The 115343-nt window shown below is 39.4% G+C and carries 105 protein-coding genes, 1 pseudogene and 1 riboswitch (1 of these 107 cut by a window edge); of the genes and pseudogenes, 45 read left to right on the top strand and 61 right to left on the bottom strand.

The features are described 5' to 3' along the window. The 7 genes from ACS5PU_RS10465 to ACS5PU_RS10435 all read right to left on the bottom strand — a co-directional run. A protein-coding gene (locus tag ACS5PU_RS10465) for a hypothetical protein (RefSeq protein WP_439459231.1) crosses the window boundary here: on the bottom strand, positions 1–1435 show its 5' portion. It extends 203 nt beyond the left edge of the window; only the first 1435 of its 1638 coding nucleotides appear in the window; the start codon lies at positions 1433–1435; the stop codon falls past the left edge of the window. Between the two features lie 11 nt (positions 1436–1446). After that, on the bottom strand, positions 1447–1584 hold the full coding sequence (locus tag ACS5PU_RS10460) for a TlpA family protein disulfide reductase (RefSeq protein ID WP_439459230.1): 138 nt from the start codon (positions 1582–1584) through the stop codon (positions 1447–1449). Continuing rightward, positions 1559–2578, bottom strand: coding sequence for a TlpA family protein disulfide reductase (locus ACS5PU_RS10455; protein ID WP_439459229.1), 1020 nt, complete (start codon positions 2576–2578; stop codon positions 1559–1561). Before ACS5PU_RS10455 ends, ACS5PU_RS10460 begins: the two co-directional genes overlap by 26 nt. Next, positions 2579–3244, bottom strand: coding sequence for a hypothetical protein (locus tag ACS5PU_RS10450; protein ID WP_439459228.1), 666 nt, complete (start codon positions 3242–3244; stop codon positions 2579–2581). A gap of 493 nt (positions 3245–3737) precedes the next feature. Continuing rightward, complete coding sequence (locus ACS5PU_RS10445; RefSeq protein ID WP_439459227.1) at positions 3738–5258, bottom strand: TlpA family protein disulfide reductase; 1521 nt, start codon at positions 5256–5258, stop codon at positions 3738–3740. 59 nt (positions 5259–5317) lie between these two features. Beyond that, complete coding sequence (locus ACS5PU_RS10440) at positions 5318–5557, bottom strand: hypothetical protein (RefSeq protein ID WP_439459226.1); 240 nt, start codon at positions 5555–5557, stop codon at positions 5318–5320. Positions 5558–5758: 201 nt separating this feature from the next. After that, on the bottom strand, positions 5759–7345 hold the full coding sequence (locus ACS5PU_RS10435) for a vitamin K epoxide reductase family protein (protein ID WP_439459225.1): 1587 nt from the start codon (positions 7343–7345) through the stop codon (positions 5759–5761). Between the two features lie 168 nt (positions 7346–7513). On the opposite strand from ACS5PU_RS10435, the gene ACS5PU_RS10430 reads away from it, so the two are divergent. Beyond that, positions 7514–8230, top strand: coding sequence for a LytR/AlgR family response regulator transcription factor (locus tag ACS5PU_RS10430; RefSeq protein ID WP_439459224.1), 717 nt, complete (start codon positions 7514–7516; stop codon positions 8228–8230). Positions 8231–8320: 90 nt separating this feature from the next. Here the strand turns inward: ACS5PU_RS10430 and ACS5PU_RS10425 are convergent, their stop codons facing one another. From ACS5PU_RS10425 to ACS5PU_RS10395, 7 genes are all read right to left on the bottom strand, one after another. After that, the gene (locus tag ACS5PU_RS10425) at positions 8321–10195 is read right to left on the bottom strand and encodes a RagB/SusD family nutrient uptake outer membrane protein (RefSeq protein WP_439459223.1); all 1875 of its coding nucleotides are present in this window, start codon (positions 10193–10195) and stop codon (positions 8321–8323) included. A 114-nt stretch (positions 10196–10309) separates the two neighbouring features. Beyond that, the gene (locus ACS5PU_RS10420; RefSeq protein ID WP_439459222.1) at positions 10310–13585 is read right to left on the bottom strand and encodes a SusC/RagA family TonB-linked outer membrane protein; all 3276 of its coding nucleotides are present in this window, start codon (positions 13583–13585) and stop codon (positions 10310–10312) included. A 492-nt stretch (positions 13586–14077) separates the two neighbouring features. Beyond that, positions 14078–16183, bottom strand: coding sequence for an ATP-dependent DNA helicase RecG (gene recG, locus ACS5PU_RS10415; protein WP_439459221.1), 2106 nt, complete (start codon positions 16181–16183; stop codon positions 14078–14080). A 4-nt stretch (positions 16184–16187) separates the two neighbouring features. Continuing rightward, positions 16188–17090, bottom strand: a complete 903-nt coding sequence (locus tag ACS5PU_RS10410) for an EamA family transporter (protein WP_439459220.1) — start codon at positions 17088–17090, stop codon at positions 16188–16190. Positions 17091–17092: 2 nt separating this feature from the next. Beyond that, the gene (locus ACS5PU_RS10405) at positions 17093–17473 is read right to left on the bottom strand and encodes a RidA family protein (protein WP_439459219.1); all 381 of its coding nucleotides are present in this window, start codon (positions 17471–17473) and stop codon (positions 17093–17095) included. Between the two features lie 15 nt (positions 17474–17488). Continuing rightward, a complete protein-coding gene (locus ACS5PU_RS10400; protein WP_379078254.1) occupies positions 17489–17626 on the bottom strand; it encodes a DUF6728 family protein in 138 nt (45 codons plus the stop codon). 97 nt (positions 17627–17723) lie between these two features. After that, positions 17724–19067 carry an OmpA family protein gene (locus ACS5PU_RS10395; protein ID WP_439459218.1) on the bottom strand — a complete coding sequence of 448 codons (1344 nt, stop codon included), beginning with the start codon at positions 19065–19067 and terminating at the stop codon, positions 17724–17726. A 171-nt stretch (positions 19068–19238) separates the two neighbouring features. Between ACS5PU_RS10395 and ACS5PU_RS10390 the strand changes: the two genes are divergently transcribed. After that, on the top strand, positions 19239–20528 hold the full coding sequence (locus ACS5PU_RS10390) for an aminopeptidase P family protein (protein ID WP_439459217.1): 1290 nt from the start codon (positions 19239–19241) through the stop codon (positions 20526–20528). Positions 20529–20612: 84 nt separating this feature from the next. On the opposite strand, the gene meaB is transcribed toward ACS5PU_RS10390, so the two are convergent. Further along, positions 20613–21512, bottom strand: a complete 900-nt coding sequence (gene meaB, locus ACS5PU_RS10385; RefSeq protein WP_439459216.1) for a methylmalonyl Co-A mutase-associated GTPase MeaB — start codon at positions 21510–21512, stop codon at positions 20613–20615. Positions 21513–21668: 156 nt separating this feature from the next. Here meaB and ACS5PU_RS10380 point away from each other — a divergent pair, with 156 nt between their 5' ends. The 3 genes from ACS5PU_RS10380 to ACS5PU_RS10370 all read left to right on the top strand — a co-directional run bounded on the left by ACS5PU_RS10380 (position 21669) and on the right by ACS5PU_RS10370 (position 25481). Continuing rightward, positions 21669–22547 carry a glycosyltransferase family 2 protein gene (locus tag ACS5PU_RS10380; protein WP_439459215.1) on the top strand — a complete coding sequence of 293 codons (879 nt, stop codon included), beginning with the start codon at positions 21669–21671 and terminating at the stop codon, positions 22545–22547. Continuing rightward, positions 22548–23534, top strand: a complete 987-nt coding sequence (locus tag ACS5PU_RS10375) for a glycosyltransferase family 2 protein (protein ID WP_439459214.1) — start codon at positions 22548–22550, stop codon at positions 23532–23534. Between the two features lie 129 nt (positions 23535–23663). After that, positions 23664–25481 carry an ABC transporter ATP-binding protein gene (locus tag ACS5PU_RS10370; protein ID WP_439459213.1) on the top strand — a complete coding sequence of 606 codons (1818 nt, stop codon included), beginning with the start codon at positions 23664–23666 and terminating at the stop codon, positions 25479–25481. Here the strand turns inward: ACS5PU_RS10370 and ACS5PU_RS10365 are convergent. Further along, positions 25478–26614 carry a glycosyltransferase family 4 protein gene (locus ACS5PU_RS10365; RefSeq protein ID WP_439459212.1) on the bottom strand — a complete coding sequence of 379 codons (1137 nt, stop codon included), beginning with the start codon at positions 26612–26614 and terminating at the stop codon, positions 25478–25480. The two genes, ACS5PU_RS10370 and ACS5PU_RS10365, sit on opposite strands and share 4 nt — an antisense overlap. A 103-nt stretch (positions 26615–26717) precedes the next feature. Between ACS5PU_RS10365 and ACS5PU_RS10360 the strand changes: the two genes are divergently transcribed. Genes ACS5PU_RS10360 through ACS5PU_RS10350 form a run of 3 tightly spaced genes read left to right on the top strand, consistent with a single transcriptional unit; the run spans position 26718 to position 30892 of the window. Further along, the gene (locus ACS5PU_RS10360) at positions 26718–27710 is read left to right on the top strand and encodes a glycosyltransferase family 2 protein (protein ID WP_439459211.1); all 993 of its coding nucleotides are present in this window, start codon (positions 26718–26720) and stop codon (positions 27708–27710) included. A 6-nt stretch (positions 27711–27716) separates the two neighbouring features. Further along, on the top strand, positions 27717–28607 hold the full coding sequence (locus ACS5PU_RS10355; protein ID WP_439459210.1) for a glycosyltransferase: 891 nt from the start codon (positions 27717–27719) through the stop codon (positions 28605–28607). 11 nt (positions 28608–28618) lie between these two features. Then, positions 28619–30892 carry a glycosyltransferase gene (locus ACS5PU_RS10350; RefSeq protein ID WP_439459209.1) on the top strand — a complete coding sequence of 758 codons (2274 nt, stop codon included), beginning with the start codon at positions 28619–28621 and terminating at the stop codon, positions 30890–30892. On the opposite strand, the gene ACS5PU_RS10345 is transcribed toward ACS5PU_RS10350, so the two are convergent. Next, the gene (locus ACS5PU_RS10345; RefSeq protein ID WP_439459208.1) at positions 30879–31757 is read right to left on the bottom strand and encodes a glycosyltransferase; all 879 of its coding nucleotides are present in this window, start codon (positions 31755–31757) and stop codon (positions 30879–30881) included. The genes ACS5PU_RS10350 and ACS5PU_RS10345 overlap by 14 nt on opposite strands. Positions 31758–31833: 76 nt before the next feature. Here ACS5PU_RS10345 and ACS5PU_RS10340 point away from each other — a divergent pair, with 76 nt between their 5' ends. Further along, positions 31834–32904, top strand: coding sequence for an acyltransferase family protein (locus tag ACS5PU_RS10340; protein WP_439459207.1), 1071 nt, complete (start codon positions 31834–31836; stop codon positions 32902–32904). A 296-nt stretch (positions 32905–33200) separates the two neighbouring features. On the opposite strand, the gene infB is transcribed toward ACS5PU_RS10340, so the two are convergent. The 4 genes from infB to ACS5PU_RS10320 form a co-directional block, all read right to left on the bottom strand. Further along, complete coding sequence (gene infB, locus ACS5PU_RS10335; protein ID WP_439459206.1) at positions 33201–36281, bottom strand: translation initiation factor IF-2; 3081 nt, start codon at positions 36279–36281, stop codon at positions 33201–33203. Between the two features lie 60 nt (positions 36282–36341). After that, the gene (gene nusA / locus ACS5PU_RS10330; RefSeq protein ID WP_439459205.1) at positions 36342–37586 is read right to left on the bottom strand and encodes a transcription termination factor NusA; all 1245 of its coding nucleotides are present in this window, start codon (positions 37584–37586) and stop codon (positions 36342–36344) included. 2 nt (positions 37587–37588) lie between these two features. Beyond that, positions 37589–38053: a ribosome assembly cofactor RimP gene (gene rimP, locus ACS5PU_RS10325; protein WP_439459204.1), complete on the bottom strand. Its 465-nt coding sequence runs from the start codon at positions 38051–38053 to the stop codon at positions 37589–37591. Between the two features lie 121 nt (positions 38054–38174). Then, positions 38175–38582, bottom strand: coding sequence for a hypothetical protein (locus tag ACS5PU_RS10320; protein ID WP_439459203.1), 408 nt, complete (start codon positions 38580–38582; stop codon positions 38175–38177). Between the two features lie 42 nt (positions 38583–38624). Here ACS5PU_RS10320 and ACS5PU_RS10315 point away from each other — a divergent pair, with 42 nt between their 5' ends. Beyond that, positions 38625–38969, top strand: a complete 345-nt coding sequence (locus tag ACS5PU_RS10315) for a phage holin family protein (RefSeq protein ID WP_439459202.1) — start codon at positions 38625–38627, stop codon at positions 38967–38969. Between the two features lie 56 nt (positions 38970–39025). Here the strand turns inward: ACS5PU_RS10315 and ACS5PU_RS10310 are convergent, their stop codons facing one another. From ACS5PU_RS10310 to panC, 4 genes are all read right to left on the bottom strand, one after another. After that, on the bottom strand, positions 39026–40165 hold the full coding sequence (locus tag ACS5PU_RS10310; RefSeq protein WP_439459201.1) for an acyl-CoA dehydrogenase: 1140 nt from the start codon (positions 40163–40165) through the stop codon (positions 39026–39028). A 318-nt stretch (positions 40166–40483) separates the two neighbouring features. Then, positions 40484–41464, bottom strand: coding sequence for a lysylphosphatidylglycerol synthase transmembrane domain-containing protein (locus ACS5PU_RS10305; RefSeq protein ID WP_439459200.1), 981 nt, complete (start codon positions 41462–41464; stop codon positions 40484–40486). 4 nt (positions 41465–41468) lie between these two features. Continuing rightward, positions 41469–41819, bottom strand: coding sequence for an aspartate 1-decarboxylase (gene panD / locus ACS5PU_RS10300; RefSeq protein WP_439459199.1), 351 nt, complete (start codon positions 41817–41819; stop codon positions 41469–41471). A gap of 119 nt (positions 41820–41938) precedes the next feature. Next, a complete protein-coding gene (gene panC / locus ACS5PU_RS10295) occupies positions 41939–42784 on the bottom strand; it encodes a pantoate--beta-alanine ligase (protein ID WP_439459198.1) in 846 nt (281 codons plus the stop codon). A 149-nt stretch (positions 42785–42933) separates the two neighbouring features. Between panC and ACS5PU_RS10290 the strand changes: the two genes are divergently transcribed. After that, the gene (locus ACS5PU_RS10290; protein WP_439459197.1) at positions 42934–43758 is read left to right on the top strand and encodes a glycogen/starch synthase; all 825 of its coding nucleotides are present in this window, start codon (positions 42934–42936) and stop codon (positions 43756–43758) included. Between the two features lie 21 nt (positions 43759–43779). Further along, positions 43780–45168 (top strand): DUF4270 domain-containing protein, encoded by a 1389-nt coding sequence (locus ACS5PU_RS10285; protein WP_439459196.1) that lies wholly within the window; start codon positions 43780–43782, stop codon positions 45166–45168. A 147-nt stretch (positions 45169–45315) separates the two neighbouring features. Here ACS5PU_RS10285 and ACS5PU_RS10280 read toward each other — a convergent pair whose 3' ends face one another. Together ACS5PU_RS10280 and mutY are read right to left on the bottom strand one after the other, a co-directional pair. Beyond that, positions 45316–45753: a single-stranded DNA-binding protein gene (locus tag ACS5PU_RS10280; protein ID WP_439459195.1), complete on the bottom strand. Its 438-nt coding sequence runs from the start codon at positions 45751–45753 to the stop codon at positions 45316–45318. 54 nt (positions 45754–45807) lie between these two features. Further along, positions 45808–46869 carry an A/G-specific adenine glycosylase gene (gene mutY, locus ACS5PU_RS10275; protein ID WP_439459194.1) on the bottom strand — a complete coding sequence of 354 codons (1062 nt, stop codon included), beginning with the start codon at positions 46867–46869 and terminating at the stop codon, positions 45808–45810. Between the two features lie 170 nt (positions 46870–47039). On the opposite strand from mutY, the gene ACS5PU_RS10270 reads away from it, so the two are divergent. The 5 genes from ACS5PU_RS10270 to ACS5PU_RS10250 all read left to right on the top strand — a co-directional run bounded on the left by ACS5PU_RS10270 (position 47040) and on the right by ACS5PU_RS10250 (position 52502). Continuing rightward, a complete protein-coding gene (locus tag ACS5PU_RS10270; RefSeq protein ID WP_055909222.1) occupies positions 47040–47342 on the top strand; it encodes an HU family DNA-binding protein in 303 nt (100 codons plus the stop codon). 13 nt (positions 47343–47355) lie between these two features. Further along, positions 47356–48228 carry a tetratricopeptide repeat protein gene (locus ACS5PU_RS10265; protein ID WP_439459193.1) on the top strand — a complete coding sequence of 291 codons (873 nt, stop codon included), beginning with the start codon at positions 47356–47358 and terminating at the stop codon, positions 48226–48228. 282 nt (positions 48229–48510) lie between these two features. Then, on the top strand, positions 48511–50061 hold the full coding sequence (locus ACS5PU_RS10260; RefSeq protein ID WP_439459192.1) for an Rne/Rng family ribonuclease: 1551 nt from the start codon (positions 48511–48513) through the stop codon (positions 50059–50061). Between the two features lie 261 nt (positions 50062–50322). Continuing rightward, positions 50323–51699: a DNA repair protein RadA gene (gene radA / locus ACS5PU_RS10255; protein ID WP_439459191.1), complete on the top strand. Its 1377-nt coding sequence runs from the start codon at positions 50323–50325 to the stop codon at positions 51697–51699. Between the two features lie 338 nt (positions 51700–52037). After that, entirely contained in the window at positions 52038–52502 is a 465-nt protein-coding gene (locus ACS5PU_RS10250; protein WP_439459190.1) for a DUF4920 domain-containing protein, read from the top strand. A gap of 110 nt (positions 52503–52612) precedes the next feature. Here ACS5PU_RS10250 and ACS5PU_RS10245 read toward each other — a convergent pair whose 3' ends face one another. Both ACS5PU_RS10245 and ACS5PU_RS10240 read right to left on the bottom strand, forming a co-directional pair. After that, positions 52613–53677 (bottom strand): branched-chain amino acid aminotransferase, encoded by a 1065-nt coding sequence (locus ACS5PU_RS10245; protein WP_439459189.1) that lies wholly within the window; start codon positions 53675–53677, stop codon positions 52613–52615. A 148-nt stretch (positions 53678–53825) separates the two neighbouring features. Further along, complete coding sequence (locus ACS5PU_RS10240) at positions 53826–54791, bottom strand: tryptophan 2,3-dioxygenase family protein (protein ID WP_439459188.1); 966 nt, start codon at positions 54789–54791, stop codon at positions 53826–53828. A gap of 64 nt (positions 54792–54855) precedes the next feature. Beyond that, a riboswitch (Fluoride riboswitch) is annotated at positions 54856–54918 on the top strand. An 18-nt stretch (positions 54919–54936) separates the two neighbouring features. Here ACS5PU_RS10240 and ACS5PU_RS10235 point away from each other — a divergent pair. Continuing rightward, positions 54937–56226, top strand: coding sequence for a voltage-gated chloride channel family protein (locus tag ACS5PU_RS10235; RefSeq protein ID WP_439459187.1), 1290 nt, complete (start codon positions 54937–54939; stop codon positions 56224–56226). A 335-nt stretch (positions 56227–56561) separates the two neighbouring features. Here ACS5PU_RS10235 and ACS5PU_RS10230 read toward each other — a convergent pair whose 3' ends face one another. Together ACS5PU_RS10230 and ACS5PU_RS10225 are read right to left on the bottom strand one after the other, a co-directional pair. Next, positions 56562–57863 carry an HAD-IB family phosphatase gene (locus ACS5PU_RS10230; RefSeq protein WP_439459186.1) on the bottom strand — a complete coding sequence of 434 codons (1302 nt, stop codon included), beginning with the start codon at positions 57861–57863 and terminating at the stop codon, positions 56562–56564. Beyond that, a complete protein-coding gene (locus ACS5PU_RS10225; protein ID WP_439459185.1) occupies positions 57863–58825 on the bottom strand; it encodes an NAD-dependent epimerase/dehydratase family protein in 963 nt (320 codons plus the stop codon). Before ACS5PU_RS10225 ends, ACS5PU_RS10230 begins: the two co-directional genes overlap by 1 nt. A gap of 71 nt (positions 58826–58896) precedes the next feature. On the opposite strand from ACS5PU_RS10225, the gene ACS5PU_RS10220 reads away from it, so the two are divergent. The 3 genes from ACS5PU_RS10220 to ACS5PU_RS10210 all read left to right on the top strand — a co-directional run bounded on the left by ACS5PU_RS10220 (position 58897) and on the right by ACS5PU_RS10210 (position 62611). Next, positions 58897–60078, top strand: coding sequence for a formimidoylglutamase (locus ACS5PU_RS10220; protein WP_439459184.1), 1182 nt, complete (start codon positions 58897–58899; stop codon positions 60076–60078). A 139-nt stretch (positions 60079–60217) separates the two neighbouring features. Further along, entirely contained in the window at positions 60218–61378 is a 1161-nt protein-coding gene (locus ACS5PU_RS10215; protein ID WP_439459183.1) for an ATP-binding protein, read from the top strand. Between the two features lie 78 nt (positions 61379–61456). Continuing rightward, positions 61457–62611 (top strand): redoxin domain-containing protein, encoded by a 1155-nt coding sequence (locus ACS5PU_RS10210; RefSeq protein WP_439459182.1) that lies wholly within the window; start codon positions 61457–61459, stop codon positions 62609–62611. 83 nt (positions 62612–62694) lie between these two features. Here the strand turns inward: ACS5PU_RS10210 and purD are convergent, their stop codons facing one another. The 5 genes from purD to dcd all read right to left on the bottom strand — a co-directional run bounded on the left by purD (position 62695) and on the right by dcd (position 69448). Further along, complete coding sequence (purD, locus tag ACS5PU_RS10205) at positions 62695–63966, bottom strand: phosphoribosylamine--glycine ligase (protein WP_439459181.1); 1272 nt, start codon at positions 63964–63966, stop codon at positions 62695–62697. A 113-nt stretch (positions 63967–64079) separates the two neighbouring features. Further along, the gene (locus ACS5PU_RS10200; protein WP_439459180.1) at positions 64080–64955 is read right to left on the bottom strand and encodes an SDR family oxidoreductase; all 876 of its coding nucleotides are present in this window, start codon (positions 64953–64955) and stop codon (positions 64080–64082) included. A 120-nt stretch (positions 64956–65075) separates the two neighbouring features. Beyond that, entirely contained in the window at positions 65076–65837 is a 762-nt protein-coding gene (locus ACS5PU_RS10195) for an enoyl-CoA hydratase/isomerase family protein (protein ID WP_439459179.1), read from the bottom strand. A gap of 208 nt (positions 65838–66045) precedes the next feature. Continuing rightward, the gene (locus tag ACS5PU_RS10190) at positions 66046–68736 is read right to left on the bottom strand and encodes a TonB-dependent receptor plug domain-containing protein (protein ID WP_439459178.1); all 2691 of its coding nucleotides are present in this window, start codon (positions 68734–68736) and stop codon (positions 66046–66048) included. 175 nt (positions 68737–68911) lie between these two features. Then, positions 68912–69448 (bottom strand): dCTP deaminase, encoded by a 537-nt coding sequence (dcd, locus tag ACS5PU_RS10185; protein ID WP_439459177.1) that lies wholly within the window; start codon positions 69446–69448, stop codon positions 68912–68914. Positions 69449–69519: 71 nt separating this feature from the next. Between dcd and ACS5PU_RS10180 the strand changes: the two genes are divergently transcribed. The 5 genes and pseudogenes from ACS5PU_RS10180 to ACS5PU_RS10160 all read left to right on the top strand — a co-directional run. Beyond that, entirely contained in the window at positions 69520–70167 is a 648-nt protein-coding gene (locus ACS5PU_RS10180) for a 4'-phosphopantetheinyl transferase family protein (RefSeq protein WP_439459176.1), read from the top strand. A gap of 10 nt (positions 70168–70177) precedes the next feature. Beyond that, positions 70178–70906, top strand: coding sequence for a lipoyl(octanoyl) transferase LipB (gene lipB / locus ACS5PU_RS10175; RefSeq protein ID WP_439459175.1), 729 nt, complete (start codon positions 70178–70180; stop codon positions 70904–70906). 210 nt (positions 70907–71116) lie between these two features. Further along, positions 71117–71776, top strand: a complete 660-nt coding sequence (locus ACS5PU_RS10170; RefSeq protein ID WP_439459174.1) for an SGNH/GDSL hydrolase family protein — start codon at positions 71117–71119, stop codon at positions 71774–71776. 89 nt (positions 71777–71865) lie between these two features. Beyond that, complete coding sequence (locus tag ACS5PU_RS10165; RefSeq protein ID WP_439459173.1) at positions 71866–72354, top strand: DUF5684 domain-containing protein; 489 nt, start codon at positions 71866–71868, stop codon at positions 72352–72354. 6 nt (positions 72355–72360) lie between these two features. Continuing rightward, positions 72361–72507, top strand: a pseudogene (locus ACS5PU_RS10160) (DUF2752 domain-containing protein); the annotation flags it as partial. Positions 72508–72693: 186 nt separating this feature from the next. On the opposite strand, the gene ACS5PU_RS10155 reads toward ACS5PU_RS10160, so the two are convergent. Next, positions 72694–73434, bottom strand: a complete 741-nt coding sequence (locus ACS5PU_RS10155; RefSeq protein WP_439459172.1) for an RDD family protein — start codon at positions 73432–73434, stop codon at positions 72694–72696. 144 nt (positions 73435–73578) lie between these two features. On the opposite strand from ACS5PU_RS10155, the gene ACS5PU_RS10150 reads away from it, so the two are divergent. From ACS5PU_RS10150 to ACS5PU_RS10125, 6 genes are read left to right on the top strand one after another with little or no spacing between them, the layout of a single operon-like run. Further along, positions 73579–74532, top strand: coding sequence for a stage II sporulation protein M (locus ACS5PU_RS10150; RefSeq protein WP_439459171.1), 954 nt, complete (start codon positions 73579–73581; stop codon positions 74530–74532). A 1-nt stretch (position 74533) separates the two neighbouring features. Next, entirely contained in the window at positions 74534–75418 is an 885-nt protein-coding gene (locus tag ACS5PU_RS10145) for a hypothetical protein (RefSeq protein WP_439459170.1), read from the top strand. 2 nt (positions 75419–75420) lie between these two features. Then, positions 75421–76152, top strand: coding sequence for a DUF4129 domain-containing protein (locus tag ACS5PU_RS10140; protein ID WP_439459169.1), 732 nt, complete (start codon positions 75421–75423; stop codon positions 76150–76152). Next, the gene (locus tag ACS5PU_RS10135) at positions 76149–77339 is read left to right on the top strand and encodes a DUF4350 domain-containing protein (RefSeq protein WP_439459168.1); all 1191 of its coding nucleotides are present in this window, start codon (positions 76149–76151) and stop codon (positions 77337–77339) included. Before ACS5PU_RS10140 ends, ACS5PU_RS10135 begins: the two co-directional genes overlap by 4 nt. Continuing rightward, a complete protein-coding gene (locus ACS5PU_RS10130) occupies positions 77320–78297 on the top strand; it encodes an AAA family ATPase (RefSeq protein ID WP_439459167.1) in 978 nt (325 codons plus the stop codon). The genes ACS5PU_RS10135 and ACS5PU_RS10130 overlap by 20 nt, the downstream gene beginning before the upstream one ends. A gap of 60 nt (positions 78298–78357) precedes the next feature. Next, positions 78358–79704 carry a DUF58 domain-containing protein gene (locus ACS5PU_RS10125; protein ID WP_439459166.1) on the top strand — a complete coding sequence of 449 codons (1347 nt, stop codon included), beginning with the start codon at positions 78358–78360 and terminating at the stop codon, positions 79702–79704. 78 nt (positions 79705–79782) lie between these two features. Here ACS5PU_RS10125 and ACS5PU_RS10120 read toward each other — a convergent pair whose 3' ends face one another. The 3 genes from ACS5PU_RS10120 to ACS5PU_RS10110 all read right to left on the bottom strand — a co-directional run bounded on the left by ACS5PU_RS10120 (position 79783) and on the right by ACS5PU_RS10110 (position 82563). Beyond that, positions 79783–80343 (bottom strand): transposase, encoded by a 561-nt coding sequence (locus ACS5PU_RS10120; protein ID WP_439459165.1) that lies wholly within the window; start codon positions 80341–80343, stop codon positions 79783–79785. A gap of 510 nt (positions 80344–80853) precedes the next feature. Next, entirely contained in the window at positions 80854–81912 is a 1059-nt protein-coding gene (locus ACS5PU_RS10115) for a nucleoid-associated protein (RefSeq protein WP_439459164.1), read from the bottom strand. A gap of 78 nt (positions 81913–81990) precedes the next feature. Beyond that, entirely contained in the window at positions 81991–82563 is a 573-nt protein-coding gene (locus ACS5PU_RS10110; protein WP_439459163.1) for a TlpA family protein disulfide reductase, read from the bottom strand. A gap of 212 nt (positions 82564–82775) precedes the next feature. Here ACS5PU_RS10110 and ACS5PU_RS10105 point away from each other — a divergent pair, with 212 nt between their 5' ends. After that, positions 82776–83063 carry a hypothetical protein gene (locus tag ACS5PU_RS10105; protein WP_439459162.1) on the top strand — a complete coding sequence of 96 codons (288 nt, stop codon included), beginning with the start codon at positions 82776–82778 and terminating at the stop codon, positions 83061–83063. Between the two features lie 120 nt (positions 83064–83183). Next, the gene (locus ACS5PU_RS10100; RefSeq protein WP_439459161.1) at positions 83184–85502 is read left to right on the top strand and encodes a TonB-dependent receptor; all 2319 of its coding nucleotides are present in this window, start codon (positions 83184–83186) and stop codon (positions 85500–85502) included. Positions 85503–85705: 203 nt separating this feature from the next. Here ACS5PU_RS10100 and namA read toward each other — a convergent pair whose 3' ends face one another. Next, positions 85706–86785, bottom strand: coding sequence for an NADPH dehydrogenase NamA (gene namA / locus ACS5PU_RS10095; RefSeq protein ID WP_439459160.1), 1080 nt, complete (start codon positions 86783–86785; stop codon positions 85706–85708). A 238-nt stretch (positions 86786–87023) separates the two neighbouring features. Between namA and ACS5PU_RS10090 the strand changes: the two genes are divergently transcribed. From ACS5PU_RS10090 to ACS5PU_RS10070, 5 genes are all read left to right on the top strand, one after another. Then, positions 87024–87908, top strand: coding sequence for an ABC transporter ATP-binding protein (locus ACS5PU_RS10090; protein ID WP_439459159.1), 885 nt, complete (start codon positions 87024–87026; stop codon positions 87906–87908). 3 nt (positions 87909–87911) lie between these two features. Continuing rightward, on the top strand, positions 87912–88724 hold the full coding sequence (locus tag ACS5PU_RS10085) for a hypothetical protein (protein WP_439459158.1): 813 nt from the start codon (positions 87912–87914) through the stop codon (positions 88722–88724). Positions 88725–88742: 18 nt separating this feature from the next. Next, positions 88743–89117: a GntR family transcriptional regulator gene (locus tag ACS5PU_RS10080; protein ID WP_439459157.1), complete on the top strand. Its 375-nt coding sequence runs from the start codon at positions 88743–88745 to the stop codon at positions 89115–89117. A gap of 4 nt (positions 89118–89121) precedes the next feature. After that, entirely contained in the window at positions 89122–89964 is an 843-nt protein-coding gene (locus ACS5PU_RS10075) for a GIN domain-containing protein (protein WP_439459156.1), read from the top strand. Between the two features lie 137 nt (positions 89965–90101). Next, positions 90102–91088 (top strand): alpha/beta fold hydrolase, encoded by a 987-nt coding sequence (locus tag ACS5PU_RS10070; RefSeq protein WP_439459155.1) that lies wholly within the window; start codon positions 90102–90104, stop codon positions 91086–91088. 198 nt (positions 91089–91286) lie between these two features. On the opposite strand, the gene ACS5PU_RS10065 is transcribed toward ACS5PU_RS10070, so the two are convergent. From ACS5PU_RS10065 to ACS5PU_RS10055, 3 genes are read right to left on the bottom strand one after another with little or no spacing between them, the layout of a single operon-like run. After that, on the bottom strand, positions 91287–92192 hold the full coding sequence (locus ACS5PU_RS10065; protein WP_439459154.1) for a DUF6263 family protein: 906 nt from the start codon (positions 92190–92192) through the stop codon (positions 91287–91289). A 2-nt stretch (positions 92193–92194) separates the two neighbouring features. Beyond that, positions 92195–92968 carry a zinc-dependent peptidase gene (locus ACS5PU_RS10060; protein WP_439459153.1) on the bottom strand — a complete coding sequence of 258 codons (774 nt, stop codon included), beginning with the start codon at positions 92966–92968 and terminating at the stop codon, positions 92195–92197. A gap of 60 nt (positions 92969–93028) precedes the next feature. Next, positions 93029–94054, bottom strand: coding sequence for a Gfo/Idh/MocA family oxidoreductase (locus ACS5PU_RS10055; protein WP_439459152.1), 1026 nt, complete (start codon positions 94052–94054; stop codon positions 93029–93031). 105 nt (positions 94055–94159) lie between these two features. Between ACS5PU_RS10055 and ACS5PU_RS10050 the strand changes: the two genes are divergently transcribed. After that, entirely contained in the window at positions 94160–94504 is a 345-nt protein-coding gene (locus ACS5PU_RS10050) for a hypothetical protein (RefSeq protein ID WP_439459151.1), read from the top strand. 183 nt (positions 94505–94687) lie between these two features. On the opposite strand, the gene ACS5PU_RS10045 is transcribed toward ACS5PU_RS10050, so the two are convergent. The 4 genes from ACS5PU_RS10045 to ACS5PU_RS10030 all read right to left on the bottom strand — a co-directional run bounded on the left by ACS5PU_RS10045 (position 94688) and on the right by ACS5PU_RS10030 (position 99053). Continuing rightward, positions 94688–95365, bottom strand: coding sequence for an OmpA family protein (locus ACS5PU_RS10045; protein WP_209434965.1), 678 nt, complete (start codon positions 95363–95365; stop codon positions 94688–94690). Between the two features lie 176 nt (positions 95366–95541). Further along, positions 95542–96234, bottom strand: coding sequence for an ABC transporter ATP-binding protein (locus ACS5PU_RS10040; protein WP_439459150.1), 693 nt, complete (start codon positions 96232–96234; stop codon positions 95542–95544). A 2-nt stretch (positions 96235–96236) separates the two neighbouring features. Next, positions 96237–97709 carry a DUF5687 family protein gene (locus ACS5PU_RS10035; protein WP_439459149.1) on the bottom strand — a complete coding sequence of 491 codons (1473 nt, stop codon included), beginning with the start codon at positions 97707–97709 and terminating at the stop codon, positions 96237–96239. Positions 97710–97772: 63 nt separating this feature from the next. Continuing rightward, positions 97773–99053 carry a replication-associated recombination protein A gene (locus ACS5PU_RS10030; RefSeq protein ID WP_439459148.1) on the bottom strand — a complete coding sequence of 427 codons (1281 nt, stop codon included), beginning with the start codon at positions 99051–99053 and terminating at the stop codon, positions 97773–97775. A gap of 119 nt (positions 99054–99172) precedes the next feature. On the opposite strand from ACS5PU_RS10030, the gene ACS5PU_RS10025 reads away from it, so the two are divergent. Beyond that, on the top strand, positions 99173–99553 hold the full coding sequence (locus ACS5PU_RS10025) for a VOC family protein (protein WP_439459147.1): 381 nt from the start codon (positions 99173–99175) through the stop codon (positions 99551–99553). A gap of 117 nt (positions 99554–99670) precedes the next feature. Here the strand turns inward: ACS5PU_RS10025 and ACS5PU_RS10020 are convergent, their stop codons facing one another. Beyond that, complete coding sequence (locus ACS5PU_RS10020) at positions 99671–100978, bottom strand: MFS transporter (protein WP_439459146.1); 1308 nt, start codon at positions 100976–100978, stop codon at positions 99671–99673. A 195-nt stretch (positions 100979–101173) separates the two neighbouring features. Between ACS5PU_RS10020 and ACS5PU_RS10015 the strand changes: the two genes are divergently transcribed. Beyond that, positions 101174–101911, top strand: coding sequence for a class I SAM-dependent methyltransferase (locus ACS5PU_RS10015; protein ID WP_439459145.1), 738 nt, complete (start codon positions 101174–101176; stop codon positions 101909–101911). A 175-nt stretch (positions 101912–102086) separates the two neighbouring features. Here ACS5PU_RS10015 and hisS read toward each other — a convergent pair whose 3' ends face one another. The 5 genes from hisS to ACS5PU_RS09990 form a co-directional block, all read right to left on the bottom strand. After that, positions 102087–103478: a histidine--tRNA ligase gene (hisS, locus tag ACS5PU_RS10010; protein WP_439459144.1), complete on the bottom strand. Its 1392-nt coding sequence runs from the start codon at positions 103476–103478 to the stop codon at positions 102087–102089. Positions 103479–103585: 107 nt separating this feature from the next. Continuing rightward, the gene (locus tag ACS5PU_RS10005) at positions 103586–104206 is read right to left on the bottom strand and encodes a LytR/AlgR family response regulator transcription factor (RefSeq protein ID WP_439459143.1); all 621 of its coding nucleotides are present in this window, start codon (positions 104204–104206) and stop codon (positions 103586–103588) included. Further along, on the bottom strand, positions 104196–104396 hold the full coding sequence (locus tag ACS5PU_RS10000) for a hypothetical protein (protein WP_439459142.1): 201 nt from the start codon (positions 104394–104396) through the stop codon (positions 104196–104198). The genes ACS5PU_RS10005 and ACS5PU_RS10000 overlap by 11 nt, the downstream gene beginning before the upstream one ends. A gap of 181 nt (positions 104397–104577) precedes the next feature. Continuing rightward, entirely contained in the window at positions 104578–104925 is a 348-nt protein-coding gene (locus ACS5PU_RS09995; RefSeq protein ID WP_439459141.1) for a translation initiation factor, read from the bottom strand. An 87-nt stretch (positions 104926–105012) separates the two neighbouring features. Next, positions 105013–105894 carry a diacylglycerol/lipid kinase family protein gene (locus ACS5PU_RS09990; protein WP_439459140.1) on the bottom strand — a complete coding sequence of 294 codons (882 nt, stop codon included), beginning with the start codon at positions 105892–105894 and terminating at the stop codon, positions 105013–105015. 225 nt (positions 105895–106119) lie between these two features. Between ACS5PU_RS09990 and metK the strand changes: the two genes are divergently transcribed. Next, positions 106120–107370 carry a methionine adenosyltransferase gene (gene metK, locus ACS5PU_RS09985; RefSeq protein WP_439459139.1) on the top strand — a complete coding sequence of 417 codons (1251 nt, stop codon included), beginning with the start codon at positions 106120–106122 and terminating at the stop codon, positions 107368–107370. A gap of 589 nt (positions 107371–107959) precedes the next feature. Here the strand turns inward: metK and ACS5PU_RS09980 are convergent. The 5 genes from ACS5PU_RS09980 to ACS5PU_RS09960 all read right to left on the bottom strand — a co-directional run bounded on the left by ACS5PU_RS09980 (position 107960) and on the right by ACS5PU_RS09960 (position 113003). Continuing rightward, a complete protein-coding gene (locus tag ACS5PU_RS09980; protein ID WP_439459138.1) occupies positions 107960–110071 on the bottom strand; it encodes a peptidase domain-containing ABC transporter in 2112 nt (703 codons plus the stop codon). 5 nt (positions 110072–110076) lie between these two features. Next, complete coding sequence (locus ACS5PU_RS09975) at positions 110077–111258, bottom strand: HlyD family secretion protein (RefSeq protein WP_439459137.1); 1182 nt, start codon at positions 111256–111258, stop codon at positions 110077–110079. Positions 111259–111299: 41 nt separating this feature from the next. Then, positions 111300–111506, bottom strand: a complete 207-nt coding sequence (locus tag ACS5PU_RS09970; RefSeq protein WP_439459136.1) for a hypothetical protein — start codon at positions 111504–111506, stop codon at positions 111300–111302. Positions 111507–111809: 303 nt separating this feature from the next. Continuing rightward, on the bottom strand, positions 111810–112340 hold the full coding sequence (locus tag ACS5PU_RS09965; protein WP_439459135.1) for an ExbD/TolR family protein: 531 nt from the start codon (positions 112338–112340) through the stop codon (positions 111810–111812). A 132-nt stretch (positions 112341–112472) separates the two neighbouring features. Then, on the bottom strand, positions 112473–113003 hold the full coding sequence (locus ACS5PU_RS09960) for a superoxide dismutase family protein (protein ID WP_439459134.1): 531 nt from the start codon (positions 113001–113003) through the stop codon (positions 112473–112475). 119 nt (positions 113004–113122) lie between these two features. On the opposite strand from ACS5PU_RS09960, the gene ACS5PU_RS09955 reads away from it, so the two are divergent. Further along, positions 113123–113467, top strand: coding sequence for a hypothetical protein (locus ACS5PU_RS09955; protein WP_439459133.1), 345 nt, complete (start codon positions 113123–113125; stop codon positions 113465–113467). 115 nt (positions 113468–113582) lie between these two features. Next, positions 113583–114434, top strand: a complete 852-nt coding sequence (locus ACS5PU_RS09950; RefSeq protein WP_439459132.1) for an EamA family transporter — start codon at positions 113583–113585, stop codon at positions 114432–114434. On the opposite strand, the gene ACS5PU_RS09945 is transcribed toward ACS5PU_RS09950, so the two are convergent. Both ACS5PU_RS09945 and ACS5PU_RS09940 read right to left on the bottom strand, forming a co-directional pair. After that, positions 114435–114719 carry a putative quinol monooxygenase gene (locus tag ACS5PU_RS09945; protein WP_439459131.1) on the bottom strand — a complete coding sequence of 95 codons (285 nt, stop codon included), beginning with the start codon at positions 114717–114719 and terminating at the stop codon, positions 114435–114437. After that, positions 114691–115320 (bottom strand): NAD(P)H-dependent oxidoreductase, encoded by a 630-nt coding sequence (locus ACS5PU_RS09940; protein WP_439459130.1) that lies wholly within the window; start codon positions 115318–115320, stop codon positions 114691–114693. Before ACS5PU_RS09940 ends, ACS5PU_RS09945 begins: the two co-directional genes overlap by 29 nt. Between the last annotated feature and the right edge of the window lie 23 nt (positions 115321–115343).

The following is a 115343-nucleotide window of genomic DNA, read 5'->3' as shown; positions in this document are numbered from 1 at the left end:
CACAAGCTCCATCTGTACTCTTTGGGGTATTAAATTGTTTATTTTTGTTAGCTATCAAAAATTGCTCATCCAGTATTCTAATAAATATTGTCTTTAAGAGCATATCAACGTTATATCGATAGCCATTATAAGGTAGTATAACGTCGCAGCTAGAATTCCTAAGCAACATCACTGATTCAACAACCTGATTAGTAGGCAAAATCGCATCAGCATCGTAAATAGAAATATAAGGTGTCTTGGCTTCGTTTATTAAAATATTATTATATTTTGTTCTATGTAGCACCATATTCTCATCCTTAACAAATACATATTTGATATCTCGATGAAGTATTTTCTTCTGTAGCTTAGCTGTCTTATCAGCTTCCAGAAGCAAGATTTTTGTTTTAAAATGAGTACATAAATATCTAGTCACCGCATAAATGTTTTCGAGCCTGTCTTGCGAGTCCACCTTTACAGACATCAAGAAAGTAACATCTTTCAAATCAATTCTTTGGCAATCAACACATCTATTATATTCCTTAATTATTCCTATCAAAGGATAACTACATTTTCTTTTATTTATTTGAGTAAAATCATCAAAAAATGGTTCGTAATAAAAATAATTACTTTTTCTAAATAAACTTTTATTCTCTAAAGCAACTCCTCCGGTATAATGTAAAATTCGCTTCGATTTCCATTCTTCAATATCACTATACGCCCAACTAAAATCTAATTCTTTATGGATCTGAAAATTTTTATTAAAGAAAATAGCGTTCCACCACATTACCCACATATCAGTCAACCATGCATCAATGATACTAGTCTTATTACCAACCCTATTGAAAAACTCTTTTTGTGTTCTATACGTAGACAGAAATTCAAATAATGTCTCGCAATCTATTTCATTCTTTTGCCAAAACTTTATGTCACAATTTTTCAGCAGGTATTGTGCACCACCAGCATTATTATCAGTTTCAAGTATTTTAATTGGATCTACTTTGATAATATCACACATATTATAGAACAAATCCTCATCTCCATTTGATTTAATATACTTAGAATCCAGATAAAAACGAGTATCTGACACATACCATATATCATCATTTATTAAATCGTTAAAAGCCGGTAAACTGGAAAAAATAATATCTGAATCATGATAGAAAACCACTTCATTTTGTAAAAATTCAAAAGCTTGAAAATGTTTTGAAATTATATGGGGACGCAATGAAGATAGGTAGAGGCTATTTTTTCTTGTATCTTCATAAAAGTGAATATTAACATCCGGATTTTTCTCTTTAAATGCCCTAAACTCTTGAGATATACCTTTCTTTATATCAAATCCTACCAGAATGTGTATTTGTTCAGGTTTTATACCATGCTTAATAAAATTAAACAACTGTAATTTAAGTTGCCAAAGGAAATAATATTGATCGGGTTGAGCTGATAAATAAATCATAAATTATTATTTTATTTCCCAAATAATTCTCTTAATTTTTCTTCTAACTGTTGCATGGTTAAATCTCTTGCTATTATTTCTCCCTTTGCACTTATCAAATAATTGGAAGGAACATAGCGCACATTATATTTTTTTTTTTGCCAGCTCATTAAAATCGCTTAATTGTGTCCATAAATTTGTGCCATCAACTTTTATTGCACCAACCCATTTATCATAGGAGTCTGGTCTATCAATAGTTACTGCAACAATATTAAACCCCAGTCCAGCATATTTAGTGTATAGCTTCTTTAATGATGGGCTTTGCTCCCTACAAGGAATGCACCAGCTTGCCCAAAAATCAACCAGTAGAAACCTTTTGTTTAAATCTAAAACATCCACTGCATTCCCATTTGTATCTGATAATGAAATATTATTAAATAACATGCCTATACTCATTCTTTTTGCAATTTCTATCTTATTCAATAATTTTTTACCTAATGGTAATTCTTTAATGCTTTTACTTAACCTACTGAATAACAATTCGATTTCTTGAGGGGAAGATTTTATTCTCTGATTATTATAAGGTCTTTCTGCAAATTCACACAATGCATATAATCCAGATACATTATCCAAATTCCTTGTATAATGCTCTTTATACACCTGAATATCAATAATTCTATCTATTGAATCTCGAACAATCTCGACCCTTTCCTCAGCAGAAGAAATACTTTGATTTTGGTAGCTTACATTTTTAATAATACTATCTCTAATTTTATTGCCCCTATTGATCTTGCCTGTAATTTCTTCTATTTGGCGTTCAAAATTATTTTTAGGTATGAGACGTAATCTAGGTTTTAAGTCTTCCCCAACATTAATGATGTATTTAGGCAATGACGCTGTAAAACTAATACTGGTTTGTTTTTTATTCTGCCATAGCAGTTCTAGCCTAACCTTTTGCGGTTCCAAAAAACGTTTGCTGTAAACAAACTTTTGCTTCAAAACTTTACAAGAATCCACTACTGTTTCATATCCGCACAAATCTGTTAAGTAGATTTTTACCTTACTTAAATTTTGAGGAGCATTATCTAATTTAAGACTGATGTCTTGAGCTTGAGAAATTACAGTTATTTGAAACAGATAAAATGCAAAAAGATACCTAATCATCTAATTATAATATTTAGCTATTTTCAGTTTAAGTTCTTTACCAAGCACGCTATTTTTTAAGCGATCAGATAGTATTTCAAAGAGCTCTTTTGGGTTTCCCCACATTTCTTCCAATGCAGATTTTTCAACTGGAGCCTCATAAAAATTCACGTTCCCAATTAAACAATATAGACTTACCGGTGAATCCGGGTGTTGCTTTATGAATTCACTGGTGGTATAAGATTTTCTCATTTTATTAAGCTCTTCGATTTGTTTAGCAAATATTCCATCCTTCATGATTTTAGCATTTTTGGCATCCGCGGCCTTCTGAAAAGACAATTTTATGTCTTCTAACACAATATACCTAAGTTCGTTGCTCGCACCAACCAGCCATATCCTAGTTTTCAATTTCGAAGCAATTTCTGCTAAACTGACATTTGGTCTGTCATCAAAAAAAATAAATCCATACCTAAAAAATTCCTTATCTAAATCACAGGAATCATTAAATAAAAAACTCCCCTCAACAATCTTAACATTTTTAAATAAGGTATCTTTTTTACTGGGACCAACTAGATAAGCATACTTAGCATTCGTCGAGTCTATGATCGATCCTTCAATCTTAAATGTGATGACTTGAGCGGACAAAAAAGCTGGAAACAAGAATAATATTATAATTATAAATCTCATATTTCAATAATTTACTATAATTTCAAAACATATGTTAGGAAGAAATATCTTCCTAACATTAAAACTGAAGCCACTTTATGTGGTAACCACTGGTCCACCGCCACCATTACGACCACAAGTATCACTACAATATGTTAAGCCACCCTGATCGTTCGGACCTTGAGGTTGAGTTGATTGCCATGAGAGGCAACAATTATAGCAAATATCATAACTAGAGTTTCCCCAATCATTGCATACTGAGGTATCATTTAGGTTAGTTCCCCCATCACTTTTTTCAACTGTGCTCTTGTTAGCACTTCGCCTTTATCAAAGGCATTTGGGTTTAAACTTAATTTTTTCATAATTAAATTTTTAAATTTGATTTTTAAGATTTTGTTACCCTTTCATGCGAGGTTAGCTTAAGCAGTACAGATAAGGATCGGTACTCATTATAGGAAGTTCTTTGCTCGATATCAGCTTACTTTGAGCAAACGGACCGTTTATTTTATTTGTTTTATAAAAGACTGTTGATCATTCTTTTAACTTCTTCACTTCCCGGAAAGCCGATAAATTTATTAACAAGCACACCTTTTTTATTATACAATAAATATGATGGAATACCCTCGAACTCAAAATTTTTCATAATATAATTCCATTGGGACCCATTCAAATAATAATGCTCATTTCCTATCCCTTTAATTTTTTGTTCCCACAGCTTTCGAGGTGAAGAACCATTTGTAACATATATAAATGCTACATCCTTATTACGAAAATTATCTTTTGTACTTCTAAATTGTTGCATTGCATCCAAACAGGGAGCGCACCAAGTTGCCCAGAGGTCAATAAAAACAGCTTTTCCTTTATGTTTTGATACAATTGTTTCAATAACTTTTTCATTAGCAACTGATGAAACATCATTTACAAAAAAGGGAGATTTTAGCATATCCTGTTCTATAACCTGCTTATTTTTTCGAAATAAAATCTTTGCAATTTCTCCTTTCTTCCAATAATTTATTATATTTTTCTTTTGCTTTTCAGTCAGTGGCTTTACTTCTTCGTTTAGTTGTTTAGCATAGGAGTTAGCCGCTAAAATATCATAATATGACCCATTTTTGAATCCTACTAAATCCGACAAAATAGCTTTAACACTTGCTAACCACGATGGGATATCGCTTTCTCCGATTGCAGGAAGTGCTAATATTTCATTTCCTAGAATTTCTTTCTGAAATTCTAGGAAATTAAAACAATATAAATATTGTTGGTCATTGAGATTAAGGTCTTTTAAAAACCGGAAATAGGTTTTATCAATCTTTTCTATACTGGGTTCTTTGCTCTTGTCTACATTTGTATTACGATAATTCAGTATCATCTGATCTTTGTAATCAAATACAAATGAATAGTATACAATTAAACGCTGATCTTTAATCAGCACATCCTTTAATTCTTTTGATATTAATGTATCATTATTTACAATCGCCAATCTCTCCGATAAAGCATTTTTAACGTAATTCAGAAAATAATCAGTACTTTTATTATACAAAGGTTCCGGTGTTCTACCCGAGCGGTATCCAATCATTTTATTCTGAACCTCAAAACCATGGATCACATCATTTTGATTCATACTAGGTGTGACATGAATATTTTCGATTCCAAAATTTGACTTATAAGCAATATCAAGGTTAGTAACAGTACCGCTTTTCAATTTAACGAGAAGATATTTCTCTGGCGCTAAACTTGTATTCAGTGCTATCAAAGAAACAACTGTTTCAACATTTACTTCAATAGAAAAATTCCCTGTCCGATCAACAAACGCTTTGTATTTAGCATACTCTCCCGAAATTGGATGTGGAATAGTAACATTTATAAAAATGCTATCTTTACTTGACCCACTGAGACTTTTTATACTTCCAGTTAACTTAGCTGTACCCGCCTTTACAAATGGTTCAGCTACAACCATACCGACTGCCTGTTTATATATTAACAAAAACAGAAGGCTATATATGTAACAAAGATTTGATTTAGTTATATTGATCATAGTTTTTCATTTGATTCTAGCAGAGCTTTCCTCAAGATCTGCTAGAATGATGGGGTTTATTATATAAGACTTGAACAAGCTAAGGGAGAGGCCAGATATGATCGACAATGCCCTTCATATGAAGTACCTTCATATGTCCAAACGCAATAATCACCATCTTTCTTATCTTGACAAGCTGTTATTTTGGGAGATTCACCGCTTTCTGGGGCACTTCCACCCCCCATCACTTTTTTCAACTGTGCTCTTGTTAGCACCTCGCCTTTATCAAAGGCATTTGGGTTTAAACTTAATTTTTTCATAATTAAATTTTAAATTTGATTTTTTAGAATTTTGTTATCCTTTCACGCAAGGATAACTTAAGCGATACCAATATACGTTGGTATTCGTTCTTGGGGCAGTTTCGTTTGCAACCGTTCTGCCCCTTTTTGCACAAAAGATTGTTAACATGAGATAAATCTTTAAATAAACCCAATAACTATCCTATGAGTGTTTGGCATCTTTTAGCTTAATAAATATTTTATATCTTCCAGCCTATAAGGCTCCGGTAATTTATAGCCATTAATCAGTATGGTAGGTGTAAAGGAGATTTCAGCTCTTTCACACCAATCCTTTTGCTTTTGCGTTACCGCATTCATTTCACTACTAAAATTAACTGGGTATTTCTCTGCCCATTGCTCATACTTTCTTGATGGTGAGCCATACCAATCATTGAGGGCCTGTTCAAGCATAACTACATCTTTAGATTGAGTTAAAGCACTAATGTGCCGAGAAACTTTTGTTCTGGTATCGTCTTCGTGATCAGCCGTAGTAAAAATAATTTTTAACTGTAGATCGTCTCTTGTTTTAAGCCACTCATCCAAAGTTTGATGGGCCTTACCACATGGCCCGCAAAATGGATTGCTAACTATTGTAATTATCGTTTCGGCTTCGGGATTACCTAAAACAACGGGCAGCAATTCATCATTTATAACATAACGTGGTTGGTTGATTAAGGCTTGATTGAAAAGTAGATCATTATATTTAAACTTTTTAACCTGCTGTTTAAGCGGCTCATATTCAGTATTATTAAGCAAGAACGGTTTTAGCAATGACCAAATTAAAATGGGAAAAAGTAAACAAATTAAGCTAGAAAGGGCAGTTAAGAAAGGAGGGCTAGATAAGCTTGAAGACCAAAGGTTAAAGCCTAAAAACGTCAAATTTTCGAGTAAGAGAACAGCCTGTACCGCACAACAAAGCATACACCAATTCTTATGCCTGAACTGATAGCTAATAGAATAAAAAGTATAGGGCAAGGCTAGTATACTAAGCAATACCACGAAATTAATACTACCGGCATTTAACAACAAACAAAGAAAAGTACCCGTAAAATAAAAGAAACCCACCTCACTCCAACTTAACCAATTGGTAATTTTGGCCACATCTGATTTTAGAATGGCGTTGCAATTGTTCTTATTGCCTAAGCTACATAAGTTTTGAACAAGGGGATTGTTAGCATCTATGCTATGGGCCAATAAGAGAACACTCAATCCAATCCCTGTAAGTTTTAATAATAAAAATAGGCCATAACCAACAGTAAGCGATTGATACGGTAAGGCAAATAAAATAGCTCCTATAATTATCAATATAAAAAAGGGAATTTTTACCGTATTAAATACTTCGGCTAAGCGGGCATTTTTATAATTGGGTTCAGTACTCTCATTATTGGCCTCAGCACGTAAAACACTTCCGCTCCATTTCTGTAAAAATTCATCTTCAGGCATTAAAGCTTTTAAATGCTTTTCGTCACTGTAAGAAATTTGCCCTTGACTATTAACCCCATTGACTAAAATAAAGCTACCCCCATTTGAAGTTAATTGAGCAATATATGGCATTTCATACTCTTTATAATTTACTTTCGGGATGTTTCTTGCCTCGTTAGCAATATACCAATCGCTAAGGCAATCGGTTACAGCCATTAGACTTGGGTAATCCGGATGATCAGTTAAACATTGTGCAACAGTTGTTTTTGTTACGCTCACTTTTAATTTTTCAACTAACAATTGTGTTACTGCTACAATATTATTCGACTGCCTTTTAAATAAATTCATATCTGGTTAGCATTTTACTATTACAAATTGCAAACAATAGAATTTACATTTTTAATTATTATTCCAACCCCCTTAAAATATTATGCAAGCCCGAAGAATTAACAAAATTTTCAACTAAAATATCCGTTATTTAATAAATTTAACTTAACCTCTATCTTATAAAATATTTTGATACCATTTTCTTGTATAATCGTAGATGATGAACCAATTGCATTAAAATTGCTTGCTGGTTGTATCGGTAAAATATCAAGTCTGAATTTAGTTAAAGCTTATTCAGATCCTGTATTGGCTTTACAGGAAATAATTACATCGGAAAACATGGTAGACTTTGCATTCATTGATGTAGAAATGCCTGGCTTAAATGGTGTATTACTTGCAGAAAAAATTGCCCATAAAGCAAATAATATTGTGCTAGTTAGTGCGCATATTGTATATGCTATCGACGGCTATAATGTTAATGCGAAGCATTTTTTATATAAACCTTTTGACTTCGAATCTTTTGAAAGTATGATAGGCAGAATTATTAATAATTTAGCTAAAGAAAAGCCCTATATTATGGTAACACTAGGCAGTAAAATGCAGGTGCAAAGAGTTTATGTCGATGAGATAATTGCTATCAAAGGAAATGGGAACTACATTAATATACATACCATTAATGGTGTGCTAGTATCCTATTATAAATTATCAGATATGGAGCATGACCTTAAGATTTTTTTATTTATGAAGCGGATTAGCAAATCTTATATTATATCTATCAAGCATATTGAAAAAGTAGAGGGATTTGCAATTTCGCTTAAGAATAATTTGAATTTATCAGTAGGAGAAAGTTACCGATCAGATTTCAAAAAAAGCATAAAAAAACTTCTTTATTCTAATCTAACTTAAAAACACTAAACCGGAACCTGATGTACTGATTAATGTTATAAAAGCCCGATGCGCGTTGATACGCATCGGGCTCTCCTTGTACCGGTTAACTTAATAACCCGGGTTTTGCTCCAATAGGTTATTCTTGTTTATTTCATCGCGGCTAAATGGCCTGAAATAAAGTTTATTGTCCCAGCTCCTGTTCTCCTGTGCATTTTCTTCTACCGGACTATAGGTATAATCGTAAACAGTATTATCGTAGTGGTAAGGGGCCGACATGGTTTTGCCTGGCTTAAATTTACCCGTAACCTTGATATAGGTAACCTTTCTACCGAGTGTTTCTTCTGCAATTAACCACCTGCGTGCATCGTGGTAACGTTGTTCTTCATAAGCCATCTCGATACGGCGCTCGTGGCGGTACACGGCTCTCAAACCAGCCTGATCTGTAGCGGTAACCGCTGGCATACCCGCCCTGAAACGGATTTTATTTAGCCAATTGGTGGCATCGCTCAGCTCGCCAAGTTCAATACTGGCTTCAATGTAATTAAACACTGCTTCGGTATACCTAAAGAAAGGCCAAGGCACATTTTGCGACATCGAGGCATCTACAATGGTTGGATCTGGATCTATAAACTTATGGTAGTAATATCCGGTCCAGCTACCGTTCCAGTTTTCAATAGAACTTCCACGGGTATCCAAACCTTTAAAATCAATTCTTGAACCGTTATCAATCAGATCGTAAATCCCGGTCTGGATCTGGCTGGCCGGATCTACATTGCCCGATGCCTTATCGCGGGGTTTCCAACCGGCACCATCATATAAAACGGTTGCGTAAAAGCGCGGATCCCTGTCTGTGTAAGGGCTGGCTTTTTGAGCAGGATTGGTCCAGCTAAACCTGGTACCGTCTTTCATCTCATAATCATCAACCAGCAGGCCGATCGGCGTATTGCCCGCCCAGTTATGATAACCATTCGGGCCATTCTGCTGTGCATGTTTAATATTGCTCTGAATAATGAAATAGCGGGCAAAGATCAATTCGGAAGCAGCCGCAGCATCTATATTTGGTGCTTTACTCGCTCCACCCATGGCTATACTTTTATAGTTTAAGCTTCCATCGGCTGCAGAAACCGGAGCTGTAAGCCCAAGTTTATAACCAGTACCCAAATCCATAACAGCTTTTGCAGCGGTTTTGGCCAGTCTGTAACGTTCAGGCTGGCTTCCGCTTGCATAGCTTAGGAAATCTAATTTCTTGGCATCAATGTTTTTAATCTTATCTGTTAGCAGTGCCCTATCGTGCAAATTACTTGCAGCGTAAATCAGTACTCTTGATTTTAGTGCCAGCGCCGCAAGTGCAGTGGTGCGCCCCTTATCCAATGTTTTACCGGTAAGGAGCTTGTTAGCCTCGTCGCAGTCTTTAACTATAAAGTTTACGCATTCTTCATAAGTATTGCGTTTTACCTTAAAATCATCACTCAAAGCATATGTTTTGGCAATAATGGGTACGCCTCCATAATAGCGCAACAACTGTTGATAAAAATAAGCCCGTAAAAAATAGGCTTCGCCCAATAGCTGATCTTTTAGCGATTGGCTTGCAAGCCCGTTATCGCCGCCAACAATCCTTTCAATTGTGGTGTTGCAGGCCCTTATCCGGTTATACATCTGTTTATAGGCCCAGGTATCGTCTACCCAGCCCAATGTAGATGGATTAATGGTCGCATTATTGATCAGGTCTATCCCCCTGGTTGGGTGTGTAAACAAAGCTTCATCCGAAACAGAGGCAAGCATCTGCTCTGAGAAACCACCGTTCCCCAATCCATTGTAAATATCATTTACAAAAGCCTGGGCAAGGGCTGGGTCTTTCCAAACCAGCTCTGCAGATATTTTATCGGGAGGGTTTACATCCATAAAATCCTTTTTACAGGCCATGGCAAAAAAGGTAATCAGCAAGAGTATATATAGATTTCTATTTTGAATTATTGTTTTCATATTTTTCATCCTTTTAAATTTATTTTCAATTGCGGTAAATCAAACTTGATCGGCTTCCCAATAAAGAAATTTTGAAATGAAGACTTATCGCAACTGCAAACAGCTGTACATTGATTAAAAAGCGGCTTTAATGCCCATGTTGATTACTCTCGCCTGTGGATAATACTGACCACTCGAATTGGTTGACTCAGGGTCCCAGATCTTGATCTTATCGAGTGTAGCCAGGTTTAATCCATTTGCATAAACCCTTACGCTGTTTAAGCCAACTTTTTCTACCCAAGTGGTAGGTAATGTATAACCCAGTTCAACGTTTTTAAGCCTAATGTAATTGTTGCTCCTTAACCAATAGGTATTGTTCAGTGCATTGTTGCCATCGGTATAATAGGTTGCTCCCCTATTTGATAAACGCGGGTTTACCGAACTAGGGTTATCTATGCTCCAACGGTTGAGGTACGACCACTCTAAAAAGTTACCGATATCGCCCGACTCGGTTAAGCCCACAATCTGCATCCCGCCGGTAGCACCTTGAATAAGTACCGATAAATCGAACCCTTTGTATTGAAGGTTAAAGTTTACACCACCAGTAAAAGTTGGCGTACCGTTTTTATCCAGGCGGATCTTATCATCTGCATTGATTTTACCATCACCGTTGATATCTTTAAATTTCATGTCGCCTGGGCGCAGATTATTGGTAAGGGCACTATAATTAAGTTTATTGGCGCTGATTTCTGCCAGATCTTTAAACACACCATCATAATCGTACACCAGCCATGAACCGGTTACCCTGCCTGTAGAACGTTGCCATTCGGGAGCACCTGGCGTTTCATCCCAGAAAATGATTTTATTTTTGGCATATCCACCATTTACACTTACGCCAAAATTTAAATCGCCCACCTTATCGTTATAGCTCAATTTAAATTCGAAACCTTTGTTGTTTACCTTACCCAGGTTAACTGGCGGCAACCGATCGGTAATGCCCGAGCTTTCGGGTACTGAACTGCCCCTGCTGATCAAAATATTTGTGCGCTTGTTATAGAAATAATCGAACTCGAAGGCCAGTTTGTTATTTAAAAAAGAGGCATCCAAACCAATGTTCATATTATTGGCAACTTCCCAACCGAAATCCAGATTAGGCACTTTGCCTTCGGTAATCGATTTGGTAATCAGATCGTTAAACACATAGCTACCAAAGTTCATTAAACTGAGGTATTGATATTCTTGCAGTGCATCTCCGAAGTAGGCTTCAGCCCCCATCTGTCCATACGATGCCCTTAGTTTTAAATTGTTGATAAACTGAACATTGTCTTTAAAGAAATTCTCTTCTGATAGCCTCCAACCTACTGATACGCCAGGGAAAAACCCAAAACGCCTATTGGTTGGAAAGATATAGGATCCATCTACCCGCCATAAAAACTCGGCCAGGTATTTCTCTTTATAGTTGTAACCTGCCCTTCCAAAATAACTTAAGCGGGCCCTGTTAAATAAATTATTCGGATCGCCAGGGTTGTTACCCAGTGATTGCTCTTTCTCATCCCCCGCTAATAATTGCTCAATTGCCGAGGAAAGGAAATATCTTCTAAATGCAGTAAAACCATCATTGTTAACTTTTTCTCTAGTCACCCCAGCCATTAAACCAATTGTATGATCGCCTAGCTTTTTGTCGTAATTGATCATCCCGGTTAAGTTAACGGCAAGTTGACCACCGGCTGTTTCCCTCAATCTTGGGTCGGTGTACTGCGAACGTACGGTACCTGCAAGCACAGGAGTTACACCATCAGCTTCGAAGGTTTTTTTGTCCCAATCGTAAAGCGTCCAAGGCAATTGCCAGTTTTTTTGCCTGCCCGAATATTTATCAATAGCTGCCGTTCCCGTTACTTTTAAACCTTCAACCCCAGGTATTTTGATTTCAACTTTACCCGTTGTTTGAAAATAATCACGGATGTCTTTATTGTAGCCTGTTAAATCGGTAGTAGAAACCACCGGATTATAGCCATATTCAATATCCCTACCCGGTTTTCCATTTGGCCATATGGCAATCTCGGTAGGCCTTCCCCGCATCAGGAAGCGAAAGATATCGCCAGCACCAACGGTAGGGAAATTACGGTTTTCTTCACGGGCAGTTACGCCCAATGTGGTGGTAATATATTTACTCAATTTTGCTTCCAGGTTAAAACGCATATCGTACTGCTGGTAACCTGTGGCAGAATTTTTATAGTATCCATCCTGATCCAGATAGCCTAATGAAACCAAATATTTTACGTTTTCGCTTCCCCCGTTAATCTGAACGTTGTGCCTTTGTTGTGGCGACCAGTTTTGAAATACGGTTTTAAACCAATCCGTATTGGGATAGCGTAAAGGATCAGAGCCATCACTTAATTTCTGTATCTGACTTGGTGTGTAAGCCGCATTAATCGTTTTTCCACCTGTAGATAAATAAGTACCGTTGGTTTTAAAGCTGTTCCATGCAGCACTCCATTCGCTTGGGTTAAGGTCAGAGCCAAAAATATTCAGTTCATTCAGTATTTCTGCATATTGGGGCGAGTTTGCCATTTTTGGAATCCGTGTAGGCTGCTGCAGTCCATAGCTAAAATCGTACGAAAACTGTGGCTTACCCGATTTGCCCAATCTGGTGGTAATGAGAATTACCCCATTGGCCGCCTGCGAACCATAAATTGCGGCCGATGCATCCTTTAAAACAGATACACTTTCAATATCGTTCGGGTTCAACCTTTCAATTCCACCCGCACGGTTCGGAATCCCATCAATTACAATCAGTGCATTATTATTTCCTAAAGAGTTTATACCGCGGATCCGGATGGTTGAACCATCGTAACCCGGCTCGCCACTTCCCTGTAACGCCGTAACACCGGGTAAACGGCCTGCCAGAGAGTTGGTTAAGTTTACTGAAGATGATTTAGCCAGTTCAGTACCTTTTACCGCGGCTACCGCTCCAGATACGACCGCTTTCTTTTGGGTACCATAACCCACTACAACCACTTCTGAGAGGTTTTGGTTATTTTCTAGCAAACGGATATTGATACTGGTTTGATTTTTTACCTGAACTTCTTGGTCTACATACCCAATGTACGTAAACACCAAGGTGGCATCTTCGGGTACCTTGATACTAAATTTACCCGAACCATCGGTTACCGTAGTTGCAGTTCCGCCTTTTAATTTAACACTTACACCTGGCAATGGGCCACCTTTACTGTCGGTTACCTGGCCTTTTACCAGAATATCCCGAACGGAAGGATTGTTAAAATGAAGTGGTTCTTTTTTATGTGCTGGCGAGGCAGCAGATGCATAGGCCAGCGGGGATAACATTAGACAACTACCGCACATCAGAAAGATGCGACCTTTGGCAAAAGTCTTCCATAGATTTTTTTTCATAGATTTTAATTTTCGGTTAGATATTGATTGTAATTATTTATTGCATATACACGTATTTATTTAACACATCATCAATGTATCCTATAAAATACTGCAAAAGATAAGGGAGAAGTTGAAACACCCACTCTTGAGGGAAGCTTAACATTATCAATCACAGCAAAAAACTATCATTAACCACATTAAAAACCCTTAAAAATGCTTAAGAAGGCATTATTGGAATTTAAAGCAACTGTATACGGCTCGTCTCGGATTTGGACTTGTCAGTTCGACAGTTCATATTTGGTTACCCGCAATATAAAAAATATTATCATCTACGAGGTGGGGTAAATTGAGAAATGTAAGGGTGATATTGGTAAAAAATAATTTACAAAACGACACAAAGTATGTTTAAATATACAATAGCAAAAATTATTGTCTATTTGCTATAAATGGCATTGAATTTTTACTCAGGAAGATTCAAATAAATTGGAAGATTGTTAAAGGAAGTAGTGGCTAACTGATTTTATCAAAAGAAATCCCTCTTTCCAGTTTTTGGAGGTGGGTCTTTAACAGGGCATTTTCGGGCTTGGCCAATTGTGGGTCTTCTTCAAATATGGCAATAACCGTATTTCTCGCTTCAGCCAGAATGATCTGATCTTTAGCCAGATCGGCAAGTTTTAAATCCAGTACACCACTTTGTTGTGTTCCGGTTATATCGCCCGGGCCACGGAGCTGCAGATCAATTTCGGAGATTTCGAAACCATTATTGGTTCTTACCATGGTTTCTAACCTTACTTTACCTTCTTTGCTCAGTTTATTACTGCTCATTAAAATACAGAAAGATTGTTCGGCACCACGGCCAACCCTTCCACGCAACTGGTGAAGCTGTGAAAGTCCGAACCGTTCAGAATTCTCGATCACCATTACCGATGCATTGGGCACATTTACCCCCACTTCGATTACCGTGGTGGCTACCATAATCTGGCTTTTGCCATCAATAAACTGTTGCATTTCGAACTGCTTATCGGCATTTGGCATTTGGCCATGCACAATACTCATCTGGTAATCAGGCCTTGGAAACTGGTAGCTCAACTGTTCAATGCCAGCTTCGAGATGCAAGAGATCAAGTTTCTCGCTTTCTTTGATCAAAGGATAAACGATATAAACCTGTCTGCCTTTGGCAATCTCCTGTTTCATAAAACCGAACATCCTGAGCCGCTGCCCTTCAAACAGGTGCCTGGTTTCGATGGGTTTCCTTCCCGCTGGGAGCTCATCGATTATAGAAACATCCAAATCCCCGTACAAAGTCATGGCTAGCGTTCTGGGAATCGGTGTGGCCGTCATTACCAAAATGTGTGGCGGAATAACGTTTTTGCGCCAAAGCTTCGCACGCTGCTCTACCCCAAAACGGTGCTGCTCGTCTATAACCACCAGGCCCAGGTTTTTAAACTGTACTTTATCCTCTATCAGGGCGTGGGTGCCAATTAAAATATCAATTTCGCCGCTTTCGAGCTGCGCGTGCAAAATGGTCCGTTCTTTCTTTTTGGTATTGCCTGTAAGGATGGCTACTTTCACCAGATCATCCGTAACCAGTTCTGTTATCGAAGCATAATGCTGCCTGGCCAAGATTTCGGTCGGGGCCATCATACAGGCCTGGTATCCGTTATCATTTGCCAAAAGCATACTCATCAAGGCAACAGCGGTTTTTCCACTGCCTACATCGCCTTGAACAAGCCTGTTCATCTGTACACCCCGTTGTGTATCAATCCTAATTTCTTTCACTACCCTTTTCTGGGCATTGGTTAACTCAAACGGTAAAAATTCCTTATAAAAGCGGTTTACCTTTTCGCCAACCTTATCAAAAGTAGCACCCTTAAATTTCAGTTGGCGCAAATGCTTATTGTGCAAAAGCTGCAGCTGAATAAAAAACAGTTCTTCGAACTTTAACCGCCTTTCGGCAAAATTCAAATCTTTCTGGTTCTTCGGGAAGTGTATATTTAACAACGCCATTCTTTTATCTGGCAATTGGTATTTATCGATAATGTACTGCGGAAGCGTTTCGGGCACCTGCGGAATAATCTGATCCAATAAGCCTGCAATTAAGCGCTGTAAACCTTTCGAATCCAGATTAAACTTCTTCAGCTTTTCGGTCGAATTGTAAACAGGCTGCAAAGTTAAATTACCCCTACCTACCTGCTTGCGCTGGTAAAGTTCCATTTCTGGATGAGAGATACTGAACGTTCCGTTGAAGATGCTCGGCTTTCCGAAGGCTACGTAAGCTGTGCCCACGGTAATGTTATCATCAACCCACTTTAGGCTCTGGAACCAAACCAGTTCCATAATACCTGTATCATCTTTAAAAACAGCTACGATTCGTTTTGCTCTTTTATCGCCGATTACTTTTTTATTGATCACCCGGCCAATAATCTGAATGTACTGCGAATCGGGATTAATCTGGTTGATCTTAAAATATTTGGTCCGGTCGATGTAGCGGAAGGGGTAATGCGCCAGCATATCCTGAAAAGTAAAAAGACCCAAATCCTTTTTCAAAACATCGGCACGGCTTGGGCCAACGCCTTTTAAAAACTCAACAGGTGTATCTAATACCGAATTAAACAAAATTTTATTGCTTTTTGTTAATCACACTTTTTATCAAATGTGCATTAAAAATAACGATCGATAGCAGCAAAAGCAAATAGGCAAATAACTGGTGCAGATCTATCTGCTCCTTAAAATAGAAAAATGCCACCGTAAATGCAACTATCGGGTTAAGATAGATCAATATGCCCAATGCAGATGAAGGCATGCCCAAGAGTGCGTAAGCATTCAGAAAGAGGGGGATAATGGTAAACACGACCGCGATCAAAAAAATGTGCGACCAAAAGAAAGTATCTGTTGGAAAATGTGCGGCATTGGTTAGATACATGGGCAGCATCATTAAACCCGAAAGAATTAACTGGATACCCAGAAAATTAAACTTATCTACATGTTGAATGACCTTCAAAACAATTACATAAACTGCATAAAATGATGCAATTAAAACGGCCCATAAAACTTCGTGAAGAGAGCCTGTTGCGAGCAGTGCGATACTGACAAAAGCAATGCCGATTGCTATAACCTTGGCACGCGTTAATTGCTCTTTTAAGATAACAAATCCACAAAGCGCAGTAAGTAACGGGCAAACCATATAAGCGAAAGCAGCGGCCTTTAAACTAACGCTATTTACGGCATAAATGTAGGTAAACCAGTTGCCTGTAATTAGAAAGGATGCCAAGAGGGTAAGCAACACCAATTTGATCTGCTTTGCTTTATCAAGCGATGCTAAAAAAGTATAGTCTTTTTTGAGGGCTGCTCTTCTGAACAGGAGAATGGTAGCCCAAACCATTATAATGGAAACAAATATCCTGTAATATAAAATTTCCTGTGGACTAAACCCTTTGATATTACGTAAAGGAACGGACATTGTTCCCCAGATGATATAAGGAACAATGCCCGCAATAAAATATTTGCTTTTACCTGATGCCAAAATTATGCAACAATGGCAATCACCGAAATTTCGACGTTTACATTTTTAGGCAGAACAGAAACCTGAACAGTTTCGCGGGCTGGGAAATCGGCAGTAAAATACTGGCCATAAACTTCGTTAACCTGGGCAAAAGTGCCCATATCGCTCAAAAAGATAGTCGATTTTACTACATGATCAAAGCTTAAACCAGCTTCGAGCAATACCGCTTTAAGGTTACGCATTACCTGGTGGGTTTCTTCCTCAATGTTTCCAATGTTTAATTCTCCACTTTCAGGATTAATGGCTACCTGACCAGATACGAATAAAAAGTTTCCCGCCTGTACGGCTTGGCTATATGGCCCAATTGGAGCTGGGGCATTTGTTGTTTTAATAATTTGTTTCATAAGTTATGTTAAGGGTTATTTGGCAAGCCACTGGATGAGCTTGTAAATGATACCTGCCAGAAAAATAGATATAGCCAGTGCATTTATAAAATGCATAATCTTTATATTGATATTGCTTGGCCTATTGGGATCCTTTTTTCTAAAGAAATACATAATACAAACTTAGCGAAAAAGCGCAACACAGAAAATAAAAGGCATAAAAAAAGTCCCGATTAAAAATCGGGACTTTCTTAAATCTTATATTGAAATACTAGTTTCTAGCAGTTTCAACACGACGGTTTTGGATACGACCTTCTTCAGTATCGTTAGAAGCAATTGGGTTAGCTTCGCCATTACCTTTAGTAGCAACTTGACTAGCGTTAACGCCAGAGTTTACTAAGTAAGTTTTAACAGAGTTTGCTCTATCTTTAGATAATTTCAAGTTATATGCAGCAGTACCTTCGCTTGAAGCATAACCGTTTACAGTTACTTTACCACCGTTTTCACGTAACACTGAAGATAATTTATCTAAAGTTGGATAAGACTCAGTTTTTAAAACTGAAGAGTTGAAATCGAAACCGATTTTTTCGAAACCAGTTACGTTAGATGCAGCAGTTTCAACTGGAGCTGGTTTTGGAAGAGGACAACCTGAACCATCAACAGCAGTACCAGCAGGAGTTCCTGGGCATTTATCGAATTGATCAGCAACACCGTCACCGTCAGTATCTTTTTTCAAATCTTCAACAGATTTCTCAACAGCAGAAACACGGTTTTTCAATGCTTCAACTTCTTGACGTAAAGTTGGATCTTTTAACTCATCGTACATAGTAGCTAATGGGTTAGTCCACTCTAAACTTGGTTTAGCAGAAGAACCTAAAGAGAATTCTAAACCAGCATAACCGTAAGAGAATTTGTCTTTAGTTTGACCTTTTGCATAAACTCCATCAAGGTTATCAGCATCAACAAAGTTCATCGTGTAACCTAAGTTAAAGTTAACACGCTCAGAAACTTTGAATTTAACACCAGCACCAACTGGAATGTAGAAACCTTTTACGTAATCTTTAGCATCATGTCTGTCATCAGCAGGACCGATAGCTTTACCTTTCCAATCGATAACTGTACCGTTTGATAAAGTAACTTTAGGAGCATAAGCCAACATACCAGCACCAGCTGTTAAGAAGAAACCTACAGAGTTCTCACGACGTAAGAAATCGATAGAACCTAAGTTTACAACACCACGTAAATCTACAGCGTATTGTAATTCAGTTTCAAATTCTCTTACACCTGAAGTAATACCTTCGTTAGTACCTGAAAGTTTACCACGAGTTCCGTTTAATTCTAAACCGAATGAGTGACCTAATTGTTTACGGATGTTTAAACCGTAACCTAAGTTAGCATCCCATTTGTTAAAGTCGTTAGAACCGCCGATAGCTACAACTGGCATTAAAACACCACCGTGTACACCGATAGACCAAGTTCTGTACTGACCTCTACCACCAAATACCTTGGTAGCAGAAGTTGTTGCAGGAGCATCCTGAGCGACAGCAAGAGAAGCTACTCCTGTTAATGCCACTAAAGAAAGCGCAACACTTTTCTTTAAAGTAGAATAATTCATAATCTTTTTCTTTTTTAAGGGTTAAACAATTTAATTGATTAATTTTTTAGTAATCGCAAAATTAAACAAAATTTTAAATTTTCAAACTTTTATACAAACTCCGTTCCAAACTTCACAGTCATTGATCATTTTCTTACATTTGGCCAATTCCAATATAAAAATACCATTTTCATGAAATATCCCACTATTGATCAGTCATTATTTATCTTAAACAGAAAAAACTTCACTAAACAGCTAAAAAACAACTCATTAGCTATATTCAATTCAAGTGATGAATTTCCTAGAAGTGGCGATCAAAACTTTATTTTTAAGCAAAATCCCGATTTATTTTATTTATCAGGAATAGATCAGGAACAAACAATATTATTGCTTTATCCCGATTGTCCTAATCCTTTGTACAGAGAAGTCCTGTTTTTAAGACAGACGAACGATTACATTAAAGTTTGGGAGGGTTACAAGTATACCAAAGAGCAGGCAAAGGCTGCATCGGGCATACAATCGGTTTATTGGCTGGAAGATTTTGACAATATCCTGCACAGTATAGTTAACTATGCCGAGCATATTTATTTAAATACAAACGAAAACGACAGGTATGCTCACGAAGTGCCTTATCGCGATATCCGTTTCATCGAAAAGATGAAATCAAAATACCCTTTGCATCATTACGAGCGCTCGGCCCCGATTATGCGCGGCTTACGTGCAGTTAAATCGGATATAGAAGTTGAATTGACCAAAAAAGCCAGTGCAATAACGCGCGATGCCTTTATCAGGGTATTAAAATTTACCAAACCCGGTGTTAAAGAGTATGAAATCGAAGCCGAGATTATTCACGAGTTTATCCGCCAGGGAGGTACCGGACATGCTTATACCCCAATAATTGCATCAGGCCATAATGCCAATATCCTGCACTATAATGATAATAATCAGGTTTGTAAGGATGGCGATGTAATCCTCTTTGATTTTGGAGCGGAGTATGCAAACTATAACGCTGATATGAGCCGTTCGATACCTGTTAATGGAAAATTTACCCAAAGACAAAAAGATGTTTACAATGCTGTGCTGCACGTGATGAAAGAATCGATTAAATTAATCGGCGAAAAAACAGTGTGGAATGCTTATCACGAACAAGTGGGCGAAATAATGACCGAACAGCTAATTAAACTCGGATTAATTACCGTTGAAGATGTAAAAAAACAAAACCCAGCATGGCCGGCCTATAAGAAATATTTTATGCATGGCAATTCACACCATTTGGGTATAGATGTACACGATTTTGCAGGCAGATATACACCATTTGAAGCAGGCAACATCTTAACTGTTGAGCCGGGCATTTATATTCCAGAAGAAGGACTGGGTATCCGTTTAGAAAACAATATCTTGATTACCGCAAACGGAAACATAGATTTAATGGCCGATATTCCTCTAGAGGCAGAAGAGATCGAAGACATAATGAACAGTTAACCCCCTTGCAGTTCCCAGTAAATAGTTTTCAGTTAAAAGTTGGCAGTTTTCGCCTACAGTTAACCAGTTTAAACAATTAACCGCTTAACCATTATTGCCGAACTCTTCTGCAAAACGATAAATATTAAAATCACTTTTTACTAAAGCTGCCTGAATTTTTTCTCGCAGCTTTTTTTTATCAATCCCCTCCATCCTACGCAGCTGAATCAGTTTCCAGGCTTTTTCTGCAAAAAGGAATGCTTTCCGGTCGTTTTCTACCAGTTGAGGAGCTATAATCCATTTGCACAGCTCTTCGGTACCCATGTTTTTATCGGCCACCGTTTTTAGGATCGGGATAACCTTTGTTCCCTGATGAACGATTTTCGTTAAATTATTAAAAAAAGTATCTGCCCCTTCCCGGTCTGCCTTATTGACCACAAAACAATCGGCAATTTCCATCAATCCCGATTTTATGTGCTGCACCTCATCACCCGATTCGGGTACCAGTACAACAATGCTTTTATCTGCGAGGCCGGCAATTTCTACCTCCGATTGGCCTACCCCAACAGTTTCAACAATAATCAGATCAAAGTTGGCGGCCTTTAAAACATCTACCATTTCAATGGTTTTTGCCGAAATCCCTCCCAGCGCACCGCGTGTTGCCAGCGATCGGATAAAGACGTTAGGATTGTTAAACTGACTGGCCATGCGGATACGATCGCCCAATAAAGAGCCGAAGTTAAATGGTGAAGTGGGATCGATGGCCAAAATTGCAACGCGTTTGCCCAGCGCCGAAAAATACGTGGCAATGGCATTTACCAAAGTACTTTTGCCCGCACCCGGGGGACCTGTAATGCCCAATACCGGAGTAGCGACTAAACTATCCAATCCTCTTAAAATTGATGCAGCAGGCTCAATATCATTCTCAACAAGTGTTAAAACCCTTGCCAAAGCCTTGTAATTGCCTGCTTTCAATTCGCTTAAAATGGATAGATGCGTATTCATCAATAAAACTATCTTTGTACAAATTAACAAAAATTATCAGCCACTAAGGGCTAACAATGTCAATCTGAATGAAACCATTGTGATTTAGCGAGCTCCACACCGGAGAATGTTAACAGATCATAATGGCTTTATTACCGTTAAAACCTATATAAACAGATGAAAGTTACGGGCTTTACCTTTTTAAGAAATGCAATTGTTAACGATTATCCCGCAAAAGAAGCCATACTTTCGGTATTGCCATTGTGCGATGATTTTGTAGTTGCACTGGGAAACTCTACTGATGAGACTTCAGAAATGGTCAAAAGTATAGATTCTAAAAAGATAAGAACGGTTGATACGGTTTGGGATGAAAGCATACGCGAAGGCGGCCGTGTTTTTGCCGACGAAACCAATAAAGCACTGGCAGAAATAACCGCAGATACCAACTGGATGATCTATATCCAGGGCGACGAAGCTATTCATGAGGATTTCCTTCCGGTAATCAAAAAGGAAATGGAACAGGAGCTAAACAACAATAACGTAGAAGCGCTGCTGTTAAAATACAAACATTTTTATGCCTCGTACGATTACCTTGCCGAATCGAGAAGATGGTACCGGAGAGAGGTTAGGATAATTAAAAACCTGCCTGGCGTACACTCTTACCGCGATGCCCAGGGTTTTAGAATTGATGGAAGGAAACTGAAAGTGAAATTGATTGATGCCTATATTTACCACTATGGCTGGGTAAAACCTCCAAAAGGCTTACAGGGCAAGGTGCGCAATTTCAATCAATTTTACCAAACCGAAGAATGGATTGAAGAAAACTATCCGGTTCAGGATACTTTTGATATGCACAATGCAGATCGGTTGGTTCATTTTAAGGGTACCCACCCAGCGGTAATGAAACCCCGGATTGCTGCCGTAAACTGGAAATTTGAGAAAGACCTAACCAAAGAAACCTCCAAAATGAATTTCCGCAGACGGGTTTTGCAGAAAATTGAAGATTTAACCGGCCTCCGCCTTTTTGAATACCGAAACTATAAAATTGTAAAGTAGATGCAGAAAAGTGTTTCTATCGTGATCCCCAATTATAATGGCCGGCATCTACTCGAAAAGTATCTGCCATCGGTTTTTACTGCAGCACAAAATGCAGGCACAACATTCGAGGTTATTGTAATAGACGATGGCTCTAAAGACGACAGTATTTCTTTCATCCAATCGGCCTACCCCAATATAAAACTGCTTGTTAACGATAAAAACCGCGGCTTTTCTTATACCTGTAACCATGGTATCGGGGAGGCCAAACACGAACTGATCTTACTTCTAAACTCAGATGTAAAGCTTACGCCAGATTATTTTGAACATCAGTGGAAATATTTCGATAAACCCGATACTTTTGGGGTAATGGCACGCATCATGAGTTTTGATGAATCCCGGATTGAAGATGCCGCCCGTTTGCTTTATTATGGCGGCTGCAGAATAAAGGCCAATAAGTTCTATTATAGCGAAAATCCGACAGACGAAAATGTATTTACTGCTTATCTTTCGGGTGCTAATGCCCTGGTTGATGCCAAAAAACTGAAAGAACTGGGCGGTTTTGATGAAATTTATTCTCCTTTCTCTTCCGAAGATTTTGACTTAAGCCTGCGTGCCTGGCAACTGGGCTGGAAATGTTATTACGAGCATCAGTCGGTTTGTTTCCACCATGTAAGTGGCAGTACAAAAACCCAGATCAAATCTAACTTTATCAAAAAAATATATTACCGCAACCGGTATATCCTGCAGGGCATCCATCTTCAGGGGCTCAGAAAAAAGCTTTACCCCCTACAGCAGATTTTTACAGAGCTTATTCCAAAAATCCTTACGGGCAAAACCTGGGTTTGGCATAGCTACCGCGATTACCTGGCACATAAAGTCCTAATTTTATCCAGCAGGGAAAAGTTGAATACTTTAAAGCTGCACCACCAATCGTTGTTGAATATTGATGAGGTAATGGATATCATTAACCAATCTGTAGCCAGCAAGAAAATAAAACGATTGTAAATTTAACGGTTACAAAAGCCTATTTTTAAAAAGGTCTGTTGAAAAACGTACCTTTACTGAGTTTTAATTAGATTTTTTCTGGAAATGTAGCATTACATTTTCCTTCGTACATATTCCATTTTATATAAAATGAAGACCTATTTTCGTTTATTATCCTTTGCTAAACCCATAGAAAAGTTTGCAATTCCTTATGTGATCACCACATTATTCGCGATTTTCTTCAATACATTTCTTTTTACATTACTCGGCCCACTAATGCAGGCGCTTTTTTTAGGAAAATGCGATCCAACTAAAGTTGTAAAAGATAAAAGTAGCTGGGATGTATTGGGCCGCTTTAACGAATATATCAATGGAATTATTGCCGATGATAAAATACTGGCGCTAAAAGTAATCTGCATAATAATTATCGGAACTGTTTTTCTCGCTAACTTTTTTCGGTACTTTTCTCAACGTTTTATGGAAGATTTACGTGTGCACACCCTATTGAATATCCGTAAAACTGTATTTAATAATGTAATGAATTTACATGTAGGCTACTTTAATAACGAACGCAAAGGCGACATTATCTCAAAGGTAGCTTCAGATGTGCAGGTGGTTCAGTTTACCGTAACTAACACCTTGCAGGTTGTATTTAAAGAGCCCCTACAATTGCTGTTCTTTATTGGGGTTTTGATTTCCATATCCGCCAAACTGACCTTATTTTCTTTATTGGTTATTCCTGTTTCGGGCTTTATCATCAGTAAAATTGTAAAAAGATTAAAACAACAAGCTACGCAGTCGCATGAATCTTTTGCCAAGATGATTGGCTTCTTAGATGAATCGTTAAGCGGCATAAAAATTATTAAAGCTTTTAATGCTACGGAAAGAGCTAAAGAGAGATTTGACTCTGAAAACAAATTTTATTCATTTTTAAACAGGAAAATGGCCAGAAGGCAGCAATTGGCTTCTCCTGTATCACAAACCTTAGGGGTTTTAGTGGTCGTATTTATCCTTTTGTATGGCGGTACATTAATATTAAGTGGAAAGGGTGATTTAGAAGCCGCAGAATTTGTAGTTTACCTGGCTACCTTTTCTCAGGTATTGCAGCCAGTAAAAGCTTTGGCTGATTCGTTTAGCGGCATCCACTCAGGGATTGCCGCCGGCGAGCGGGTATTAGATCTGATTGATACAGAACCTGCACTAAAGAACAAAAACAATGCTGAGGTATTGGCTAACTTCAATAATGCGCTAATATTAAAAAACGTTTCATTCTCATATGGTGATAAACAGGTTTTAAAGAATATCAACATTGATATAGAAAAAGGTAAAACGGTAGCTTTGGTTGGTCCATCAGGCGGCGGTAAAAGTACATTAATGGATTTGCTTCCACGCTTTCACGATCCAAAATCGGGAACTATTACAATTGACGGCCATGATTACCGAGATCTTACTGTAGAAAGTATCCGTTCGCAAATGGGGATTGTTAACCAGGAATCGTTTTTATTTAACGATAGCATCTTTAATAACATCGCCTTTGCAAAACCAAATGCAACCGAAGAAGAAGTAATCGCAGCAGCTAAAATTGCCAATGCTCATGATTTTATTTTAAACACCGAAAATGGCTATCAAACCAATGTGGGCGATAGGGGCAATAAACTATCGGGCGGACAACGCCAAAGGGTTTGTATAGCACGGGCTGTTTTGGCCAACCCACCCATTATGCTGTTGGATGAGGCTACATCTGCACTGGATACTGAATCGGAGAAATTAGTACAGGATGCGCTGAACAATTTGATGAAAAACCGAACTTCAATTGTAATTGCTCACCGTTTAAGCACAATACAGCACGCCGATCAAATTGTAGTTATAGATAAAGGGCAGGTTGCGGAAAGTGGAAGTCATACTGAGCTGCTGAGCCATAATGGCCTCTACAAACGCTTAATCGATATGCAGGCTTTTAGCGATTAGATTTCTTCCAAAATCGATTGCAGCTTTAAGGTTTGATCTGTTGCATTAAAACTTTTTGCATATTGTTTAATGTAATCCTTATCATAGGCCCCGTAGTTTTCTTCTATTTTTTCCATTGCCTTAGCCAATTCAGTAAAAGAAAGTTGGTTTACCACGATACCGATCTTATCGTTTACGTATTCTTCAATGCCGCCTGAATTAAAACCGGCGATTGGTTTACCCAGGTGTGCAGCTTCCTGCATGACCAAAGGGAAAGAATCCTGACGCGATAATAATAAGAAGGCCTTACCCAAATTAAAGTAATCATAATAGTCAGTAGATTTTCGGCCAACAAAGAAAAGCCTGTCTTTAAATGCAGCTTTGCCGGCTATCCGTGCATAAGCCGTTGTTCCCGAATCTTCAATGCCGCCGATCCAGATAATTTTATGGTTGGGTTTTAGTACTTTTAATAACGGGATAACAAAATCGACACCTTTGATGGCATTAACACTGCCTGCCATGATCCAGATAAAATCGTTGGGAGAAAAATTAAACTGTTCGCTTATTGTAACCTGGCTAAGGGAAATAAATCGGTCGTCAACAAAGCTGTTCAGCAATTTCACATTTTTATGCCCCATATCTTCTAAATTTTGGCATACTACTTTGGAACAACCAATACACAGATCAGACTTTAATACGTTTTCTATGGTTTTTTCTTTAACCATATCGTAATACAGTGGCATTTCATGCACATGGGAAATAATTTTTACGCCCAGTTTTACCGCAATTGCATAAGCATCTCTATTTACAATTGTATTGATGTACCAATAATCTGCTTTCACCTTATTCTGTATTTTCCGCAATTGAAACTCTACCGGGTTGATATTAACAGCATACAACAACAGCCTAAAAAGTCTGAGCAGATAGTTGCTGTTTTTCTTATAACCAACAAAGTATTTGATGTATTTTGGAAGATCTTTAAGTAAAGATCCATCGTTACGGGTAAATAAGTAAGGCTCGAATTTTTCTGCATTCAAATTTTCAAGGATGTAGAGCAATTGCATTTCTGAGCCAGTTCTGCCAAAAAACGGTGTAATAAACAATATTTTTTTAGGCACTGGCGCTCCTTCTTTTTTTGCAAAACCTGTAGTCATTTTATCTTTTTTTCCGGCTTTAAAGATGCAAAAATCTATGCCATCTTTTATAAGCTTATTAACGCTTAAATTATCTTATTTTTACGGCACCTAAACCCAGTACATGATTGACGAGCAAAAAAATCTTATTACGGTATTAATGCCTGTTTTTAACAGCGAACTTTTTGTTAAGGAAGCTATTGAAAGCATACTCAATCAATCTCATCAAAACTTCGAATTTTTGATCATTAATGATGGAAGTACAGATCAATCGCATGCCATCATCAGCTCTTTTTCCGATAGCCGTATAAAATACGTGAATAACGAACTGAACAAGGGTATAGTTAATACTTTGAACGAAGGATTAATGTTAAGCACGGGCCGGTATATAGCCAGAATGGATGCTGATGATATCGCCATGCCCGATAGATTAAGCAAACAGGCCGCTTTTCTAACTGCAAACCCAAGCTATAAATTATGCGGCAGCAGGGCCATTGCAATTGATGCAAACGGAAAAGAAATAAACAACCTAAACCGGCCAGAGCACAGTGCTAAAATCAAAGTATTTAACCTGTTCCGCAATGCTTTTCTACATCCAACAATTATGGCGGATGCCGAAGTACTAAAGAAATTTGCCTACAGCGAAGATTTTAAGTACGCTGAAGATTATTTTTTATTCTCTCAAATTACAATGGCTTATCCGGTTGCAAATTTGAATGAGCGCCTGTTGCACTACCGCATCCACGAACAAAGTATAACATCGAAGAAAAGGGCAGAAATGGTGCAAAGCGAGCTCAAAACAACAGCCTATTTATTATCTTTCTTATTCGATAAAGTAGATGAGCAAAGCTTATTAATCCACCATTCAATTCTACGCCCGGAAAACACCGGTTTTTCCAGTCATGAAGTTGAGGCCCACTTAACCAACATCTTAAAAGCCAATCGGAAAAAGCAGGTATTTGATCAAAAGGTACTCAGTAAACAACTTCAAAAAGATTGGTTCAACTATTTATTAAAATCCGACAATAAATCTTCCCTGAACAAGTTTTTAAAGTCAGGTTTATTTACGTTTGGTAATTTAAATGTGAAACAGATTGTCAAACTCCTGTTAAAGTAATCAATCATGGAGCCACTTATTTCTATAGCGCTTTGTACCTATAATGGTGCTAATTTTTTACCGCAACAACTGGATAGTATTCTTAACCAAACCTATAAACACATCGAACTGGTGATCGTTGATGATGGCTCATCTGATGGCACAAAAGATCTATTGAAGCAATATGCTGCTAAATACGGACAGATTAAGCTGTATTTTAACGAAAAGAATATTGGTTTTAATGCTAACTTTCAAAAGGCAATTTCTTATTGTTCGGGAGATTTCATAGCCATAAGCGATCAGGACGACATCTGGCTGGAGAATAAATTAGAGCTGCTCTACCGAAACATTGGTGATAATTGGCTGATTTTTTCGAACTCTTCATTTATTAACGAGCATGGAGAAATCATCGGCGGACAGATATTAAATGAAACCTTTTCATTGAAGGACAAAACCTTTAAAAGTTTATTATTTTCAAATTTTGTAACCGGACATACAAGTTTGTTTTCTAAAAAATTTACGCCGTTTTTTTTCCCCATACCAAATCAGGGATTTTATGATTGGTGGATGGGTTTTGTTGCTATTTACCACCAGAAAATAACATACCTGGCCGAAAAACTAACCTTACACCGCATTCATTCCAACTCTGTTATGTATACCTTAAAAGGAAGGGAAGAAAGGTATAAGGAAATAATAGATAATTTAGCCACAACAAAAAACTACAAGGATCTCGGCAAAAATGACGAGATTTTAATTTACAGGTTATTTAAAGCATACAGCAGGTTGAATTTTTTTGACAAAATATTTTTGATCAACATGTTCTTCAAAAATTACCCTGTGCTGTTCCCCGATCTTAAGCCAAGATATGGCTTAAGCAGGTTAAATTATGCTTTAAAACTAGTTAGAAAAACCTACTAATATTTTATTGAATGAAAATTTATAAGTGGATTGATAAATTCAACCAAAAGAACAACAGGAAAATTATTTCAAAATATAATCATGGGGTTATTTCTGGTAAATCAGCATACTTTTATCTAAATCCAAAATTTTACCTAAAATATTTATTAAGGCTGCTGCTGGTTTTGGCATCAGCTATCACATTTCACAAAAAAGCTTACCAGGCATTTTATACACTTGTATTTAAAAAGTATTCGCCAATTTACCCGGCCAAAGGTTTAAATTTTGTACAGAACAAATTATCTGATGTATTCAGTACACTTTTTGGGTATAGGTATTTCATTTCCGAAACAATATTACCACTTCTTCCTGAAGAAAAAATCCTAAAAAAACAGCTCAATTTTATTGCGAATAATAGTCCGGAAGTTAGTATTGTAATACCTGTTTTTAACAATTTACCATACACCTATAATTGTTTACTTTCATTATCAAACAATGTTCCTTCCTCTTTATCTTATGAGGTAATTGTTGTTGATGACTGCTCGTCTGATGGCACAGAAAACTTTTTTAAAACGAATTTATCTGGCATAAAATATATCCGGAACGAAGCTAACAGTGGTTTTTTAATTTCGTCAAATAATGGAGCAAAGCAGGCCAAAGGCGAATATGTTTGTTTCCTGAACAATGATACGCAGGTAAGTACCAATTGGCTTGAAAATTTATTGGCACCATTAAACGATGAGCAGGTTGGACTGGTTGGAAGTAAACTTATTTATGCAAATGGATTTCTGCAAGAGGCCGGAGGCTTTGTTTTTTCGGATGCCAATGCGGCCAACTACGGTAACAATCAAGATCCAGCACATCCTCAGTATAATTTTATCAGGGAAGTAGATTATTGCTCGGGTGCAAGTATATTAATCAGGAATGCAGATTTACAAAAACTTAATTATTTTGATACGCGCTACATTCCCGCATATTACGAAGATACCGACCTCTGTTTATCGGTTAAACACATCCTCCATAAAAAAGTTATCTATCAGCCTTTATCGGAGCTGATCCATTTTGAAGGAATAAGTTCAGGCAGGGATATTGAGAAACATCCAATTAAAAGATTTCAGGCGGTAAACAAAGAAAAGTTTGCTCAAAAATGGCACAATCAACTCGTTAATTATCCAAAGTTAAACGACATAGCGTCATCTTTAGCGAAGAGCAGAAAAAACAGAACGGTCCTTATTATAGATGATACCATACCAGAGCCCGATAAAGATTCAGGTTCGGTAAGGCTGATGCATATTATTAAAATACTTATATCCTTAAAGCACCATGTAATTTTTGTACCAAATGATGGGCTTAAAAAAAACAGCTACTTTGAGCAGTTAACCAACCTCGGCGCTGAAATCCTGTATCGTTTTCCAAACCGTAACAGCATGATTAAACTGCTGATGAACAAGTTAGACAGCATAGATATTGCCTGGATCTGTAAACCACAGAACAACAAAGAATTTGAGTTCTTATTTAGCCACAACCCAAAAATAAAATGGATTTATGATACCATAGACTTACATTTTTTACGCGAAGAACGAGAAGCTGATCTGCTGAACAGCGCAGCGCTAAAGCAAAGTGCACATAAAACCAGAGAGCAGGAACTGGCTTTTGCAAAAGCTGCAGACATTACGATTGCCATTACAAACGATGAAAAAGAAATATTGGAGAATTATGGGATCACAAAAACAATAGTAATCCCAAATATCCATATCGGCCAAGAAAATAACTTTCCCATTCCTTTTGAAGATAGATCAGGTATAATTTTTATTGGCGGTTATGCACATAAACCGAACGTAGATGCCGTTAAATATCTTTCAAAAGAAATTATGCCCCTGGTTTGGGCTAAAAATCCTAACATAAAATTAACATTGTTGGGAAGCAACCCAGGCAGTGAGGTAATGGAATTGGCTTCGGAAAAAATTGCAGTAACGGGATATGTTGAAGATGTATCTGATTACTTTAACAACAGCCGTGTATTTGCAGCTCCATTAAGGTTTGGGGCAGGTATGAAAGGAAAAATCGGTCAAAGCCTAAGCTATGCTTTGCCAGTAGTTACTTCATCTATTGGTGCTGAGGGGATTGGATTAGTTGCCGAGAGGGACTATTTGCTTGCTACAACTGCGCAAGAATTTGCCGACCAGATTTTAAGGCTTTACGAAAATAAGGCCCTTTGGGAGCAAATGTCTAATTACTCTAAAGAACTTATAAAAAGCTATCACCCAGATCAGATCAAGCCCGTTATCAATTCTATCTTATCTTAATCAGCTGGTATAGAAATTTTAAATACTTCAATGTTCCGATCTGATTTTGTCGGTAATACGTGTTCAAAACATTTTTGCGTTCCTGTACTGTGAAATTTTTATTCCTTATGATTTCTTTGAGAAAACGTTTAAGGGATGAGGATTCCATTTTAGCTGCTTCCTCCTTGTCATAGCCTTCATAATTTAGCGGAAGTATATTGCGGTATTTATGCTGAACTTTAATAATTTGTTTCAACCATTCCTCATTAAAGTTCCCATCGGAAGCATGCGACAGGAGAATATCGTAACTGACCAATACCTCATAATGCTGTCCAACAGCTAACGAGTAATCAATATCATAACCATGAAAACCGGATAACAAATGGTTATCAAATTTAATTTCTCCGGCAATTTTCTTCGTTGTGCAAAACCAAACGCCATCTACACAGGCTACCTTACTTAGGTTCTCTTTTAGTGGATTAAAATACTCGTGTTTCTCTGCTTTGTTCTGATAACGGGAGCCTTGGATGATGTTCAGCCTCCAGCTTGTAGTGCCAAATTCATGAGGTGGAAACCAGCCAGAAGGCACAGTGGATCTATAGGTGCTTCCGGCAATGCCCAAAAGTCCTACTTTATCATCGCAGAAAACGGCTACAACTGTTTTACCCCAGTTATCGGTTGTTAGCTTAATATCCTCGTGTAAAAAGCATAACAATGGATATTTAGCCAGTGCCGCGCCCTCATTATATACTTCGCAGATCCCTTTGCCCGAATTCAGGTTATCAATTGCAATAATTTCATGTTCTACCCCAATGGTTGTTGTAATGTTTTGCCTAACAGCCTCCAACAACAACTTATCAATAGAACAGATTATTACACTAATCATAAATTAACATTTTTTACACTTATGAAACAAGAAAGATATATAAATAAATATGTCAAATTTCGTAAAATTGCACCAAATGACTACAAAAAACATTGTTAAAAATTACGATTTTATCGATACGATGAGGTTTATAGCTATGATAGGAATTGTAATGGAACATAGTTCTCCTTTCTTAGGCTTAAAGTTAAATACACTTCACGATCAAATTATTCAAACAGTTTCCCTGCAATTCATAAAATTTGGAACCATTGTGTTCTTTATCCTCGCCGGGTTTCTGATCGGGGATAAATTTAACCAGTACACCACAAAGCAGTATTTAGGCAGAAGGTTGAACACAACCTTTAGGCCCTGGATATTTTGGGTAACCGTTTTTATTATACTTTTTTATATCGATCAGGGTGTGCGGTACTTAAAGCATTCCGACGCTTTGGGCTTTACGCACCCACTCGAATATATATTGGATAGAATCCATTTTATTATCGTTCAAACCAGCTTTTGGTTTATTATCAATTTTATGCTGTGCATTACCATTTTGCTGGTTTTTAGAAAATACATGTACAATTTAACATTTGGGATAATATTAGGCCTGTTATCGCTTTTTTATTCCGTAAACCTGTACTACGATTGGATCCCAACGGGACATACAACTGCATTATTGGGATTTGTATTTTATTTATGGCTGGGGGTTATCTTACATAAATACTTTGATCGATACAACGAATGGATAAGCAAACAGCCTTTCTGGCTCTTATTTGGCGCTATGCTGATAACCTTTGTTATATCATGTGCTGAAACCATTAATCTGATCCATTTAGGATCTAACGATTCGGGAAATACATTAAGGTTTTCCAATATCATTTTCTCATTGGTATCGTTCCTATTTTTGTACAAATACTGCAATTTTCAGGCTATCGAGAAATTGAAGCCAAGGTCGATGACCTTTGGCATCCACCTGCTTCACCATATACTCATCATTATATTCCTGCCGATGATTTTGAGGCCTTTGAAGATTGTGTACACCAATGAAAGTGTTTGGAGCCTGTTCTTCCTGCAATTTGCAATCTTTATCTTGATTTACGCTTCAACCTATGCAATAGTTTATTACATAGGAAAATCGAAGAAATGGAAATGGACTGTTGGGCAATAATGAATATGTGCCGCTTTAAAGGCCTAATTAAACTGCATTAATCAGCGGGCTTCAACCTAAATTGAAGCCCGCTTTTATTTACCTCCGCAACAAGCAGGTTTATTTTTCAATATCATACCTACTCCATTAAACTGATAGCAGTTCAGTTTTTATCTTTAAGCTTTTATCCTCTGATCATCCCACGACTATAAAAGATATAACACAAACACCATCGGCATTGTTAAGGCAGATTTTCGGCTAGACATAAAAAAAGTGACCTTTTTGAGGTCACTTTAAATTCTATATCTTAAAAACTATTACAGTTTTCTAGCTATTTCTACTTGTTCGTAAGCTTCTACGATATCGCCAACTTCGATGTTGTTAAAGTTCTGAATGTTTAAACCGCACTCATAACCTTTACTCACTTCTTTCACATCATCTTTAAAGCGTTTTAATGATGCAAGCTCACCTGTGTACACTACAACACCATCTCTAACAATACGGATTTTGCTGTTACGGGTAATTTTACCATCCAATACCATACAACCTGCAATGGTACCCACTTTGGTGATTTTGAAGGTTTCACGGATCTCAACGTTAGCCACAATTTTCTCTTCAAATTCTGGATCCAACATACCTTCCATGGCCGATTTAATCTCGTTGATTGCATCGTAAATGATAGAATATAAACGGATATCGATCTGCTCAGCCTCAGCTAGTTTACGTGCACCTGTTGATGGACGTACCTGGAAACCGATAATAATCGCATCAGAAGCCGAAGCCAACAATACATCAGACTCTGAAATCTGACCAACACCTTTACTGATGATGTTAATCTGGATCTGCTCAGTTGAAAGTTTCAACAATGAATCGGCCAATGCCTCGATAGAACCATCCACGTCACCTTTAACGATAATGTTAAGCTCTTTAAAGTTACCGATAGCCAAACGACGGCCAATCTCATCCAACGTAATGTGTTTCTGTGTACGTAAGCCTTGCTCACGCTGTAACTGCATCCTTTTGTTTGCAATATCACGTGCTTCAGTTTCACTTTCTAAAGCATTAAACCTATCACCAGCTGTAGGTGCACCTTGCATACCCAAAACCTGTACCGGTTGTGATGGGCCTGCTGAGTCTACCTTCGCACCACGCTCATTGGTTAACGCTTTTACACGTCCGCTGTAGCTACCTGCTAAAATTGGATCTCCAACTTTTAACGTACCGGCCTGAACCAATACAGTCGTTACAATACCACGTCCTTTATCTAAAGCCGATTCGATTACGGTACCTGTAGCACGCTTATTCGGATTAGCTTTAAGTTCTAATAACTCAGCCTCTAATAATACTTTATCTAAAAGTAAATCAACATTTAAGCCGCTTTTGCTCGAGATTTCCTGCGATTGATATTTACCGCCCCAATCTTCAACCAAAATATTCATTACCGATAATTGCTCACGTACTTTATCTGCATTTGCACCTGGCTTATCCACTTTGGTGAAAGCGAATACCAATGGTACACCTGCTGCCTGTGCGTGGTTAATGGCCTCCTTTGTTTGAGGCATCACCGCATCATCCGCAGCAATTACAATAATGGCAATATCGGCAGCCTTAGCACCACGTGCACGCATCGCTGTAAAGGCTTCGTGACCTGGGGTATCTAAGAAAGTTACTTTTTTACCATTTGGCGTAGTTACCATGTAAGCACCAATGTGCTGGGTAATACCCCCTGCCTCACCAGCTACCACATTTGCTTTACGGATATAATCCAGCAATGAGGTTTTACCATGATCCACGTGACCCATAATCGTAACAACCGGAGCTCTTTCGATTAAATCTGCTTCGTTATCTTCTTCTTCAATTACATTTTCCTCATCTTCATCAGGTTTAACGAATTGAATTTCATAACCAAACTCATCAGCCACAATGGTTAAAGTTTCAGCATCTAAACGCTGGTTAATTGAAACGAACATACCTAAGCTCATACATGTACCAATAATTTTGGTTACAGGTACATCCATCATGTTCGCCAATTCGTTGGCTGTAACAAATTCTGTTACTTTTAATATTTTCGATTGCGATTCAAGCTCATTTGCTGCTTCTTCGGCATTACTTGCTACATCATCACGTTTTTGACGGCGTAATTTAGCACGTTGTGCAAATTTACCAGATTTACCTGCTCCACTTAAACGTGCAAGTGTTGCTTTGATCTGATCTTGAATTTCTTTCTCAGTAGGTTCTTCTTTAGGGCCGCTTGGTGTAGCATTTCTATTTTGGAAACCTGGTCTGTTATTGTTATTTCTATTTCCTTGGTAAGGCGTTCCACCTTGGCCCGCTGGACGGTTACCTTGGTATGGCGTACCACCACCTGGCCTGTTACCTTGATAAGGCTGGCGAGGCTGACCTGGTGCACCACCTTGGCCCTGGCCACCTGCAGGGTTATTTTGCCCTTGCTGACCTTGACCACCATGTTGACCTGGCTGCCCTGGCGCTCCAGGAGTTTTTTTGCGTTTACGCTTGCGTTTGGCAGCTTCACTATCGCTAGATGATGCTACTGGACCGTTTCTTCTATCAGGTGTAGTTGGTAAAACAATTTTACCGATAATATTTGGTCCAGTTAATTTTACCGTACGCGCTTTAATTACCTCAGGCTCATTGCTTGCCGGCTTAACCTCTGCTGGTTTTTCTTCAGCTTTAGGTGTTTCAACCGGTTTTGCAGGCTCTGGTGCTTTAGCAACAGGAGTAGGCACTACTGGAGCTGGTGCCGCAGGAGTTTCTTCCTTTTTAACTTCAACTGGTTTTTCTTCAACCTTGGGTTGTTCAACCGGTTTTACAGGCTCTGGTGCATTAACAACAGGTGCTGGCGTTACTGGTGCAGGAGCTTCTTCTTTCTTAACAGGGCGTGTTTTTGAATTAAGATCGTTTAAATCAATCTTTCCTACAATTTTAACCCCTGGTAAGCCGCTTTCTTCAGCTTTATCTTCTGCTTTAGGTGCTGCAACTGGCTCTGCTGCCGCAGGTGCTGGTGTTGGCGCTTCAACTTTCGGTGTTTCAACTACCTTTGGTTTTTCTACCGGAGGCGTAAATGATTGAGCATTTTTGATTAAAATCTCTTCATTTTTCTCAAAATCGGTATTTTTCTTCGGCGCTTCTACTGGCTTTTCAGTCTCAGGCTCGTCGCGACGTATTTTACCAATCACTATTTGTTTGGCTTCTTCTCTTACGATCTTATCTCCCTGATACTCTTTCAATAAGGCATTATACATGTCGCCCGTAAGTTTAAACATAGGGCTCTTCTCGGCAGAGAATCCCTTTTTGTTTAAAAACTCAACGGCCGTACCCATGCCTATATTAAGTTCTTTAATAGCTTTAATTAAAATGATTGGTTTGTCGTCTGACATTTAGCTCCTGTTATTTTTTAATATAATACAAAAGTAGTGTTTATTTGGCAATTACACCACTTATTCAAATTCTGACTGTAAAATCTGAACCACTTCCTTAATGGTTTCTTCTTCTAAGTCGGTGCGTTTTACCAAATCTTCTACTGTAAGTGCCAAAACACTCTTAGCAGTATCGCAACCGATAGCCTTTAATTCATCAATAATCCAGCTATCAATCTCATCTGAGAATTCTTCTAGATCTACATCCTCGTCGCTTTCTTCTCCTGCTTCGCGGTAAACATCAATCTCATAACCGGTTAATTTACCAGCCAGTTTAATGTTGTGCCCACCACGGCCAATTGCCAATGAAACCTGATCTGGTTTTAAATAAACCGATGCGTGTTTGGTTTCATCATCTAATTTAATAGAAGTAATTTTTGCCGGGCTTAAAGCACGGGTAATGTATAATGAAATGTTATTTGTGAAATTAATCACGTCAATATTTTCGTTTTTCAATTCGCGAACGATACCATGGATACGTGATCCTTTCATACCCACGCAAGCACCTACCGGATCGATACGGTCATCGTACGATTCTACAGCTACCTTAGCACGTTCTCCAGGTTCGCGAACAATCTTTTTAACAGTAATTAAACCATCAAAGATCTCTGGGACCTCTAGTTCAAACAAGCGCTGTAAAAACTCAGGTGCAGTTCTTGAAATGATAATTTTAGGGTTAGCGTTGATCATTTCCACTTTAGAAATTACTGCTCTTACAGAATCTCCTTTTTTGAAATAATCAGCAGGGATCTGCTCAGTTTTAGGCATTAAAAGTTCGTTACCTTCATCATCTAATACGAGTGTTTCCTTTTTCCAAACCTGATAAACCTCGCCGGTTACAATTTCGCCAACGCGGTCTTTGTATTTTTTAAAGATCTCGTCTTTCTCTAATTCCAATACTTTAGAAACCAAGGTTTGACGGGCGGCTAAAATTGCCCTGCGGCCAAAGCTTTCTAATGTGATCTGTTCAATATAATCGTCGCCAACTTCTAGGCTCGGGTCGTATTGGTGTACATCTGCAAGTTCAATTTCAAGATCATCATCTTCAGAAAAGCCATCTTCCATTACCTTTCTAGTTCTCCAGATCTCCAAATCCCCGTTATCCGGATTCACAATTACATCACAGTTTTCGTCTGTTCCGTATTTTTTACGCAACATGCTACGAAAAACCTCTTCCAGCACACTGATCACCGTTGGGCGATCTATATTTTTGAAATCTTTAAACTCTTGGAAAGAGTCGATCAAATTAATTGTTGTAGTACTCATTTTTACTTAAATGAAATTAACACACTTGTTTCTAATATATCATTAAACGGCACATCTGTTTGAACTGTTACCGCCTTTTTCCCTTTTTCTTTAACCGATTCTTCAAGCTGCAGGTTATCTGCTGTAACCGCAAGTAGTTTACCTTCTTTTTTTAAACCGTCTTTCAGTTTAATGCTTATGGTACGGCCAATGTTTTTGCTGTACTGGCGGTTAAGCTTTAAGGGCTCACCAACACCCGGCGAAGACACTTCTAAATTATAAGCCTGCTCAATTACGTTTTCTTCTTCAAGATGAAAACCTACATGCCTGCTTATGGCCACACAATCCTGTATGCTAATGCCTTCGTCGCCATCAACATGTATAATCAGTTTATTGTTTGGCAACATTTTCACTTCAACCAGAAAAAGCTCCGGCCGATCTGCAATTTTTTCCTCAACGAGGGCTGCAACTCTCTTTTCTACCTGCATATTTTAACCTGATTTCATAGAAAAAGGGGACACTGTCCCCTTCTCTTTTCTTCGATTACGATGCAAATGTAGTAATTTTTTACAAAAAATCAAACTCCAAAGCGAATTATTATGCTGATTATTACCGCCTAACTGTTTGTCTCTGTGCTTTTAAGTTCTGTTTTGCACTGCCTGATATGAGGTTGCCCACAGTAGCAAACTTTACACCGATATAACTTTCCACAACATAATCTTTACCTTTTACAAAGGGCTTGGCCGGGTTGAAAACCAACGAATCGCCAGAAATTTTTATGCTTCCTGCTATCGGCAGCTCATCCTGTATGCTATCCAGTTCGCCGGGCTTAATTAAAACCGAAACCAAATTAAAGCTATCAGGATTAGCCTGATATGCATTTTTAACCTGCAACAGACTAGCCTCATCAATGTTTTTAATTATTATTGATGAACTATCGCCCGAAAATTGAATGATTGGCCTGTTGTTTGCATTTGAACATGAAAGTGCAAATACCGCCACCATAACAAAGGGCATGTACTTATAAAGGCATTTTAACATATACAAAAGTAAACAATTATGAGATTTATTATCGAAATCCTCTTAATGGGGCTCGCATTTTTTATCGGCGCCAGGTTGGTGCCGGGCGTACATATAGATAGCTATGCCAATGCCATTATCGCGGCGGTGCTAATTGCCCTCGCCAACTCTACCATTGGGTTTATTTTAAGGCTGTTAACATTTCCTGTTAACTTCTTAACCCTCGGACTGGTATCATTTATCATTACCGTTTTAATGATCCTGCTGGTTGATAACATGATGACTTCTTTTAGCACATCAGGTTTTATAGCTGCCGCATTTTTAGCCATTGTTGTGGCCTTGATCAAAGCAATTTTTAGCGCTGTTGCAGGCGAGAAAGAATAAGCTTGAAGTTTAGAGTTGGGAGTTTGGATTTATAACTCCAAGCTCCCAACTCAAAACTACCTAATCACCTCTCTCGAAATCACCATTTTCTGAATTTCTGAGGTGCCTTCATAAATCTGTGTGATTTTAGCATCGCGCATTAAGCGTTCTACGTGGTATTCTTTTACAAAGCCATAGCCCCCGTGAACCTGTACGGCCTCAATTGTTACATCCATAGCTACTTTCGAAGCGAAAAGCTTGGCCATTGAGCCCGCCTGTGTGTAAGGCAGCCCTTGATCTTTTAACCATGCGGCCTTATAAACCAGCAAGCGCGCAGCTTCAATCTGTGTAGCCATATCGGCCAGCTTAAAGGCTATTGCCTGGTGCTCAGCAATAGGCTTACCGAAAGATTTACGCTCTTTGGCATATTGCGTAGCCAGCTCAAAAGCGCCCTGGGCAATCCCCAAAGCCTGTGCAGCAATACCTATCCGGCCACCCTCCAGGGTTTTCATGGCAAATTTAAATCCGAAGCCGTCTTCGCCAATCCTATTTTCTTTGGGCACTTTAACATCGTTGAACATTAAAGAATGCGTGTCAGATCCACGGATACCCAATTTATTTTCTTTCGGGCCAACAGTAAATCCTTCCATCCCTTTCTCCACAATAAAAGCATTTATGCCTTTATGCCTTAACTCCGGATGTGTTTGGGCAATAACAAGATATGTTGAAGCTGTACTTCCGTTGGTAATCCAGTTTTTGGTTCCGTTTAAGAGATAGTAATCGCCCTTATCTTCGGCGGTTGTGCGCTGAGAAGTTGCATCAGATCCGGCTTCGGGCTCTGACAAACAGAAAGCACCAATTTTTTCGCCAGCAGCCAATGGTTTTAAATATTTCTCCTTCTGTGCTTCATTGCCATAGGCCTCTAAGCCATAACAAACCAGAGAATTGTTTACCGAGACCACTACCGAGGCCGAAGCGTCTATTTTAGAAAGCTCTTCCATTACCAGTACGTAAGAAATGGCATCAAGGCCGCTTCCGTTATATTGCTCGCTCACCATCATTCCTAAAAAACCAAGTTCTCCAAGTTTTTTTACCTGCTCGGCCGGAAATTTTTGGTGTTCGTCTCTTTCGACTACGCCAGGCTTTAATTCTTGCTGCGCGAAATCGCGGGCAGCCTGCTGGATCATTAATTGTTCTTCACTTAATTCAAAATGCATAACATTTATGTATAAAAGGTTAGTAAATCAAATGTATGATTTATAGATCAAAAATACTATGGCTGCATAGTAATTTATTTTAAGTCTTATTTGCCAGTTGTTTTCTTTTGTGGCGTAATGTGCGAGGATTTATTATTAGAAGGTAGATACCCTATTTTTTTTGGAAAGCAAGGGCAGCATTACTTCGGTTGCTGCAGTCCTACCCTTTGCTTAATCCGGTAAAAACCGGGATAACGCTGCCGGTCAGGTTTATTTAAGCAAAGATAGTACTACTATTATACTGCCTAAATCCAATATCTTCAAGTTACACGCAAAAAATTACTCTTTTACGCGCTTTGTCAAGATGAGGCCTAAGCTCAAGCTCCCCAGAACAAGAATAAGCAATACCTGCGAAGAATGAATAATGGTTGAATAAGCCAGCCCATCTTTAAACGATATGCCATACAGTACCAGCGATTGGGCAACCATCCAATGAAAAACACCAATACCCCCCTGAACAGGCGCGGCCATGGCGAAACCGGAAAATACAATGGCGGTAAAGGCGGCGTTAAAATGCAGTCCGGATGTAGCAGGAATAGAGGAGAAAGCAAAATACATGGAAAGCGAATAAAAAATCCAGATCCCAAGTGTGTAGGCTAAGAATAAACCTTTTCGTTTTAACTTGCTGTATGAACCAAATCCCTGACGCAGGGCAACAAAAATGCGGAGAAATTTTTTGCTGAACTTCTGGCGCAGAAAATAAATTGCAGCTATGATTAACGCAGTTACCAGCGCACCGATTACAATTAACCACAAATAGTTAACCTTGCTTAATTTCTCGACCAGGTTAAGGTAAATGGTATGGTATAAAAAATCAGAAACAATATCGTACTGAAAGATAAGCATGGCCAAACTGGTTATGAAAAGCACCAGCACATCGAAAAGACGCTCGGTAATTACTGTACCGATTGAAGCAAACATGGGTACCTTTTCTGCCTTGTGGATAACAGAGCACCGGCCTATTTCGCCAAAACGGGGCAAGGCCAAATTGGCCAGGTAGCCAATTATAACGGCATGGTAAGCACTCCAAAAGCCTACTTTATAGTGGATAGACTGATATAGCATCTGCCACCGCAATGCCCGTAAAACATGTGCTACCCAAACCGCAACAGAAGAAGCCAGGATCCAGAAGAAATCAGCTCCTTTTATTTCTTCCCATATCTGACCTAAATCCTGCCCCCGAAACGCTAAATATAATACCCCCACCCCGATTAAAAACAGGATGATGTATTTTAGCGCTGTTTTGAGGTCGAAGGTCACAAGGTTATTTTAGCAAGTGGTTGTTATCGTCAGGGAAAACCAATATCGGATTATATTTTTTGGCCTCTTCAATCGGCAGTGAGCCGTACGACATAATGATCAAAATATCGCCAAGTTGTGCCAAACGTGCTGTTGCGCCGTTAAGGCAGATGTTTCCGGTACCACGTTCGCCTTTAATTACATAAGTTTCGAAACGGGCCCCATTATTATTATTTACAATCTGCACCTTCTCATTCGCAATGATATTGGCTGCATCCATCAAATCTTCATCTATCGTAATACTGCCAACATAGTTTAGTTCGGCCTGTGTTACCCTAACACGGTGTATTTTCGATTTTAATATTGTGATAACCATTCGGCAAAGTTAGTAATAAAGTTAGAATGAATGAGAGAATTAGTGGATGATCCAATGAGAGAATGTATCTACAGGCACAGCCTAAACATTCAATCATACATTCATTTATAATTCTATCATTACTTAATAATCATATTGTCAATCAATCTGGTTGAGCCTACTTTTGCGGCCACTAATGCCACCAGATTACTTTCTTCTTTGGATTTAGCAGGCTCCAGTGTATCTCCATTGGCAATGGTAAAATAATCGAGTTCTACACCATCAATATTATTATAAAACGATTTGGCTTTGTTTTCCAGTTCGCCTAATGAGTATTCGTCGAAATGATCGGTAACAAACTGCAGCGATTTGCTCAACACCAAAGAATGCTGGCGGTCATCGGCCGAGAGGTGGATGTTTCGGCTGCTCATGGCCAGGCCATCATCCTCCCTAATAATCGGGCAGGTAATAATGGTAATCGGCAGTTTAAAATGGGCAAGCATATTTTTGATCATAAGTACCTGTTGAAAATCTTTTTGCCCAAACATGGCCACATCGGGCTCAACGGCATCAAAAAGTTTTTTTACAATCTGCGTAACGCCCTGATAATGGCCTTTTCTGAACTCACCTTCCAGCAAAAATTCAGCCTTTCCTAAATCAATATGCCATTGCTCATCTGCACCTGTAGGGTACATTTCATCTACATTTGGCATAAACACACCGTTACAGCCTGCCGATTCGAGCATGGCCAGATCGTGCTCAATCGGGCGTGGGTATTTCTCCAGATCTTTGGGATCTGTAAACTGGGTTGGGTTTACAAAAATGCTGCAAATAATGATATCGGCATTTTGCTGGGCCAGCTTTATCAACGATATGTGGCCATTGTGCAGCGCCCCCATGGTTGGCACTAGCGCTATTTTTTTACCTGATGCTTTTAAAGGTTTTAAGAAAGCCTTAAGCAACGCTTTGGTTTTAAATATTTCCAATTTGGACAATCTAAATTAAAGCCGTAAAGGTGTAAATTAATCTAAACGAAACCAAACAAATGCTTGCGATATTGATAAATAGTATTATTATGCTTACCTTTGCAGCTCATTATCTTTTATTTAACTTAATATTTTCTTAGAATATGGAGATGGCAAAAACGAAGCTGCTGATTGTTACACACGAGATGTCGCCTTTCCTCGAGCTTACTAAAATTTCTGAAATCACGCGCCAATTACCTCAAGCAATGCAAGAAAAAGGATTCGAAATCCGTATCTTGATGCCTAAATTCGGTAACATCAACGAAAGAAGAAATCGTTTACACGAAGTAATCCGCTTATCGGGAATGAACATCATCATTGATGACAACGATAATCCTTTAATTATTAAAGTAGCTTCCATCCCAGCTGCACGTATGCAGGTTTATTTCTTAGACAATGAAGAATATTTTCAGCGCAAGCAGGTATTTAGAGATGCTAGCGGAAAATTCTTCGACGACAATGATGAGCGTACTATTTTCTTCTGCAAAGGCGCACTGGAAACCGTTAAAAAATTAGGTTGGGCACCAGATATCGTTCACTGCCACGGCTGGATGAGCGCTTTAGTTCCTGCCTACATTAAAACGACTTATAAAAACGATCCTACTTTTAAAAACTCAAAAGTGGTGTATTCTATTTATGAGGATGGCTTTACTGAAAAATTAAACGAAAATTTCGCTAAAAAAGCAGTAATGGCCAACATGACCGAGGAAGACACTAAAGCCTTTATACCGGCAGATTGCAATAGCATGCACATTGGCGCTGTAACACATTCGGATGCAGTAGTTTTAGCAGACGAAAACCTGGATGCGGCTATGTTAAAATTTGTTAAAGATTCCAATAAGCCAACATTAGCTTATAACTTAACCGAAAATTTTGAAAACTTCTATACTTTTTATGAAGAAATTTCAAATGATGAATTGGTTTCAGTTGCTTAATTAGGTATTATTATTTAAAATATGAAATTTACAAAACAAGACTTATTAACCCTGTTGATAGGTCTTTTTCTTTTTGCATCATGTAAAAACCCAGATGGTGTAGGTTTGGATGTTGATCCGAGCACAGCAATTACCGGCACATTGGTAACAAGCGAAGTTAGATCGCAAACTATCGAAGAACCGGCTGTGAGCACCCTGAATTTATCACGTTATCCGCTAGGTTACATGGTTGATCCTGTTTTCGGTAAAACGGAATCGAGTGTAGCCATGACAGTTATACCCAGCAGCCTAAGCTACGATTTCGGAACTTCGCCGGTTTTAGATTCGGCTGTTCTGGTATTAAGGATTGATACTACCGCCAACAAATTTTATGGCGATACTACATCTTCGCAGTACAGTATCGATGTTTACCAGCTTACCAACAAAATCACTACTTATAAAAGCACTGATGTTCAGGCACACAACGCACAGTTGCTGGGCAATGTAAAGAAGAAATTATATCCGAATACGCCAATTAAGGTTTTTGATATTATTGCTACAAAAAAAGACACACTGAAATCGGTTAAAGCGCAGATCAGGATTCCTTTGGATAAAACATTCATCCAATCGCAACTGTTAAGTCTGCCTACTACGGCCACTTCAACCAATGCCAAGTTTATCGATTATTTTAAAGGTTTATATGCCGAAGTAAATAAAAGCAACTCGAGCGGTACCGGCGGCGTGGCTTTCATCAACTTAAATAATTCTTACCTGCAACTGGTTTACAAGAAAACGAGCTCCAGCAGTGGAGTAGACACCGTTTCGGTTAACTTCCCGGTTTCTAGCTCTTCTGCCATACCTGCAGCAGCAACCATAAAACACGATTATACAGGTACTGCGGTAAGAACACAACTGGATAATCCACCTACAGACTTGAACCCAACGCCTTACACGGTAACTTACACCCAGGGACTGGCAGGTTTAAAAACAAAGCTATCTTTCCCTCAATTAGCAAACTTTACCACTACATACGGTAAAGTAATCGTTAATAAGGCTGAGCTGGTGGTTGATTTAAGCGGAGGTACATTTGCCTATCCTTTTAATGCAGGGCAACGCCTTTCGTTATACCGTTGGGATATTGCCAACCAGCCAGGAAATATTGTAGATTACACCAACTTCGCAAGTGCACCTTCATTGTTTGGGGGCTATTTCGATTCGATCAAGAACCGTTATGTATTTATCATAACCAGTTATGTACAATCGCTGATTGATAAAACGGCAACTGACTATGGTACTTTTATTGCGCCTACAGCTTACGAGACTTTCCAGATTGCACCTTCTGCAATTACCGCAGATAGATCGGTAATCGGAACGGGCACCAACACCACCAATAAAGCAAAGCTAAATATCTACTACACTAAAATTAATTAATAGATATAAATCATATTTAAAGTCTCTTGCCTTAGCAAGGGACTTTTTTTTTGCTCCTTGCTAAAGCAGATTTATTGTAATTAAAGCTTATTGCATAAAAAAAGCCGCCTCTCATCAGGCAGCTTTCAATGCTATCGTAAAGAAATACTAAAAAGGGAGATCGCCATTTTCATCCGATGGGCCAATGGTAAATTCATCTTCAATTTTAGCTTCGGTACTTTGATGTGCCGGAGTAGTTGGCCCCTGCTCAAAATCGCTCTTTCTGCCCAACATGGTGAAGTTTTCTGCCACAATCTCTGTTACATATTTCTTAACCTTCTCTTTATCTTCAAAGGATCTCGTTCTCAGTTTGCCTTCAATATAAACCAGTTTGCCTTTCTGCAGGTACTTAGAAGCTACTTCTGCCAGTCCACGCCACAATACAATATTGTGCCATTCTGTTTGCTCTACTCTTTTTCCGTCTTTGTTGTATGTTTCCGATGTAGCTAATGGAAAACTGGCTACTGTTACGCCACCATCTAAATGACGCACCTCAGGGTCTTTTCCTAAGTGGCCTACTAAAATAACTTTGTTAATCCCAGACATAAATATTTTTGGTTAGTTGTTTCTTGTATAAATGCGTTACGCTAAGATGGTTAGTTACTCCATTCGGTTTTTGTAAAAGTATTCCTCAATAAAATCGTGGATTACTTTTGGCTGCGGCAACTCATCTAACTTACCTAAAGAAACCCAATTAAGTTCCTTTTGTTTATTAAAGTTAAATATATAATTTTTTAATGCAAAAAATTGTATATGGATTATTTGGTGGGTAAGCAGATGTTTTTTAGCAGAAATAAACGTTATTTCAGCCCCGTTGCCGAATACAGATTTCACCTCACCGATAAATGCCCCACTATCCATTTCAGCACGCTCAGCCGTTTCTAAACTTGGAAAATCGTATAAATGCTGCCATATATCTCCTGCCTGCCTTTCCCTAACCAGCACTTTATCGTTTTCAGAACAGATAAAATAATTTAAGTAACGCTCTTTCTGCTTCACTTTTGCATGCTTAACCGGCAAGGTATTTACCAGGTTTTTGGAAAAGGCATAGCAGGTTTGGTTAAGTGGGCAGATGCCACAATTGGGCGATTTTGGTTTGCACTGCATGGCACCAAACTCCATAATGGCCTGATTATACAGCGCCGGATCTTCTTGATAGAGCAGCTCATTGGCCAATGCATAGAACTCTTTTTTTCCTGCCGGAGCATTTATCGGCGTGCTTATTCCATAGTATCTGGACAAAACCCTAAACACATTTCCATCTACTACAGCGCGGGCCTCTCCAGATGAAAAAGAAGAGATTGCGGCAGCCGTATATTCGCCAATTCCTTTTAATTTTATAAGCTCATCGTGCAGATTCGGGAAGATTCCGCGGTAATTATTCACCACAATCTGCGCCGTTGCATGCATGTTTCTACCCCTCGAGTAATAGCCCAAACCCTGCCAAAGCTTCAAAACCTTGGCCTCGGTAGCATTGGCAAAATCGGTAACCGTTGGGAAATTCTCCAAAAATTTATTGAAGTATGGAAGCCCCTGTTCTACCCTTGTTTGTTGCAATATAACCTCTGATAACCAGATAGTATAAGCATCATTGGTATGCCTCCAGGGCAAATCTCTCTTGTTTACGAGATACCAGTTGATGAGTTCATTTTGAAATGTCATTGCTGCAAATTACGCGCTATTTATCCGATTAAAAAAAAAGTTGCATTACAGTGATAAGTCTAGCGATAAAAAAATCATCTTTTATTTCCCTATCTCATTAAAAAGCAATACTTTTGCAACCCCAAAACAGTAGTAATATTAAAACATAATAATATAATAAATAATAAAATATGACTAAGGCAGATATTATTTCAGAAATATCAACAAAAACCGGAATTGAGAAGGTTGATGTACAGGAAACAGTTGAGGCATTTTTCAAGGTTATCAAAACCAGCATGATTGGCGGTGAAAATGTATACGTTAGAGGCTTCGGAAGCTTTGTTGTTAAAAAGAGAGCGCAAAAAACTGCGAGAAATATCTCAAAAAACACTGCAATAATTATCCCAGAACATTTCGTTCCTAGCTTTAAACCAGCAAAAGTATTTGTTGATAAAGTGAAAAGTAATTCAAAAAAAATTAAAGTAGAAGCTTAAGTCTTACCACCATATGAATAGCAGCAGATCAAAACAAACCATTATTATTGGAGCGATTTTATTGCTTGTTGCATTCTTATTTACCAGAGACATTAAGGGTTTAGTTAAGCCAACCGAAGAAAACGGTAAAATGCCTGCAAGCGGTCAGATGGCCGGGGCTGCACCAGACGCTTCAGCGGCACTGAACATCGAAACTTCATCTACTGCTGCTAAAAATGTAATTAATAAAAATTTAGCTACGGATATTACAGCACTGGAGAATAGTTACAAAGGCGCAAACGGTGCAGAGAAGATTGATCTTGCAAAGCAATTGGCCCAGAAATGGGATGATGTGGAGCAGATTACCCCATCGGCACTTTATTTAGAAATTGTAGCCCAGGGAGAGCCATCATCAAAATCGTGGCTGGCCGCAGGTAACCAGTTTATAAAAGCGTTTGAAAGTACCCAAGATAGCTTGGCCCAACCTGCTTTATTGCAGAAAGCCAATACATCTTACAAAAACGCGTTAGAGAAAGACTCTACAAACATAGAAGCTAAAACGGGCTTAGGTGTAACAATTGTAAACGGCTTAGGAGCACCAATGCAAGGTATTGCCATGTTGCTTGAAGTGGTAGCTAAAGAACCTAAAAATGTAAAGGCCAATATGAATTTAGGCTTGTTCTCTATCAAATCAGGTCAGTTCGACAAAGCAATTCCACGTTTTAACACGGTAATTGCGGCAGCGCCAACCCCTGAGGCCTACTTTTATTTAGGCACTGCGTTAGAAAATTTAGGCAGAAATAAAGAAGCGGTTAACGCCTATTTAGCAAGCAAAAAATTAGCAGCAAACCCAACCTTATCTTCGTTTATTGATAAGAAAGTGGCCGAGCTAAAAAATAAAAATTAATTAACAGATTAATAAAAACATTTAAAACTTAAAACTATGCCAAGCGGTAAAAAAAGAAAAAGACATAAAATGGCTACCCACAAACGTAAAAAACGTTTAAGAAAAAACAGACATAAGAAAAAATAGTTTCTTATTTTGATAAAGCCCCTTTAAACCTCATAGTGAATACTGTGAGGTTTAAAGTATTTATACGATTTTTAATTTCGTGTGCATACGGCTATATCAATGTTTTCTTGTTTACTATCCATTTGTTAATAGGCGAAAGCCTTAAATCTGTAGCTGTTGGTAAAAGAATTAATTATCAATTCGACTCCTGCCGGAGTTACCATAGCGTTGATTGAAGACAAACAACTTGTTGAGCTTCACAAAGAACAAATCAATAATAACTACGCCGTAGGCGATATTTATTTAGGCCGCATTAAAAAAATTATGCCCGGCTTAAATGCTGCTTTCGTGGATGTTGGTTATGAGAAAGATGCCTTTTTGCATTATTTTGATTTGGGCCCTCAGGTGCAATCTTTAATTAAGCTAACTAAGATCAAGCGTAATGGCTCGGTTACAGGCACATTGTTAGATAATTTAAAGCTGGAAGCCGATATTAATAAGGCAGGCAAAATTTCTGATGTGCTGAGTAAAAACATGCTCCTACCTGTACAAATTGCCAAAGAGCCAATTTCTACAAAAGGACCGCGTTTAAGTTCCGACATTTCGATTGCCGGCAGGTATGTGGTACTGGTGCCATTCTCCAATACCATATCTGTATCAAAAAAAATAAAAAGCAATACCGAACGTAATCGTTTAAAAAAGATTATCGAAAGTATTAAACCTCAAAATTTTGGGGTAATTATCAGAACAGTTTCTGAAGGCAGAGGGGTTGCCGAAATGCAAAAAGATCTATTGGATTTAATTGCAAAGTGGGAAAACTTCATTAAAAAAATGCCTACAACCGAACCTTCAAAAAGGGTTTGGGGAGAAATGGACAGATCATCTACGTTAATCCGTGATATTCTGAACCCTGATTTTACAAACGTTTATGTGAGTACGCCCGAACTGTACGATGATATCCGTTCTTACGTTCACGACATTTCTCCTGAAATGGAAAAAATTGTGAAACTGTACAAACAGAAAGAACCAATCTTCGATCATTTTGGAATAGAAAAGCAGATTAAAAATGCTTTCGGAAAAACAGTAAACTTACCGGGTGGTGCCTATTTAGTTGTAGAGCACACCGAAGCACTTCACGTTATTGATGTGAACAGTGGAAACCGTACTGCCAGTAAAGAAAACCAAGAGGAAAATGCTTTACAGGTAAATAAAGAGGCGGCTAAAGAAATTGCCCGACAATTGCGTTTACGCGATATGGGCGGTATTGTGGTAATCGATTTTATCGATATGCACAAGCCAACAAACCGTAAAATGCTATTCGATTATTTGCGTGAGCTGATGTTGTTGGATAGAGCCAAACATACGATTTTGCCTCCGAGCAAATTTGGTTTGGTACAGATTACCCGGCAGCGTGTGCGCCCGGAAATGAACATTGTTACGGTAGAAAAATGTCCGGCCTGCGATGGGACTGGAGAAATTAAAGCGAGCATCGTTTTAATGGATGATATTGAGAACAACCTTAATTATATTTTAAGAGAGCAGAATGAAAAAGGTGTAACACTTTGCGTACACCCATACATAGAAGCTTATATTACCAAAGGGATTTTCAACCTTCAGCGCCGCTGGTTCTTCAAATATGGCCAGTGGATTAAAGTTAAGGCACAATCATCATACTACTTAACTGAGTTTCACTTCATCTCAGCAAAAGATGAAGAAATTAAATTATAACTCAAAGCACATTTAACAAGAAGCCCGGATTTAAACATCCGGGCTTTTTTGTTTATTGCGCTTCAAACCTCCAGTTAGTCGGGATTTGCAATCCCATCTTCCGGACTAAGGATCTAAAATCCTTTAGTAGATTAAAAATCCACAGTTATTAAGGTCGAGATTGCAGATCTCGACCAACTGAAATTAAACTTCGCAGGTTTTAAAAACCTGCGAGGTTTATCCCCAATAAAGGCTAAATTCGTAATCTAAAATCTTAATCAATTGGCAAAATCAAAAACAGCATACTTCTGCCAGAGCTGTGGATACGAATCGGCTAAATGGCTTGGCAAATGCCCATCTTGCAACCAATGGAACACTTTCGTAGAAGAAATTGTAGAAAAAAGCCCCGCATCGGTACCAACGTGGAAAAGCGAAACCAGCACCCGGAAGCTGAGCAAACCCAGCAAGGTAGATGAAATTCAATCCTCAACCGAACGCAGAATATTAACAGGCGACAAAGAACTGGACCGTGTACTGGGCGGAGGACTAGTAGAAGGATCGCTAGTACTCATCGGCGGTGAACCGGGCATCGGAAAATCAACTTTGATGCTTCAGCTTGCGCTAAACCTAAAAGGAAAGAAACTGCTTTATATTTCGGGCGAAGAGAGCGAGCAGCAGATCAAAATGCGTGCAGAACGGATTCAGGATCAACCTTCATCCAACTGTTATATCCTAACCGAAACATCAACCCAGAATATTTTTAAGCAGATAGAAATACTGGAACCAGAAATATTGGTGGTAGACTCTATCCAAACACTACACTCTTCACACATCGACTCTACGCCGGGCAGCGTATCGCAGGTACGCGAATGCACGGCTGAGTTATTGCGTTTTGCAAAAGAAACAGGTGTTCCTGTTTTCCTCATAGGCCATATTACCAAAGATGGCGCCATTGCAGGCCCAAAAATACTGGAGCACATGGTTGATACCGTTTTACAGTTTGAGGGCGATAGGCACCATGTTTACCGCATTTTAAGATCAATCAAAAACAGGTTCGGTGCCGCAGCAGAACTGGGCATCTACGAAATGCAGGGAAGTGGCCTTCGCGAGGTTTCCAATCCCTCAGAAATTTTATTATCGCAACGCGATGAGGAGTTAAGCGGGATAGCCATTGCTGCCACTTTAGAGGGCGCAAGGCCAATGCTGATAGAAACCCAGGCCTTAGTGAGCCCCGCCGCCTACGGAACACCGCAGCGATCGGCTACAGGCTTTGATACCAAAAGAATGAATATGCTGTTGGCCGTACTCGAAAAACGCTGTGGTTTTAGGTTAAGCACACAGGATGTTTTCTTAAATATTGCGGGCGGAATTAGGGTTGAAGACCCAGCTATTGATTTGGCTGTACTCATCGCTATTATTTCTTCCCATCAGGATATTGCTGTATCATCTAAAAACTGTTTTGCGGCAGAGGTTGGCTTATCAGGAGAAATAAGGGCAGTTAACAGAATAGAGCAACGCATTGCCGAAGCAGATAAATTGGGCTTTGAAATCATCTATATTTCGAAATACAATTTAAAAGGTATCGCTTTAGAAAAATACAACCTGGAAATTAAAGCGGTAAGTAAAATAGAAGAAGTATTTAGTCTTGTTTTTGGGTAACAAGATTGGGGAATTGGGGAAATAATTTTCCCCAAATCGTTGAAAAAATTCCACGTTTCCCCACCTTGCTTAATTTAGGCAACCCAATTAAAACAAATTAAACAGCTGATTATAAATAACTTGATAAAAAATTAAACAATAAACCACATTTGGTTTAAGGTTTGCCTATTAGTATTTACATAGTGTACACCATCTCTTGGTGAGTCATACACGAAAATAGGGATGATTATCCTCCCGTTGGTGGAGACCAGCGGGGGGTTTTTTGTTTCCATTATTTAGAAAAATTTTAAATAACTTTGAAAAAGATAATAATCGGAACAAAATAAAACCATAAAAGGATGAAAAAGATCATGTTGAGCCTAAGCTTTTGCTTATTTGCGGCACTTGTATTTGCACAAACCGCATATACCGGCCAGAAATTTGGCGAAGAAGTTAAACCTGGCGATGTAAAACCGGCAGCGAAAATGGAAGCCGCAATGGGAGACAAGAAAATTTCAGAAATGAAAATTGAAGGCAAAGTTGTTGATGTTTGCAAGAAAAAAGGCTGCTGGATGGCCCTTGAAATGCCAAATGGCGATCCGATGCGCGTAACCTTTAAGGATTATGCTTTTTTTATGCCAATGGATATTGTAGGTAAAAAAGTGGTTTTAGATGGTTTAGCAAAAAAACAGACCATTTCTGTAGAAACCTTACGTCATTATGCAGAAGATGCAAAAAAATCTCCTGAAGAAGTAGCCAAAATTACCGACCCTAAAAAGGAACTGGCATTCGAAGCTAAAGGCGTGGTAATACTAGATAAATAAAATAAGTTAAAAGATTAAAGCTGAAAAAGCAAAGTCGAAAACGGAGAGCTTTAACCATAAAAAAACCGATGCAGCATCTGCACCGGTTTTTTTTGTTGATTTTCTTTTGGTTATAAAACCCTGTTCCAACCAAATTCATCTGGTGCTAATCCATAACGGATATCGTTCAGTTTTTTAGCAATGCCATTTGAAATATGTCTTGTTGAAGGATCGGTCAATGTATAAAGTTGTCCGTTATAGCCTAGCTCGCCAACGTGGGTTACCGTAGCTGCAGTTCCGGCAGCAAAAGCCTCGGTTAAACTACCGTTTTCAATGCCTTCAATTATCTCTTTAACCGAAACCCTACGTTCTTCTACTTCTACACCTGCCTCTTTGGCTAATTTGATAATGGTATCGCGGGTAACACCATCTAAAACCGTGCTCCGTACCGATGGGGTTACCAGTTTTCCGTTAATTACAAAAAGTAAGTTTGCGGTTCCAGCTTCTTCAATAAATTCATGCGTTACAGAATCGGTCCAGATTAACTGATCATAACCTTCTTTTTTAGCCTGCTCAAAAGGGTACAGTGAACGGGCATAATTTCCGGCAGTTTTAGCAAAGCCAACACCACCGTCGTCTGCACGTGTAAATTCAGTTTCGATTTTAACTTTTAATGCACTGCTGTAATATGGGCCAGTTGGCGTGGTTAATAAAGCAAATTTATAGGTATCAGAAGCTTTAACCCCTAAATAAGGGTCCATAGCAAACATTACCGGACGGATATACAATGCGTAATCTTCCTGATTTGGCACCCATTTCTCGTCTACATTGATTAAAGCAGCCAAACCCTGCATAAAAACTTCCTCAGGAATGGTTGGCATAGACATTCTTGCCGCAGATTTATTAAAACGTTCGAAGTTTTTATCTGCACGGAATACACTAATCTTTCCATCAGGCTGACGGTAAGCTTTCAACCCTTCAAAAATAGCCTGTCCATAATGAAGCGCTGAAATAGCTGGGCTCATTGGAATTGGCCCGTAGGGAATAATCTGTAGATTTTTCCATTCGCCATCTTCGTAGTCGGCAGTAAACATGTGATCGGTAAAAACCTTACCGAACGGTAATTGCGAAAAATCAGTAACAGTCAAACGTGTTTCGTTTGCTTTAGTGATTTTTATATCTAATGTCTCGGTCATACTTTTTTTAATTTTGAATGATTGAATTTTGATTGAATGAATGGATTTGCATAACGCAATTCAACCATTCTATCATTCACTAAGTCAATCATTAATTATTTCGCGCAAATTAAGAAAAAACAGCCTTTTTTAATAGCTTTTTACAATATTAATCTTTGTTTTTGAGTGTTTTAAGTACACTAAGCACCCATCCTTTGCCCCATTCTTCCATTTGTTCTTCACTCCATAGGTAAGGATAGAAAATTCTTTTTTGGAAACGCGGAGGCAGATACTTTTGCCAGTTGGTGCCACCTGTTGCAGCAACATCAACCGGATCTTTTTCCAGATAGCGTACAGCCGATTTATAATGCGATAAAGGCCATTCTACATTTACGTACAGATCCAGTTTGCGCAACTCATCCGCAAGAGCGGTAACATCTTCCCCATTAGCCTGTAACTGATGGTAAAGAGCCGAAAAATTGGTAAGACTGCGATCTTCGGCCAGTTGCAAAAATTGCGCAGCATATTTTTTGATAAACTGTTTTAGCGTTAAAGTCTGTTTTCCCGAAGCCAGCTCGGTAGCGCCGAATTTCCAGTAAATGTATTCGAACTGCTCTGCAATAGTTGCCGTACTCAGTTCTTCACGTTTGCTCTTGTCTACCAAACGGATGAAATCGGTAGCACAGATTTCTATCATCCTATATTGGCCCGACTGAAATCCGCTGGCAGGCAATAAAGACATCCTGAATTTTAAAAACTGCTCTTTTTCCATGCCATCTACCATCACCTCGAAAGAAGTGGTTAATGCATTAAAATAAGCGTTAATGCGTTTTACACGGGCCGTAAAAAATTCGGCGGTTAAGTTTTCATGTTCGGCAATCTGCTTACACTCGTGCAGGGCAAGTTTAAAATAAAGCTCTGTAATCTGATGGTACATGATAAAGATTTCTTCATCAGGAATTGGCGTTTTAGGGCTCTGCAGGCTCAATAATGTATCGAGATGGATGTAATCCCAATACGTTAAAAAATCGGCGTAGAGCAGTCCATCCAAATAGGATGCCATATCTTGCCCCATGGCCGTATACTTTTCTTGTAGCTGGTTTAGTTTGTTTATTATTTCGGGTGTGAAATCCATTGTTTAAAGTTAGCTGCACAAAGGTGATAAAGATTTTGCAACAAATAACTAAATTTTATACATTTGGAATGATGGCGATGGGGTACCGCCAAAACCGCCCAAACAGGCTGATGACTCCTACGATTTTATTTAAAATTGAATTCAAATGCCTGTTAAAAAATTAACAGAAGGATTTCTTCTGTCTACTAAACGCTATATTAAGCTCGATTTCGCATTACTTTTACTCAGCACCTTAAAGTGGCTGCTTATTTCAGCTTTGCTTGGTGGAATTATCGGCTCTGCCTCTGCCCTATTTTTAGAAAGTTTAAACTGGGCAACCAACTACCGCGAACAACACCTTTGGGTTATTGGCTTTATACCTGTTGCAGGTTTAACAATTGGCCTTGCTTATTATTATTGGGGTGCCGATGTGGTAAAGGGCAATAACCTGCTGATAGAAGAACTGCAATCGCCCAAAAAGGTTATTCCGTTAATTATGGCGCCGCTAATTTTTGCCGGAACAATTATTACCCATTTATTCGGGGGCTCGGCAGGAAGAGAAGGCACAGCTGTACAGATTGGAGGTGCATTTGCCGATCAGCTTACCAAAATGTTTAAACTAAAACCCAGGGACAGGAAAATTATCTTAATCTGCGGCATCAGCGCTGGTTTCGCTTCTGTTTTTGGAACACCATTAGCCGGCGCCGTATTCGGCCTCGAAGTTTTTGTGGTGGGCAGCTTAACCTACAGTGCAATTCTTCCATCGTTTATCACGGCAGTTGTTGCCGATTATGCCTGCAAAGCCTGGGGCGTAGGCCACACGCATTATGCTATAGCTTCGGTGCCCGCAATAAATGCGATAAATTTGCTGTTGGCCTTAGGTACGGGTATATTGTTCGGCCTAACAGCGAGGTCTTTTTCTACCTTAAACCATGGTTTATCTAAAGTATTTGCTAAAATTAAATACCCGCCATTAAGGCCATTTATTGGGGGAATTGTGTTGGTAGCGATTATTTACCTCATTGGAAACACCCGTTATATTGGCTTGGGTATACCAGTTATTTCAGCAGCTTTTACACAACAGGAAGCATTTTACACTTTTGCTATAAAACTATTTTTAACCGCTTTTACGCTCAGTGCAGGATTTAAAGGTGGAGAGGTTACGCCACTTTTCTTCATTGGGGCAACATTGGGGAGCTGCTTAAGCCTCTTCGTTCCGTTGCCGGTTGGTTTACTGGCAGGAATGGGCTTTGTAGCTGTTTTTGCAGGGGCCGCAAATACACCATTGGCCTGTATTTTTATGGGTGTAGAGCTGTTCGGCACAGCATCTGGCGTTTACATTGCCTTAGCCTGTGTTACGGCCTATTTATTTTCGGGCCATACCGGAATTTACAGATCGCAAACGATTGGCGCACCTAAACATTTATTGTTGAAGCGGCACCAGTTTTTGAGGTAAACTGATTGTCATTCTGAACGCAGTGAAGAATCTGTTAGTTATTAGTAATTACCATTAATTAACTGATTTTATTACCAAATAATTGAATCCAGCATTTTATTGGCCAGAGATTCTTTATTGTAGTACTATTGAAAACCTAATAGAAGAATCGTCATTTCGACTGAAGCTAGCCGGTTTTTCACCGGCATCGTAATGGAGAAATCTACAGAAAAAGATTTCTCGGCTACGTTGCACCCGATAGCTATCGGGTCCGCTCGAAATGACGATCCCGGATAGGGTGTCATTCATATTGAGTTTTATAAAATAAATTCAAACTCAGAATGACAGTGTAAGTACTAATACAACACCCTAAACTTGATGGTATGCTCAATCTTTTTTAGTGATTTAAACAATTGTTTATCGTATTCGGCATTGATATCGGTAATGGCATAACCAATTTCGGCATTAGTCATCAAAAACTGACCAACAATATTGATATCGTGCTTGGCAAAAACAGTATTGATCTTTGCCATAATACCAGGAACGTTTTTATGGATATGGATTAAACGGTGCGATTTATCGATTTTTGGCAACTGCAGGTTCGGAAAATTGCTACTTAAATAGGTTGCTCCGGTGTTCATAAAATCGGTTACCCGTTTCGGAATAAAATCGAGGTTACGCGGATTGTTTTTCGGATCGTCGAAAACTACGATTCCCTGTTTGGTACACAGATCAAAATCTATTTTAGTTTTTGCGCTGCCCAGGTAGCCAATGGTTTTAAGTTTAACTGCATTTTTTAGCTGGTCTTTGGTTAATTTTTCGCCATCGGCCAAAATCAGGATGCCTACATCTTTAACATACTTTTCTTCAAAAGATGTTTTATGCCTAATGGATAGGCCATCATTTTTAAGGATAGAAAGAGTTACTGGGTCAACATCGCCGATTACCAGGCAAAGAATCCTGTTTTTTGGATAGGAAATGGCGCGCGGTAAATTGTTAACGTACAAAAACTCATCGAAACTTGGGGTTACGTGATCGGCTTTTGCAACAATGCTTTCGCGTGCGATATTCTCTGTAAAAGCAAAAAATTTATTGATCAAACCGCTTTCGCGCAATTGGAAATCAGAATAACCGTCACCAATGCCAAACAATTCGCCTTCGAGCTTTAAATGCTGAAGCAATTTAACCTTGCCGCCTTCTTCACTTAAAGGGTTTGCATGGTCGTAATCGATAATCTTACCATCGCCAGTGGTTACAAAGGTATTGGCATAAATATTTTCCTTCTTAATGTGGTACTGGCTAACCACCGGAGTAATAAACTCTTTAAATCCGCCAGAAACAATCAACACCTCATCAGCATGTTTTTTAAAAAATGCTGCATTGCGCGAAAAGGAAGTTGATACTTTCTTTTTCAAATGTTTGATCAGCTGTTTTAAATGATCTTCATTTGCCTCCAGAAGTTTAACCCGCTGGGCCAAGCTTTCGGAAAAAGATAGTTTACCTTCCATCGCAAAATTGGTATAGTCTTCAATTTTTTGAAAGATGGCTTCTTTGTCTGGGTGGTTCTTCAGAGAAATTCTGGCAAGTTCATCAAGCGCTTCTACCTGTGTAAATGTGCTATCAAAATCGATGATGTAATACGCTTTTTGTTTGGGCATTATTTTAAATATTGGGTAATTTCTTTTATGCTTTGGGCAACAGGCTTAAAAGTAATACCAGTTTCCGTTATTATTTTTTGGTTGTTATAGTAACTCAATGTGATGCTGCTCTGGGCGGTATCTTTGGTTATTGACGGCTGATTGCCCGTAAAAACCGAAACCAACTTTAATGCCCTCCAAGCTAAGCCGAGCATCCATGGCTTGGCTTCTTTTGTAGGTGCTTTAACCGCAAAACCCTTGGCTATTTCGCCAAACAGTTCTTTATAATGGCAATCTTCTGATGAGATGATATACCGTTCGCCAGAAACCTCCGCGCCCATTAATAGTATCATGGCCTTGGCCACATCTTCAACATCTACAAAGCCCGATGCGCCATCTGTATAAAATGAGAAGCCATCTTTTATCAGCTTAAAAATGGCACCGCTTCCTTCAAAACCTGCGTTTTTACCAATAATTACGGATGGATTTACAATTACGGCATCTAAACCTTCGGTGATGCCGCGCCAAACTTCCATCTCCCCCTCATATTTGGACAATCCGTACGCATGCGCTTTTGCATCGTATTCCCAAAAATCCTTTTCCGTTATTTTGCTGTCTTTCTTGGCATTGCCAAGTGCTGCAATTGAACTTACGTGCAGCAGTCGGCAGTTGTTATCAACACAGAGATTTACAATATTCGAAGTTCCATCAATATTAACATGAAAAAGCTGCTTTTTATGTTTTGAATTTAATGAAACGAAAGCTGCACAATGGTAAACCTGTGTAATTCCGATAAAAGCTTCTTCTAAGGCAGCGGTTTCATTAATATCGGCATCGAACCATTCAATTAACGGAATATCTTTAATTAAAGCAGGTATTTTCGATTTACTGCGCTTTAACGCCCGAACAGCTAAACCATTATCGGTTAGTTGCTTAATTAATTCAGATCCTAAAAATCCAGTTCCTCCGGTTACCAGTATCATTTTATTTTTTTCGAGCTATATGTGGAAATACGCATTCAAAAATAGATATTTGAGCCGAGAGTTTTAAATATATGTCATTAACGGATTTCTTTTCGCCCATAAACCCCGATAGTTTTACACCTAAGCAAGGATTTTTTACAAGTCAGCTGGGTTTAAAAGCGCAAATTTATACCGAATCGTTCCCTGATTTTGAAGAAACAACCTACGATTTGGCCATTTTTGGCGTATTGGATGGCAGAGGAGCTGTTAACAATGAGGGCACTGCCCTAGGCCCTGATTATTTTAGGGAAAAATTTTATAAACTCAATGAAGGGGCGTTTACAAGCAGGATTGTTGATTTAGGCAATATTAAACATGGCGCCACAATTGCCGATACCTACATTGCGGTTAAAATGGTTGTATCCGAACTGATTAAAAAGAACATTATCCCGATTATTATTGGTGGTGGACAGGATTTAACCTATGGCCAGTATTTAGGTTATGAGGATTTGGAGCAAAAGGTAGATCTGGTTATTGTCGACAATCAGTTTGATATTGGTGATGACGACCAGGAAGGGATTGCCACCCGTTCTGATTGTTACCTGAACAAGATTTTTTTACATCAGCCCAATTACCTCTTCAACTTTAGCAATGTTGGTTATCAAACTTATTTTGTAAACCAGGAAAGCTTAAGTGTTATGGATAAATTATATTTTGATGTACACCGCCTAGGCGAATTTGCGCAGGATATTACCTTAACAGAGCCGATTATCCGCAATGCCAACATGATCAGCTTTGATATGGGCGCTATCCGCTCGGCCGATGCTGCAGCCAATGCCAATACCACCCCTAACGGTTTTGATGGCGAAGAGGCCTGCCGCATTTCGCGTTATGCGGGTATGAACGATAAATTAACGTCTATCGGCTTTTATGAGTTTAATCCGGCTTACGATAACAATGGACAAACCGCATTTTTATTGGCCCAAATGGTATGGTATTTTGTTGAGGGGTTTTATGCCCGTAAAAAGGACTTTCCACTTACGCCAAAATCGCAGTTTATTATTTATAGAACGAGCCTGAAAGATGGTTCGGGCGAAATGACCTTTGTGAAAAGCAAAAAGTCTGATCGTTGGTGGATGCAGGTACCCTACCCTTCGGGCCAATCGAAAAATGAGCGCTATCATTTAGTGCCTTGCCGATATGATGATTATCAAACTGCAGTTAATGGCGATATGCCCGATTTATGGTGGCGAACCTATCAGAAACTGAATTAAAAAACCTGTGTAATTTCAAAGTTGGGGCTGTGTAATTTCAAAGTAGAACGCGTGTAATTTCAAAGTTAAGGCTGTGTAATTTCAAAGTTGATATCATGTTTTCTTATTATTTTAATATATTTGTATTAAATAATCAGCTATGCAACAATTAGTTAAGAGAAACATAACTCAGCATATTCAGGATCAAAAAAACAAATTCCCAATCATTGCTTTGACAGGCCCTCGACAGTCGGGGAAAACTACATTATTAAAAAATATATTTAAGGATTACAGATACATTTCATTAGAGAATCCTGATGTTCGGGCCTTTGCCAATGAAGACCCTAAGGCTTTTTTAAATGAGTATAATGATAAGGTAATTTTCGACGAAGTACAAAAGGTACCATTGCTTTTCTCTTATCTACAGGGCATTGTTGACGACTCTAAAATAATGGGTCAGTTTATTTTATCTGGTTCGCAAAATTTCCATTTAATTCAAGGCATAACACAAAGTCTTGCTGGTAGGGTAGCATTATTCAAACTTTTACCTTTTGATTTATCAGAACTCAACGCAGACAACTTATTAGAAGATTCTTTTACCAACACCTGTGTTAAAGGCTTTTACCCTGCTATTTATGATCGGGATATACAGCCCAGCGTATATTTCGCCAACTATATCCAAACATATGTTGAAAAAGATGTAACTGAGCTCTTAAATATCAAAGATTTACAGGCATTCAGAACATTTATCGGATTGTGTGCAAACCAAGCAGGCCAATTGCTTAATCTGAGTGCGCTAGCAAACGCCTGTAACATATCGCAACCAACGGCAAAAAATTGGCTTGCTGTTTTAGAAAGCAGTTATATCATATATCTTTTACAGCCTTATCACGAAAATTTCAATAAACGTTTAGTAAAAACACCAAAACTCTACTTTTACGATACGGGGCTATTGTGCCATCTTTTAAAGATCAAAAGTGGAAAGGCTTTAACAACAAATAGATTGAAAGGAAACATCTTCGAAAACATGGTGATTTCTGAATTTCAAAAGCAAAATTACCATAACTACTTAAATAATGAATATTACTTTTGGCAAGATAGTCATGCCAACGAAGTTGATTTACTTAAACAAACAGATGATGGTTTCGCCGTATTCGAAGTTAAAGCTTCACAAACTATTACAGCTGATTTATTTAAAAACCTTGATAGGTTTGAATTAAACGCAAGCCCCAAAAAAGTAGAAAAAACATTGATTTATGGAGGGCTGAACAATCAAAACCGCAGTCAGTATAAAATATTAAGCTGGAAGTCCATTAAATAACATATCAAAATTTTACACAGCTATTTACGTTTTAGTGGTACAGATTTCTATATTTGGCACTAGGATTAAACTAACCTCATGAAAAAAATATTATTTTCTGCATTGGCTTTATTGCCATTTGCAGCATTAGCGCAAAAGCCATTTACTATTAATGGCGATATTAAGGGATTAAAAACCGGAGATAAAATCTACCTGGTTTATCAAGCTGGCGATAAAGCCATCACCGACTCTACAACGGTAGCAAATGGTGCTTTTACCTTTAAAGGCACCTTAATCGACCCAGCGGCCGGTAACCTGTTTCACAACAAAAACCCTTTTGTTAACCGCCCTGCCAAAGGCGAAATACTGGATTATACCCCTCTATACCTTGAACCGGCAACGATTAAAATAACTGGAACTGATTCAATCAAAACAGCGGCGATTACAGGGTCGGTAATTAACGACGATAACAAAAAATTAAAAGCCTTAACCAAGCCGATAGATGATGAGATTAATGCAATTAATACTGGCTACGCTAAACTTAGCCCTGAGCAGCAAAAAGATCCGAAGGTAAGGGAAGATGCCATGAGCCGTTACGAAAAAGCCACGGCTTCTTTAACGCCAATTTTATTGAGCTATGCTACCAATAATCCCAAATCTTTCATCAGTGTAATGGCACTTAACCAACTGCTTTCAGATCCTGACCAGGTAACGGTAGCTGAAAAAGCCTTTGCAGGATTATCGCCAGAGCTGAAAGCAACTTCAATGGGAAAAAAGGTTGCCCAGGTAGTAGAGGTAGGGAAGAAAACAGCCATTGGCTCAACAGCAATGGATTTTACCCAGAACGACATCAACAACAAACCTGTAAAATTATCTGATTTTAAAGGTAAGTATGTACTGGTAGATTTTTGGGCTTCGTGGTGCGGTCCGTGCCGTAACGAAAACCCGAATGTAGTGGTAGCTTATAATAAATTTAAAGATAAAGGCTTTACTGTACTGGGCGTATCGTTAGACGGCGGAACCACCAGAACCACAAAAGAAGGTTGGTTAAAAGCTATTGAAGCTGATAAATTAACCTGGACACATGTTTCGGACCTGAAAGGCTGGAGCAATGAAGTAGCCCAAATGTATGGCATCCAATCTATTCCGGCCAACTTCTTAATTGATCCCAACGGAAAAATTATTGCCAAAGGATTAAGAGAACAGGCTTTACAGGATAAACTTCAAGAGTTATTGGGAAATAAATCGAAGTAATCCATCAGGGTGACATATACGAAAAAAAGAAACCCCGCAGACTAATTGATCTGCGGGGTTTCTTTTTTAATATTGGATTTGGCTTAAATCAGATCAAAGCCGATATCTTCTCTAAAATATTTACCGTCGAAATAAATCCTGCCTGCATCAGCAGTTGCCGATTGCAATGCGGTAAACAGATCTTCCTGCAAACTGGTAATGGCGATTACCCTTCCGCCATTTGTTTTAACGACATCGTTTTCTAAAAGGGTACCTGCATGGAAAGCGTTAGAGTGGCGTAGGTTTTCTATTCCGGTAATGGCTTTGCCTTTTAAATAGTCGCCCGGATAACCGCCGGCAACAATCATTACGGTTGCAGCTGTTTTTTCTGAGATCGACAGATTAACCTGGTTTAACTGTTTGTTGGCCGTAGCTAAAAATAATTCTACCAAATCGTTTTCAATACGCGGAATAACACTTTCTGTCTCCGGATCGCCCATACGTGCGTTATACTCGATTACAAAAGGTTCATCACCCACTTTAATCAATCCAAAAAAGATAAAACCTGTGTAATCAATCTGATCTTTTTTGAGTCCTTCTACTGTTGGTTTAATAATCCTTTCTTCAACCTTAGCTAAAAACTCGGCTGTTGCAAATGGAACCGGTGAAACCGAGCCCATACCACCTGTATTTAAACCGGTATCGCCCTGGCCAATACGCTTATAATCTTTGGCAGATGGAAGTGTAATGTAATTTTCACCATCGGTTAAAATAAATACCGAAAGCTCTATTCCGCTTAAAAATTCTTCGATTACCACGGTTGCTCCGGCAGCTCCGAATTTACCGCCGAGCATCAGTTTTAATTCTTCCTGTGCTTCTATGGTTTCGGTACAGATAAGCACACCCTTACCGGCTGCCAAACCATCAGCTTTTAACACTACCGGCAAAGCATGGTTTTGAAGATAGGCTAAACCATCTTCTAAGGTTTCGGGGGTGAAAGATTTTGAAGCAGCGGTAGGAATGCCATGGCGCTCCATAAACTGTTTAGAAAAATCTTTACTTCCTTCTAAAATAGCACCTTCTTTTTTAGGTCCGATAACGGGAATATGTGCGATTGTACTATCGGCAAGAAAAAAATCATGAATACCGTTTACCAAAGGCTCTTCAGGTCCTACTACAACCAGTTCGATATTTTCGGCAAGCACTACTTTTTTAATGGCATCAAAATCATTTACGTTGATGTTGATATTGGTACCATATGCTCCTGTACCACCATTTCCTGGTGCAATAATCAATTTATCGCAGTGCGAAGACTGGCTCATTTTCCAGGCAAATGCGCTTTCTCTGCCGCCTGATCCTAAAAGTAAGATATTCATATATGGCAAAGATAATAAATGAAGGATGGAAAATGGAAAAAAGATGGATGATGGAAAATGGAAGATATAACCATGTTACTGGAATCATCCATCTTACATCATTACCTCTTACATCATTTCGCGCTTCTGGTCATTTGCTCGAGCATATCCCACATTTCGTTGGGGATAGCTTCTAAGCCATTCATTTGCCCAGCCCCCTGTAGCCATTCGCCACCATCGATGGTAATTACCTCGCCATTAATATAGCCTGAGAAATCGCTCACCAGAAATGCCGCTAAATTGGCCAGCTCTTGATGATCACCGACTCTTTTCAGAGGTACGCGGTTTTTGAAGTCGAATTTTTTAGCCAAATCGCCTGGCAACAAGCGCTCCCATGCACCTTTTGTAGGAAAAGGTCCTGGTGCAATGGCATTGGTACGAATACCGTATTTGCCCCATTCTACGGCTAATGATCGGGTTAAGGCCAAAACCCCTCCTTTTGCACAGGCAGAAGGAACCACATAGGCAGAACCGGTAAAAGCGTAGGTAGTAATGATATTTAAAACGGTAGCGGTCTGTTTTGCGGCAATCCAGTGTTTACCAAAGGTAAGCGTACAGTTAACCGTTCCTTTTAAAACAATATCGATAATGGATGAAAATGCGTTGGCCGATAAGCGCTCAGTTGGCGAAATAAAATTACCCGCTGCGTTATTCAGCAATACATCAACAGAGCCAAATTTTTCTAAGGTTTTGGCCAGCACATTTTCTACCTGTTCAATCTCCCTAACATCGCAGGCTACAGCAAGTACTTTGCCGCCTGTTTTCTCTTCCATCTCATCGGCTGTTTTTTGCAGTACATCATGCTTACGGCTTGTAATAACCAGATTAGCCCCCAATTTTAGAAAATAAACACCCATGGCTTTTCCAAGTCCTGTTCCACCACCGGTAATTACAATGGTTTTTCCTTTTAAGGCGTCTTCTCTGAGCATTGGCGAATTATAACTGAGCATAGGTTTAATGAATTATGATGAACGAATGGTTTGAACTGGTTTCTGGTTAATCGCTTAGATTGGTTAACCGGTTAATTGTCCGAACCGGTTAACTGTGCTTTGTAAATTGAAAACTGCAAACTATTTCCTTTGCAGATTGGCTAAAATAGTTTTTAAGATATGGCGTGTAGCCGGCGACCACCACTGCTCGAGCATTTTGGCAAGGGTAGCAGATTGATCGGCTGTTACCGCAGCAATGAGTTCTTCGCGGATATTCAATTTACTCTGCGACCAGGTATTGCTTTCTAGCTCCATATACTTTTTAATTTTACGTTCGGCAGCGGTTAGCAAACTTTCATTTCGGGTCAGTTCATCTACTAAACCAACCTTTAAGGCTTCTTCTGGGCTATAAAGTTTGCCCGAAAGTAAACTTCTTGTTGCCTCAGCTCTTCCTAACCAAAAGGCATATAGCTGAAAAATGCTATTGGGAACAATAATGCCCACAGGTACTTCATTTAAACCGATGATGTACTGTCCTTCGGCCATGATCCGGTAATCGCAGGCCAAGGCCATTACACAACCTCCCGCAGGACTATGTCCGCTAATTGCAGCCACCATTGGTTTTTTAAAGGCAACCATATTGGCGGTAAAGCTCAAAAACAACTGCCAAAAAGATTTTGCTTCTTCTTCGTTATAGTTGTAGAGCTCAACTAAATCCAATCCTGCTGAAAAGAAAGGAGCGGTTCCGGTTAAAATTACGCCGCCGATGTTATCATCAGCGGCTATATTTTTAAGCATATCATCAAGCTCTGTAATCAGCTCGCGGTTTAAGGCATTCGATTTTCCTCTATCTAATGTTATCGTAGCTAAACGATCTTTAACACTTACTTTGATGGTATTCATATATAAATAGTATCAAGATTTGAATGTGAGCAGCAGGGCAAAGGTGTTGAGGCAAATTGTTAAGTATCAAGATTAAGGTATTGATTATCAAGATAAAAGTATCAGGTATTTAGCATTTAGATACTGGTATCGGGATATATCAATACAAATAACCCATGGCCTCAAACAAACTATGCATGCATACTAATTCAAATGTATCTATTTTTCTTTATTTAACCTCATAAGTATAAACTTTTCTGCCCAGGTGCCCAAGTGCATCAATACCTTCAATTACTACTCTATAGTTTGCAGGCTCGTCGGCATTGTAAAATTCGAATTTGGCCTTTCCGGTTGCATCGGCTACTACCTGTGGGTTCCAATAAATGGTGGTTCTTAAATCTGCCCGGCTACTTGTGCTTGCGGCGTCGTATTTGGGCGAATAGAACTCTCTTGATATCGAAAATCCTTTAGGGTTTAAGGTTACAATTCCAGGTGCGTAACGGTCGTAGCTTCTGCCGCCATCGCCACGTTTTGTGGTAATGATAATTACACCCCCACTCCCCTGCGAACCATAAATTGCGGTATTGCCAATGCTTTTTAGAAGCTCTATCGATTCTACATCGGAAGGTACAACATTATCCAGAAAATCGGCTTCCATCTGCATTCCATCCACAATAATCTGAATAGGTGTATTCTGGCTGCGCATTAAATAAGGTATATTCCCTCTAAAAATTACGCCTGGCAACCTTCCCTGTAAACACTGCGATAGGGTTACACAGGTTGATAACTGATCGGCGGTCAACACAAAATCGGCCCGGCCTGCACCATTTAAATTTGATGAATTTTTGGCTGGGTTTTTCTTCTCGGTAATGGTTACTTCTTCCAGTTTAATGGTCCGCTCGAGTAAACCTAAGCGGGTCATTTCATTAAAATAGTTATCACTTTCCTTAATGTATTTCATCAAGGTATTGTTCACGTTGATGTCAATATCTGCACCGTTTTTATTTTTGGTTACAATCTGCCCAGGCACTACATCAAGGTTAATATCCACAAACTTGCGTTCTGTTTTGGTTCTGGCCTGTACCACAAATTTGGTACTGTCGCCAAAACTCAGGTTATCAAAAACGAATTTTCCTTCAGCGTTGGTTACGGTATCCAAAATATACATGGTGCCTTTGGTGGCCATCAACATCACCTTTCCACCAATAACAGGTTTGTTGCCTTTGGTTACTGTACCACTAATGGTGATAGATTGTTCTGGCTTATAGGTAATATTTGGTCCGATGTTATTGATGATGTTCTTCCAGATAAATCGTCTCCAGCCCTGGGTAAGCATTAAGTTATCCAGTTCTTTTTGCGTTTGCAGATCATCTTTCAAGAAATAATAATTTGGCTTTTCTACATAGCCGATCAGATCGGAAGTAAGCAGAAGGGAGGTAAGGATATTGGTTTCGTTATCTTCATCGGGCGCAACTTTTGTGGCATTGGTTACCGATACAGAAAAACTGCCCAAAACGGGTTTACCTTCATTTGAGGTATCGAATGCAAAAGCGGCTTTACCCTTTCTTGAAGCCGAAACACCTCCGGTATTCAGCGCCAGATCGATCAAATCGGTTTTGTTGTTTATAAAAACTAAACGCTCGGCAATTGGCTGGTTACTGCCCGAAAAGAGCGTAAACTGAACAATGCCTGCAGGCAAGCTTTTTTTAGCAATGTTGGCAACCAATACCTGTTTATCCATTTTAGCTTTGGATACATAATATACGTTACCGCCGTGCTGTGCAACCACTTTTAATTCTTCGCCATTCACCAAATCGGCACTTGCCATAATTTTAAGCACTACCCTGCCTGTATCGGCATTGTTAAGGGAAATGGCATAACCGCTTTTTGCAGCAAGTGGTAGCTTAATACTTTTCTCCGACCCATCTTTGAATTTAACTTTCGCGGTATAGGTTTTACCAGCCTGGTTATTGAAAACAAAATTGCCCATGCCTAAATGCGCGGTAGAGAAAGCGGTTACTTCTGCTCCTGCTTCATCTACAATTGTTCCTTCTACATTTTCGCCTTTACCATTAGAATTAGTGGCTTTAATGGCAATTTTCTGCGGCAGCTCTTCAATCAGCGTGCCGCCTTCCGGCATAAACTGCACATCTACGTCATTAGAGGTTGCGGTAATTGGAATAGATTTAATTACTTTCTGTTTGTTATCGAGTGTAATGGTGGCAATTATTTTTCCTGATTTATTCTGGAATGACTGGCTATTGGTAAAGCTGATTGTTGCATCGCCGGTTAAGCTGGTTTTAACCTTGCCTTTGGTAACGGTTCTGTAATCGAGCTGAATTTCATAACTCACTTCATTTTCCCTGTAAGCTATACCATTTTTATCTTCGAAATGAATGGTAGCGTTTACTTTATCGGCAGCGTTTTCTTTGGTATATGTGTAGCTGGTTTTTGTAAAAACTTTGTTAGCCCAGCTGTTCCCGATCTTAATTGTCTTATCAAAAAAGAATTCGGTACCGAAATTGCGCATGTAATTGGTGTAGGCCCTTATCCTGTAGTTGCCTTCGCCAAGCGAATCGGTAAGCTTAAAATCGCCCCAGGTTATACCGCTCATTAAAGGCAGTTTAACCAGTTTTTTAAGTGAATCTTTTTCGTTAATAAGCTCTACATACAATATTTTACTGATGTTGGATGGGGCTGATGTTTTGGTGTTCATTACATAGGCTTTAAACCAAATATCATCTCCAATGGCGTAATAAGGCTTATCTAAATGAAGGTGTACTTTTTCTTGAGGGTATTTTGTAGTGTAATCGTCTAACTTTTGTAAGAGCTGACTAAAAGGATCATCATCCATTTTAAATGCCGTAAAGCCGATTAACAATGCTACAAAACTGAGTGCGTAAATAATTTTGAGTTTCATGTGGTTAGGTACAAAATAAATATGCCTCAAGGTACAAAACCTGAGGCATACTTTTATGAAGTTAGCGTGAAAATCGGCTGGGCAGCCTGTTGCGGTTTTCAATTTGCAGTTCACAGTTAACCAATCCGAACAATTAACCAGTTAACCAAAAACCATCCAAACAATTAAGCAATTTCTAGAATTTATTTTTCCACATCATGCTTTCAACTGGGCGTGTGGTTTTATTGTTGTATTTGGCGTTGCCTTTTGAATTGTACATAGTTTCGATTTTGCCTTCTACCACAAAGTAGATCAATTGGCCAATGGGCATACCCGCGTAAATTTTTACGGGCTGTGCAACAGAAATTTCCAAGGTCCAGGTGTTACAGAAGCCTACATCACCTTTACCTGCAGTAGCATGGATATCGATACCCAAGCGGCCGGTACTGCTTTTTCCTTCTAAAAAAGGAACATGGCCATGCGTTTCGGTATACTCTAAAGTTACCCCCAGGTATAACGTTCCGGGCTGAAGGATATAGCCATCTTTTGGAATTTCAAAATGTTCGATCTCATTATGGGCTTTTGCATCAAGCACCCGGCTTTTATAGGTAGCCAGATATTTCCCTAAATGAACATCGTACGAGTTTGTTCCTAAACACTCGCGTTTAAAAGGCTCGATGATGATGGTACCCTTCTCAATTTCTTCTAATATCCTGCTATCAGATAATATCATTTTTATGCGTATTTTTGGCCTAAATTATCATTTATTTAAGATAATTTTGCATGTAATCTCCAATTTAATCGATGCCAATAATTTATAATAAAAATATTGATGAGCATGCTGTTTTAGCAATTTGGAAAATTGAAGAAACGGAAGAAGAACTGTTGGCCGGACTGCAGCTTAAGCAACATGAGCACGACATTATTTCATCGTTAAATAGCGGAAAAAGGTTATTGCACTGGTTAAGCACCAGGCTTTTGCTCCGGACCATGCTAAACACCACAGAATATATTGACTGCCAGTTTGATGAGCATGGAAAACCTTATCTGGTTAATTTTGATTACCATATTTCTTTAAGCCACTCGTACGATTATGCCGCGGTAATGATCAGCAAAGAGCATGCGGTAGGTGTTGATATTGAACTGATTAAACACAAAATAAAAAGCATTAAACATAAATTTTTGAGCGATGTGGAGCTGGCCCAAAAACAGATTGGCGACAACACCGATGGTTTATATGTAGCCTGGTGTGCAAAAGAAGCCATTTACAAATGGCATGGCAAAAAAGGCCTTGAATTTAAACAGCATATCCATATTAAACCTTTTAAGCTAAAAAGCGAGGGTTCGTTAAATGCACTGGTAGAACTGCCAACAGGCACCATCGCATTAACCGTAAATTATTTTAAAACCAAAGATGGCTACATGTTGGGTTATGTGGCAGGCAATTCTTAAATAAACTGAAATGAACGAGCTAGATGAAAAAGTAATTGCGGCCAAGTTGATTCCGACCATATTTACCGATTGGGGATTAACCGATTACCAGGAAGCATGGGATAAACAGGAAGATTTACTGAATAAAACCGTAGCCATTAAAACAGCTAACCGGGTAAATAACGTTAACAACCCCACGCCTAATCACCTTATTTTTTGCGAGCACCCACATGTTTATACTTTGGGAAAAAGCGGTCACCCTGAAAATTTATTATTGGATGAGCAGGGCTTGAAAGACAAACAGGCTAGCTATTATAAAATTAACCGTGGTGGCGATATAACCTACCATGGCCCGGGGCAGATTGTGGGCTATCCTATTCTCGATCTTGATAATTTCTTTACCGATATCCATTTATATCTCCGCACGCTGGAGGAAGCAGTTATCCTTACATTAAAAGATTATGGCATTGAAGCCGGCCGTTATCCGGGTTACACTGGCGTTTGGCTAGATCCTGATAATGAAAAGGCCCGTAAAATCTGCGCCATGGGGGTTCGCTGCAGCCGCTGGGTTACCATGCATGGCTTCGCCTTCAATGTAAATGTAGATTTAGATTATTTTAAAAATATTGTTCCCTGCGGTATTGATGATAAAGCGGTAACATCGTTGGCTCAGGAGCTTGGCTATAAACTGGACATGGAAGAGGTAAAAGGCAAATTAAAAAACCACATTGCCAGCCTGTTTAAAATGGAGCTGGTTTAAAACTGGCTCAGGATTTCCCTGCAGATAAAGCGGAGAAGAAACGCAGATTTGCGCAGATCTTGTGCTTCAAGGTTCTGTAGTTAAAACCTAAGCTGTATCCAGTACTACGAAAACTTAAGCCCATGCACTTTCGTAATTGAGGTTATGAAAATTTTATTCGGTGCCCTTTTATTTTCTTTGCTAACTTCGGCCTGCACAAAACAGGAGCCCATGCTTAGCAAACCCCTCATCGATCCATCAACCACCCAACCCGCTGCAGCAGGTAACTTTACTTATCTGGCACTTGGCGATTCGTATACTATTGGCGAAGCCGTAAAGCAGGCCGAATCTTTCCCCTACCAGCTTCAAAATTTGCTTAAAGCAAAAAATTTGGCAGTGGCCAACCCTAAAATTATTGCCGTAACGGGCTGGACAACAGATGAACTACAGGGCGCTATTAAAAAGGAGGCATTAACCAACACTTACAGCTTTGTAACGCTATTAATTGGCGTTAACAACCAATATCGTGGTTACCCGATAAGTACCTACCGAAAAGAATTCGCAGAATTGTTACAAACTGCAATAGCTTTTGCAGGTGGCGACAAAAATAAGGTTTTTGTGGTTTCTATACCCGATTGGGGAGCCACGCCCTTTGGTCAAAATTCGGGAAAAAGCCCCCAAACCATCGCAAATGAAATTGATGCTTTTAACGCTGCGAACCAAGAAATAACGCTTGCAGCAGGTGTTAGCTACACTAATATTACTCCCGCCTCCAGAAATGCCGCAACCAATCCATCGTTAATTGCCGGTGATGGGCTACACCCGAGCGGCAAAATGTACAGCGAGTGGGCTGATGCCTTGTTGCCCAAAGTAGCCGCTGTACTGAAGTAATTTAACCACTTGGGTATTTTGATTTTAAATTAAAAAATCTATTTTAGTTTAACTATTTAAATTAATCACCTTTTAAAAACAGTTAAATTATGAATGAATACGAATCGAGCGGAATAGCCGCAGGCATTGGTGTGGTTGGTGGAATTATTTACCTGGCAATAATTGTAATTTTTATTGCTGGCATGTGGAAAGTGTTCGAAAAAGCAGGAAAACCAGGCTGGGCAGCAATTATCCCTATTTACAACTTGATTATTTTATTAGAGATTGTTGGAAAACCTATGATCTGGATTTTATGGCTGATTATTCCTTGTGTTAATATTGTATTCGCGATTTGGCTATACAATTTGGTAAGCAAGAGCTTTGGTAAATCAGAAGGTTTTACGATTGGTTTAGTGATCTTTCCATTTATTTTCTGGCCGATTTTAGGCTTTGGATCTGCTACTTATTTAGGCCCATCAGCTGCTGAGGCTCAAAATGGCGGTTTTGGAAACAATCCTTTCAATAACCCAAACAACCCATTTAACAAACCGTTCGGTAATCAGGATACCCCAAATGATACGCCTCCACCGGTAGTTTAATCAAACATGTTTATCATATTTATATTTTGCAGCTTAATCAACCTGGTTGATTGGCTGCAAAATCATTTAATACCCTGTCCATTTAAAGCCCTAACCGGCATTGATTGTCCTGGCTGCGGCTTTCAGCGGTCATTTATTGCGCTTATCCAAGGCGATGTATCAAAAAGCTGGTCGCTCTACCCACCTACTATCCCTTTACTCTTTCTATTTGTATCCGTAGGCCTGTTGTACAGGTTTCCGGTGAAATACCAAAAAACCGTGTTCATTACCCTCGTTATGGTAGTTGGCAATTTTATAATGTTCAGCTATATCCATAAAATGCTAATTGCTTAGTACCTATTAAACACTTACCGATGTAAGGTGCTTATAATCCTTCAGTACCGTTTCCAAAAACTGCAGTTCGTTCATCCCGCTGGGCAAGGTAGCCACAATATGCGCTTTGGTTTTAGCAGCCATAGCATATATTAATTCGGCATTACCGGTTTGGTAATAACCGTTTAACACCTCGTGTATAAGTTCTATATCCCTATCACTTAAATGTATTACTTCTTTAAACTGGGCATCATATTCATCGGGCAGACTAAAGTTAAAGGCCACGTTGGCCAGCTGCGTTCGCGGTGTGGTTTTAATCAGCGTTGTTTTAGCCAGGATATCGCCTAGTCTTTGGTGGTTCTTGGTTACCACTACCGCAATTAAGGCAACAACACCCCAACCAAACGGGAAACCAAAATCAATGGTTCTGAACAGCCACCTTAAAATGTACTGCCCTAATGTTGGCTGGCCGCCATCAAGACTGATTACCTTTACTTTTAACACCTTTTTCCCCAAGGTCTGTCCATCCATGGTAAGCTCGCAAACCAGATCGTAAAAGGCAAAAATAGCAAGGAATATAAAAAGCACCACCAGGCCGGCATTTCCCGATAGGCTCATCTGCGCGGCACCCATTACAATAACCGTTATGATGGCAAGTATAGCAAAACCTACCAGATCGATACATCTGGCCGCAATGCGCTCGCCGAGGCCTGCAATTTCGTACTCTATATCTATATTTTGAGCGGTGCTAATTTTGATGGTATCCATTTTTCAAACATAATTTTTTTTAGGGATAAAGCTGTGACGTAGTCATTATTTTTTTGAACTAAGGATTTCTTATATTTTTATCCCCGCGGTTCTTAATCCATAAAAAATTAACTATTTTAACCCAAGATTTGGTAACGCCTTTAAATGAGAGAAGCTTTATTTGTTAAACAGCATTCGGAGAAGTGGCAACATTACGATTCCATGCAGCAGGCCAATCCTGATGAGGTGGCCAATCAGTTTATCGAAATCACCAACGACCTGGCTTACGCTAAAACATTTTATCCAAATTCGAAAACTACCGCTTATTTAAACGGGCTGGCCTCCAAACTGCATCAATCGGTTTATAAGAATAAAAAAGAAAAATCGAACCGTTTTATATATTTCTGGAAAACAGAACTTCCACTGATCTTTTTTCAGTATAAAAAACAGATCTGGTATGCATTTGCATTCTTTATCATATCGTGTGCTATCGGTGCACTTTCGGCCAAGTACGATGATACTTTTGTGCGCCTGATTATGGGCGATGGCTATGTAAACATGACCAATGAAAATATTGCCAAAGGCGACCCTTTTGGTGTGTACAAGCAGCAGAACGAATTTATGATGTTTATGCAGATAGGTTCTAATAACATTTATGTAGCCTTGTATACATTTGTTCTGGGCATCATCTTTTCCTTTGGTTCAATTGTATCGATATTCCGCAACGGGATTATGCTGGGCTCTTTCCAGTATTTCTTTTTTAGCAAAGGTTTGGGCCTACAATCGGTTATGGTAATCTGGATCCACGGTACGCTCGAAATATCGGCCATTGTACTGGCGGGCGCAGCAGGTTTAATACTTGGTAACAGCCTTTTATTCCCTAAAACCTATACCCGTATGGCCTCTGTTTTAAGGGGGGCAAAAGATGGCCTGAAAATCGTTATCGGATTAATCCCAATTTTTATTGTAGCCGCGTTTTTCGAAAGCTTTGTTACCAGGCATACCGAAATGCCGGCATGGCTGAGCATCCTCATTTTGTTATCGTCGGCCAGTTTTATCATTTGGTACGTATTTATTTATCCAGCAAAAATTAACCTCAAAAAAACAGAAGTAAATTAACATGTTAGGCAGATTAGAATTTAAGAAAATAAGAGATTTCGGACAGGTAATTAACGATACTTTTACCTTCATGCGCCAAAATTTTAAACCGCTGATAACAACATATTTCATGTTCTGCGGTTTGTTTGTGCTGGCCAGCATGCTAACCATGTTGTTACAGCAGTACAAAATGGTCAACATCATTAATACCATTGGCAACGGTAGGAATACCAACGGCATAGGATTTGGCGCCATGTACGGTGTTACGTATTTCTTATCTATCCTGTTCTCGCTGGCCAGTTATGCCAGCATGAGTGTGGCCATCCTCTCGTACATTGCCATTTACATTCAAAAAGGAAACCAAACGCCTACCATGGATGAAGTTTGGGGCTATTTTAAATACTACTTTTTCCGCATTTTTGGCAGCTCTATCTTACTCATCATTTTGCTTGTTGTTGCATTTATGTTCTGCCTTGTACCCGGATTTTGGCTTTTCCCTTTCATTGCCATGATGTTTCCTATTATGGTTATCGAAAACGCAACATTGGGTTATGCCTTTGATAGAAGTTTCAAAATTATAAAAGATAATTACTGGGTAACATTTGGTACACTGATCGTAGTGTGGATTATTGTTTACGCATGCATGAGCATGGTGGTACTGCCAACCACCTTATTTAATATGATCGGTATGTTCAGCGGTAAAAACCCGCACATGAATGTAACCCTCACCATGATTACCACCGTGCTGCAATCGCTTTGCCAGGTATTTACCATCATTCCGATCATCACCATTACGCTGGCTTATTTCAGCTTGGTAGAGCAGAAAGAAAGTACCGGTTTAATGGAGCGCATTTCGAACTTTGGCAGCAGTGAAAAACCTATCGATACCCGACCTGAAGAATATTAGAGATGCAGCGTAGCCTAATTCCATACCTTTTTGTTTTAATGTTTTTTCTTCCGGCATTGAGCTATGCCCAGGCGGCAAAACCGAAGCCTAATGCTGCTGCTGTAATACGTATTGATAGCAATAGCCAGGTTACCCCTGCAAAATTTGATAAGGAAGCCATAAGCGATTATAAAGATCAAAAAGAATTTCAGTACGATGAAATAGGCGAACAGCAACTTTCGCTGTGGGACAGGTTTTGGATGGCCTTCTGGAGAATGATTGGCAGCTTATTCGAAGGAGCTGCCACAAACCCGGTTTCGAGGTATATTTTTATTGGCTTAGGTGTGGGTGTGGTTATCTTTATCCTGATTAAAGCAATTGGGGCAGAAAACATATTCAGCAAAAAATCGAAAGAAACCATCCTACCATACGATGTGATAACCGAAAACATCCACGAAATAGATTACGAGCAGGAACTGCAAAGGCTAATTGCCGAAAGAAAGTTCCGCTTAGCGGTTCGTTTATTGTATTTAAGGGCTTTGAAAAAACTGAGCGATGCCGAACTGATACAGTGGCAGCCCGAAAAAACCAATTACAACTACTTAATGGAGATTAGTAAGCCCGAACTCAAAAATGATTTTGGTAAACTCACCCTCCAGTTCGATTATATCTGGTATGGCGATTTTCCTATCGACGAAACTAAATTCGAGCCTATTAACCAATCGTTTAATCAGTTTAACAGTCAGATTAAATGAAAGGTTATAAAGTATATCTCATTATTGGCTGTATCCTGATAGCTGGTTATCTGGTAGCCCAGTACAACAAACCTACGCCAACAAACTGGGCGCCCACTTATGCTACCAAAGATAAAATCCCATATGGCACCTACATTCTGTATAACCGCATAAAAGATATTTTGCCCAAGGCCATTGTTAGGCCATCGCAACTGGCGGTTTACAATACCTTAAAATCAAAGGCATTAAGCAAAACAGCATATTTAATTGTTGCCCAACAGGTAGATATCGGCAAAACCGACCAGGAGCAGCTGATCAAATACATGCAGGCAGGTAACGATGTGTTTATTGCAAGTTACGATTTCGGCCAAATGGAAAAAGCGCTAAAGCTAAAAACGGCTACCGCCATGACTGCTGAAGGCAGTAACCTAAACTTTACCAATATAAACCTCAAAACTGAGGCAAATTATGGTTTTGAGCGCGGTATTGGGAGTCAGTTTTTTAGCAAAACCGATACAGGCAAAACAACCGTACTGGGGGTTAACGGTAAGGGCCAACCTAATTTTATACGCTATACCTATGGCAAAGGCTACCTCTACCTCATTGCCGAGCCAGGCTTTTACACAAATTTCAACCTCCTCAATAAATATGGCGCAGAGTATGCGGCAAAAACGCTGAGCTACCTACAGCGCAATAAAGAATTGATTTTCGACGAATATTTTGCCGGTCAGAAAAACACCACAACAGATCTGCTCCGGGTATTTTTTAAACACCCGGAGTTAAAATTTGCTTATTACCTCAGTATTTTCGGCCTCTTGATTTTTGTCTTTTTCGATATTAAGCGCCGCCAACGGATTATCCCGATAGCCGATCCAAACACCAATTCCTCACTGGCTTTTGTTCATGTGGTGGGCAGTGTTTATTATCACGAACGCAATAACCTCGATATCGCACTGAAAAAATTAAATTACTTTATGGAATACCTACGGAGCAGGTATTATCTGAAAACCAACGAAATTAATCCGGAATTTGCGCAGCTACTGGCCCAAAAAACGGGCATAAATGAAACCCTGGCCAAAACACTGACCAGGTATTTTATACAAAGCCCTAAAATGACGCAATTGAGCGATACGGAATTGATTAATTTAAACGAAAGCATAGAACAGTTTTATAAAAATACGCAAAGCAATGGAACAAGAACAGTTTAACCAACGTACAGATTTAAGTGCGCTAAATGAAGCCGTAAACCAGATCAGAAATGTACTTGGCAACATCATTATCGGACAAAAGCAGGTGATTGATTTCTTAATTGTTGGTTTGCTTGCCGATGGGCATATCCTGATAGAAGGGGTTCCGGGAGTAGCCAAAACCCTTAGCGCCAAATTGCTTGCCAAAGCCATTGATGCGCAGTTTTCGAGGGTACAGTTTACACCCGATTTAATGCCTTCAGATGTTTTGGGAACGCCAATTTTCAATACCAAAACCGGAGATTTCGAGTTTAGAAGAGGCCCGATTTTTGGCAATATTATCTTGGTTGATGAGATTAACCGTGCACCGGCCAAAACACAATCGGCCCTGTTCGAAGTAATGGAAGAACGGCAGGTGACCATAGATGGCGAAACCTATATTATGGACGAGCCTTTTATGGTGCTGGCCACACAGAACCCAATTGAGCAGGAAGGAACTTACCGCTTGCCAGAAGCACAGCTGGATAGGTTTCTGTTTAAAATAGAAGTTAAATATCCATCACTTGAAGAAGAAACGGCGATATTATTGGCGCAACATGCCCTGGTGAATAAAACATTGTTGAACGAGGTAAAGCCAGTACTCTCGGTGAAACAGATTGAAGAAGCAAGAGCCATTATCCGCAACCTGTTTGTTGAACCAAAATTACTGGAGTTTATTGCCAAAATTGTAAATGAAACCCGCAGCAATGCCTCGCTTTATTTAGGTGCTTCGCCAAGGGCATCGTTGGCCATTGTACATAGTGCTAAAGCTTTTGCTGCCATTCAAGGCCGGGATTTTGTTACCCCAGATGATATTATTGCTGTAGCAGGCCCCGTGCTGGCACACCGCATATTGTTATCGCCCGAAAAAGAAATGGAAGGCTTAACAACAGGTGATATTGTAAATCAGATTATTAAAAAAATTGAAGTACCCAGATAGTCGGGAGCCAGAAGTCCGGATTCAGTTAACCAGTTTCAACAATTAACCGATTAAACAACCTTGAAAAAATTCTTTCAGCAATATTACATCAATTTATTCCTAACCGACCGCCTTTTTACGGCGCTTGGGTTTTGTGTTGTGCTTTTTTTGCTGAAATTCTTTTTTGCCTGGCTTGGCGATATTCCAGAAATTGCAACCGGGGTATTCGCTGTGCTTTGTTTTATAGATATTTTTATCCTTTACCAAAACAAGCTCGGTATTGATGCCAAAAGATTTACTTCGAAAAGGCTAAGCAACGGCGATGAAAATCCAATACAGATTGAAATCAGGAACCGTTATGCATTTGGCGTAAAAGTTAGGGTAATTGATGAGGTCCCCTTTCAGTTTCAGCTGCGTGATAAAAATTTCTGGTTGCACCTTAAGCCTACAGAAATAAAATCAATACATTACACCTTACGTCCAACAAAACGCGGGGAGTACGATTTCGGTTTGATAAGGGCTTATATCAACTCTCCACTGGGCCTAATAAGTCGGCGCTATAATTTTGATGAGGCCAAAATCTTGCCTGTTTACCCCTCTTTCATTAATCTCGGTCAGTACGAACTGATGGCTATTTCGCACCGGTTAACTGAATTTGGGATCAAAAAAATCAGAAAGATTGGTCACAGTACCGAATTCGACCAGATTAAGAATTATGTTGGTGGCGATGATATCCGCACCATTAACTGGAAGGCAACGGCCAGAAAAGGCGGGCTGATGGTAAACACTTACACGGATGAAAAATCGCAGAATGTTTATTGTATTATAGATAAATCGAGAATCATGCGCATGCCTTTTGAAGGCCTGAGTTTACTCGATTATGCTATTAATGCCGCTGTAGCACTTTCAAAAGTTGCCATGCTTAAAGAAGATAAGGCTGGGTTAATCACCGTATCAGAAAGTATAGGGGCAATAGTACCTGCAGACCGCAAGGCTTCGCAGCTGGGCAATATTATGAATGTGCTGTATAAAGAGAAAACAAGGTACTTAGAAAGTAACCTTGAAGCACTTTATGCCGCCGTACGTTCGGTAGTTAAACAACGCGGGCTTTTGATTTTCTTTACCAATTTTGAAAGTTTATCGGCCCTGCACCGGCAGTTACCTTATTTAAAGCGTATTGCGAAGTACCATTTACTGGTTCTGGTATTTTTTGAAAATACGGAGCTGAAAGATTTAAGCACCAAGCCAGCCAAAGATGTGGAAGGTATTTACCACAAAACCATTGCTGAGAAATTTATCTACGAAAAAAAACTAATGGTTAAAGAGTTAAATAAACACGGTATTTTAGCCATCCTTACGGCGCCGCAAAACCTAACCATTAGCGTAGTAAACCAATACCTGGCATTAAAAGCGCAACAGCGGATTTAGTTTGGAGCTGGGAGTATTGAGTTGGGAGTTGCTTTTCTAAAACTTTAACCTCGGTCTGTGTCCTCACAGACCGAAATACTATAAAAGCGTCCGGTAATCTGTTAAAAAGCCAAAATCATCTATTCCTGTTTCATAGAATTTAGCCGATGACCAGTCGTAATCCTCAGGGTTTTGGCATAATTGCCATCTTTCTTGTAATGGGTTAAGATGGATATAATCTATTTTTTGCTCAAGTTTATCGGGTTTATCCATAACGACGGCCAAAGGATCTCGTTGCCATAAACGAAAACTTCTTTCACCATCATCAACTTTAAAATGAGTTAGTACACTTTGATGATTTGCTTTTAAATCCTGAAAAATTTGATGAGAAGTAAATTTGTTGAAACTTGCATGAGGCATTTCCTTTCCATTTTTTTCGATCATCTGCCATACCAAGTGCAAATGATTCGGCATAATTACAAAAGCGTAAACTGTAATCTTTTTTCTATTAACGAGTTCCCTTAAAGTATCAAGTACTATTATTTTATACTTATCGATAGAAAATATCTTTTTCCAGTCTTTAACAGTGTCTGTCCAAAAATATACTTCATCCAAAAGCATCTTTGAATTACGATCCTGTTTGAAGATGTTATTTTCCATTATTAAAAATAGAAAATAAAATCAATTTTCGGTTTATGAGGGATATGCATTACGGGAGCACTATCAATCCCTTGCTCTGTGTATCCACGGACCAACTACCGTAATTGATTGAAATTTTCTTTGACATACGTTGTTTCGGTCTGTGAGGACACAGACCTAGGAGTTAGATTTAGTTTGATCCCAGAAGCCAAGTAGTTTTATCCTCGGTCTGTGTCCTCACAGACCGAAATGCTATTAAAGCATTCACTATTATAATCATTTTTTTTAGGTCTGTGGGGACACAGCCCGAGGGGTTATGGCCAAAGTCCACGAGCGCCCAGATTCAGAACTCCAAACCCCTAACTAACCTACCTTTAACCTCGGTCTGTGTCCTCACAGACCGAAATCCTATAAAAGCGTTCAATATTATAATCATTTTTTTTAGGCCTGTGGGGACACAGCCCGAGGGCTTATGGCCGAAGCCCACGAGCGCCCAGATTCAGAACTCCAAACCCCTAACTCCAAATTAACCTACTCCTCTTCCCTAAAATACACTTTGTAAAAGTTCATCGATTTATCATCATCGTAGCCTTTCTCAATCATATCCTTATTTCCGTGGATGTAAATGTGAAAGTTTTTATCCAGCTTGAGTACGCTTTTATATGCCCTGGCCTGTTTTTTTACGGCCGATTCGGCAATTTCAAAATGGTCTGCAATTGGACTTTCAAACTCCTCCTCGTAATTTTTCTTATAATTTTTAAAAGATTCAATCCCTTCGGCATTTCCAATTACCTCATTACCAAACTCTTCAATGTCGAAGGTTTCTTTCTCCTTAAAATATTTCATGGAGCGGTTTAACAGGTCGATTTTATCAGCCTTGCTAATTTCATATTCATCATCCAGTTTCTGGGTGACGAAGTTTTTATAAACACCCAACACATTATTGGTTTGGTTATAGCTATCGTTCCTGATTTTAAGTTTTAAAAACTCATCTTTCCAGTACACGGCAGAATCGTTGCTGCTCTTGGCCTGATCGAGCACCACAACCTTGTATCCTTCTTCCCGCTCTACATTAAAAATCAAACAGCCTTTATCCAGCTTGTTAATGCTAATGGCCTCCTGCTCGTAACTTACGTTAAAGCCATCCAGTTCAGGGAAAACTTTTAGGTAAGTATCTTTAGTTTCCGATTTAAATACCCCTACCACATCCAATTGCTCGCCTTCAATCTGCACCTTTTCGAAATAAGCTATGTAAAGTTCGCCCGATTTAATTTTAGGGTGGTTGGCCACATCGTATAAATGTTTGGCCAATTGCTGAGAATCTTCGTGAAAAAGTTCGTTGTTCTCGAAAATTTCGTGCACAAAATGGAACACCTCATTCAGTTCGAGGTTATCGTTTGGATGATAAAAGCGATAAACTTCATTTACCTTCTCGAAAGGCTTTAAGAAATACTGCATCAACAGGTTCCCCAACAGTTCATCTTCAATTTTTAAAGGAGCATCAGATAGTTTATAATACTCTTCAAGCACTTTATTGCCTGTATGATGAATGGAAAGTTGTTTAAGCGAAGCCTCGAAAAATGAAATCATGAGGGCAAAAATAGCAAAATGATTGGTTAACCATTGCGAATAGTGCTGCTAAAAAAATGCCGGTTACCGGGCTTTGATTTACTTGGAATGACTTAGTTTAAGCATAAAATCAATAATCTTTTTATCTGCATAATCTGCAGCACCTTCATGCTTAAGCGATAAACGCCCCTGCTTATCCAGTACAACTGTTGTAGGCAAAGCACCCGAAAACAACTGCTCAGGTATATCGCTTTCTACCTTGTAAACCGGTAGCTCATATTTGCGTTCGGCCATAAACTTAACCGATTTTGCCAGCTCACCATCGGCATCTGCAAAAATGAAAACGATATTCTGATCATTTTTAAACTGGTTGTACAATTTGTTAATCGATGGCATTTCGGCGCGGCAAGGTGGGCACCAGGTGGCCCAAAAATTCAGAAAAATAACTTTGCCTTTTAAATCGCCCAAATCTATAATGTTACCTTTAACATCTTTAAACCGGATGCCATTGAGATACCCATTTGTAGCCACAGGCGCTTCGATCTTTGGTTTGTAAAAGCCAATTTCCATTAATCCCTTAATAAAAAAAGCTTTTGCATCGGGCACAAAGATGATGGCCAACAAAAGCACCAGAAATATGGCATTTAGTATATTTTTCTTAATGAATTTCACAATGGATAACTTAATACCGGCAAAGGTATCGATTTATCTCCCAATAACCTTTTACAACAATGGATATTGCACAAAGCCGACTGTTCAAAAACGACGCTATTGTACTATAAAAGCAATGTTACTTAGCCATTAGGTATAAATGAATAGTATTTGCTACTTTTGGGCTGTTGAAAAAGCATAGGCAAAACATTAAATTATATTTATCGGCATTTATGCTGATGGTATTTGCTATTGCCCTAACTCCCTGGAGCGTACTCCACCACCACAACCCCGTTCCGGTTATCCAAAAAGAGGTAAACTGTAAACACGTTAGCCACGTTCAATCGCATGGCGATACCTGTTTAATCTGCAATGCCAGTTTTGAAAAAAACTATGTATCAACGCATCACATTTACAGGATCTTTTTATCGGCCAAAATTTTCAGCCAAACGGAACCTACCTTAAAAAATGCCTTTACGGAAATAAAGCGCAGCTGCTTACGCGGCCCCCCAATGGCTTAATTTTTTCTTAAACGCACATCTCCGGTGTGCCCGTATTCAATTATTTAAGTAAAACTTTACTTGGCTTCAGTTTCATGTTGCCTTTAAGTTTTGTGTCATTTTTATTTACCATACATTCTCATGAAAAAATTACAGCTTATTGGCTTGGTAATTCTATATACATTATTGAGCAATACTGCATTTGCTACCCTATTAAAAGATATTAACGGTAAGGTTACCGATGCCAGTACCCATCAAACATTGCCTGGTGCAACCATTTTTATTCCAGATTTAAAAGTTACTGCAGTTACCAATAACGATGGCGAGTTTACGTTGAACAATCTTCCATCAAAAGGAAGTTATTTGGTTGAAGTACACTACGTAGGCTATAAAACAGCTACAAAAGTAGTTAACCTGGCTACCGCCTCCGGACTTGAATTTTCTTTGCAGCCTACTGCGATAGAAACCAAAGAAATTGTAATTACCGGAAGCTTGATCAGCAGTACAAGCAAAAGAAACAGTGCTTCATCGGCAGTTGTGGGCAAAGATCAGCTTTTGCAGCCCTCAAGCAATTTAATCGATGCCTTAACTAAGGTTCCTGGAGTTTCACAGATCACTACCGGACCATCTATTTCTAAACCGGTAATTAGGGGCTTAGGCTACAACCGTATTGTAACTTTAGATGACGGGATTAAACAGCAGGGCCAACAGTGGGGCGATGAACATGGTATTGAGATCGATCAGTTCAAATCAGACCGTGTAGAGATTTTACGTGGAGCAGCTTCGTTAATGTATGGCTCTGATGCTCTTGGAGGCGTAATTAACCTTTTAGAACCCAGTACAGCTCCAGATGGACAGATAAAAGGCGAATTTATTACCAACTATGCCACCAACAATGGCTTAACGGCCAACTCGCTGATGTTAACAGGCAACGAAAATGGATTTGTTTGGCGCGCACGTGGCACTTACAAAAACGCTTACTCTTTTAAAACACCAACTGGATATTTTCCGAACTCGGGCTTTAACGAAACCGATTTAAGTGGAATGATCGGCTTAAACAAAAGCTGGGGGTACTCACACCTAAATGTTTCGAGTTTCCGCAACAACATTGGTTTTTACGAACCTACTTTAGATGCCAATGGCAATTTTGTAAAAGAAGATGGCGAAGCCTTTATTACTTCTGATTATAAAAACCGTGAGTTGGATTATCCCCGCCAGGACATTAGGCATTTTAAAATTGCCCTGAACAATAATTTTATTTTAGGTAACGGCAATTTAAAGGCTGATTTTGGTTATCAGCAAAATCAGCGCCGCGAATTGGAAGATGGTCCAGACCCTTCGCTATTCTTCGATCTTAAAACCTACAATGCAGATTTAAAATATTACATCCACGAAACCAATGGATGGCAGCCTGTATTTGGCTTAAGTGCAGATGCAGGCCATAGCCAGAACAAAGCAAATGATGAATTTTTAATTCCAAACTACAATACCTATGGTATCGGTGTTTTTGCTTTTGCCAAAAAGAACTGGGAGCGCAATACCTTTAGTATTGGCGCCCGTTACGATTACCGTAAAAATAATGGCAAACAACTGTTTGTAGATGGTGAAGAGCAATTTGCACCTTTTCAGAATAAATTCTCGAATGTAAGTGGAGCTTTAGGTTTTACGCACCAGTTTAACGAAGAATGGAACTTTAAGGCCAATGCAGGTTCCGCTTTCCGTGCACCCAATCCTGCCGAGCTGGCCTCAAACGGTGTTCACGAAGGAACATTCCGTTACGAAATCGGTAATTCGAACTTAAGTCCAGAGCGCAGTTACCAGGTTGATGCAGCCTTAGAATACGAAGGAAAAATTGTAAGTGCAAGTGCCAGTATTTACAACAATTACGTGCATAATTTTATTTATGCTTCAACCAACGGCGAAACCATTATGGCCGAAGGAGACGAGTATCCGGTTTACCGTTACGGACAGGTAAATGCCAACCTTTACGGCGCTGAAGCCAGCTTAACCATCCACCCTGTTCCATTTATCCATTTCGAAAATACCTTTGGTTATGTACATGCCCAAAACAATACTTTGGGCAGGCCATTGGCATTTATACCAGCTGGTACATTGCGCAACGAACTGCGTTTCGAGCCAAAATTAAAAGGTACAAATGATGCTTATCTTTCGGTAGGTATTAATTCGGCATTTAAACAAACCCGTGTAGATGATGTTTTTGAAACGCCAACCAGTGGTTATACCCTATTAAACGCAGGTATTGGCGCTACATTTAACCTCGGCAAGCAGCCTATCAAATTATCTGTATCAGCCAACAACATTTTAGATCAGAAATATTACGATGCGTTGAGCAGGTTTAAACCGGGCCGTTTCGACTCGGAAAATCCTAATTTAGGCGTTTACAACACAGGTAGGAACATCACTTTCGGGCTTTACATCCCTTTTACTGTAGCTAAATAATAAAATTTTGTCACGTTGAGGCTGTCGAAAGGCTTCCGAGGTAGTTTGGCAGGCTATTATTAACAGATTTAAATAGAAAATTCGTCATTGCAAGGCACGAAGCAATCTTAAAGCGTACGCTAATAGCGATCGTTGTAAGATTGCTTCGATGGCTGAAAAGCCATCTCGCAATGACGAATTTCATTTATTTCAAGCGTACCAAACTACTTCTTAAAAGTTTCTCTTTTGGCCCTTACATATTGGTTTGGCCATTCTGTATCATCGCCTAATTTCTGTGCAGCATGTGTTGGGAAATAGGCATCGCGCAGCGACTCGCGGGCAATGAAGATTAAATCTGCTTTGCCCTGTTCCAAAATTTCTTCTGCCTGCTCTGCTTCAACAATAACACCAACAGCCCCGGTGTAAATACCGATTTCATTCCTGATTTTATCGGCAAATGGAACCTGATAATTTGGACCTGCAGGGATAAACGCATCGGGCACATTCCCTCCTGATGAGGTATCGATTAAATCTACCCCACGATCTTTCAAAACGGCTACCAGTTGCAGCGAATCGTTTTCGTTCCAGCCGCCCTCAGTCCAATCTGTAGCCGAAATGCGTACGAAAACCGGTAAGTTTTCTGGCCATACCGATTGTACTGCCTCTACCACATCAATTACCAAGCGTATGCGGTTTTCGAAACTTCCACCATAAATATCGGTGCGTTTATTGCTCAGGGGACTAAAAAATTCGTGCAGTAAATAACCATGTGCGGCATGTATTTCAACAACTTTATAACCCGCATCCAAAGCACGTTTGGCAGCAGCCCTAAAGGCAAAAACAATATCCTGAATTTCTTTAATGCTCAGCTCGTGCGGCTCAACCTGCCCTTGTTTAAAAGGAATGGCCGATGGGCCTACAGGCTGCCAACTGTTCGGGCCTTCGGTAAGCTGTTCGCCACCGTTCCATGGTACTTCGCAGCTGGCTTTTCTACCTGCATGGGCCAATTGTATACCCGCAATGGCACCGTTATCGTGGATAAAAGAAACTATCTGTTTTAGCTTTTCTACATGCTCATCTTTCCAGATGCCCAGGTCAGCATAGGTAATTCTTCCTTCTGCAGTTACTGCAGAGGCTTCCTGAATAATCAATCCCGCTCCACCAACAGCCCTGCTGCCCAAATGCACCAAATGCCAATCGTTGGCAAATCCATCTACTGCAGAATATTGGCACATTGGCGAAATAACAATCCTGTTTTTTAAGGTTACATCCTTTAGCTTAAAGGGAGAAAATAGTTTCGACATATTTTTTGAGTTTAACTGGCATGGTGTACAGTGTAGTCAATAGTTTATAAATTTCTATTTCCTGTACGTTACGCTACAAACATACAACCTCCATATTAAGGATGTTTTATTGTTGCCCGTATTAAACGGATATTTTACAAATGCCTTACGTTTTGATGCTGTAGACTATCTAAGCGTCGTTAACCTGACGTTAACAATCAAATAATTTCCAGCCACAAATAAAAAAATTAAAAATAATTTGGAAAGGATTACAATAGATGATATTTTAGTGTATTATTTAACTAATACAGTAGATATGATCGAAATTAACAATCTGAATTTTGGCTACAGCAAGCATAAGCCATTATTTAAAAATATGAGCATGCGCTTAAGCAATGGTCATATTTATGGTTTGCTTGGAAAAAACGGGGCAGGTAAATCAACCTTTTTAAAAAACCTAGCCGGTTTGGTGTATGCGCAGAGCGGAAATCTTAATGTGATGGGCTTTAACCCCGCAAAAAGACAACCGGCTTTATTAGAGCAGATCTGCTTTATACCCGAAGAATTTCATTTACCGGCGGTAAAAATAGATGCTTACCTGAAAGCCAATGCCCCCTTTTACAAAAACTTCGACCACAGGTATTTTGCCGAGCTGTTGAAGGAATTTGATATCCCGCCCAGCAACAGGCTGATTAACATGAGCTATGGACAGAAGAAAAAATTTATTATCGCCTTTGGTCTGGCCACACAGGCTAAACTGGTTATTATGGATGAGCCTACAAATGGTTTGGATATTCCATCGAAGGCCCAGTTCAGAAAAATTATGGCTTCGGCATTAACGGACGACCGCTGCATTATCATTTCTACCCACCAGGTTAGGGATTTAGATAATTTAATTGATACGGTAATTATGCTCGATGAAAACGATGTAGCGCTAAAAGCATCGGTAGAAGAAATTACCACAAAGCTCACTTTCAAAAAAGTTAAAGAAGTGGATGATAGTATTTTTTACGCAGAACCATCACTATCCGGCTATAATGCGGTAATGCCGAACTACCACCACGAAGAAAGCAAATTGGATATGGAACTGCTGTTTAATGCCATACTTGCCGAGAAAATCAAATTTAAACCTTTATTCAGTTAAGCGATGAACAACACCTTTAATATTAACCGATTTGGCTTATTGCTAAAAAGACAATGGCTTGATTTTGGAAAAGTTTACCTCATGAGTTTAGTGGTACTAGCCGTAATTATCGTTGGTTTCTACTACTTTAATGTCCCACAATTTAAGAGTGCATATTTTAGATGGGACAATAACGAGCATGCCCAGTTGGGTTTCCGCGCTGTCATATTCCTTTTTATCGGATTTCTGTTTATAACCATCGAGGCCAGTGCTTATTTCAGTCCGCTGGGGCAGAAATCTAAAGCCATAATGGAATTAATGACCCCTGCTTCTATTACAGAAAAATTTCTTTGCGCTTTCTTTTTTACAGCTGTGCTCAGTATTGTAAGTTACCTGCTCATTTTTTATGTAATCGATGCCATTTTTGTGAGCTACATCAACGATTTATGGGCAAATAAAAAAGTAATGAATTATAATACCGGCAGGCTTACACTGGTTTCTTTCAGTACTATTTTCGATGATCTGACAGCCGAGCGGGAATATAAATATTTATTTGCCCTCCCTTTTTTGGTTACCAGTATTTTTCTGTTAGGCTCCGTATACTTTAACCGCTTTCATTATATTAAAACAGCGGTATCTGTTACTGCTTTTTTTGTACTGGTGTTTTTCTTAAGCTTTAGGTTTGCCAATTGGATTACGGCCGATAAAAGCGCTAAATATATTGTTGGTGGCCATGATAAAAGCTTTGTATTTACCATATTTTTTTGGGTTACAGTGGCCATCAGCCTAATTATTTGGTTAATCACGTATATACGCCTCAAAGAAAAAGAGGTTTAATTTTTAAAGGGTATAGATATGGAATTTAGAGATAATAAGGCAATATACCTTCAGATAGCAGAATATGTTTGCGAGCACATTCTGCTGGGAAAATGGAAAGCCGATGAGAAAGTTCCTTCGGTAAGGGAACTGGCCGTAGAAATGGAAGTAAACCCCAATACGGTAATGCGTACCTACGAGCTGCTACAAAACAAGAACATCATCAACAACAAACGCGGGATTGGCTTTTTTGTTGATGAGGCAGCGATAAGCCATGTAAAAAACTACCGCAGGCAGCAGTTTATACAAGATGAGCTCCCTGTGGTTTTCAGGAATATTTACCTGCTAAATATTGGTTTCGAAGAACTGGAAAACCAATACCAAACATTTGTAAAAGAGAATTTTAACGCTTAATAAAATGAAAACAAGTAATAAATTATTAATCGCCCTTGCTGCACTGCTGATTGTTATTCCAATAGTTGTTATTGCAGTTAATGTTAAGCTAAATTATGTATCGTTTAAGAGCGATAGGTTTTTAGCAGAACAGGATATCAATGCCGAACCTTTCGACAAAGAAAGTGATGGTAGGGTTTCCATACCTTTTAACACATCTTTTAACAGCGTTAATGTTCCCGATGCCAAAAGAATTTATTTAGAACTACACTTGATAAAAAGTGCAAAATCAGGTGTAAAAGTACCTACTGATATGAAAGACGGTATCACTTTTAACGTGAACAAGACCGGTACATTGCAAGTCAGCTTTAGCGATCAGCTGAACAGATCGGGCAACAACCGCTACGGTGTAGTCATATTGGTATATAGTCCAAATATTGACCAATTGAACATCAATAATTCTTCAAGCATAGTTTTAACCGCAAAAACCGATAGTTTAAGCATCAATGCCACTAAATCAGGCAACTTATCTTTCGGTTCTCCAATAACATTTAGTTCAAACGGAAAATTTACAAGGGTAATTAACCAAACAGATATTAAAAAACTAAATATCAATCTAGACAGTTCGGTTTTTAATTCAAGCAATATTTCTTACAGGGATTTAAACATTTCCAGTAAAAATTCAACCGTAACTATGAGTGGAGAAGACGCTAAAAACAATAGCATTGAAAATTTGACAATCAATACTTTTGAAAAAGCTTATCTAAAAATAGAGAATATAACTGTGAACAAAATCACCGGTAATTTTTCGGATGAAACTACTATAGCAATGCCCGTAAAATATCTGAAACAAATGTTAAAAAAGTAATTCTTTAAGCATGATAAGTCGCATATGCACCATCGTTATTAATGATTGTGTAAAAAGGGCATGATTTTTAAGCTAACTAATTGGCAAAAGTATAACTTGGGCCAATTAGTTTTAGTTTTTATATCAATACCCAATCCATGAAGAAGTTTTTCTTTTTATTTGCCCTCTCTCTATTCGTTTTTAGCCAGGTTAAAGCACAAAAGATCGATACGCTATCTATCACTTTAGAAAACGTTAAATACCCCTACCCTGTTAAATATTTCCCAATCAATACCGAGGGCCAGGATGTTAAAATGGCCTATATGGATATTGCGCCCACACAGGCGGCCAATGGCAAAACAGCTATTCTTTTCCATGGGAAAAATTTTGGCGGTTATTATTGGACCAATGTAATTAAAGCCCTAACCAATATTGGCTACCGTGTTATTGTACCCGATCAAATTGGTTTTGGTAAATCGTCAAAGCCTTTTATACATTACAGTTTCCATCAAATGGCCACGTGGAACAAAAAGTTATTAGATACCTTGGGCGTTCAAAAAACAGTGGTTTTGGGCCATAGTATGGGCGGTATGCTGGCCACTCGGTTTGCTTTGATGTATCCCGAAAAAACAGAAAAACTTTTGCTTGAAAACCCAATAGGCTTAGAAGATTATAAAACTTTTGTACCTTATATTACTACCGAGCAGCAATACCAAACTGAACTCAAAACCACTGCTGAAAGCGTACGCAAATACTATCAAGGATCTTATTTTACCTATTGGAAGCCAGAGTATGAATACCTGGTGAGCATAGCCGGAGGGGTAACGTTTAGTGCCGATTATCCACGGTGGGCAAAAGTAGCCGCCATGACTTTTACCATGATTTATGAACAACCTGTTGTTTACGAATTTCAGAACCTTAAAGTGCCTACTGTTTTATTTATTGGTAAAGAAGATAAAACCATAGTGGGTAAGGGACTATTATCACCCGATCAACAGGCTGTACATGGCCAATACAAGCTGCTGGGCAAACAGACCGCCGCCAAAATTATCGGCGCTAAAATAATCGAATTTGAGGCCTGCGGACATATTCCGCATATTGAAATCCCAACTGAGTTTTTGGTAGCCTTAACAGGAAGTTTGTAGTTTTTGGAGGAGGATAGACTGTCATCCTGAGCTTGTCGAAGGGTGGTAATAAATACATTTTCAAGCGTTTCGACAGGCTCAACGTGACAGACTTAATAAAACCAGCCTTATTTTACCAGGTTTAAAATGGCACAGCCATCAATGAGCCCGATAAAACATCCAAAAAATCCTGAATTAAACCTGCGAGGTTTGATCCAACTAGTTAATTTCTTTTCCTACAATTTTATTAATGCCCTGCATTTCGAAATCGATATCCTGCCCCATCGATTTCATTTTACCATACAGTTCTATCCGCAGATGGCTGTTCAGCACCATGCCGGTCTTCATATCAATAGCTGTTTCGCCAGAGTTGGTTCCCTTTAAATCGGTTTCCATTTTGTTGCCCATTACTTCAAAATTACCTTTCGATAGCAAAGTTCCTTTTACGCTGAGCGTGGCAATACCATCTTTCACTTCCTTTAAGCTGTATTGGGTAATCGTTTCAATCGGCATACTCATCTGCATTTTGGTATCAACTGTCCAGCTATCGCCTATGGCAACAGGTTTCTCAGGATAAATTTTAAACGAAGATTCCATGGTTTGCTTAACCATTTCGGAGCTGAACTGTTTGCTCAGGGCATCTTTAAACTGTTTAATCTGGCTGGTATCGGTGGTCATTTTTGCCGCCATCCCATCCAGCATTTTATCTATTCCGGCTACCGATTTAATTGATCCATTTGGGGCAACGATCATATAAAATGAAGCTCCTTTTAAACCGCTGAAAGGATTTTTCTTGGTGCTGTCCTGATCATCGGAGCTGAGCGTCATGGTGTTCCCCATGGCCACAGATTTTATAAATATCCGCTTGTAGGTTACTTTGATATCTTTTTCTCCACTATGCCCTTCGGTAATATCAAAAGTATAATCAGTACCAATATTCTGCGTTAAATTTATGGCCCTGTCGCCAATTTTCTGATTAATAATCTGATCGGAAGTAATGGAGAAATCGTATTTATAACCTGTTGGGTAATTTTGCCTTAAAACGTAGGTTTTTTGGGCCGATACAGTTAAGCCCATCAAAGTGCATAAAACTGCTGCCCAAATCTTTATCTTATAACTCTTCATAATTAACCTGCTGGATGCTGCGCAAATATGCGGCTTAACTGAAAATACAATTCGGGATGTTTATCTTTCAACAACTCGGGCTTTTCAAAGAAATACTCAGAAACCACCGCAAAAAACTCGGCCTGATTGGTAATTGCATAAGGATTGATATCTGATTTATTGTCTTCGATCTTTTCAATCTCCTCATGCATCATTTTTATCCATGGCAAAGTATATTCGTGCGCCATCAAATTCTCCGGAACACCATCCGTTGCACCGTCCGATTTATCCAAAAGATGAACAAACTCATGTATAGCGGTGTTTTCTTTGCCTGCACTTTTAGAAAAACCATGGCGCAGCGCCGATCTCGATAAAATCATCTGTCCGTTCATATACCCTGTACCCACCATGCCCATAATGTTCCGCTCGCCGCCCTCAAACTGAAAATCTTTATTAAAGGTATCGGGATACAATAAAACGCTAGTGAGGTTTTGATATTGCCAATCGTCAAAGCCGAAAATTGGAATTACCGCACTCGAAGCAATCAACAGCTCATCCAAAGTAGTCATTTCTAACCCTACGGCCTCAATTTTAACCGTGCTGAAAAATGTGGCTACCTTTTGTTCAAACCTGAGCTTATCTGTCGAATCAAGGTTGTGGTAATAGCTAACATAATCATCGAGTATTTTTTTGTCTACATCGGTTAAGGGCTCGATGATCACTTTCTTTTTCTTCAGAATGAGGTAAATGGCAATGAGAAAAATGGGGATGAGGTAGGCAAATGGTAGGGAGTTCATAAAAGAGATTACACAGGTTAATGTGATGTACCGGGTTTAAAGTAGTATACAGATAGAGGTTTAGTTTTCTATAATTTCTAATTGGGCCAACACATCTTCACGGGTAATGGGATATGGTTTGTTGTTCGTAATTGATTGATAAACCGCTTCGAAAAGTGGCAGATAACTACCCAGTTCGGATGGAATGATTTCTTCGGTTTTATGGCCTTCAGAATCAATAGTCGTTAATAATCCATCTTTGCCTTCGGCCTCAATACCATAAGCTGCATCTGTTAGTTTCATCCCAGCCAATAATTGTTCTTCTTGGATATCAGCCCGCTCTTTAATGAAACTGCCATCAACGCCGTGCAATACAAAGGCAGCCTGCGGATCGACCACAAGCATGCTCGAGGTAACAAAAACATTTACGCTATCGGGATAACTTAACTGGATGGTAAAATAGTCATCAACCAAAGTACCTACACGGTTTTTACCCAAAATTTTATGATAGCTTAAGGGCTTGCCAAACAAACTGATTACCTGATCTAACAGGTGCGGACCTAAATCATAAAGCAGGCCACTGGCTTCAACCGGGTTTTCTTTAAATGCTTTTGGCCCGATAACATTGCGGTAGCGGTCGTAACGGAAATGTACTTCGTTCAGTTTGCCCAGCTTACCGCTTTCAATTACTTTTCTTACCGAAGTAAAATCGCTGTCCCAACGGCGGTTCTGATAAAAGAATATCTGCTTGCCCACACGGTCTGCCAGTTCAAAAAGTTCTTTGGCCTGTGCTGCAGTAGCGGTAAATGGCTTTTCTACCAAAACATGTTTGTTATGGGTTAAAGCGGCTTTTGTATGCTCGTAGTGAAGGTTATTTGGGGTATTTACTACAACCAGTTCTATTTCATCATCGCCCAAAAGCTCATCAACGCTAGTGTAACTTGTAATATTTGGGTAATCATTAGCCGCATTTTTATTGTTGCGCTCAACTACTGCCTTTAAATTAAAGCCATGGTGCTCATTTAAAAAAGGGGCATGAAAAACCTTGCCCGACATGCCATAAGCCAATAATCCGGCGCCGATTGTTTTATTTGTATTCGTATCCATAAACTATAAATGTAACCAAAAATACAATTATGATTTAAGCTTTACGGCTAAAAGTCGAAACCTTTTACTCAGGCCATAAACCTTTTTACACTATCTTTGCACAATATGAAACCGTCGGAGATTAATGCCAAGTGGAAAACCTTACAGGAAAAGATTTCAAATGAATTCGATTCTGATTTTCCTGATTTAAAAGTAATGCTTTTCTTAATCGGTGTACAGGAACTGGGCAAAGGACCAAAAAAATACAGCAAACGGCAAAAGGAAGAATTGATGCACATTGCCACTTGCCGCTTATTGAGCGAAATGGGCTTTTATGAACTGGAGGGTTTAGACCAAGATGGCTGGCCACACTGGAAACTAATCAAAACAATTCCACCTTACACCATGCTGGAGCAAGAAATGCTAATGAAATCGCTTGTGGTGAGCTATTTTGAAGATATTTATTCTTAAGCAGCTGAGGCTAACTGGCGAAGTCTGCCTGGGCCACTGGCTTGGTAGACTTCGTAAGTTTTGAAAGGTCTAAATTACATGGCCTTTGTCAGATGGTAACAGCTGGGGCACAAAAAAACCCCGGTGGATGTACACCGGGGCTGCATATATAATGACCTCATAGGTAGAGGGAAATAGCGATGATTAACCTTGTTTTTGTGCGCTGGCTTTTAATGCATCGTTAGCAACAATTACAATCTCTACACGACGGTTAGCTGCACGGCCTGCATCAGTTTCGTTATCTGCAATTGGCTCAGCAAAACCTTTACCAATAGTAACCAATCTTGATGATGGAACACCTTGAGAAACCGCATAAGCTTTAACCGCTGCCGCTCTTCTTTCAGATAAGCCCATGTTATATTGTTCTGTACCACGGCTATCGGTGTGACCGATAATCTTGATATCTGTATCTGGATATTGGTTTAAAGAAGAGGCTAAACTCTGAATATTGGTTTTAGCTGCATCTTTTAATGCTGTTTTATCAAAGTCGAATAAAATACCGCTATCAAATTTCACAATAATACCTTCTCCTTCGCGGATTACCTCTGCATTTGGAATTGCTTTCTGGATTTCAGCAGCCTGTCTGTCCATTCTGCGGCCAATAAAAGCACCAGCTGTACCACCAATAGCACCGCCAATTAATGCTCCAACTGCTGTATTACCTGCTTTTTTTCCAATTAAAGCACCGATAACACCACCTGCAGCAGCGCCAATTCCGGCTCCTTTTTGCGTTTTAGTTAAACTATCACAACTTTGGAATGCCATTGAACCTACTGCTAATCCTATACTTAATGTCGCTATTCTTACTTTTGAAATACTCATAATAATCTAGATTTATAATTTCTACTCGTGGTATTCAAACACAATGCCAAAAAACTGCAATACCTGTTTTTTTAGGCGTTTTCGGTTAAATACGCGGAAATAGCACAAAATTTTGGCGATAAAAAAAAGCCCCAACGAATCGGGACTTTCCATAATGTATCATTCTTAGTACAAAACTAGGCCGAGAAATAGCTCTCCAATTCCTTCAGCGTATTTTCATCTGTTTTAAAATCTTTAATTACCTGTCCTTTTTCTACCAGGATAATCCTGTTGCACACATCGGTAACGTGATTTAAGTCGTGGCTCGAAATAAAGGTGGTCATGCTGCCTGTTTGTTCTTTCAGCAATTTCTTTAACCTAATCTGCGTGGTTGGATCGAGGTTGGCGAAGGGCTCGTCCAGAATTAAAATTTCGGGGTTCTGCATCAAAGCAGCCGCTATGCCTACCTTAACCTGATTGCCCTTGCTAAAATCGCGGATGTACTTTCCACTATCCAAAATTTCTCCGTTAAAAAATTCAGCATATTGTTTTAAATAGGCTGAAACATCAGCCACACTGAGGTTGTGCAGGCTGCCGATAAAAATAAAATACTCTTCGGGCGTTAAATAATCAATTAAAAACCCTTCATCCAAAAAAGATGCGGTATAGTTTTTCCAGTTATCGCTCTGCATTACGTTTTCACCTTTTGATAAAACCTCGCCATTTGTTGGACGGATCAAATCTAAAAGCATCCTGAAAAAAGTAGTTTTACCAGCGCCGTTATTTCCAACCAGGCCTACGGTTTCGCCAGCAGCAATATGTAAATCCTCAATGTTTACAACGGTTTTATCGCCATAAACTTTTTGTAAATTCTTAACTTCTAAAATCATAATTATTCTCTAAAGCCTTCGGCTATTTTATAACGTTGTTTCTCAAATCTTTTTGCAATGTAGTTTACCCAAAAGCCACGTAGCAGTAGCATGCTCAGGCCAAAAACGGATACGACCAATAAGCCCCAATAAGGCTTATCCATTATGCCAAACGGCAGGTAAATCAATATTGGCGTAAGCGCGTAAGGAAACATTAAAAGCCATTGTGTGGCCCCTGTACCCTGGTAATTAAAGCTTGCGGCCTTGGTAATATCCAGTCTTTTATAATTCAGTGTAGCCAGATAAAGTACCACCACGGTTCCGAAACCAATGTTGTATAAATAGGCTGCAATGTGTAGCAATAAAAGCTTAGGACTTAAAAATCCATAAAAACTGGCCAATAAAGTTATGATGGTACAGCCAATGGTGAACAATAAAAATTTGGCCCTGATAAAATCTTTGAAATCGATTTTGTTGGCTAATATCCCATCAAAATGAGCGCTTTGCCAGGCAAACATAAACTGACCGTAAATAATGATGGAGATCCCCGTCATAAAAATAGCCCCGAACATCATCTGCCCAAATGCATCTCTGGCAATTGCCTGCTCTTTGTAGAAAATAAATCCGTAAAAAAGGAAAAAGAAGCCTAAAATAACGGAAGAACGGGGGCGTTTATGGCGAAGGATTAATTTTAACTCCAGAGCGGCCAGCTCACCTACTTTACCAAATCTGTTCAGGAATGCATAATCGGTACTACCTTTTTTCTCTTGCTTGGTGCTTAATTCTTCTACATATAAGTTTTTACGCAAAAAGCTTGAGTTGAAATAAAAAATGGCAAAGGCAGCGATGGTAAAAATAAAACCATAAAGCGGCTGTTTAGCAATGGCCCTAAACACAGCATCAGAACCTGCCATTATCGAAATCACTTTATAATACTCCAGTGCGGCAAAAGTGGCAATAACCACTAGGCCAAAAAAGGTATAGAGTACATTGGTTATCGATTTTCTTTTAATATACAGCACCAGATAATTATTAAAAACCATAATAGAGAATATGGAAACGATATACATTAACGTAGTTAACGCGCCATATGTGGGTGCAATTTTAATAAAGCAAAAGGGCAGGAAAATAAAAAACGGCCAAAGGTTAAAGGCTGAGAAAAGTGCCTTCACATTTAAAAATTTAATAATCTTGCTTCTTTGGATCCTGAGGTGCAGGTACGGGATAATGCTTAGGGTTGGCAGCTCCTGAAACTGCAGGCGCATGATAAAATCGAATGCGAAATAGTAAAGGATGATGCCGTTAAAGCTTTTGATTACATCTTGGTTGGGGAAAATTTTAGGTAAAAATACCGACATCCCAAAACCGGCGCCAAGTGCAAGGGCAAGAAAGTAAAGCATAAAAAACCCTAAAACAATCTGGCCAGCAATGCTACTGCCCCTGTTTCGCGATCGCCAAAAAGATTTCCATTGATGGCTTAAAAAAGTATTCAGCATATATAGTTTAGTGTTAATTTATTTTTCTTATCTATTAGTAAACATTGCTTAAGAAATGTTACATCAATAGTTGTATTTGTCTTTCCAGTTCTGCCTTAATTTTTCGCGGAGCTTTTCTTCTGCCGCATTTTTTCCCGGATCGTAAAGTTTGGTACCGCTCAATTCTTCAGGAAAATACTCCTGCGGCGAAAAATTACCTTCATAACCATGCGAATACTGGTAATCTTTCCCATAGCCAATGTTCTTCATCAATTTGGTTGGCGCATTGCGGATGTGCAAAGGTACCGGCAAATTGCCCGTTTGTTTAACCAGCGCCTGCGCTTTGTTAATGGCCTCGTAAGAAGCATTGCTTTTTGGCGAACTGGCCAGATAGGTTACACATTGTGATAGGATAATCCGTGCTTCGGGATAACCGATTACATTTACAGCTGTAAAGCAGTTATTGGCCAAAAGCAGGGCATTGGGATTGGCATTACCAATATCTTCTGAGGATAAGATCAACAGCCTGCGTGCAATAAACAATGGATCTTCCCCTCCTTCTATCATCCGCGCCAACCAGTATACCGCAGCATTTGGATCGCTGCCCCTTATCGATTTAATAAAAGCCGAAATAATATCATAATGCTGCTCACCTGCTTTATCGTACAAGGCCAGATTTTGCTGGGCATGGGCTAAAACATTTTCATTGGTTAATACCATTTTATTTCCGCCGATACCGTTAACCGCAATTTCGAGCACGTTCAAGAGTTTGCGGGCGTCGCCACCCGATAGGCGGATCAGTGCTTCATGCTCTTTTATGGTAATCTTTTTTTCCGAAAGGATGACGTCTTTCTGAATTGCTGTTTGCAGCAAACCGGCCAATTCCTGCTCCGTTAATGATTTTAAAATGTAAACCTGGCAGCGCGAAAGCAAAGCGGAAATAACTTCGAAAGATGGGTTTTCGGTGGTGGCACCAATCAGGGTAACCAGGCCTCTTTCTACAGCCCCAAGTAAACTATCCTGCTGCGATTTACTGAAACGGTGTATCTCATCTATAAACAGGATAGGCAAACCCAAAAAGCTATCTTTCAGCTGTGCTGCCCGGTCTATTACCTCGCGTATATCCTTTACCCCGCTGTTTATTGCACTCAGGTTAAAGAACGGCCTATCCAATGCCTGCGAAATGATGTATGCCAAAGTGGTTTTACCTACGCCTGGAGGTCCCCAGAAAATCATAGATGGAAGTTGACTGCTTTCAATCGCCTTGCGCAATACTGCACCTTCGCCCACCAAATGCTGTTGACCAACATATTCATCAAGGTTTTGAGGGCGCATACGTTCGGCTAAAGGAGGCAGGTTTTGCATAATGGTAAATATATAAAAATTGATTATTTTGTTGGTCGATAGTTACTAACCAAATATCGGAAGTATAAACCTTTTGGGTTAAAACAAAAGGACGGATGCTTTAGTTCTAATTTATAGTTATGGATATTAAAAATTTAGATCACCTTGTATTAACTGTTGCTAACCTGGAGAGTACCTGTCGGTTTTACAATCTGGCTTTAGGGATGGAAGTTCTAGCGTTTGGAGAGAACAGAAAAGCATTAAGATTTGGCAGTCAGAAAATCAATCTCCACCAACATGGATGCGAATTTGAACCAAAGGCTTTTAGACCTTTACCAGGTACCGCAGATTTATGTTTCATAACCGATTTTCCACTTAGCGATGTAATAGAAGAACTTAAACAGAAATGTATCGAAATTGAGGAAGGGCCTGTAGAACGGACCGGCGCCAATGGCAGAATTATTTCTATCTATTTACGCGATCCGGATATGAATTTGATTGAGGTGAGTAATTACTTGTAGCGACATATAGATGCCTGGGAGGCACGGATTAGCGCGGAAATATTTGTCATCGTCCGCGTTTGTAACGCCGATGGCCGAGCACGGCGATTGTATCGCCACCAGTTCAAACGCCTAAAATCAATCTTCTATTTTGGAGTGGTGCTTGGTATCCTTCATGGTGGTATACAAAATCAAGGAGATTAAAATACAGCCTGTAACATACCAGTAGAAATAACTTTCGTGACCAATTTTTTTAAACCACAATGCAAAATATTCGGCTGTACCGCCAAAAATGGCAACGGTTAATGCGTAAGGCAAACCTACACCCAATGCCCTGATCTCGGCAGGAAACAGCTCGGCTTTAACAACGGCATTAATACTGGTGTAGCCGCTTACAATAATCAAAGCCCCAATCATCAATAAAAATATTATCGTGGTATTTGTTTCGCCGGCTAAGCCTGTTAAAATTGGATAGGTGCATAAGGTGCCCAAAACACCAAAACCAATAAGCAAGGGCTTGCGGCCAATTTTATCGGATAACAGGCCGAACAACGGCTGTAAAAGTGCAAAAACCAGTAAGGAAATAAACGATAAGGTTGTTGATGTTTCTTTACTGAGGTGTACGGTATTGACTAAAAACTTCTGCATATAGGTACTGAAGGTATAAAAGGCAATTGTACCGCCCAATGTTAAACCAACAACGGTAAATACTTCTTTTGGGTATTTTAGCAATACAGCAATCCCTCCTTTTTTATCAGCCGAAGTTTTACGCTTAAATGCAGAAGTTTCGTCGATATGCCGTCTTAAATACAAAGCGATGAAAGAAAGTAAGGCCCCAATAAAAAAAGGAATCCGCCAGCCCCAGGCGTGCAGCTCTTCTGGTGTGAGTAACCAGTTCTGCAGAATTAACTGAATGCCCAGTGCCAGTAATTGTCCACCGATAAGTGTAACATATTGAAAGCTGGAATAAAACCCCCTGTGCTTTTTGGTGGCCATTTCGCTAAGGTAGGTGGCCGATGTGCCGTATTCGCCACCCGTACTTAAGCCCTGGATCAACCTGGCAAAAATGAGCAGCAAAGGGGCCGCTATCCCAATTTGGTTATAACCTGGTGTTAGCCCAATAATTAACGATCCGATGGCCATAATGAGTACAGAAAGCGTCATCGAGCGTTTCCGGCCTAATTTATCAGCTATGCTACCAAGCAACCAGCCGCCAATAGGGCGCATTAAAAAACCTACAGCAAAAATACCTGCCGTATCCAACAACTGGGCAGTTGGATTGCTGTTCGGAAAAAATGCAGGAGAAAAATAAAGCGCAAAAGCCGAATAGGTATACCAATCGTACCACTCAACCAAGTTCCCCGCCGAGCCGCCAAATATTGATTTGAGCCTGTATTCTACATCTTTGATTTCTTTCTGATGTACCGCATCAACGCTTTTATCCATGGGAGCTAATTATTGAGTGACTGAATGAGAGGGTGATTGAATGAAGGATTGAATTTTGAATGTCTAAATGGAAACTTAACTTCTATCATGATTGTTTATCAAAAATATAATAATTTTATAAAGAAAGAGCGGGATTATTGGTGTGCTTTTGCCCATTCATTAATTTCTCCTCTCAAAAATTCAATCATTCCGACAATGAAAGATAACTTTTCTACTCAGGCTGAAGGCTATGCGGCATATAGGCCTACCTACCCGCCCGAAATGTACGACTACCTGTTTTCCTTGCTAAAACATAAAGATACCGCTTGGGATTGTGCTACGGGAAACGGGCAAGTTGCCAGGGTGTTGGCCAATCAGTTTAGAGCGGTTTATGCAACTGACATCAGCGAAAACCAATTAAAAAATGCCTTACAATTGCCCAATATTACTTACAAAGTTGAACCTGCCGAGCACGCTGCTGTTGGCGATAACAGTTTCGACCTTATTACGGTAGCACAGGCCATACATTGGTTTAATTTCACATTATTTTATGCTGAGGTTAAAAGAACCTTAAAACCTGACGGCCTTTTTGCCGTAATTGGTTATGGGTTGATGTATATTGATAAAAAGGTTGATAAGGCGGTACATAAACTCTACGAAGAGATACTGGGCAAATACTGGGACCCTGAACGCCGCTACATCGAAGAAGGTTACATAACCATCCCATTCCCTTTTGCGGAAATTGTAGCCCCACATTTCCGCATTAAAACCACTTGGAACTTTAACCAGTTAATCGGTTATTTGAATACCTGGTCTTCTTTGCAGCATTACAAAAGGGCAAACGACCGTAACCCACTGGAGTACATGTTTACCGAGTTAAAAGAAGCCTGGGGCAACGATGCGGAGAAAGAGGTGTATTTCCCTATTTTGTTGCGGGTAGGAAAACAAGTTTAACCACAGAGAAACAGAGAAAGGCACGGAGCACACCAAGGCTTTTACGTATGCCTCTTCTCTATGAAAAATCAATATCAAATAGATCCTGAATCAAGTTCAGTATGACGACCGCAATTAGCCCATCTCTGTGTACTCAGTGAAAACTCAGTGCCCTCGGTGGTAAAAAATATAAATGTTATTTCAACAATTCCAGAATGCCCAAAACGGTAAGTTTTTTCTGCTCGCCGCTCTGCATATCTTTTAGCGTAAGTTCGCCACTGGCCATTTCATCGCCACCGATTAAAATTACATACGGTATTTTCTTGGCATCGGCATAGGCCATCTGTTTTTTAAGCTTTGCCGAACTTGGGTACAACTCCGCTGATATTCCAGCATTCCTAAACTGTTGGATAATGGGCAGCGCATATTTTTCAGCTTCTGCATCGAAATTACTGATCAGTACCTTTGTTCCAATTTCTGCCGAGGCCGGAAAAAGATCAAGTTCTTCCAATACATCGTAAATGCGGTCGGCACCGAAAGAAACACCCACACCGGTTAAATCTTTTAAACCAAACATGCCTGTTAAATCATCGTAACGGCCACCACCACCAATGCTGCCCATGGCAACCTCGTTGGTTTTAACTTCGAAAATACAGCCGGTATAATAATTTAAGCCGCGGGCTAAAGTAATATCGAGCTCTAACTTTGCTGTTAGCGGTAATCCATAAGCAATCAGGCTTTCTACATATTCAAATACCTGTTCAATTTCGGCAATACCTTTTAGTCCGGTTGCCGATTGTGCCAAAACACCTTTCAGGCTAGCCAGTTTTTCTTCGTTGGTTCCTTCTAGCAATATTACCGGACGCAGTTTTTCTAAATCAACCTCCGTAAAACCACGTTCTAATAACTCTTTACTCACGCCATCCAACCCGATTTTATCCAGCTTATCAATGGCTACAGTCATATCGATAATCAAATCAGGTTTACCGATAATTTCGGCAATGCCCGACAAAATTTTCCTGTTGTTAATTTTTATGCTGAAATCTTTTAAGCCCAATTTGCTCAAAGCTTCGTTATAGATTAAAATGAACTCAGCTTCGTTTAATAAACTTTCCGATCCGACCACATCCACATCACATTGATAAAATTCGCGGTAGCGTCCTTTTTGCGGTCTATCGGCACGCCAAACCGGCTGCACCTGAAAGCGTTTAAAAGGCAGCGTAATTTCGTGCTGGTGCATCACCACGTAGCGTGCAAAGGGAACCGTTAAATCGTAGCGTAAAGCCTTTTCAGAAATTAATGGAATAAGTTTGTTGCTGTTGTCCTCTTGTGCAAAATCGAATTGTTTCTTTTTTGGATCTTTAAGAAACTCGCCACTGTTTAGAATTTTAAAAATCAGCTTATCGCCTTCATCGCCGTACTTTCCGGTTAAGGTAGAAAGGTTTTCGAAACTTGGGGTCTGAATTTCGGCATAGCCATATTTCCTGAAAACGGTTTTAATGGTATCGTAAATAAAATTGCGTTTTACCATTTCAACCGGAGAAAAATCGCGGGTACCTTTTGCTAATGAGGGTTTAATAACTGACATAGCCGCAAAAGTACAAAAATGTAAGGTAATGTCTAAACCTCGCAGGTTTTTGAAAACCTGCGAGGTCCACATTAGTGTTCTTTGTACCTTGGTTAAATAATTAGAAACTACTTCCCCAACAGCGCTTTAACCATTTCCCGATTGGGTTTGGATACCGGAATTTTATCGCCACTATCCATCAACAAGGTTCCGCCATCTTCTTTCAGCCAGCTTTTTACAAATTTCGGGTTAACCAAATGGCTTTGGTGCGTCCGCAAGAAACCCTGCGGTTTAAGCAGATCTGAATATTCTTTTAATGATTTTGAAATCAACAGCTGATCGCCATCGATAAAAAAGAAGTTGGTATAGTTGTTATCCGCTTCGCACCTCGTTATTTCGTCGGTATCAACATACCTGATTTCGTTCTGTTGGGGCAAAGCAATTCTGGCATTTACTTTTATAGCATCATTTTTATTGGTTTTCACCTCAAGTGGAGGCTTTTGATATTCAGCCTGATGGCCAAAATTTATTGCTACCGTATTTGCCGGTAAATTTGACTGGGTGTTTTTATTTCTTTTAACCAAAAAGTAGATCAACATGAAAATGCCACCAAAAAACCCAAAAAATACAAGGCCTGCTATCAAAAGCATGATGATTTCGGGCGTTCCCAGGTTTAAGAATTCGGCATGGGCAACCTGGATACCATAGGCAAGTATAAAAACCAAGCAGAAGATTATCTTATTTTTCATTTTGAGCAGATTTAGACTTTCTAATCAGATATAAACATAAAAAAATAAAACCTACAATTGCTGAAAGTGTAAAAAGCCCCGTTTTAAGGAGAACGATTATCTCGGCCGAACCCATATTCATAAATTCAGCATGGGCAACCTGAATACCCGAAAAGATAATAAAGATGAATAAAATTAATAACTGCTTCATGTTGATTGATTTAAATGTTTAACGAAAGTAGCATCGCGCTGTACATTTAAAAACCAACATTGAGCATTGAACAGGTTTTATCGAGGATTGAAGGTTAAGCTTTTAGAATTTGCAAAAGTAGTTATTACAGCGGGTACCTGAAAAAGATCCTTCGTTGCACTCAGGATGACATCTTTTTCTGTCAACCCCCTGCCTTTTTTGCCTTATAACCATCCTTTTGCAGAATGCCCATTACCTTATCCCTAACATCGCCCTGGATCATAATTTCGCCATCCTTTACCGAACCTCCAACGCCACATTTGGTTTTTAGCATTTTGCCCAGTACTTCTAAATCTTCTGTACGGCCTTTAAAACCTGTAATTAGGGTTACCGCCTTGCCACCACGGTTCTTCTTATCCAGCATAACCCTTAAATCCTGCTGGTTGTTTGGCGAAGTAACGGTATCATCAACTTCTTCCTGATATTCAAATTCCGGATCGGTAGAATACATGATTCCGCCAAGATCGCTTAAACTATTTTTCTTTTTCATGTTTTATAAAAGATTCACTGGCCATTGGTTCATCAGTCAATAGGTTATGGCGAACGTTTAATCTTCGTCATTCGCTGAGCGTTTTACTCAAGGAACAATTACCTTTAACGACAGCGGGCGAACAAGCGCTTCAATTGATGTTCCCATTTGTAAAGGTTCGCCATCTACGTGCACAGCGCCTTCCTTTTCGCGGGTAATTTTGATGTGTTTTCCCTTAATTATTTCAATCATATCGGAGGTTTCGGCTGTTCCCCTTAACATTACATAACCCAAAACCGGCAGTTTTAGTATCGGAAAAGGTTTTATAATGCATACATCAAGCAGTCCATCTTTTACCGAGGCATTGGGCGAAATAAATACATCGTTTCCGTACTGTGATGAATTGGCAATACTGATGGCAAAGGCTTTTTTGTTGTAAACCTCGCCATCAATATCGATAACATAATTTTGGGCCTTGTAATTAAAAACTTCCTGAAAACCGAGTTTTACATAGCCTGATAATCCACGTTTTTTATCTTTCGAAAAAACAGAACTCAAATGGGCATCGAAACCCATTCCGGCCAGGTTAAAAAAACATTTGTTGTTAAACTGTGCAGTATCAATTTCATCAACCTTAAAATTGTTGATGATGGAAAGTGCATACCTTAGGTTTTTAGAAATATTTAAAAACCGCGCCAGGCCATTTCCCGATCCAAGCGGTAAAATCCCCAGCACTTTTTGGTGCTTCAGCACTTTTGTAGCCACTTCGTTAATGGTGCCATCGCCACCAGCGGCAACAATAACATCAAAATTTTTGGCTGAAGCCTCGTCGGCAAGTTCGCCTGCATGCCCAACATATTCACTAAAAACAAAGTTTGGGTTAAACTTTTCCTTATCCAGGTATTTATCGATAAAATCGGGAATACGCAGCTTGCCCCGCCCACCTGAAATTGGGTTAATTATGAAGAGGATATTGATCTTTGTGTGCAAAGTGTAAGATTGAATGCACAAAATAATCTATAATTTTTGAAATAAAGAAAATATGCTAATTTTGCAGCAGTAAAAAAGTGGATTGATTTGCTATCCCGACACTTCGGGACCGGATTGCAACCACTTAAAAAAATTGCTAATGCCTCCTTTCAATCATTTCACCACCTGTTTCCAAGGGGTTTGGCAATTATAAATTTGTTTATTTATCATTAATTTATTTAATAAATGTCGTATTTATTTACATCAGAATCTGTTTCTGAGGGTCACCCAGATAAAATTGCCGATCAAATTTCGGATGCGTTAATTGATAACTTTTTAGCTTTCGATCCGGAATCAAAGGTTGCCTGCGAAACGTTGGTTACCACAGGGCAAGTAATTTTAGCAGGTGAAGTAAAATCTAAAACCTATTTAGATGTACAGCAAATTGCCCGCGATGTAATCAAAAAAATTGGTTACACTAAAAGTGAATACATGTTCGAAGCTAATTCTTGTGGAATTTTATCGGCAATACACGAGCAATCGCAAGATATTAACCAAGGTGTAGATAGAAGCAACAAAGAAGAGCAGGGTGCCGGAGATCAAGGTATGATGTTCGGTTATGCGACTAATGAAACTGAGGATTATATGCCTTTGGCATTAAACCTATCTCACAAGCTTTTACAGGAACTGGCTGTATTAAGACGCGAAAACAACGAAATTAAATACCTACGTCCGGATGCAAAAAGCCAGGTTACGTTAGAGTACGATGATAACAATAAACCGGTTCGTATCGATGCTATTGTAATTTCTACCCAGCACGATGATTTTGATGAAGAGGCTACTATGCTGGCTAAAATCAAAACCGACCTGGTAAATATTTTAATCCCACGCATTATCAAAAGCAACCCGCAATATGCGCACTTGTTTAACGATAAAATTGAATACCACATTAACCCTACCGGTAAATTTGTAATCGGTGGTCCGCATGGCGATACGGGTTTAACCGGCCGTAAAATTATTGTTGATACATATGGCGGTAAAGGCGCTCACGGTGGTGGTGCATTTTCGGGTAAAGATCCAAGTAAGGTAGATAGAAGTGCGGCTTATGCTACACGCCATATTGCCAAAAACCTAGTGGCTGCCGGTGTTGCCGATGAGATTTTGGTACAGGTATCGTACGCTATCGGTGTTGCAAAACCTATGGGTATTTACATCAATACTTATGGCACGGGCAAAGTGGGTAAAACAGACGGCGAGATTGCCAAGATTGTTGAATCGATTTTTGATATGCGCCCTTATTTTATTGAACAGCGTTTAAAATTAAGAAACCCAATTTATAGCGAAACTGCTGCTTACGGGCACATGGGCCGTACGCCAGAAACCGTTACCAAAACTTTTAGAACTCCAAACGGTGAAGAGAAAACAGTTACTGTTGATCTGTTTACCTGGGAGAAATTAGATTACGTAGATCAGGTTAAGGCTGCTTTCGGCATTTAATCAATCAGCATAAAATTTTAAAAAGAAAGGCGTTTTGCAAATATGCAGAACGCTTTTTTTTTGGCTGTGCAGTTGGATGTTACCATCCGACTTTCATTATTTGTGTCATATGGCAACATCTGACACCACTTGCAAACTTACGAAATCGGCTGGGGTCTACGTTGGGCAGACTTCGTAAGTTTGCCCGTTTTTTGAAAAGCAGGTTGCTGTGCGCTTCGGTTCCGAAAGTCCTGCTATCCGCTATACTGCGTGCCGCTCTTATCAGGTTTATTTAACTCAGGGAAGTGTTTCTTGGGTTAGAAAGTTTCTGCGCTGGCCATACAGACTTGACAGGCTCTGTAAGTTAGGCCTAACAAACCTGCAACCTTAAATAGTTGCACTAATGGTACCTACTTAAACCTGATTGACGCGCGTAGCTCCCGATTTTTTTCTAATCGGGACTACAAGCAAAAAGCAGGGCGAACATTAAAAAGAACTGCTATAATTGCTTTCCGAAAAAATAATTCAATTACCACAGGTATACCATATTTTAATATGAAAGACGCTGAAATAAATCCGATAGCCATCGGATCAGGGCGACGCAAAGAGGTTAGGCCAAATGGTATTTCAGCTCTTGGTGGCTGCCCTGTTCTACCACCACACCTTTATCCAATACAATAATCTTGTCGGCATTATTGAGTGTGCTCGAACGATGGGTAATTACGATTACCGTTTTCTGCTCGGCCTTTAAAAGGGCAATCATCCTTTGCACATACTCCTCCGAAACAGCATCGAGTGATGAGGTGGCTTCGTCTAAAATCAAAATTTCAGGATTTCTATACAGTGCCCGTGCAATGGCAATGCGCTGCCTTTGTCCACCTGATAAGCTGGTACCGTTTTCGCCCAGATACGTTTGGAAACCCTTTGGCAGTGCTTCAATAAAACCGATCAGTCCCAATTTTGTGGCAATATCAATAATCCGCTGCATATCGGGCTCCTCTTCGCCAATGGCAATGTTATCGATTACATTTCCAGCAAATAAATCAATCTGTTGCGGTACTACAGCGATCATCTGCCTAAGCGAAGCATTGCTAATATATTTAAGATCGTATTTACCGATGCGGACGTTGCCTGCCTGGATAGGATAAATATTTTGGAGGATAGACATTAAGGTAGATTTACCCGATCCGCTCTCGCCCACTATGGCCGTAAACATGCCCTGCGGAATGGTGAGGTTTAGCGCTTCAAAAATAGCCAGCCTTTTGCCATAACGGAACGATACATTTTCAAAGTGGATATCACCAACTTTATCGGCACTCAGCTCAATCTGGTTTTCATCGGTTTCTCTTTCCAGATCCATAATTTCGAATAAACGATCTGCAGCAATTACGGCATCCTGCACCGTTTTGTTCATCCCGATCAATGATGAAACTGGGCCGGTAAAATAGCCGATAAGCGTATAAAAAGAAAGCAGCTCTCCGGGTGTAATCGAATTGCTCAGCACATAACCAGCCCCCACCCAAAGTAAGACAATGGTAATGATGCGCGAAACAAATTCGGTAGAAGTGCCCGATATCACCGCATTGATATTCGATTTAAAACCCGCCTGTAGCAGTTTAATAAAACGGGTTTCGGTTTTTTCGTTGGCATGGTCTTCTAAACCGAAACGCTTAATGGTACCTACTGCATTTAAGCTTTCTACCAGTTGCGATTCCAGTTCGGCAGCATCTTCCATCAAGCTGCGCTGTGTACGTTTATTAAATTTATCCGTAACCCAATAAATAAGCAGGTACAAAGGGATAACAGCAAGGGTAATCAGCGCCAGTTTCCAGTAATAGGTAAACATCATGATAAATGAGAAGAAAACAATAAAAATGTTTACCAGAAAGTTTACGCATACATCATTTAAAAATGTGCGGATTTTTACCGCATCGTTTATCCTCGAAATAATTTCGCCAACCCGCATGGTATCAAAAAACTGCTGGGGCAGGCGCAATAGGTGTTTATAGTAACCTAAAATCAGCTGTGAATCTATCAACTGACCAGTTTTTAAGGTAAAAACCGTTTTTGCCGAACCGATAAAAAGCTGCACCACCAAAATAACCATCATGGCAATGCTCATTAAGTTTAGCAAGTTGTGGTTGCCATCTACCAGTACAAAATCTACCAGTTTCTGTACAAAAATAGAGGTAGATAAACCCAACACGGTATAAACAACTGCACCAAATAAAACCTGTGTCAAAATGCCTTTGTGCGGTTTAATCAAACTCCAAAACCTAGCTTGGATTGATTTTTTTTCATTGCCGATCTGGAAATTCTCTGATGGCAACAATAATACTAACGCACCAGTCCATTCCTTTTTAAATTCATCATGTGTTTTACGATGCACGTTCCCATCTATAGGGTCCATCACCTCTATAAACTTATGGTTTATTTTATAAATCACTACGAAGTGCTGCAGCACATCATTTACAATAATGTGGGCAATTGCAGGGGTAGGTACTTTAAATAAACTATCAAAAGGAGCTTTTACGCCTTTCGCTTCAAATCCTAATTTTTGGGCAGCCTCTACCAATCCTAAAACAGTAGTCCCTTTTTTATCTGTACCGGCAAGCTGCCTGATCCGGGCAACGGCTAAATCCAGTTTATAGTGCGAGGCTACCGATGCCAAACAGGCGGCACCACAATCTGTTATGTCTCTTTGCTTTACTTTTGTACGCATAGCACTTATGTTTGTTGGATTAAGTTTGGATTAACCCAATCATCCACCTTATCGTAAAGCAGTTGATATAAACTACGGCTGGTTACCTTAAAGCGCGCAGTAAAGTTCATCCCCTTTTTGAGGTAGCCCTTATACCCGTTTTTAAGCATCAGGTAATTTTTATCCATTAAGCACTTTACCTTAAAGGCGGGCTGGTTACCGTTTAAAATAACAATATCGTCAGAGATATCGATTACCTTGCCCACAGCCAGGCCCCATTGGTTGTAATTGTATGCATTGACCTGAAAATGCACTTCCTGCCCCTTTCTAATCAGGCCAATATCCGATGGGTTGATGTAGCAGTAGGCAGCTAGGCCAGCATCAGGAGAAACTTCGCCGATTTTCTGATTGGCAAAAACATACGCCCCGTTTTGCAAACCGGTTAGGTTTTGAACAGATCCATCAATAGGCGCACGTAAAATATATTGTTTTTTCTGCTCATTAAGTTCTGCCTGCTGGCTGGAAAGCTGCCTCAGCTCATTTCTATAACCATTGGCTTCGGTTTGCCACTGGGTTTTATATTTGGTACGGACCATGAGATAAGCCGATTCGGCCTGCTCCAGTTCGTATTTGTATTTTTCGTATTCTGATTGTGTAAGTACCTTATTTTGGTACAGCTTGTTGTAACGGGCAAAAGTACTTGTAGCCTGCCTTTTGGCAATGCCCGCGTTTTTTAATTCCTGCACGTACTGTTGCCATGAGGCTGCATACTGGCCTGTTTCTAAACCTGAAGAACCGCCATTGAACGATAAAAGTGTATTAATATCCTGCAAAAACTTGGTAATCTGGATTTTACGGGTTTCTACCAGGGCATCCTGTTGCTTGGCTAAACCTGCATCAATGGCCAAAAGCGTATCGCCCTGCTTTAATCTTTTATTATCCGAAAGCTTATACTGTATTAAACGGCCATTAACAGGAACAATAAGTTCTGTTTTCTCAATGGTAGATTGTAAAATGCCATTGCCATTAATGCTTATGGGTACTTTAATAATAGGAAGGGCTACCAGTATCCCTAAAATGGCCACAACGGCAGCCATATAAATGAATTGACTGGGCTTACTTATTTGAGAACGGTAAACGAGAGCGGTATTGGAGATGCTCGCTGTAGTGTAGTTGGTTAGCGCCATATCAGTGTAGCTATAAAGCATCCGCTATGCTGAAAAGTAGCATAGCGGATACAATAAATTGCTTATAAGCTCCAAACAAGTTTCAAAACATTGGTTACTGTTTTGTTTAAAAACACTGAAGTGTCTGCACCAACTGCATTTAAAGAAGTTGCAAGTGTACCTAATACTTCGTTTAAAGTATTGTTAACAATACCACCGCCTTCAACTTGTGACATTTCGGCTGTGTTCATTTCTTGAACACCAAGATTTTTTAATTCTAAACTTTTCATACTAGATTTTTTTTGAGTTTTAAGTTCCCTACTCTTTTATAGGTTTTTCGGGATTGCCACCTGATGCTCGGCCAAACACTGCGACGAATGTAATAATATTAGCTATACATACGTAGTATTAAACACCCGCCAAAAATCCAATCAAACTGTATAAACTCAGAAAAAACAGCCCCAAATACCTTAATTTAGGCTATTCTATCAAAAAATCTTGTCTTATTTATCATATTCAATTTATTCATTAGCAAAAAAACTTTTTATATTCGTTTTATTCGCAGTTTACAGCTGCTATACCTAGCATTTGGCTTAAATACCCTGCTGTTTCATAAATGCCAATTCTTCTTTACTGATATGGTCATCATCAATGGCGTACGATTTAATGTTTGCGATCTTCATCTCATCTATTACATCAACAAAATCCTGAAATTTGGCCGTTTTGCTGGGCTTAATAATTACGATCATATATTTAGCCGGATTATTTTGATGCGTTTTTGCAACCATCTGTTCGTTTGCGCTGATTTCTTTTTGAATTTCTGCAACCGGCCTTACTTTCATATTGGCCTTTTCAATGGTGCCCATATAACAAACCGCTTGGCTGTTTTTCCCTATTACAATGGTCATGGTGCGCGATTCGGGATAGTTGGTTACGATATCCTCTGTCTCATCAGGCTTGGCAATATCAGCCGCATTTAATGAGCCCAAAGAAGTAGTGAGCATAAAAAATGCAGTTAATAAAAACATCAGATCAACCATTGCCGTAAGATCTACTCTTGGTGCAGGTTTTTTGGTTCTTCCTTTTACAGCCTTGCTGTTTTGAGATTCGTTTAGAGTTGCCATAACATTTAGGTTTTTTAGTGATGATGACAACCCTAATCAAATTGCATAAAAAAAGCGGTTAAAAAATTTAACCGCTTAAGAAAAATTGTCATCAGTCCGATAGTTATCAGGCCGAAATAACGATCAACCTTTTTACTTCACTGCCTCTATTACTCCGCAGCCTACCCTTGGTCCTGAGTTTCCGGTTGGCTGCGTGGTATAATCATCAGTACCGCCGTGCACAATTATGCCCCTGCCTATAATGTTCTTAATATCACCATCTTTAATGCTCCACCTATCAGTAGTAACCGAAAGCGTAGCGTGGCCTTTGTTATCTAATTTGATGTTGCCGATATCGCCGCTGTGGTAAGCTGCCGATCCCCATTTGCCATGTGCTTCCTTGGTAGGGTTCCAATGCCCGTGGGTATTTTCGCCCATATTTCCGCAATCGCCATGCTCATGAAAATGTACTGCAACATTACTATCGGCCCTTGCTGCGAAATTCATCTCAATATCCATTTTAATTTTTCCGTCGCTCAGTTCGTAAAACTTTGCCGTTCCTATTGTTTTGCTGTTATCGGCAGTTTCTGTTAAGGTTGCCTGGGCTATTTCTTTATCGGTTTTTGTACAGGCACTAACCAATGCTACACCTGCAATAGCTACACTTAGAAGATATTTTTTCATTACTTTAAAATTTAGTTTATATAGCAAACAGATTGACAATCATTTGGTTTGACTAAAGTTGCTACCTGTAAAACCATTTCCGTTACCAGGTGTTTAAATATTAATAAAAGCTAAGAACTATGGAACAGCCAATTGCAATGAACACTTTGAGTCAAATTTTAGAGAAATTGAGGCTGAAAGGAAAAGATAATGAATTAAAAATATCCGATCATGGCAAGATGCAGAGTGCATCGGGTAAAATTTACAAACCAGAGGATTTAACCATTGTTAAAACTTATCGTTTTGAAGGAGATTCGGATCCAGCTGATAATTCGGTATTGTACCTGGTAGAAGATCAGGATAAAAATATTGGATACATATTGGATGCTTATGGCATATATTCGGATAATGAAGGACCATCGTTTGATGATTTCCTAAAAAAAATCCCTACCGAAAACAGGGATGAACAGGAACTGTTTAGTTAATAACCTATATATAATACAACAGGGAGAATTGGCGTAATCTGATTCTCCCTTTTTTTATTTTAAAAATTTTGGAACTTATAATTGCGTAATTTTGCGCCTCATTTACGAGCCCCAGATGAAAAGCAAAATCAATATTCCACCTATACCCGCTGTTTTACTATCCATTATCAGTGTGCAGTGCGGGGCGGCAATTGCGAAAGGGCTTTTCCCGCAAATCGGGGCCGCAGCTACCGCATCATTGCGGATCGGATTATCTGCCGTAATCCTCTTTATCGCCTTCAGGCCAAACCTGTTTAAATTAAATGCCAAACAGTGGAAATATGTTACCCTGTATGGCATATGCCTGGGTGCCATGAATATGGTATTTTATATGGCCATTGCCCGTATACCCATCGGTTTGGGGGTAACTTTAGAATTTGTTGGCCCTTTGGGACTCGCCATTTTCGGATCAAAAAAACCGGTGGATTTTCTTTGGGTAATATTGGCCGCAACAGGCATTGCCCTAATTGCACCATGGACCAGCAGTGGACTTAACATCGCAGGCGTATTGCTGGCGCTTTTGGCCGGTGTATTTTGGGCGGCCTATATTATACTCGGCGGCCGGATTTCAAAAATTATGAAAGGTGGCGATGCTGTTGCCGTTGGCATGTTGTTTGCCACCGTGGTAATTCTGCCATTTGGTATTTTTGGTGGTGGTTTAAGTGCTTTAAGCTCCAAATTACTAGGTTTAGGAACAGCTCTTGCGCTACTTTCAAGCGCCATTCCCTTTACCTTAGAAATGAAGGCCCTAAAACAGATTCCTGCGCGGACCTTTAGTATTTTAATGAGCCTTGAACCGGCCATGGCCTCATTGGCTGCCCTGGTATTTTTACAAGAATACTTATCGTTAAAAGAATGTTTTGCAGTAGCTTTTGTCGTAATTGCCTCGGCGGGGTCTTCATTAACGGCCAAGCGCGCCAAGCTGTAATTAAGCCAATTTTTCTGTTTTATAAATCACAATGTCATCGGTTAATGTGGCCGATTGCTCAATAAATGCCAAAATATAAGGCTGCTTATTGTGCTGATCCAAACTTGGCTGATCTTTCCATTCTTCCTGAAAAATGAAAACTCCACCATCAACTGTTTCGTGCAGGTCGTATTGTATGCAGGCTTCTTCCCTACGCGAATTTGTTACCATATCCAACAGAACAGTTCTTAACTTTTCGTTGGTATCTTTTTTAGATTTAACTATCGCTGTTAGATAAATGCTCATAAACTTCGTTATTGATAAAATTTTGGGTTAAATGTTCCTGGTATTGTTTTAGTGCGCCAATAATATCGGCATTTTTCTCTACATCATGGAAATGAACACCATCTATCCGCTCCATTCCGGTAAAGGCATTCATCCTATGGAAACCGAAAAGCACACCATCATCTACACTTTTTTCCATAAAAAATTCACCGGGGATGGTAAAGGCCTCTTTTGGCGCATTCCACGATGAAGTTACCATATACTTTCTGCCATGCAGCATTCCGCCTGTTCCGTAATTTCGGGTAGGGTTATCCGCTTTACGCCCGTCGCTAACATAAATTCCTTTTTTGTGCCCTTCGGTAAATACAACATCGATATATTTTTTTAATCCGTGCGGCACTTGGAACCACCATACCGGTGTATGATAAATTACCACATCGGCCCAAACATATTTTTCTACTTCTTCTTTCGGATCGTAATCATCGTTAATGTTGGTCGTTCTTAGCTCAAAATCATTTAATGAAGAAAAGAAACTGGCTGTTGCATCGGCTATTGTTTCGTTAAATTTTCCACCGGAGTGACCAAACTTTTGTCCTCCGTTGATGATGAATATTTTTGTCATTTCGTTTTTCTAATTTGATAACA

This window comes from Pedobacter sp. GSP4, assembly GCF_051857575.1.
In the GTDB taxonomy this organism is placed as follows: Bacteria; Bacteroidota; Bacteroidia; order Sphingobacteriales; family Sphingobacteriaceae; genus Pedobacter.
Note: the sequence above shows the minus strand (reverse complement) of the source record. Positions and strands in the feature narration are given on the sequence as shown.

What these genes read in the sequence shown, in the direction of transcription:
- ACS5PU_RS10035 (WP_439459149.1), bottom strand. Translation starts at nt 97,709, where the DNA reads ATGCTGAATACTTTTTTAAGCCATCAATGGAAATCTTTTTGGCGATCG.
- mutY (WP_439459194.1), bottom strand. Translation starts at nt 46,869, where the DNA reads ATGACATTTCAAAATGAACTCATCAACTGGTATCTCGTAAACAAGAGA.
- ACS5PU_RS10345 (WP_439459208.1), bottom strand. Translation starts at nt 31,757, where the DNA reads ATGATTAGTGTAATAATCTGTTCTATTGATAAGTTGTTGTTGGAGGCT.
- ACS5PU_RS10045 (WP_209434965.1), bottom strand. Translation starts at nt 95,365, where the DNA reads ATGAGTATTTCAAAAGTAAGAATAGCGACATTAAGTATAGGATTAGCA.
- ACS5PU_RS10460 (WP_439459230.1), bottom strand. Translation starts at nt 1,584, where the DNA reads ATGAGCTGGCAAAAAAAAAAATATAATGTGCGCTATGTTCCTTCCAAT.
- ACS5PU_RS10235 (WP_439459187.1), top strand. Translation starts at nt 54,937, where the DNA reads ATGCCTGTTAAAAAATTAACAGAAGGATTTCTTCTGTCTACTAAACGC.
- ACS5PU_RS10380 (WP_439459215.1), top strand. Translation starts at nt 21,669, where the DNA reads ATGAAAGTTACGGGCTTTACCTTTTTAAGAAATGCAATTGTTAACGAT.
- ACS5PU_RS10240 (WP_439459188.1), bottom strand. Translation starts at nt 54,791, where the DNA reads ATGGATTTCACACCCGAAATAATAAACAAACTAAACCAGCTACAAGAA.
- ACS5PU_RS10425 (WP_439459223.1), bottom strand. Translation starts at nt 10,195, where the DNA reads ATGAAAACAATAATTCAAAATAGAAATCTATATATACTCTTGCTGATT.
- ACS5PU_RS10165 (WP_439459173.1), top strand. Translation starts at nt 71,866, where the DNA reads ATGAATGAATACGAATCGAGCGGAATAGCCGCAGGCATTGGTGTGGTT.
- panD (WP_439459199.1), bottom strand. Translation starts at nt 41,819, where the DNA reads ATGGTTATCACAATATTAAAATCGAAAATACACCGTGTTAGGGTAACA.
- ACS5PU_RS10210 (WP_439459182.1), top strand. Translation starts at nt 61,457, where the DNA reads ATGAAAAAAATATTATTTTCTGCATTGGCTTTATTGCCATTTGCAGCA.
- ACS5PU_RS10350 (WP_439459209.1), top strand. Translation starts at nt 28,619, where the DNA reads ATGAAAATTTATAAGTGGATTGATAAATTCAACCAAAAGAACAACAGG.
- ACS5PU_RS10315 (WP_439459202.1), top strand. Translation starts at nt 38,625, where the DNA reads ATGAGATTTATTATCGAAATCCTCTTAATGGGGCTCGCATTTTTTATC.
- ACS5PU_RS09995 (WP_439459141.1), bottom strand. Translation starts at nt 104,925, where the DNA reads ATGAAAAAGAAAAATAGTTTAAGCGATCTTGGCGGAATCATGTATTCT.
- ACS5PU_RS10130 (WP_439459167.1), top strand. Translation starts at nt 77,320, where the DNA reads ATGGAACAAGAACAGTTTAACCAACGTACAGATTTAAGTGCGCTAAAT.
- ACS5PU_RS09950 (WP_439459132.1), top strand. Translation starts at nt 113,583, where the DNA reads ATGAAAAGCAAAATCAATATTCCACCTATACCCGCTGTTTTACTATCC.
- ACS5PU_RS10120 (WP_439459165.1), bottom strand. Translation starts at nt 80,343, where the DNA reads ATGGAAAATAACATCTTCAAACAGGATCGTAATTCAAAGATGCTTTTG.
- ACS5PU_RS10075 (WP_439459156.1), top strand. Translation starts at nt 89,122, where the DNA reads ATGAAAACAAGTAATAAATTATTAATCGCCCTTGCTGCACTGCTGATT.
- ACS5PU_RS10370 (WP_439459213.1), top strand. Translation starts at nt 23,664, where the DNA reads ATGAAGACCTATTTTCGTTTATTATCCTTTGCTAAACCCATAGAAAAG.
- ACS5PU_RS10020 (WP_439459146.1), bottom strand. Translation starts at nt 100,978, where the DNA reads ATGGATAAAAGCGTTGATGCGGTACATCAGAAAGAAATCAAAGATGTA.
- meaB (WP_439459216.1), bottom strand. Translation starts at nt 21,512, where the DNA reads ATGAATACGCATCTATCCATTTTAAGCGAATTGAAAGCAGGCAATTAC.
- ACS5PU_RS10015 (WP_439459145.1), top strand. Translation starts at nt 101,174, where the DNA reads ATGAAAGATAACTTTTCTACTCAGGCTGAAGGCTATGCGGCATATAGG.
- ACS5PU_RS10230 (WP_439459186.1), bottom strand. Translation starts at nt 57,863, where the DNA reads ATGCCCAAACAAAAAGCGTATTACATCATCGATTTTGATAGCACATTT.
- ACS5PU_RS09940 (WP_439459130.1), bottom strand. Translation starts at nt 115,320, where the DNA reads ATGACAAAAATATTCATCATCAACGGAGGACAAAAGTTTGGTCACTCC.
- ACS5PU_RS10455 (WP_439459229.1), bottom strand. Translation starts at nt 2,578, where the DNA reads ATGATTAGGTATCTTTTTGCATTTTATCTGTTTCAAATAACTGTAATT.
- ACS5PU_RS09965 (WP_439459135.1), bottom strand. Translation starts at nt 112,340, where the DNA reads ATGGCAACTCTAAACGAATCTCAAAACAGCAAGGCTGTAAAAGGAAGA.
- ACS5PU_RS10005 (WP_439459143.1), bottom strand. Translation starts at nt 104,206, where the DNA reads ATGAAAAATAAGATAATCTTCTGCTTGGTTTTTATACTTGCCTATGGT.
- ACS5PU_RS10100 (WP_439459161.1), top strand. Translation starts at nt 83,184, where the DNA reads ATGAAAAAATTACAGCTTATTGGCTTGGTAATTCTATATACATTATTG.
- ACS5PU_RS10290 (WP_439459197.1), top strand. Translation starts at nt 42,934, where the DNA reads ATGGCAAAAACGAAGCTGCTGATTGTTACACACGAGATGTCGCCTTTC.
- nusA (WP_439459205.1), bottom strand. Translation starts at nt 37,586, where the DNA reads ATGAGTACTACAACAATTAATTTGATCGACTCTTTCCAAGAGTTTAAA.
- ACS5PU_RS09945 (WP_439459131.1), bottom strand. Translation starts at nt 114,719, where the DNA reads ATGAGCATTTATCTAACAGCGATAGTTAAATCTAAAAAAGATACCAAC.
- ACS5PU_RS10135 (WP_439459168.1), top strand. Translation starts at nt 76,149, where the DNA reads ATGAAAGGTTATAAAGTATATCTCATTATTGGCTGTATCCTGATAGCT.
- ACS5PU_RS10265 (WP_439459193.1), top strand. Translation starts at nt 47,356, where the DNA reads ATGAATAGCAGCAGATCAAAACAAACCATTATTATTGGAGCGATTTTA.
- ACS5PU_RS10055 (WP_439459152.1), bottom strand. Translation starts at nt 94,054, where the DNA reads ATGGATACGAATACAAATAAAACAATCGGCGCCGGATTATTGGCTTAT.
- ACS5PU_RS10310 (WP_439459201.1), bottom strand. Translation starts at nt 40,165, where the DNA reads ATGCATTTTGAATTAAGTGAAGAACAATTAATGATCCAGCAGGCTGCC.
- ACS5PU_RS10245 (WP_439459189.1), bottom strand. Translation starts at nt 53,677, where the DNA reads ATGACCGAGACATTAGATATAAAAATCACTAAAGCAAACGAAACACGT.
- lipB (WP_439459175.1), top strand. Translation starts at nt 70,178, where the DNA reads ATGAACGAGCTAGATGAAAAAGTAATTGCGGCCAAGTTGATTCCGACC.
- ACS5PU_RS09970 (WP_439459136.1), bottom strand. Translation starts at nt 111,506, where the DNA reads ATGAAAAGTTTAGAATTAAAAAATCTTGGTGTTCAAGAAATGAACACA.
- ACS5PU_RS10365 (WP_439459212.1), bottom strand. Translation starts at nt 26,614, where the DNA reads ATGACTACAGGTTTTGCAAAAAAAGAAGGAGCGCCAGTGCCTAAAAAA.
- ACS5PU_RS10025 (WP_439459147.1), top strand. Translation starts at nt 99,173, where the DNA reads ATGGATATTAAAAATTTAGATCACCTTGTATTAACTGTTGCTAACCTG.
- ACS5PU_RS10215 (WP_439459183.1), top strand. Translation starts at nt 60,218, where the DNA reads ATGCAACAATTAGTTAAGAGAAACATAACTCAGCATATTCAGGATCAA.
- ACS5PU_RS10440 (WP_439459226.1), bottom strand. Translation starts at nt 5,557, where the DNA reads ATGAAAAAATTAAGTTTAAACCCAAATGCCTTTGATAAAGGCGAGGTG.
- ACS5PU_RS10340 (WP_439459207.1), top strand. Translation starts at nt 31,834, where the DNA reads ATGACTACAAAAAACATTGTTAAAAATTACGATTTTATCGATACGATG.
- ACS5PU_RS10450 (WP_439459228.1), bottom strand. Translation starts at nt 3,244, where the DNA reads ATGAGATTTATAATTATAATATTATTCTTGTTTCCAGCTTTTTTGTCC.
- dcd (WP_439459177.1), bottom strand. Translation starts at nt 69,448, where the DNA reads ATGATATTATCTGATAGCAGGATATTAGAAGAAATTGAGAAGGGTACC.
- ACS5PU_RS10085 (WP_439459158.1), top strand. Translation starts at nt 87,912, where the DNA reads ATGAACAACACCTTTAATATTAACCGATTTGGCTTATTGCTAAAAAGA.
- namA (WP_439459160.1), bottom strand. Translation starts at nt 86,785, where the DNA reads ATGTCGAAACTATTTTCTCCCTTTAAGCTAAAGGATGTAACCTTAAAA.
- metK (WP_439459139.1), top strand. Translation starts at nt 106,120, where the DNA reads ATGTCGTATTTATTTACATCAGAATCTGTTTCTGAGGGTCACCCAGAT.
- ACS5PU_RS10220 (WP_439459184.1), top strand. Translation starts at nt 58,897, where the DNA reads ATGTCATTAACGGATTTCTTTTCGCCCATAAACCCCGATAGTTTTACA.
- ACS5PU_RS10105 (WP_439459162.1), top strand. Translation starts at nt 82,776, where the DNA reads ATGCTGATGGTATTTGCTATTGCCCTAACTCCCTGGAGCGTACTCCAC.
- ACS5PU_RS09980 (WP_439459138.1), bottom strand. Translation starts at nt 110,071, where the DNA reads ATGCGTACAAAAGTAAAGCAAAGAGACATAACAGATTGTGGTGCCGCC.
- ACS5PU_RS10040 (WP_439459150.1), bottom strand. Translation starts at nt 96,234, where the DNA reads ATGATTTTAGAAGTTAAGAATTTACAAAAAGTTTATGGCGATAAAACC.
- ACS5PU_RS10285 (WP_439459196.1), top strand. Translation starts at nt 43,780, where the DNA reads ATGAAATTTACAAAACAAGACTTATTAACCCTGTTGATAGGTCTTTTT.
- ACS5PU_RS10435 (WP_439459225.1), bottom strand. Translation starts at nt 7,345, where the DNA reads ATGAATTTATTTAAAAGGCAGTCGAATAATATTGTAGCAGTAACACAA.
- ACS5PU_RS10190 (WP_439459178.1), bottom strand. Translation starts at nt 68,736, where the DNA reads ATGAAACTCAAAATTATTTACGCACTCAGTTTTGTAGCATTGTTAATC.
- ACS5PU_RS10180 (WP_439459176.1), top strand. Translation starts at nt 69,520, where the DNA reads ATGCCAATAATTTATAATAAAAATATTGATGAGCATGCTGTTTTAGCA.
- ACS5PU_RS10375 (WP_439459214.1), top strand. Translation starts at nt 22,548, where the DNA reads ATGCAGAAAAGTGTTTCTATCGTGATCCCCAATTATAATGGCCGGCAT.
- ACS5PU_RS10060 (WP_439459153.1), bottom strand. Translation starts at nt 92,968, where the DNA reads ATGAACTCCCTACCATTTGCCTACCTCATCCCCATTTTTCTCATTGCC.
- ACS5PU_RS10445 (WP_439459227.1), bottom strand. Translation starts at nt 5,258, where the DNA reads ATGATCAATATAACTAAATCAAATCTTTGTTACATATATAGCCTTCTG.
- rimP (WP_439459204.1), bottom strand. Translation starts at nt 38,053, where the DNA reads ATGCAGGTAGAAAAGAGAGTTGCAGCCCTCGTTGAGGAAAAAATTGCA.
- ACS5PU_RS10390 (WP_439459217.1), top strand. Translation starts at nt 19,239, where the DNA reads ATGAAATATCCCACTATTGATCAGTCATTATTTATCTTAAACAGAAAA.
- ACS5PU_RS09960 (WP_439459134.1), bottom strand. Translation starts at nt 113,003, where the DNA reads ATGAAAAAATATCTTCTAAGTGTAGCTATTGCAGGTGTAGCATTGGTT.
- hisS (WP_439459144.1), bottom strand. Translation starts at nt 103,478, where the DNA reads ATGTCAGTTATTAAACCCTCATTAGCAAAAGGTACCCGCGATTTTTCT.
- ACS5PU_RS10070 (WP_439459155.1), top strand. Translation starts at nt 90,102, where the DNA reads ATGAAGAAGTTTTTCTTTTTATTTGCCCTCTCTCTATTCGTTTTTAGC.
- ACS5PU_RS10080 (WP_439459157.1), top strand. Translation starts at nt 88,743, where the DNA reads ATGGAATTTAGAGATAATAAGGCAATATACCTTCAGATAGCAGAATAT.
- ACS5PU_RS10225 (WP_439459185.1), bottom strand. Translation starts at nt 58,825, where the DNA reads ATGATACTGGTAACCGGAGGAACTGGATTTTTAGGATCTGAATTAATT.
- ACS5PU_RS10420 (WP_439459222.1), bottom strand. Translation starts at nt 13,585, where the DNA reads ATGAAAAAAAATCTATGGAAGACTTTTGCCAAAGGTCGCATCTTTCTG.
- ACS5PU_RS10360 (WP_439459211.1), top strand. Translation starts at nt 26,718, where the DNA reads ATGATTGACGAGCAAAAAAATCTTATTACGGTATTAATGCCTGTTTTT.
- ACS5PU_RS10400 (WP_379078254.1), bottom strand. Translation starts at nt 17,626, where the DNA reads ATGTATTTCTTTAGAAAAAAGGATCCCAATAGGCCAAGCAATATCAAT.
- ACS5PU_RS09975 (WP_439459137.1), bottom strand. Translation starts at nt 111,258, where the DNA reads ATGCTTTATAGCTACACTGATATGGCGCTAACCAACTACACTACAGCG.
- ACS5PU_RS10250 (WP_439459190.1), top strand. Translation starts at nt 52,038, where the DNA reads ATGAAAAAGATCATGTTGAGCCTAAGCTTTTGCTTATTTGCGGCACTT.
- ACS5PU_RS09955 (WP_439459133.1), top strand. Translation starts at nt 113,123, where the DNA reads ATGGAACAGCCAATTGCAATGAACACTTTGAGTCAAATTTTAGAGAAA.
- ACS5PU_RS10140 (WP_439459169.1), top strand. Translation starts at nt 75,421, where the DNA reads ATGCAGCGTAGCCTAATTCCATACCTTTTTGTTTTAATGTTTTTTCTT.
- ACS5PU_RS10320 (WP_439459203.1), bottom strand. Translation starts at nt 38,582, where the DNA reads ATGCCCTTTGTTATGGTGGCGGTATTTGCACTTTCATGTTCAAATGCA.
- ACS5PU_RS10200 (WP_439459180.1), bottom strand. Translation starts at nt 64,955, where the DNA reads ATGCTCAGTTATAATTCGCCAATGCTCAGAGAAGACGCCTTAAAAGGA.
- ACS5PU_RS10170 (WP_439459174.1), top strand. Translation starts at nt 71,117, where the DNA reads ATGCTTAGCAAACCCCTCATCGATCCATCAACCACCCAACCCGCTGCA.
- infB (WP_439459206.1), bottom strand. Translation starts at nt 36,281, where the DNA reads ATGTCAGACGACAAACCAATCATTTTAATTAAAGCTATTAAAGAACTT.
- ACS5PU_RS10405 (WP_439459219.1), bottom strand. Translation starts at nt 17,473, where the DNA reads ATGAAACAAATTATTAAAACAACAAATGCCCCAGCTCCAATTGGGCCA.
- ACS5PU_RS10000 (WP_439459142.1), bottom strand. Translation starts at nt 104,396, where the DNA reads ATGAAGCAGTTATTAATTTTATTCATCTTTATTATCTTTTCGGGTATT.
- ACS5PU_RS10050 (WP_439459151.1), top strand. Translation starts at nt 94,160, where the DNA reads ATGAAACCGTCGGAGATTAATGCCAAGTGGAAAACCTTACAGGAAAAG.
- ACS5PU_RS10115 (WP_439459164.1), bottom strand. Translation starts at nt 81,912, where the DNA reads ATGATTTCATTTTTCGAGGCTTCGCTTAAACAACTTTCCATTCATCAT.
- ACS5PU_RS10145 (WP_439459170.1), top strand. Translation starts at nt 74,534, where the DNA reads ATGTTAGGCAGATTAGAATTTAAGAAAATAAGAGATTTCGGACAGGTA.
- ACS5PU_RS10155 (WP_439459172.1), bottom strand. Translation starts at nt 73,434, where the DNA reads ATGGATACCATCAAAATTAGCACCGCTCAAAATATAGATATAGAGTAC.
- ACS5PU_RS10395 (WP_439459218.1), bottom strand. Translation starts at nt 19,067, where the DNA reads ATGAATTATTCTACTTTAAAGAAAAGTGTTGCGCTTTCTTTAGTGGCA.
- ACS5PU_RS10280 (WP_439459195.1), bottom strand. Translation starts at nt 45,753, where the DNA reads ATGTCTGGGATTAACAAAGTTATTTTAGTAGGCCACTTAGGAAAAGAC.
- purD (WP_439459181.1), bottom strand. Translation starts at nt 63,966, where the DNA reads ATGAATATCTTACTTTTAGGATCAGGCGGCAGAGAAAGCGCATTTGCC.
- ACS5PU_RS10030 (WP_439459148.1), bottom strand. Translation starts at nt 99,053, where the DNA reads ATGCAAAACCTGCCTCCTTTAGCCGAACGTATGCGCCCTCAAAACCTT.
- ACS5PU_RS10270 (WP_055909222.1), top strand. Translation starts at nt 47,040, where the DNA reads ATGACTAAGGCAGATATTATTTCAGAAATATCAACAAAAACCGGAATT.
- ACS5PU_RS10065 (WP_439459154.1), bottom strand. Translation starts at nt 92,192, where the DNA reads ATGAAGAGTTATAAGATAAAGATTTGGGCAGCAGTTTTATGCACTTTG.
- ACS5PU_RS10355 (WP_439459210.1), top strand. Translation starts at nt 27,717, where the DNA reads ATGGAGCCACTTATTTCTATAGCGCTTTGTACCTATAATGGTGCTAAT.
- ACS5PU_RS10195 (WP_439459179.1), bottom strand. Translation starts at nt 65,837, where the DNA reads ATGAATACCATCAAAGTAAGTGTTAAAGATCGTTTAGCTACGATAACA.
- ACS5PU_RS10150 (WP_439459171.1), top strand. Translation starts at nt 73,579, where the DNA reads ATGAGAGAAGCTTTATTTGTTAAACAGCATTCGGAGAAGTGGCAACAT.